The organism is Kangiella aquimarina DSM 16071, from assembly GCF_000374105.1.
Classification (GTDB): Bacteria; Pseudomonadota; Gammaproteobacteria; order Enterobacterales; family Kangiellaceae; genus Kangiella; species Kangiella aquimarina.
Window position 1 is genome coordinate 1,279,487 of sequence record NZ_KB893650.1, and the last position, 115,343, is coordinate 1,394,829.

Annotated in this window: 98 protein-coding genes and 5 tRNA genes (1 of these 103 cut by a window edge); 82 read left to right on the top strand and 21 right to left on the bottom strand. The window is 43.7% G+C overall.

Annotated elements, in window-relative coordinates; genetic code table 11:
- Positions 1-158: 158 nt before the first annotated feature.
- The 11 genes from B158_RS13225 to B158_RS0106280 all read left to right on the top strand — a co-directional run bounded on the left by B158_RS13225 (position 159) and on the right by B158_RS0106280 (position 13,433).
- Positions 159-4,751, top strand: coding sequence for a carboxypeptidase regulatory-like domain-containing protein (locus B158_RS13225; RefSeq protein WP_156823048.1), 4,593 nt, complete (start codon positions 159-161; stop codon positions 4,749-4,751).
- Positions 4,752-4,841: 90 nt separating this feature from the next.
- On the top strand, positions 4,842-6,797 hold the full coding sequence (locus B158_RS0106235; protein WP_018624507.1) for a TonB-dependent receptor: 1,956 nt from the start codon (positions 4,842-4,844) through the stop codon (positions 6,795-6,797).
- Between the two features lie 7 nt (positions 6,798-6,804).
- Positions 6,805-7,209: a hypothetical protein gene (locus B158_RS0106240; protein ID WP_228127072.1), complete on the top strand. Its 405-nt coding sequence runs from the start codon at positions 6,805-6,807 to the stop codon at positions 7,207-7,209.
- A gap of 186 nt (positions 7,210-7,395) precedes the next feature.
- Positions 7,396-8,820 (top strand): cytochrome ubiquinol oxidase subunit I, encoded by a 1,425-nt coding sequence (locus tag B158_RS12930; protein WP_083911911.1) that lies wholly within the window; start codon positions 7,396-7,398, stop codon positions 8,818-8,820.
- Positions 8,817-9,833: a cytochrome d ubiquinol oxidase subunit II gene (gene cydB / locus B158_RS0106250; RefSeq protein ID WP_018624510.1), complete on the top strand. Its 1,017-nt coding sequence runs from the start codon at positions 8,817-8,819 to the stop codon at positions 9,831-9,833. The genes B158_RS12930 and cydB overlap by 4 nt, the downstream gene beginning before the upstream one ends.
- Complete coding sequence (locus B158_RS13315) at positions 9,833-9,961, top strand: DUF2474 family protein (protein ID WP_018624511.1); 129 nt, start codon at positions 9,833-9,835, stop codon at positions 9,959-9,961. Before cydB ends, B158_RS13315 begins: the two co-directional genes overlap by 1 nt.
- A 20-nt stretch (positions 9,962-9,981) precedes the next feature.
- On the top strand, positions 9,982-10,359 hold the full coding sequence (locus B158_RS0106260; RefSeq protein WP_018624512.1) for a VOC family protein: 378 nt from the start codon (positions 9,982-9,984) through the stop codon (positions 10,357-10,359).
- Between the two features lie 260 nt (positions 10,360-10,619).
- Entirely contained in the window at positions 10,620-11,621 is a 1,002-nt protein-coding gene (locus B158_RS0106265; RefSeq protein ID WP_018624513.1) for a diguanylate cyclase, read from the top strand.
- A 36-nt stretch (positions 11,622-11,657) separates the two neighbouring features.
- The gene (locus tag B158_RS0106270; protein WP_018624514.1) at positions 11,658-11,852 is read left to right on the top strand and encodes a CPXCG motif-containing cysteine-rich protein; all 195 of its coding nucleotides are present in this window, start codon (positions 11,658-11,660) and stop codon (positions 11,850-11,852) included.
- A 100-nt stretch (positions 11,853-11,952) separates the two neighbouring features.
- On the top strand, positions 11,953-12,657 hold the full coding sequence (locus B158_RS0106275; RefSeq protein ID WP_018624515.1) for a pirin family protein: 705 nt from the start codon (positions 11,953-11,955) through the stop codon (positions 12,655-12,657).
- Positions 12,658-12,677: 20 nt separating this feature from the next.
- Positions 12,678-13,433, top strand: a complete 756-nt coding sequence (locus tag B158_RS0106280) for a sulfite exporter TauE/SafE family protein (RefSeq protein ID WP_018624516.1) — start codon at positions 12,678-12,680, stop codon at positions 13,431-13,433.
- Between the two features lie 69 nt (positions 13,434-13,502).
- Here the strand turns inward: B158_RS0106280 and B158_RS0106285 are convergent, their stop codons facing one another.
- Positions 13,503-13,955 carry a GFA family protein gene (locus B158_RS0106285; protein ID WP_018624517.1) on the bottom strand — a complete coding sequence of 151 codons (453 nt, stop codon included), beginning with the start codon at positions 13,953-13,955 and terminating at the stop codon, positions 13,503-13,505.
- Positions 13,956-14,218: 263 nt separating this feature from the next.
- On the opposite strand from B158_RS0106285, the gene thrS reads away from it, so the two are divergent.
- The 14 genes from thrS (at position 14,219) to B158_RS0106355 (ending at position 34,331) form a co-directional block, all read left to right on the top strand.
- Complete coding sequence (thrS, locus tag B158_RS0106290; protein WP_018624518.1) at positions 14,219-16,138, top strand: threonine--tRNA ligase; 1,920 nt, start codon at positions 14,219-14,221, stop codon at positions 16,136-16,138.
- A 25-nt stretch (positions 16,139-16,163) separates the two neighbouring features.
- Positions 16,164-16,697 (top strand): translation initiation factor IF-3, encoded by a 534-nt coding sequence (infC, locus tag B158_RS0106295; protein WP_026309277.1) that lies wholly within the window; start codon positions 16,164-16,166, stop codon positions 16,695-16,697.
- A gap of 154 nt (positions 16,698-16,851) precedes the next feature.
- Positions 16,852-17,049, top strand: a complete 198-nt coding sequence (gene rpmI, locus B158_RS0106300) for a 50S ribosomal protein L35 (protein ID WP_015780731.1) — start codon at positions 16,852-16,854, stop codon at positions 17,047-17,049.
- 15 nt (positions 17,050-17,064) lie between these two features.
- Positions 17,065-17,424 (top strand): 50S ribosomal protein L20, encoded by a 360-nt coding sequence (gene rplT, locus B158_RS0106305; protein WP_018624520.1) that lies wholly within the window; start codon positions 17,065-17,067, stop codon positions 17,422-17,424.
- A gap of 166 nt (positions 17,425-17,590) precedes the next feature.
- Positions 17,591-18,637, top strand: a complete 1,047-nt coding sequence (pheS, locus tag B158_RS0106310) for a phenylalanine--tRNA ligase subunit alpha (protein ID WP_018624521.1) — start codon at positions 17,591-17,593, stop codon at positions 18,635-18,637.
- A gap of 12 nt (positions 18,638-18,649) precedes the next feature.
- On the top strand, positions 18,650-21,028 hold the full coding sequence (gene pheT / locus B158_RS0106315) for a phenylalanine--tRNA ligase subunit beta (RefSeq protein ID WP_018624522.1): 2,379 nt from the start codon (positions 18,650-18,652) through the stop codon (positions 21,026-21,028).
- Positions 21,029-21,059: 31 nt separating this feature from the next.
- Positions 21,060-21,362, top strand: a complete 303-nt coding sequence (locus tag B158_RS0106320; RefSeq protein ID WP_015780727.1) for an integration host factor subunit alpha — start codon at positions 21,060-21,062, stop codon at positions 21,360-21,362.
- A complete protein-coding gene (locus B158_RS0106325; RefSeq protein WP_015780726.1) occupies positions 21,340-21,690 on the top strand; it encodes a MerR family transcriptional regulator in 351 nt (116 codons plus the stop codon). Before B158_RS0106320 ends, B158_RS0106325 begins: the two co-directional genes overlap by 23 nt.
- A gap of 96 nt (positions 21,691-21,786) precedes the next feature.
- Positions 21,787-21,863, top strand: a tRNA-Pro gene (locus B158_RS0106330).
- Positions 21,864-22,004: 141 nt separating this feature from the next.
- Positions 22,005-22,095 (top strand) — tRNA-Ser (locus B158_RS0106335).
- A 452-nt stretch (positions 22,096-22,547) separates the two neighbouring features.
- Positions 22,548-25,430 (top strand): SNF2-related protein, encoded by a 2,883-nt coding sequence (locus B158_RS0106340; RefSeq protein WP_018624523.1) that lies wholly within the window; start codon positions 22,548-22,550, stop codon positions 25,428-25,430.
- A 41-nt stretch (positions 25,431-25,471) separates the two neighbouring features.
- The gene (locus B158_RS0106345) at positions 25,472-28,537 is read left to right on the top strand and encodes a site-specific DNA-methyltransferase (RefSeq protein ID WP_018624524.1); all 3,066 of its coding nucleotides are present in this window, start codon (positions 25,472-25,474) and stop codon (positions 28,535-28,537) included.
- A gap of 11 nt (positions 28,538-28,548) precedes the next feature.
- The gene (locus tag B158_RS0106350; RefSeq protein ID WP_018624525.1) at positions 28,549-31,893 is read left to right on the top strand and encodes a DEAD/DEAH box helicase family protein; all 3,345 of its coding nucleotides are present in this window, start codon (positions 28,549-28,551) and stop codon (positions 31,891-31,893) included.
- Between the two features lie 371 nt (positions 31,894-32,264).
- Positions 32,265-34,331: a TonB-dependent receptor domain-containing protein gene (locus tag B158_RS0106355; RefSeq protein WP_018624526.1), complete on the top strand. Its 2,067-nt coding sequence runs from the start codon at positions 32,265-32,267 to the stop codon at positions 34,329-34,331.
- A gap of 344 nt (positions 34,332-34,675) precedes the next feature.
- Here B158_RS0106355 and B158_RS0106360 read toward each other — a convergent pair whose 3' ends face one another.
- Positions 34,676-35,209: a hypothetical protein gene (locus B158_RS0106360; RefSeq protein ID WP_018624527.1), complete on the bottom strand. Its 534-nt coding sequence runs from the start codon at positions 35,207-35,209 to the stop codon at positions 34,676-34,678.
- 105 nt (positions 35,210-35,314) lie between these two features.
- Between B158_RS0106360 and uvrY the strand changes: the two genes are divergently transcribed.
- From uvrY to B158_RS0106390, 6 genes are all read left to right on the top strand, one after another.
- Entirely contained in the window at positions 35,315-35,953 is a 639-nt protein-coding gene (uvrY, locus tag B158_RS0106365) for a UvrY/SirA/GacA family response regulator transcription factor (protein WP_026309279.1), read from the top strand.
- 22 nt (positions 35,954-35,975) lie between these two features.
- On the top strand, positions 35,976-37,814 hold the full coding sequence (uvrC, locus tag B158_RS0106370; RefSeq protein WP_018624529.1) for an excinuclease ABC subunit UvrC: 1,839 nt from the start codon (positions 35,976-35,978) through the stop codon (positions 37,812-37,814).
- Between the two features lie 71 nt (positions 37,815-37,885).
- A complete protein-coding gene (gene pgsA, locus B158_RS0106375) occupies positions 37,886-38,452 on the top strand; it encodes a CDP-diacylglycerol--glycerol-3-phosphate 3-phosphatidyltransferase (protein ID WP_018624530.1) in 567 nt (188 codons plus the stop codon).
- Between the two features lie 150 nt (positions 38,453-38,602).
- Positions 38,603-38,678 (top strand) — tRNA-Gly (locus tag B158_RS0106380).
- Positions 38,679-38,742: 64 nt separating this feature from the next.
- Positions 38,743-38,816, top strand: a tRNA-Cys gene (locus tag B158_RS0106385).
- A 44-nt stretch (positions 38,817-38,860) separates the two neighbouring features.
- Positions 38,861-38,947: transfer RNA gene (locus tag B158_RS0106390), tRNA-Leu, on the top strand.
- A 100-nt stretch (positions 38,948-39,047) separates the two neighbouring features.
- On the opposite strand, the gene B158_RS0106395 is transcribed toward B158_RS0106390, so the two are convergent.
- Genes B158_RS0106395 through B158_RS0106410 form a run of 4 tightly spaced genes read right to left on the bottom strand, consistent with a single transcriptional unit; the run spans position 39,048 to position 42,344 of the window.
- A complete protein-coding gene (locus B158_RS0106395; RefSeq protein WP_018624531.1) occupies positions 39,048-40,283 on the bottom strand; it encodes an ATP-binding protein in 1,236 nt (411 codons plus the stop codon).
- The gene (locus B158_RS0106400) at positions 40,280-40,981 is read right to left on the bottom strand and encodes a response regulator transcription factor (RefSeq protein ID WP_018624532.1); all 702 of its coding nucleotides are present in this window, start codon (positions 40,979-40,981) and stop codon (positions 40,280-40,282) included. Before B158_RS0106400 ends, B158_RS0106395 begins: the two co-directional genes overlap by 4 nt.
- 2 nt (positions 40,982-40,983) lie before the next feature.
- Entirely contained in the window at positions 40,984-41,424 is a 441-nt protein-coding gene (locus tag B158_RS0106405; RefSeq protein WP_083911915.1) for a DUF3019 domain-containing protein, read from the bottom strand.
- Between the two features lie 5 nt (positions 41,425-41,429).
- Positions 41,430-42,344, bottom strand: a complete 915-nt coding sequence (locus B158_RS0106410; protein ID WP_018624534.1) for a MipA/OmpV family protein — start codon at positions 42,342-42,344, stop codon at positions 41,430-41,432.
- A 243-nt stretch (positions 42,345-42,587) separates the two neighbouring features.
- On the opposite strand from B158_RS0106410, the gene B158_RS0106415 reads away from it, so the two are divergent.
- Positions 42,588-47,855: a S8 family serine peptidase gene (locus B158_RS0106415; RefSeq protein ID WP_018624535.1), complete on the top strand. Its 5,268-nt coding sequence runs from the start codon at positions 42,588-42,590 to the stop codon at positions 47,853-47,855.
- Positions 47,856-48,133: 278 nt separating this feature from the next.
- Here B158_RS0106415 and B158_RS0106420 read toward each other — a convergent pair whose 3' ends face one another.
- The gene (locus B158_RS0106420) at positions 48,134-48,484 is read right to left on the bottom strand and encodes a hypothetical protein (RefSeq protein ID WP_018624536.1); all 351 of its coding nucleotides are present in this window, start codon (positions 48,482-48,484) and stop codon (positions 48,134-48,136) included.
- Between the two features lie 13 nt (positions 48,485-48,497).
- Positions 48,498-51,713, bottom strand: a complete 3,216-nt coding sequence (locus B158_RS0106425) for an nSTAND1 domain-containing NTPase (protein ID WP_083911917.1) — start codon at positions 51,711-51,713, stop codon at positions 48,498-48,500.
- A 219-nt stretch (positions 51,714-51,932) separates the two neighbouring features.
- Between B158_RS0106425 and B158_RS0106430 the strand changes: the two genes are divergently transcribed.
- From B158_RS0106430 to B158_RS0106465, 7 genes are all read left to right on the top strand, one after another.
- Positions 51,933-52,547: a DUF2589 domain-containing protein gene (locus B158_RS0106430; RefSeq protein WP_018624539.1), complete on the top strand. Its 615-nt coding sequence runs from the start codon at positions 51,933-51,935 to the stop codon at positions 52,545-52,547.
- Between the two features lie 64 nt (positions 52,548-52,611).
- A complete protein-coding gene (locus B158_RS0106435) occupies positions 52,612-53,283 on the top strand; it encodes a DUF2589 domain-containing protein (RefSeq protein ID WP_018624541.1) in 672 nt (223 codons plus the stop codon).
- Between the two features lie 301 nt (positions 53,284-53,584).
- Positions 53,585-54,091 (top strand): hypothetical protein, encoded by a 507-nt coding sequence (locus B158_RS0106445; protein WP_018624544.1) that lies wholly within the window; start codon positions 53,585-53,587, stop codon positions 54,089-54,091.
- 19 nt (positions 54,092-54,110) lie between these two features.
- Positions 54,111-54,461, top strand: a complete 351-nt coding sequence (locus tag B158_RS0106450) for a hypothetical protein (RefSeq protein WP_018624545.1) — start codon at positions 54,111-54,113, stop codon at positions 54,459-54,461.
- Positions 54,462-54,608: 147 nt separating this feature from the next.
- Positions 54,609-56,438, top strand: a complete 1,830-nt coding sequence (locus B158_RS12935; protein ID WP_018624546.1) for a M61 family metallopeptidase — start codon at positions 54,609-54,611, stop codon at positions 56,436-56,438.
- 64 nt (positions 56,439-56,502) lie between these two features.
- On the top strand, positions 56,503-57,318 hold the full coding sequence (xthA, locus tag B158_RS0106460) for an exodeoxyribonuclease III (RefSeq protein WP_018624547.1): 816 nt from the start codon (positions 56,503-56,505) through the stop codon (positions 57,316-57,318).
- Between the two features lie 47 nt (positions 57,319-57,365).
- On the top strand, positions 57,366-60,530 hold the full coding sequence (locus B158_RS0106465; RefSeq protein WP_018624548.1) for an AsmA family protein: 3,165 nt from the start codon (positions 57,366-57,368) through the stop codon (positions 60,528-60,530).
- 17 nt (positions 60,531-60,547) lie between these two features.
- Here the strand turns inward: B158_RS0106465 and B158_RS0106470 are convergent, their stop codons facing one another.
- Positions 60,548-61,399, bottom strand: coding sequence for a 6-pyruvoyl trahydropterin synthase family protein (locus tag B158_RS0106470; RefSeq protein WP_018624549.1), 852 nt, complete (start codon positions 61,397-61,399; stop codon positions 60,548-60,550).
- 93 nt (positions 61,400-61,492) lie between these two features.
- On the opposite strand from B158_RS0106470, the gene B158_RS0106475 reads away from it, so the two are divergent.
- The 10 genes from B158_RS0106475 (at position 61,493) to B158_RS0106520 (ending at position 71,058) form a co-directional block, all read left to right on the top strand.
- A complete protein-coding gene (locus B158_RS0106475; RefSeq protein ID WP_018624550.1) occupies positions 61,493-62,500 on the top strand; it encodes an adenosine kinase in 1,008 nt (335 codons plus the stop codon).
- A 37-nt stretch (positions 62,501-62,537) separates the two neighbouring features.
- Entirely contained in the window at positions 62,538-62,999 is a 462-nt protein-coding gene (gene sixA / locus B158_RS0106480) for a phosphohistidine phosphatase SixA (RefSeq protein ID WP_018624551.1), read from the top strand.
- Between the two features lie 96 nt (positions 63,000-63,095).
- A complete protein-coding gene (locus tag B158_RS0106485; protein WP_018624552.1) occupies positions 63,096-63,881 on the top strand; it encodes a lysophospholipid acyltransferase family protein in 786 nt (261 codons plus the stop codon).
- Positions 63,878-64,792 (top strand): 50S ribosomal protein L3 N(5)-glutamine methyltransferase, encoded by a 915-nt coding sequence (gene prmB / locus B158_RS0106490; protein ID WP_018624553.1) that lies wholly within the window; start codon positions 63,878-63,880, stop codon positions 64,790-64,792. Before B158_RS0106485 ends, prmB begins: the two co-directional genes overlap by 4 nt.
- Positions 64,793-64,805: 13 nt before the next feature.
- Positions 64,806-65,351 (top strand): elongation factor P hydroxylase, encoded by a 546-nt coding sequence (locus B158_RS0106495; protein WP_018624554.1) that lies wholly within the window; start codon positions 64,806-64,808, stop codon positions 65,349-65,351.
- Positions 65,339-66,460, top strand: coding sequence for an ATP-NAD kinase family protein (locus B158_RS0106500; protein ID WP_018624555.1), 1,122 nt, complete (start codon positions 65,339-65,341; stop codon positions 66,458-66,460). Before B158_RS0106495 ends, B158_RS0106500 begins: the two co-directional genes overlap by 13 nt.
- A 460-nt stretch (positions 66,461-66,920) precedes the next feature.
- Positions 66,921-67,484: an NAD(P)H-dependent oxidoreductase gene (locus B158_RS0106505; RefSeq protein ID WP_018624556.1), complete on the top strand. Its 564-nt coding sequence runs from the start codon at positions 66,921-66,923 to the stop codon at positions 67,482-67,484.
- Positions 67,484-69,373 carry a monovalent cation:proton antiporter-2 (CPA2) family protein gene (locus tag B158_RS0106510; RefSeq protein ID WP_018624557.1) on the top strand — a complete coding sequence of 630 codons (1,890 nt, stop codon included), beginning with the start codon at positions 67,484-67,486 and terminating at the stop codon, positions 69,371-69,373. The genes B158_RS0106505 and B158_RS0106510 overlap by 1 nt, the downstream gene beginning before the upstream one ends.
- A 2-nt stretch (positions 69,374-69,375) precedes the next feature.
- Positions 69,376-70,092 (top strand): ABC transporter permease, encoded by a 717-nt coding sequence (locus B158_RS0106515; RefSeq protein ID WP_018624558.1) that lies wholly within the window; start codon positions 69,376-69,378, stop codon positions 70,090-70,092.
- 93 nt (positions 70,093-70,185) lie between these two features.
- Positions 70,186-71,058 carry a pirin family protein gene (locus B158_RS0106520; protein ID WP_018624559.1) on the top strand — a complete coding sequence of 291 codons (873 nt, stop codon included), beginning with the start codon at positions 70,186-70,188 and terminating at the stop codon, positions 71,056-71,058.
- A gap of 77 nt (positions 71,059-71,135) precedes the next feature.
- Here the strand turns inward: B158_RS0106520 and B158_RS0106525 are convergent, their stop codons facing one another.
- Positions 71,136-72,185 (bottom strand): hypothetical protein, encoded by a 1,050-nt coding sequence (locus B158_RS0106525; RefSeq protein WP_018624560.1) that lies wholly within the window; start codon positions 72,183-72,185, stop codon positions 71,136-71,138.
- A gap of 300 nt (positions 72,186-72,485) precedes the next feature.
- On the opposite strand from B158_RS0106525, the gene B158_RS0106530 reads away from it, so the two are divergent.
- Entirely contained in the window at positions 72,486-73,283 is a 798-nt protein-coding gene (locus B158_RS0106530) for a putative porin (RefSeq protein ID WP_018624561.1), read from the top strand.
- 75 nt (positions 73,284-73,358) lie between these two features.
- On the opposite strand, the gene mnmD is transcribed toward B158_RS0106530, so the two are convergent.
- The gene (gene mnmD, locus B158_RS0106535) at positions 73,359-75,251 is read right to left on the bottom strand and encodes a tRNA (5-methylaminomethyl-2-thiouridine)(34)-methyltransferase MnmD (RefSeq protein ID WP_018624562.1); all 1,893 of its coding nucleotides are present in this window, start codon (positions 75,249-75,251) and stop codon (positions 73,359-73,361) included.
- 9 nt (positions 75,252-75,260) lie between these two features.
- Entirely contained in the window at positions 75,261-75,818 is a 558-nt protein-coding gene (gene folE / locus B158_RS0106540; protein WP_018624563.1) for a GTP cyclohydrolase I FolE, read from the bottom strand.
- Positions 75,819-75,915: 97 nt separating this feature from the next.
- Here folE and B158_RS0106545 point away from each other — a divergent pair, with 97 nt between their 5' ends.
- The 3 genes from B158_RS0106545 (at position 75,916) to B158_RS0106555 (ending at position 77,692) form a co-directional block, all read left to right on the top strand.
- Positions 75,916-77,001, top strand: a complete 1,086-nt coding sequence (locus B158_RS0106545) for a 4-phosphoerythronate dehydrogenase (RefSeq protein ID WP_018624564.1) — start codon at positions 75,916-75,918, stop codon at positions 76,999-77,001.
- Positions 76,998-77,234, top strand: a complete 237-nt coding sequence (locus B158_RS0106550) for a hypothetical protein (RefSeq protein WP_018624565.1) — start codon at positions 76,998-77,000, stop codon at positions 77,232-77,234. The genes B158_RS0106545 and B158_RS0106550 overlap by 4 nt, the downstream gene beginning before the upstream one ends.
- Positions 77,235-77,482: 248 nt before the next feature.
- The gene (locus B158_RS0106555; protein WP_012800902.1) at positions 77,483-77,692 is read left to right on the top strand and encodes a cold-shock protein; all 210 of its coding nucleotides are present in this window, start codon (positions 77,483-77,485) and stop codon (positions 77,690-77,692) included.
- A gap of 88 nt (positions 77,693-77,780) precedes the next feature.
- On the opposite strand, the gene pdxH is transcribed toward B158_RS0106555, so the two are convergent.
- From pdxH to B158_RS0106570, 3 genes are all read right to left on the bottom strand, one after another.
- Positions 77,781-78,416: a pyridoxamine 5'-phosphate oxidase gene (pdxH, locus tag B158_RS0106560; protein ID WP_018624566.1), complete on the bottom strand. Its 636-nt coding sequence runs from the start codon at positions 78,414-78,416 to the stop codon at positions 77,781-77,783.
- 41 nt (positions 78,417-78,457) lie between these two features.
- Positions 78,458-79,813 (bottom strand): DEAD/DEAH box helicase, encoded by a 1,356-nt coding sequence (locus B158_RS0106565; RefSeq protein WP_018624567.1) that lies wholly within the window; start codon positions 79,811-79,813, stop codon positions 78,458-78,460.
- A gap of 62 nt (positions 79,814-79,875) precedes the next feature.
- Positions 79,876-80,124 (bottom strand): DUF3820 family protein, encoded by a 249-nt coding sequence (locus B158_RS0106570; protein ID WP_018624568.1) that lies wholly within the window; start codon positions 80,122-80,124, stop codon positions 79,876-79,878.
- Positions 80,125-80,209: 85 nt separating this feature from the next.
- Here B158_RS0106570 and B158_RS0106575 point away from each other — a divergent pair, with 85 nt between their 5' ends.
- Both B158_RS0106575 and B158_RS0106580 read left to right on the top strand, forming a co-directional pair.
- A complete protein-coding gene (locus B158_RS0106575) occupies positions 80,210-81,478 on the top strand; it encodes a dipeptidase (RefSeq protein ID WP_018624569.1) in 1,269 nt (422 codons plus the stop codon).
- A gap of 72 nt (positions 81,479-81,550) precedes the next feature.
- On the top strand, positions 81,551-81,754 hold the full coding sequence (locus tag B158_RS0106580) for a DUF3185 family protein (protein WP_018624570.1): 204 nt from the start codon (positions 81,551-81,553) through the stop codon (positions 81,752-81,754).
- Between the two features lie 550 nt (positions 81,755-82,304).
- Here B158_RS0106580 and B158_RS0106585 read toward each other — a convergent pair.
- On the bottom strand, positions 82,305-82,751 hold the full coding sequence (locus tag B158_RS0106585) for an SRPBCC family protein (protein ID WP_018624571.1): 447 nt from the start codon (positions 82,749-82,751) through the stop codon (positions 82,305-82,307).
- Positions 82,752-82,781: 30 nt separating this feature from the next.
- Complete coding sequence (locus tag B158_RS0106590; protein ID WP_018624572.1) at positions 82,782-83,648, bottom strand: LysR family transcriptional regulator; 867 nt, start codon at positions 83,646-83,648, stop codon at positions 82,782-82,784.
- A gap of 201 nt (positions 83,649-83,849) precedes the next feature.
- On the opposite strand from B158_RS0106590, the gene leuC reads away from it, so the two are divergent.
- From leuC to B158_RS0106685, 19 genes are all read left to right on the top strand, one after another.
- The gene (gene leuC / locus B158_RS0106595; RefSeq protein ID WP_018624573.1) at positions 83,850-85,283 is read left to right on the top strand and encodes a 3-isopropylmalate dehydratase large subunit; all 1,434 of its coding nucleotides are present in this window, start codon (positions 83,850-83,852) and stop codon (positions 85,281-85,283) included.
- Entirely contained in the window at positions 85,283-85,924 is a 642-nt protein-coding gene (gene leuD, locus B158_RS0106600; protein WP_018624574.1) for a 3-isopropylmalate dehydratase small subunit, read from the top strand. The genes leuC and leuD overlap by 1 nt, the downstream gene beginning before the upstream one ends.
- Positions 85,925-85,934: 10 nt before the next feature.
- Positions 85,935-86,342 (top strand): hypothetical protein, encoded by a 408-nt coding sequence (locus tag B158_RS0106605; protein ID WP_018624575.1) that lies wholly within the window; start codon positions 85,935-85,937, stop codon positions 86,340-86,342.
- Positions 86,343-86,355: 13 nt separating this feature from the next.
- The gene (gene leuB / locus B158_RS0106610) at positions 86,356-87,432 is read left to right on the top strand and encodes a 3-isopropylmalate dehydrogenase (protein WP_018624576.1); all 1,077 of its coding nucleotides are present in this window, start codon (positions 86,356-86,358) and stop codon (positions 87,430-87,432) included.
- A 23-nt stretch (positions 87,433-87,455) separates the two neighbouring features.
- Complete coding sequence (gene ccmA / locus B158_RS0106615) at positions 87,456-88,082, top strand: heme ABC exporter ATP-binding protein CcmA (RefSeq protein WP_018624577.1); 627 nt, start codon at positions 87,456-87,458, stop codon at positions 88,080-88,082.
- Positions 88,082-88,753: a heme exporter protein CcmB gene (gene ccmB / locus B158_RS0106620; RefSeq protein WP_018624578.1), complete on the top strand. Its 672-nt coding sequence runs from the start codon at positions 88,082-88,084 to the stop codon at positions 88,751-88,753. Before ccmA ends, ccmB begins: the two co-directional genes overlap by 1 nt.
- Positions 88,754-88,808: 55 nt before the next feature.
- Positions 88,809-89,582: a heme ABC transporter permease CcmC gene (ccmC, locus tag B158_RS0106625; protein WP_018624579.1), complete on the top strand. Its 774-nt coding sequence runs from the start codon at positions 88,809-88,811 to the stop codon at positions 89,580-89,582.
- A gap of 3 nt (positions 89,583-89,585) precedes the next feature.
- Positions 89,586-89,810, top strand: coding sequence for a heme exporter protein CcmD (gene ccmD, locus B158_RS0106630; RefSeq protein WP_018624580.1), 225 nt, complete (start codon positions 89,586-89,588; stop codon positions 89,808-89,810).
- Positions 89,811-89,816: 6 nt separating this feature from the next.
- The gene (gene ccmE, locus B158_RS0106635) at positions 89,817-90,296 is read left to right on the top strand and encodes a cytochrome c maturation protein CcmE (protein WP_018624581.1); all 480 of its coding nucleotides are present in this window, start codon (positions 89,817-89,819) and stop codon (positions 90,294-90,296) included.
- 11 nt (positions 90,297-90,307) lie between these two features.
- Complete coding sequence (locus tag B158_RS0106640) at positions 90,308-92,296, top strand: heme lyase CcmF/NrfE family subunit (protein ID WP_026309283.1); 1,989 nt, start codon at positions 90,308-90,310, stop codon at positions 92,294-92,296.
- A complete protein-coding gene (locus tag B158_RS0106645) occupies positions 92,286-92,852 on the top strand; it encodes a DsbE family thiol:disulfide interchange protein (RefSeq protein WP_018624583.1) in 567 nt (188 codons plus the stop codon). The genes B158_RS0106640 and B158_RS0106645 overlap by 11 nt, the downstream gene beginning before the upstream one ends.
- Complete coding sequence (locus tag B158_RS0106650) at positions 92,849-93,283, top strand: cytochrome c-type biogenesis protein (protein ID WP_018624584.1); 435 nt, start codon at positions 92,849-92,851, stop codon at positions 93,281-93,283. The genes B158_RS0106645 and B158_RS0106650 overlap by 4 nt, the downstream gene beginning before the upstream one ends.
- 3 nt (positions 93,284-93,286) lie before the next feature.
- Entirely contained in the window at positions 93,287-94,312 is a 1,026-nt protein-coding gene (locus B158_RS0106655) for a tetratricopeptide repeat protein (RefSeq protein WP_018624585.1), read from the top strand.
- 160 nt (positions 94,313-94,472) lie between these two features.
- Positions 94,473-94,838 carry an HvfA family oxazolone/thioamide-modified RiPP metallophore gene (locus tag B158_RS0106660; protein ID WP_018624586.1) on the top strand — a complete coding sequence of 122 codons (366 nt, stop codon included), beginning with the start codon at positions 94,473-94,475 and terminating at the stop codon, positions 94,836-94,838.
- Positions 94,839-94,912: 74 nt separating this feature from the next.
- Complete coding sequence (locus B158_RS0106665) at positions 94,913-95,758, top strand: HvfB family MNIO-type RiPP peptide maturase (protein WP_018624587.1); 846 nt, start codon at positions 94,913-94,915, stop codon at positions 95,756-95,758.
- Between the two features lie 6 nt (positions 95,759-95,764).
- On the top strand, positions 95,765-96,553 hold the full coding sequence (locus B158_RS0106670) for an HvfC family RiPP maturation protein (RefSeq protein WP_228127073.1): 789 nt from the start codon (positions 95,765-95,767) through the stop codon (positions 96,551-96,553).
- Between the two features lie 88 nt (positions 96,554-96,641).
- The gene (locus tag B158_RS0106675; RefSeq protein ID WP_018624589.1) at positions 96,642-97,370 is read left to right on the top strand and encodes an MlaA family lipoprotein; all 729 of its coding nucleotides are present in this window, start codon (positions 96,642-96,644) and stop codon (positions 97,368-97,370) included.
- A gap of 35 nt (positions 97,371-97,405) precedes the next feature.
- Positions 97,406-98,317, top strand: coding sequence for a 5'-nucleotidase (locus B158_RS0106680; protein ID WP_018624590.1), 912 nt, complete (start codon positions 97,406-97,408; stop codon positions 98,315-98,317).
- 141 nt (positions 98,318-98,458) lie between these two features.
- Entirely contained in the window at positions 98,459-100,006 is a 1,548-nt protein-coding gene (locus tag B158_RS0106685; RefSeq protein ID WP_018624591.1) for an amidohydrolase family protein, read from the top strand.
- Positions 100,007-100,041: 35 nt separating this feature from the next.
- Here the strand turns inward: B158_RS0106685 and B158_RS0106690 are convergent, their stop codons facing one another.
- From B158_RS0106690 to pabB, 4 genes are all read right to left on the bottom strand, one after another.
- Positions 100,042-100,938: a TIGR01777 family oxidoreductase gene (locus B158_RS0106690; RefSeq protein WP_018624592.1), complete on the bottom strand. Its 897-nt coding sequence runs from the start codon at positions 100,936-100,938 to the stop codon at positions 100,042-100,044.
- Positions 100,939-101,079: 141 nt separating this feature from the next.
- Positions 101,080-102,453: an L-serine ammonia-lyase gene (locus B158_RS0106695; RefSeq protein WP_026309284.1), complete on the bottom strand. Its 1,374-nt coding sequence runs from the start codon at positions 102,451-102,453 to the stop codon at positions 101,080-101,082.
- A 130-nt stretch (positions 102,454-102,583) separates the two neighbouring features.
- A complete protein-coding gene (locus B158_RS0106700) occupies positions 102,584-103,147 on the bottom strand; it encodes a CoA pyrophosphatase (RefSeq protein ID WP_018624594.1) in 564 nt (187 codons plus the stop codon).
- Positions 103,140-104,558 (bottom strand): aminodeoxychorismate synthase component I, encoded by a 1,419-nt coding sequence (gene pabB, locus B158_RS0106705; RefSeq protein WP_018624595.1) that lies wholly within the window; start codon positions 104,556-104,558, stop codon positions 103,140-103,142. The genes B158_RS0106700 and pabB overlap by 8 nt, the downstream gene beginning before the upstream one ends.
- A 179-nt stretch (positions 104,559-104,737) precedes the next feature.
- On the opposite strand from pabB, the gene B158_RS0106710 reads away from it, so the two are divergent.
- The 8 genes from B158_RS0106710 to B158_RS0106745 form a co-directional block, all read left to right on the top strand.
- Positions 104,738-106,243: a fumarate hydratase gene (locus tag B158_RS0106710; RefSeq protein WP_018624596.1), complete on the top strand. Its 1,506-nt coding sequence runs from the start codon at positions 104,738-104,740 to the stop codon at positions 106,241-106,243.
- Positions 106,244-106,614: 371 nt separating this feature from the next.
- A complete protein-coding gene (gene prpB, locus B158_RS0106715; RefSeq protein ID WP_018624597.1) occupies positions 106,615-107,499 on the top strand; it encodes a methylisocitrate lyase in 885 nt (294 codons plus the stop codon).
- A 19-nt stretch (positions 107,500-107,518) separates the two neighbouring features.
- Positions 107,519-108,658, top strand: coding sequence for a bifunctional 2-methylcitrate synthase/citrate synthase (gene prpC / locus B158_RS0106720; RefSeq protein WP_018624598.1), 1,140 nt, complete (start codon positions 107,519-107,521; stop codon positions 108,656-108,658).
- Between the two features lie 390 nt (positions 108,659-109,048).
- Positions 109,049-111,637: a Fe/S-dependent 2-methylisocitrate dehydratase AcnD gene (acnD, locus tag B158_RS0106725; RefSeq protein ID WP_018624599.1), complete on the top strand. Its 2,589-nt coding sequence runs from the start codon at positions 109,049-109,051 to the stop codon at positions 111,635-111,637.
- A gap of 60 nt (positions 111,638-111,697) precedes the next feature.
- A complete protein-coding gene (gene prpF, locus B158_RS0106730; protein ID WP_018624600.1) occupies positions 111,698-112,912 on the top strand; it encodes a 2-methylaconitate cis-trans isomerase PrpF in 1,215 nt (404 codons plus the stop codon).
- Positions 112,913-112,955: 43 nt separating this feature from the next.
- Positions 112,956-114,059 carry a hypothetical protein gene (locus B158_RS13450; RefSeq protein WP_018624601.1) on the top strand — a complete coding sequence of 368 codons (1,104 nt, stop codon included), beginning with the start codon at positions 112,956-112,958 and terminating at the stop codon, positions 114,057-114,059.
- Positions 114,060-114,167: 108 nt separating this feature from the next.
- Entirely contained in the window at positions 114,168-115,184 is a 1,017-nt protein-coding gene (locus tag B158_RS0106740; protein WP_018624602.1) for a hypothetical protein, read from the top strand.
- Between the two features lie 101 nt (positions 115,185-115,285).
- Positions 115,286-115,343, top strand: partial view of a hypothetical protein gene (locus B158_RS0106745; protein ID WP_018624603.1) — the 5' end (the start) only. Its footprint extends 446 nt past the window's final position; only the first 58 of its 504 coding nucleotides appear in the window; the start codon lies at positions 115,286-115,288; its stop codon lies beyond the right edge, outside the window.

Below are 115,343 nucleotides of genomic sequence, written 5' to 3' on the forward strand. Positions count from 1 at the left end.
AATTCATACCATACAAACAGCTACAGTTCTCTACAGTATGTCGTGGAGAACTGTGGTATAAAATTTGCGCTCTATAATCGCCGAGTTGTTATTCAATAAGGTGGAGGGGAGGGAGCAAACAAATAATCATTAACAATCTATCCAAGTAAGGAGTTATTGTGTCCAAATCCAACAGTACCTTGGTGAGGTTATGCATAGCAGGTTTGTTAAGTACAACGGCTATGTTTGGGGGAAATAATATTGCCGAGGCAGCAGGAAGTGATTCCGTCAAGGTTGTATTATCAAAGCCTAAACTTAGTAAGCCGCTAACAACAGTTGCAAAACCGTTACCGGAAGTAACTAACGCTCGAAAATATAAGCTACGTCAGTCTGGGGAGAAGATTCCTGGTGTTGATTTGATCCGAGAGGTTCCAAATCAAAACCATCCTTTTGCAGATGAACTCTTACTCAGAAATACTGACTTTGAAAAAGACCCTGTATTACAGAAAAATCAGGCAAACGATAAGTTCGCGCCGTTGTTACCTGCCTTAGGTACTGGATTTGATGGTATGAGCAATGTAACTGGCGCAGTGCCTCCAGATACAGTTGCTGATGTAGGCCCGAATCACATAGTCCAAATGGTCAATTCTGCGTTGGCTATCTGGGACAAAGAAGGAAATCAGTTAGCTGGACCTATCGCAATTAACCAATTATGGTCTGGCTTTGGTGGCTTGTGTGAGTCAACTAATCGCGGTGATCCGATTGTCTTATATGATAGTGCTGCAGATCGTTGGATGTTAAGCCAGTTTGCATTTACCGATGGATTTACAGACAACAGAGAGTGTATCGCTATTTCACAAACTAATGATCCTACTGGAGCTTATTATCTTTACGATTTTGCCTACAGTACGACAAAGTTCAATGACTATCCTCACTTTGGTGTTTGGACTGATGCCTACTATATGGGTGTCAATCAATTCCTAGCACCAAATTTAAATTATGCGGGCGCAGGAGTTGTTGCATATGAAAGAGATAAAATGCTTGCAGGCCAACCAGCGCAGCAAGTCATTATCGATCTGGAAAATCTTTATCCCAATGCATTTACACCAATGCCAGCCGATATTGATGGTACATATTTACCTCCAGAAGGGATGCCAGGCTACTTTATAACTTCAGGTGGATCAAACACGATGGATATCTACACATTTGATGTAGATTGGAGTAATCCGGCAAATTCATCTTTTAGTTTGAAAAACTCAGTCACGGTAGCTGATTTTGATGGCGGTGTATGTAGTTATGCTCGTGACTGTATCGTTCAGCCAAACGGACAGAAGCTAGATGCTATAGGCCAAAGAATGATGTTCCGTTTGGCGTATCGTTTATTAAATGGCACTGAACATAAATTAGTAGCGAATCATAATGTGGTTGGTTCTGATTCAGATACCAATATCGCGGGTGTTCGTTGGTATGAGTTCGACCTTGATCCTGTAACGGGTCAAGCTTCAGTTGCAAACCAAGGTACATACAATCCTGATGATGGGAACTCTCGCTGGATGGGTAGTGCCGCGATGGATGCTGCAGGTAATATTGGTGTCGCTTATAGTGTATCTGGTCCTGCAACATATCCTTCAATTCGCTTTTCTGGCCGTTACAAAGATGATCCTGTAGATGTTTTGACTGTTCCGGAACAAGTATTGAAGGCAGGTGAAGGTGCTCAGTCTGGCGCAAACCGATGGGGTGATTACAGCAGTTTAAGTGTTGACCCAGCAGACGATTGTACTTTCTGGTATACCACTGAGTACTATAAAGCTGCTAATGACAATAGTGCTGCATGGTCGACCTATATTGGTAGCTTCAAGTTTGATAATTGTGTAGCTGGTCCAAAAGGTTATATCGAAGGTACGGTTACTGATAGTTCTGGCAGCCCAATTGAGGGCGTTAGAGTTGCTGCCGGCGGCTCAACTGCAATGACTGATGCCTCTGGTAACTATTCTTTGACATTACCTGCAGACAGTACTTATGACCTTGATTTCACAAAGTACGGATATCTTCCTGCAGATGTTGACGGTATTGCCTTGGCTGAAGACGAAGTTGAAGCCGTTGATGTTTCTCTTGATAACGCAGCTGCTATAACGGTAAGCGGTGTTGTGACTGATGGCTCTGGTCTTGGGACTCCGCTTTATGCTGAAGTTTCTATCACTGCACCAGGTGTAACGCTTTCTACTTTTACTGATCCTGTAACTGGTCAATACTCTTTAGAAGCCTACGAAGGTACCTTGGTAAAAATTGAGGCTACTGCAATTGACGCAGGTTATCTAAAAGAAAGTTATGACATCCTCCCTGAGAACACTCCTGTTCGTGACTTTGCTTTACAAGTTGATTCAAACTGTACTGCCGAAGGTTATGTTTGGAATACTTTCTTTGAAGGTTTTGATTCAGGAGTACCACCAGAAGGTTGGTCGGTTGAGGATATCAACGATACCGGTATGGTTTGGCAAGCGGCATCAACGGCTCCTAAGGGTAATTTGCTGAACGTAAGCGGTGAAGCGGCTGCTATTGATAGTGATGCAGCTGGCTCTGGTGTTGTTGTCAGTTCAACGTTAACTTCACCAGTTATTAACGTTGCTGATATTGATTCTACAACACTTAACTTCGTTAGTTTATTTAGAACTTTTGCAGGAGGCGATGTTTATACTCTAGATATTAATGTTGATAATGCTGGGTGGGTATCAGTGTATGACTTCGTAGCAACTGGTACTGCTGATAATATTTCTATCGATTTATCAACAGAATTATCGGGTGCGACAAGCTTCCAGATTCGTTTTGCATATGAAGCTAACTACGAGTGGTATGCTTACCTTGATAATGTGGCATTCGGTACACCAAACTGTATTGCTGACACTGGTTATTTCGCAAGTGGTTACGTTGTTGATGCAAACACTCAGGAACCGATTAATGGCGCGACAATAAACTCTGATTCAAAGACTGTAACAACAGTTGCTACTATTGATGATGACCAGCTGGGTGACGGCTTCTACAGAATATTCGTTGGCTCAGGTGATACAACTGAGGTGGATGTCAGTGCAAATAATTACCAGGGTAAAACAATTGACCTGACTCAGTATGACTTAAATCAGGCAATAGCTCTTGATGCTGGTATGTTGGAGCTTGGTAGTGTGGAATTCGAAGTTGCTGAAAGTTTGGAGCAATCTGTACAGACCTCATTAGAAAACCTCGGAAATGCTGATGCCAACTACGAACTTTCACTGTTTATTGTTCGCGAAGAAGCTGAGGCAGCTAAGCCATATGGCGTTTTCGATCAAGCTACTCGTCGCTTTGGACCAAAAGCGCTACAGGAGTTTGATACTAAGAAAATTCGTTATCGCTCTTATGCTCCTAGTGCTCCAGAAGTAAATGTTGAGTTTGTCGCTCAATTCCCAACAGAGCTTACTTTAGGTTGGGGAATTGGTTTTGATAAGACTTCTTCTGATATATGGGTTGGCGATGTGACTGCTGGTGGCGCTCCTCTGGACGCTCTGCATAAATATACTGACGGTGTGAAAACGGGTGATTTTATAGATACCAGTGCTGTTACAGTTGGTTATGCTGCGGACTTAGCTTACAACGCTCGCACAAAATCTTTCTGGCAAGTGTCAGTATCTAACAATACCTGCATCCATGAGATTGACCCAGTTGCTCAAGTTGTGACAGGCAATAAAATATGTCCAGCTTTTGGTACTTCGCAACGTGGCTTGGCTTACGACCCAATCTCAGGAACTTTCTATTCTGGTTCTTGGAACGATAGTGTGATCCATCAGTTTGATGCTGAGGGTAATATCTTACGCTCAATCAATGTTGATCTAGCAGTATCAGGCTTGGCATTTAATCCGGTTACAAATCATCTATTCGTAATGTCTAACGATGCTCCTGGTAGTATCGAACCGGATATTGTTGTTCTGGATGCATCAACGTCTGAACTAGATCCTATCGGTTTGATTTACATTCCATCTGTTGATACTGATGACGATGGTGTGACAGAAGACTTGATGGATGGTGGGCAGGCAGGCCTGGCTATCGACTGTGATGGCAATCTATGGGCCGTTAACCAATCAAGACAAACCGTGGTAGGTATTACATCAGGTGAGTCGAATGTTTGTGAGATCACTCCTAAATGGATTAGCCTTGCTGGGGATAGTGGTTTAGTTGAGGCAAACCAGGTTTCAGAACTCGAGTTCCAGGTTTCGACGCTTGAGTTACCTGTCGGTAATTACCAGGCGCAGGTTATTCTTGATAATGACACTCCATACGGAACTATTTCTAAACCGGTTAGTTTAACTGTAAGAGAACCACAGTTTGGTGTGTTTAATGTTAGCGCTAACTCTGGATCTATTCGTAACGGTGGTGATATTCAGGTAACTATCTCTAGGATTGATGGTGCTGACCATCAGGTATCTGTTGATTATGCAACTGCAGATGGTACCGCTGCTGCTGGTACTCACTACACTGCTACATCAGGTACATTAACTTGGGCGAATGGTGAGACGGAAGATAAGATCATTACCGTTAGTACGATCGACACCGAGCAAAGTTCTGATCTAACATTGAGCTTCCAGTTATCCAATGCTCAAAAAGCAGAGCTAGGAACTAGTCAGGTAAGCTTGTCTATTGAAAAAGATCCTCCGAAGAGAGGCGGTGGTGGTAGCACTGGATTTGTAATTCTGGCGTTATTGGTACTAGCAGGTCTTGCAAGACGCAAAAAGTACCTGTCTTAATTAGTAGTTGCTAAAACTTAAGCACTGGTGGTTTCCACCAGTGCTTTTTTATTTTGTAACTGTATCAGCGTTAAGCGAGTAAAAGATCAAATGAAATTTCATAAGTTATATGGGGCATTGATTTTAAGCTGTTCCGTTTGCGTTTTTGGATCCGAATCATCCACAGAGTATCTGGCTGCTGAGTGTGAGAGTAATTGCACTTCACCACAAAAGGAGTGGAAGCAGAAAAATTCGCTTGAAGATGAAAAAATTAAGAATGTTACAGTTATCGCAGGAAGCACTCCAAGTCACTTCACTGACTTAAACTCAGTTTCTCGTTTGGTCTCTCCAACTCAGAAAACTATAGCGCCTACAAGTATCTTAGACTTGTTAACTGAGGTTCCGGGTGTTGCTGAAAATGGTCAAGCAGGATTGTTTCAAGTTTATTCAATCAGAGGGCTATCACGTCATAGGGTATTAACTTATCTATCTGATATTCCTTTAAAAGCAGAGCGTCGAGCCGGGGTTGCAACTTCATTTGTGCACCCACTTCTTTTCGATTATGCCGAGGTTTCTCGTGGGCCAGCTTCGACCTTGTATCAGTCGGGTAGTCTTGGGGGCGTCGTTAAACTATCGCCAGCAACCTTTGATCATAGCTTTTTATCTGTGGACTATCAGACTCAGGGAAACCGTAATAACCAGATTTATGGTACAGGTAGTAACGATTGGTCGGTCGCTGTCGCAAGACAGTTTTCGAATAATACTGAAGATCCAAATGGAAATGAACTCAACAGCGGTTATGAACAGTATTCAGGTAGCTTTATTAAGCAGTGGCGCATAGCCGATGTGGATTATGAATGGATGCTTTTGATGAGCGAAGGTAATGACATAGGTCGCTCCAGTACACAATATCCTGACAGGCTGGTAACCGTTCCGAATGAAGAACATTTACTCAGCCAACTCAGCGCTAGAGGCGATGATTGGCGTGCAACAGTTTATTTTCACCCTAATAGATTAAATACTCTAACCGTGAGACCCGAACAAAGAGTAAATGATGTTACTAATGAATCCAGGGATTATGGTTTTCATTACGAAAATAACTGGTTCGTTAACAAGTTAGAAGGTTTATGGGGTTTAGATGGCTTTAAGCGTAGTGGCATTAATGCTTTCGAGACAGAGCTTTCCTTGGCTGATAACTCAATGACTTCAACTCAAAGCCTCAATGGCGCAACAGAAAGAGAGTTAGCAACATTCGCTACTTTAAACAGCTACTGGGGTGATACTAAATGGCAGTTTGGAACACGCCTGCTAAACAATCGACAAACCAATCCTGGCTTTGCAGCTTCAGAAGATGATGCCATTACTGGTTTTATAGGCTTTTCAATGTCAATAAGCACCAACTGGATATTAACCGCAAACCTGGGTACAGGAGTGCGCTTTGCCACCGTGAGCGAACGATATTTTGTGGGAACCACTGGTCGGGGCGAGGTCATTGGCAATCCTGATCTGGAAACAGAGCGTTCAGTAAGTTCAGACCTGGGAGTTAAATATAGCGATGTGGATAAACAATTTATTCTCAATATTTATAGGCAAAAAGTAAGTGACTATATTGAGAGAGTTGAAGTGTCTCCAGGCGTATTAACATACAACAATTTAAATAATGGTCTGATATATGGTGCAGAACTTGATGCCAACTTTGATTTCAATGAACAGTGGGAATTGGGAATAGGCGGCATGTGGGTTAAGGGACAGGATGATGACAACCAAGAACTTGCTGATATTCCTGCAAATCGTTTTAAAATGCGTGTTCGTTATAATGGAGAAGACTGGTCAATTGATGGAGCTCTACAATATCGTTTCTCAAAAGACCGTTTTAGCTCTGGAGAAAGAGCTACGCCCGCAGCCTGGGTTGGCGAATTAGCATTTAGCAAACAGTTAGGAAATGGGTTAAATCTGTCTTTATTTGTCGATAATTTCCTCGATGAGAAGTATTATTCGTCATCGGATGATATCGCACCTTTGGCGGAAGGACGTAGCTTTGGTGTTAAATTTACAAAAATGTGGTGAATAAATCGTGCCGAAAAGTACAAAAATTGTATTGATGATCAATACAGCGATCATGCTCATAGCCTTATGGTCGCTCTATAGCCTGTATCTGCAGAGCAGCAGTGAAATGCTGATTGCGCTGGCTCATTGGACACTGCTTGGCGGTATGCTGGTGAGTAATCTGATCATTTTATTTAAAGCCAAACCGTTATGGAAATTCATGCGCGCCATGTTATATGTGGTCGCACTGCTGCAGGCCCTTAATTTAATGATTATCGCTAAAGATTTCTTAACCCTGAGCGGCTTCCTGGCAATGGTCTACACCTTGTTGGTGGTGATTTACCTGATTGGATTCCGCGGCTATTTGAATAGTCATGCATTTTTTGAGTGGTTTATGGGTAGCTACGTTAAGCAAGATCAAGAGCAGTCCTGAATTCCTGGTGGGTTACTATAATCGTAACCCGTCAATCCCTCCCTGATTTTATCCATACAAAAACTAATCCAAATTAATCTTTCCGATACTAAATATCCTGCGAACAATCTTGTATCCTATGCCCTGCACGGTATGATGGTTTTAGCCTTGACCCAGGTCAATTCTCTCTTTAAATAAAGGAGGTTATTGATGGAGTTGCTCGATGCCGTGCTGCTAGCGAGAATTCAATTCGCTTTTACCATCACGTTTCACATTATCTTTCCTGGCTTATCCATTGGTTTAGCCGCTTATCTCACTGTTCTTGAAGGCCTTTGGCTAAAAACTGGCAAACCGGTTTACCTCGCTACATTCAAATATTGGCTCAAAATCTTCTCCATCATATTTGGCATGGGTGTCGTGTCAGGCGTGGTTATGAGCTACCAGTTTGGTACTAACTGGAGCGTTTTTTCAGATAAGACGGGACCAGTTTTAGGCCCTTTAATGGGCTATGAAGTTCTGTCTGCTTTTTTCCTCGAAGCAGGTTTTCTTGGGGTTATGCTGTTTGGCATGAACAAAGTTGGTAAGGGGTTGCATTTCTTTGCCACATTGATGGTTTCATTGGGCACGCTGATGTCTGCCTTCTGGATTTTAAGCGTCAACAGTTGGATGCAAACACCGGCCGGTTACGAGATCAATGAAGCTGGTCAGTTTGTGGTGGCTAATTGGTTTGACGTTATTTTCAATCCGTCTTTCCCTTACCGTCTGGCGCACATGACAACGGCTGCATTTTTAAGTACAGCATTTTTAGTTGGCGGTGTTGGTGCCTGGCATCTCTACAAAGCCAGAAAGCAGGGCGAGCGCAATGAGGTTGCACGCCTAATGTTTTCCATGGCGATGTGGATGGCTGCTTTGGTTGCTCCTGTCCAATTAGTAATTGGCGATTTGCATGGCTTAAATACTCTAGAGCATCAGCCTGCGAAAGTGGCGGCGATGGAGGGTAACTATCAAACTCAAAAAGGAGCTCCGCTGTATTTGTTTGGCATGCCTAACAGCGAAACCGAAACGGTAGATTACGCCATCAAAATCCCCAAAGCAGCGAGTTTTATTTTGACACACGATCCGGATGGAAAGCTGGTGGGATTGGATCAATTCCCGAAAGATGAATGGCCGAATGTACCCATTGTATTCTGGAGTTTCCGCATCATGGTCGCCATTGGTATGGGAATGATAGCGATAGGGTTGTGGAGTCTATATTTACGAGCTCGGAAAAAGCTGTACGACACACCCTTACTGTTGCGAGTAGCCATTGTCTTTGCACCATCTGGAATCATTGCTACGGTTGCTGGCTGGTTCGTTACTGAAGTAGGACGCCAACCCTATACCGTTTACGGACTCCTCAAAACCGTTGATTCTGCTTCACCGTTGGATGCACCTGCTGTCGCAGCATCACTGTTGGCATTCATTATCGTTTACCTGATAGTGTTTGGAACTGGTGTCTGGTACACCATGCGATTAATGAGTAAACGACCTTCTCCTGTCATAGAAGTTGATGACGATTCGCAAACGACAGTGTTTTTGTCTAATCGGGTGGCGACGACTTCCGAAGGTAAAATAAAGGAAGGTGACCAATGATTGATTCAATGGGTATAGATTATGCAATGATCTGGGCGGGACTTATTGCCTTTGCCGTGTTGGCTTACATTATTCTTGATGGTTTTGATTTGGGGATAGGCATTCTGTTTCCCTTTATTAAAAACAAAACGGATCAGGAAACCGCCATGAACTCAGTGGCACCGATCTGGGATGGCAACGAAACCTGGCTGGTATTGGGGGGAGGTGGATTATTTGCCGTCTTCCCATTGGCTTATTCAGTCATCATGCCGGCGCTATACATGCCGATCATTCTTATGTTGCTGGGTTTGATTTTCCGCGGTGTAGCTTTTGAGTTCCACTGGCGCACTAAAAACTCACAGGACTGGTGGGATCGTGGCTTCTTCCTTGGCTCGCTGGTGGCGACCTTATGTCAGGGCATCGCGTTGGGTGCATTGGTGCAGGGCATTACCGTTGCCGATCGTGCCTATGCTGGTGGCTGGTGGGATTGGTTGACACCATTTAGTATCACAACCGGCATTGCCTTGGTAGTAGGTTATGTCTTATTAGGTGCCACCTGGCTTAATATGAAAACGACTGACGGCTTGCAAAAACAATCCGTTCAGTTTGCCAAAATTGCCGCCTGGCTGACTTTGTTTTTTATCGGCATTATTAGCTTATGGATGATATTTATCGAGCAACAATATCTGCATCGCTGGTTTGATGCGCCAAATGTTTATTACCTGATGGTAGTTCCGGTTGCCGTGCTCTTCTGTGGTTTTAAATTGCTTTATGGCTTACATAAAAGTCGTGAAGTTAGTCCGTTCCTGTATGCCATAGCTTTATTTGTGCTGAGTTACATTGGCTTATTGATCAGCTTTTATCCCAACCTGGTACCACCGTCTATCAGCATCTGGCAGGCAGCAGCACCAGATGATAGTCTGAAATTCCTGTTGGTCGGAGCCTCTGCCTTATTACCGATTATCATTGGCTATACGTCTTACGCTTATTGGGTGTTCCGCGGAAAAGTTAAGGCGAATGAGGCTTATCACTAATGAGTCAAGAGCCAAGAAGTAACAACAAACCAGGGTGGCAAAAAGCACTTTGGTTTGTTGGTTTGTGGTTGGCTGGTGTGCTCACGCTTGCGGTAATAGGCTACGGTATCAGGCTATTTCTCGCTTAGCGCACTCACAGGAATCTATTATGAATCTGAATCAAGTTACTTTGCCGGTCAATGATATTCCTAAAGCCACAGAGTTCTATCGTCGCCTGGGATTCCTACAAATTGTTGACTCGCCACACTATGCTCGATTTGAGTGCCCGGAGGGGAATTCAACTTTTTCGTTGATGCTGGAGCCAGAGTCCACAGGCTCTGGAGCAACCATTTATTTTGAACATGAAGCTTTGGATGAGTGGGTTGAGGAGCTGATTAGCAAAGGGTTCGAGTTTGAACAGCTGCCAACCGATATGAGTTACTTATGGCGTGAAGCCATTCTGTATGATCCGAGTGGTAATAAAATTAAACTTTACTGGGCGGGGGACAACCGCCTTAATCCTCCTTGGCGAGTGGATATCCAGTAAGGCGATCACTTTTTTAAATGATGGTTAACTGATGAATATCAATAAATTCTAATATTTAAATACCCCTACAAAAGATCTGTGTTAAAATTAATCAAATTCTGGTATAAAACCAGCGCCTCCTAGGGAACTGGGGTCTTTATTGATAACTCATATGAATGCGATTGTGGATAAGTTGCAGTGAGTTAATGATGGGCTTCAGGTCTTTTTACATTCCTAAAGCCTCCGAACCGCATTAATAATAACGCAAAGTGACATTTGGTATGGTGCAGAACACAGCCTCTATTTCATCTGATCTGCTCGCCGAAGCTTTAAAAGCGACGGTGGACGGTATCGTGATATCAGAAGTTAGCGGTGATCAATGCTCCATCATTTTTGTTAATCCCGCCTTTGAATTATTGACTGGCTATACTGCTGATGAAGTGCTTGGTAAAGATTACTGGTCTTATATTCAAGATACTGAAGAGCAGTCAGAAATTGAAGTTCTTCGCCAGGCGGTTTTTAATCAAGAATCATGTCGTGTCACCATTCCAATCCGTAATAAAAAGGGTGAGCCTTTTTGGAGTGAGTTAAGTATTTCCCCAGTGTTCTCTGATGGTGGTCAGTTGACGCACTACATTGCACTGCAAAAAGATGTGACTGAAAGAGTTGAAAAAGAGAAAAGTATTCAAGAAAGACATGAGACTTTGTTGAGCTTAAAGGATGAGTTGCAGGAATTGGCCAGTCGCGACTCATTGACGGGTTTATACAATCGCCGCTACTTTGGACAAGAGCTAAAGCGTTTGTGGGCTGTTCACCAAAGGCTCGAAGCGACCATGGCCGTAGCTTTTATCGATATCGACAGCTTTAAACTTTACAACGACCACTATGGCCACCTTGAAGGTGACAAAGCCCTCAAAGCCGTTGCTGATAAAATTTCTGAGAGTTTTTCTCGTAAAGCGGATCTAGTTGCGCGATTTGGTGGTGAAGAGTTTGTTGTAGTTGCAACGCTGGAAAATGGTGTCGACAGTTTTATTAAGCATCTTGAACGTCTAAGACAATCGATTATCGATCTCAAAATTGAGAACCAATATTCAGCCGTTAGCTCATATCTCACAATCAGTACTGGTGTTTGCTATGGAGTGCCCCCTAAAGACTCTAGTTCTTCCTTGTTTACTCGTGATGCAGATATTGCTATGTACCAAGCGAAGAAGACCGGTCGTAACCGTATTGAAGTGGTCAGTTATGAGCCTGACGAAGAAACGCTCTTAAAGCCAGCATCCTGACTTGCCAATACAGCATGAGCTGATCCAGAATGACCCATGCTCAGACAAATCGAAACCACCATTTATTGTCCCTACTGCGGTGAGCCGCAGACCATTCTCATTGATCCTTCTGTTTTACAGCAGTCATATATCGAAGACTGTCAGGTCTGTTGTCGGCCAATTGAGTTTCAGGTTGAAGTTTCGGTAGATGGTGAAGATGTCAGCGTCATGACGATGACCGATAACGATTAGCTATAATTATTTTGCATAACCAGTATTGAATTCTATGCGTTGCAGTTATCCATGCTAAGGCCTAATCTAACTCCTGTAAATATTATTCAAGGAGTTTGCTATGTTGATTCGTCGAGCTAATGAGCGTGGAAATTTTAACTTTGGCTGGTTGGATACCTCGCACACATTTTCGTTTGGTCATTACTATGATCCAAAGTTTATGGGCTATGAAAGTTTGCGCGTCATCAATGATGACAAGGTTCGTGCCGGTGCAGGTTTTCAGACCCATGGCCATCAGGATATGGAAATTGTGTCCTATGTGCTTGAAGGCGCGTTGGCTCATAAGGACAGTATGGATAATGAAGGAGTGATTCGTCCTGGTGAAGTTCAGCGCATGTCGGCTGGAACAGGTGTGACTCATAGTGAATTTAATCATGATCAGAAGAATACCACTCGTTTCCTGCAGATCTGGTTTTTACCCGCGCAAAAGGGCACCGAGCCAGGTTATGAGCAGAAGGCTTTCAGTGATGATGATAAGCGAGGTCAGTTGAAGCTGGTTGCTTCGCAGCAAGGGCGCGAAGACTCGATCACTATAGGTCAGGACGTCGATATTTATGCAGGGCTGTTTAATGGTGATGAGTCTGCAACCCATCAGTTGCAGGGGCAGCGCAAAGCGTGGTTACATGTTGCTCGAGGCAGCCTGCAAGTTAATGGGCACGAGCTCAACGAGGGCGATGGTGCCGGTTTCGCTGCTGGTGATGTCATCGACATTGTAAACGGCCATAATGCAGAGGTATTAGTCTTTGATATGGCGCCTCTAAGGTAAGCATAAAGATAGGATACCTTTTGACTGAAGTTGTTATTTACTGGAGTGTAGCGGTAATCGCTGTTCTCATCACTGGAATATCCAAATCAGGATTTGCCGGTGGTGCAGGTGCGGTTGCCGTGCCATTATTGTCATTGGTAATGTCCCCTTTGCAGGCTATTGCGTTAATGTTGCCGCTGCTGATCATTATGGATGGATTTAGCGTCAAACTCTGGTGGGGACAATACAATCGAAAATTGCTCATCGCTTTAATTCCAGCCTCCGTTATTGGTGTGGCTGTTGGGTACGCAACCGCTGACCAGTTATCGGAAGACTGGATACGTTTGATACTGGGCGTGATAGCTATAGGGTTTGTGCTTATGCAATTATTGCCAAACAAACAAGGCTCTGAGTCAAATAAACCAAATGCATTTTTCGGTGCAATAGCAGGAGCCAGCGCAGGCTTCACCAGCTTCTTAGCCCATGCAGGCGGGCCACCACTCAATATGTACTTACTTAAACAAAAGTTGCAGCGCTCAGAGTTTCTCGCCACCGCCGTATACTTTTTTGCCGCTATTAACCTGTTTAAACTTTATCCCTACATCGCCCTTGAACAATTCAATAAACAGGTTCTATGGCAGGGCGCATTGTTAATTCCAGTTGCATTGATCGGCGTGGCCCTCGGCAAATGGTTACAAAGCCATTTATCCCAGAAAACCTTCCTCAATATTATTTATGTGTTACTGTTTGGGCTGGGGTGTAAGCTAATTTACTCAGCTTTAAGCGAGCTGCTTTAAAATTTTCACAGCAGGTTGGTGATTATTACTTCACTCGGTAGGGGCAGCCCTATGTGGCTGCCCACTAAATCAAGGATAACTCTTTAAATCATCCTGCGACTTCTCAGGCCCCGGGTCTTCATATTCAGATACCACTTCGTCGCCAGTCATCATTCTGGTTTTATTGGCGAAGTCATAGTAATGCGGTTTTTGCTCAACATAGATCTGTTCATCGAAGTGGAATTTATCGCTGTCAGCAAACAGTCCCACAGGGATGTAATACTTGTCGCTGTCTTTAAGGCGATAGAAGAGGTGAGTGCCGCACACATTACAGAAGCCGCGCTCAGCCCACTCTGAGGAATGATAAATACTGATATGGGCTTCATTTTCAAGAATCAGCCCGTCGCCACCATCAACCGCAAGCAAAGGGCCACCAGACCAGGTGCGGCACATGACACAGTGACAGGCGGCAATGCTTTCGCCCAGATTAGGGGCGCTGATTCCGGTTTTCCCACACAGACATTGGGCAGTTGCATAACTCATAGTGGTAATTTCCTTAAATGTCCTTAAAAATTCCAAGAATATCCATAAAACCTAATGTTTTATAGGCCTTTTTGCTATATCCTATTGCATATATTCATCGGATTCCCCGATAATTTCACATTCAACACCTGAAACAGCCTCTAACCCAGGTTGGCGGGTGTTTTTTGCGACTGAAATTATTAAGTTTTCTGTCGCTTATTACAATTAACTAAACGATTGAGTAATAGCCCATTCGTAGGGGCTATATTCGAAGAGAGAGTAAAATGCCTGTAATTACATTACCTGATGGAAGTAAGCGTGAATTCGACCACGCAGTCTCAGTTTATGACGTTGCAAACGACATAGGTCCCGGATTAGCCAAAGCTGCATTAGCTGGCAAAGTGAATGGTCAAATGGTAGACACCAGTTTTGTCATCGAGAACGATGCGGATTTAGCAATCATCACCGAGCGTGACGAAGATGGTCTGGAAGTGATTCGTCACTCTACGGCTCACTTGTTAGCTCAAGCGGTACAACGCCTATTTGATAACGTTCAGGTAACCATCGGGCCAGTAATCGACAATGGCTTTTACTATGACTTCGCAACTGATAAGCCATTCAGTGAAGATGACCTGCGTGCCATTGAAAAAGAAATGGAGAAGATCTCTAAAGAGAATCTAGAGGTTGAGCGCACAGAAATGGAGCGCGATGAGGCGGTTGCCTTCTTCCGTAACATGGGTGAAGAGTATAAAGCTGAAATCATCGAATCGATTCCACAAAACGAAACGCTATCCTTATATCGTCAAGGTGACTTCATTGATTTGTGTCGTGGCCCACACGTTCCTTCGACTTCAAAACTGAAAGCATTCAAATTGATGAAAGTTGCAGGCGCTTACTGGCGTGGTGACTCCAACAATGCCATGTTGCAACGTATCTACGGTACTGCATGGACTAATAAAAAAGACCTTAAAGCTTACCTGCATCGCCTCGAAGAAGCGGAAAAACGCGATCACCGTAAAATCGGTAAGGCGCTGGATCTATTCCACATCCAGGAAGAGGCTCCGGGCATGATCTTCTGGCATGACAAAGGCTGGACTATTTATAAGACTCTAGAGCAGTACATCCGTGACCGCTTGAAAGAACACGATTATCAGGAAGTCAAAACACCGCAGATGGTAGATCGCTCTCTGTGGGAAAAATCTGGCCACTGGGACAAATTTGGCGACGACATGTTTACGCTGAAATCAGATGAGCGTGACTACGCCATCAAGCCAATGAACTGCCCATGTCACGTACAGATTTTCAACGTCGGCCTGAAAAGTTACCGTGACCTGCCATTACGCATGGCAGAGTTTGGTTCATGCCACCGTAATGAACCATCGGGTGCCTTGCATGGCATCATGCGTCTGCGCAACTTCGTGCAGGACGATGCACACATCTTCTGTACCGAAGACCAGATACAATCAGAAGTATCAAAGTTCATCGAAATGCTATACGACGTTTACGCGGACTTTGGCTTTACTGACGTTATCGTTAAGCTTTCCACTCGTCCAGAACAGCGTGTGGGTTCGGACGAAGTCTGGGACAAAGCAGAGGCCGCATTGGCTGACGCGCTGAACGCTAACAACATTGCATTTGAATACCAGCCAGGTGAGGGCGCCTTCTATGGTCCGAAACTTGAGTTCACGCTAAAAGATTGTCTCGAGCGTCACTGGCAGTGTGGTACTATTCAGGTTGACTTCTCAATGCCGGGTCGTCTGGATGCCGAATATGTGGCGGAAAGCGGCGAACGCGAGACTCCTGTAATGTTGCACCGTGCGATTTTGGGGTCACTTGAACGATTTATCGGTATTTTGATTGAAGAATTCGCTGGAAAATTCCCTGCTTGGCTGGCGCCAACTCAGGCTGTTGTCATGAATATTACCGACAAACAGGCTGATTTTTGCCAAAAAGTGGTCGAATCCCTGAAAAATAAAGGATTTAGAGTGAATTCGGACTTGAGAAATGAGAAGATCGGCTTTAAAATTCGCGAGCAGACTCTAGCACGCGTGCCATTCTTGTTAGTGGTCGGTGATAGAGAAGTCGAAAATAACCATGTTGCAGTCCGTACTCGCGACGGCGAAGATTTGGGCAGCATGAGTATTGAAGCCTTTGCTGAGTTGCTAGAAGCAGAAGTTGCGAAGCGAGCCAGAAAGGCTGACTAGGCACTAATTAAAGAGGAAAATTACCATCAGAAAAGGTGATAAGCGCTCTGACAGACAGCGCATAAATGAAGATATCCGCGTGAAAGAAGTTCGCCTGATAGACGCCACCGGCGAAAATGTCGGTGTAGTAGGAATCAAAGAAGCCCTGGCGCAAGCTACTGAAGCTAGCCTGGACTTAGTGGAAGTTTCGCCAGATGCGAATCCTCCAGTCTGTAAAATTATGGATTTCGGCAAGTTCCTTTTTGAGCAGAAGAAAGCGAAAGCTGCTGCTAAGAAAAAACAAAAAGTAACTCATGTGAAAGAAATCAAGTTTCGCCCAGGGACGGACATAGGAGACTACCAGGTAAAACTACGCAACCTGATACGTTTCCTCGAAGACGGGGACAAGGCGAAAGTAACTGTTCGCTTCCGTGGTCGTGAGATGGCGCACCAAGAACTCGGAATGGAGTTGTTGAAGCGTGTCGAAAAAGATCTGGAAGAATACGGAGCAGTTGAACACCGCCCTTCAATGGAAGGTCGTCAGATGACGATGGTGATTGGCCCCAAAAAGAAGAAGTAAGTAAGAAGAGTCTCGCAAGAGCACTTACATTCTTCATAGGTTGGGCAGCACGGTTTAACCACTGAGCTGTCCGTTTTAGTAACTAGTCATGCGCTCAAACGATTGCACAACTTAAAGCAATGGCCATGACGGGTAACAATGCGAGTATATTACTATGCCAAAGATGAAAACTGACCGCGGTGCATCGAAGCGTTTCAAGAAAACTGCTTCTGGCCGTTACAAGCACAAACAATCACACTTGCGTCACATCCTGACCAAGAAGTCTACTAAGCGTAAGCGTCATTTACGTCACGCTAAATTAGTTGATGCTGCTGACACACGTTCAATCGATCGTATGTTGCCAAACGGTTAAGGTGAGGATTAAGAGATGCCAAGAGTAAAACGTGGTGTGACTGCCCATGCGCGTCACAAGAAAATCTTAAAGCAGGCTAAAGGTTATTATGGTGCACGTAGTCGTGTATTCCGTGTAGCTAAACAAGCTGTTATCAAAGCGGGTCAATATGCATATCGTGACCGTCGTCAGCGTAAACGTCAATTCCGTGCTCTATGGATTGCTCGTATCAATGCTGAAGCTCGTGTACACGGTTTGTCTTATAGCCGTTTTATCAATGGTTTGAAAAAATCAAACATTGAAGTTGATCGTAAAATGCTAGCAGAATTAGCGGTTTTTGATAAAGTAGCATTTGCTGCTTTTGCAGACCAGGCTAAATCTGCCCTTGAAGCTTAATAAGCTGATAACTGTTCTTTAACGAGAAGAGTATTTTAGTCGCCCTCGGGTGACGAGCGATTGAAGTAAAAAGGAAGGGCAGAAATGCTCTTCCTTTTTTTATGCATTTTCAATTAGAGACTTTTTAAGTCACTTATAGACATAGCACTTAACAACGAGAATTCTCATGGTCGATACACAGGGTACGAGTCAACAGGACTCCAGTTTACAAGAGATTATTTCGCAGGCTGAACAAGAGATTTCAGCGGTTCAGAGCATACCTGAGCTAGAGCAGGTCAAAGCCCGCTTCGTCGGCAAAAAAGGCCTCATCACAGCACAGATGCAACAAATGGCAAAACTTCCACCAGAAGAGAAGCCGAAGTTTGGTGCCCGTGTCAACGAAGCTAAAAAAGAAGTGTTCGCCATTATAGAAGCGAAGCACAAAGCGATTAAAGACGCTGAGATTGCTAAGAAATTAGCCAGCGAAACGATTGATGTGACCCTGCCTGGTCGCAATATTCAGGATGGTGGTGTCCATCCGGTTAATCGCACCCTACACAGAATTGAATCCTATTTTGCGCAAATGGGCTTCTCGGTTGAAGAAGGCCCTGAAGTAGAAGATAACTTCCATAACTTCACCGCGCTCAATATTCCAGAGCATCACCCAGCGCGTGCCATGCACGATACCTTCTATATTGATGCCGAGCGTTTGTTGCGTACTCATACCTCGCCAGTACAGATTCGTGTGATGGAAGAGCAAAAGCCCCCATTCAGAATCATCGCACCTGGCCGTGTGTACCGTTGTGATTCTGACCTGACGCATACCCCAATGTTCCATCAGGTTGAAGGCTTGTTAGTAGACGAAAGCACCACGTTCGTGGATTTAAAAGGTATTTTAGACGAATTTCTGAAGCACTTCTTCGAGAAAGATTTGGCTGTTAGATTCCGTCCTTCCTATTTCCCATTCACCGAACCATCGGCGGAAGTGGATATCCAGTGTGTGATGTGTAATGGCGATGGTTGTCGAGTTTGTAGCCACACTGGCTGGCTGGAAATTTTAGGTTGCGGCATGGTCCATCCAAAAGTATTGGAAGCCGTGGGTATTGATAGCGAAAAGTACACTGGCTTTGCATTTGGTATGGGCGTAGAGCGTCTGACCATGTTGCGTTATGGCGTGAATGACTTACGTCTGTTCTTCGAAAACGATTTGAACTTCTTAAAACAATTCAACTAATAGGTTTAGAGCATGAAATTCAGTGAAAAGTGGTTAAGAGAGTGGGTAAACCCTGAAATTTCTACTCAACAGCTAGTAGAAAAACTAACAATGGCTGGCCTGGAAGTTGATGGTTTTGAATACCTGGGCAATAAATTCTCAGGCGTTGTGGTTGGTGAAATTTTGGAAGCCGAGCAGCATCCCGATGCGGACAAGCTTCGCGTTTGTAAAGTCTCAGTGGGTTCAGCCAGCGACGAAGACCTGCAGATTATCTGTGGTGCACCAAATGCACGTGCCGGCATTAAAGTAGCCGTTGCCATGATTGGTGCCGTGTTACCGGGCGACTTTAAAATCAAGAAAGCTAAATTACGTGGCGTTGCCTCTCATGGCATGCTGTGCTCATCGACCGAACTTGAAATCGGCGAAGATGGCGACGGCATTCTTGAGCTTGATAGCCAGGCGCCATTAGGTCAGGACCTGAAAGATTATTTCGATCTTAATGACCATGTCATTGAAGTGGACCTGACGCCTAACCGTGGCGACTGTCTTGGCATTCGCGGTATTGCCCGTGAAGTGGGCGTTCTCACGCAAACCGCCGTTACCGAACACAAACCACAGGCTTTAACGCCTGAAATCAGTGATGTGATTCCGGTAAAACTTTCTGCGCCACAGGCCTGCCCACGCTACCTGGGCCGCATCATCAAAGGCATCAACCCTGAAGCGAAAACTCCGGACTGGATGGTTAAATACATCGAGCGCTCTGGCGTTCGTTCGATTGATCCGGTGGTTGACGTGACAAACTATGTATTGCTGGAACTAGGTCATCCGATGCACGCATTTGATCTGAAACAGATTGAAGGCGGCATCGACGTTCGTATGGCAAAGCAGGGCGAAAAGCTGACTCTGCTAGACGGTCAGGAAGTTGAACTGACCGACGATACCTTATTAATTGCTGACCACAAGAAGCCATTAGCAATTGCTGGTGTGATGGGTGGCGAACACTCAGGTATCAACACCGAAACGGATAATATCTTCCTCGAAAGCGCCTATTTCGACCCGATCGCGATTGCTGGTCGTGCGCGCCAGTACGGCCTGCACACCGACGCTTCGCATCGTTATGAGCGTGGGGTGGACTTTGAATTGCAGCGCACCGCTATGGAGCGCGCTACCGAGCTTCTACTTGAAATCGTTGGCGGTCAGCCAGGCGATATCATCGAAGCCGTTGATCATGACGCCATGCCAACCAAGCGCCACCTGCGTCTGCGTCGCCAGCGCATTGAGCGTGTAGTTGGCTTCCCATTCGCCGATGACCAGGTTGAAGATATCTTGACCCGCCTTGGCCTGAAGCTAACCGCTAATGCCGACGGTTGGGATGTTCTGGTACCAAGCTTCCGCTTCGATATCGACAACGAAGAAAGTCTGATTGAAGAACTGGTCCGCGTCTATGGCTACAACAAATTACCAAGCCGCAAGCCACAGGCTGAAATGGCCATGTTCGACCAGCCGGAAAACCGCGTCTGGAAAAACGACATGCGCGACGTACTGGTCAAGCGTGGTTATCAGGAAGTGGTAACCTATAGCTTCGTTGAACCAGAATTCCAGTTAAAGCTACACCCAGGCATTGAGCCATTGCCGTTGATAAATCCAATCTCCAGCGAAATGGCTGTTATGCGTACCAACTTATTACCAGGTCTGGTCAATACCGCTAAATTCAACATCAATCGCCAGCAGAACCGCATCCGCATCTTCGAACTGGGATTGCGTTTCATCAACTCAGGCGACACCTTGCAGCAGATCCCAACCATTGCCGGTCTGGTCTGTGGCTTACGTCAGAAAGAAAGCTGGAATACTGATGGTGAGAAAGTCGATTTCTACGACCTGAAAGGCGACGTTGAAGCTCTATTGCAAGCCACTAGCAAGACATACAGCTTCGAAACCCTGCACATGGACATCCTCCATCCGGGGCAGGCCGCAGAGATTATCGTAGACGGTCATGCGGTGGGTTATATCGGTAAAATCCACCCGCAGGTACAGCAGGAAATCGACCTTGATATGGATGCTTATGTGTTCCAGATGGACCTTGCGCCGCTTTCAGAGCGTAAACTGCCTGAATTTACCCCATTATCCAAGTTCCCATCGATTCGACGCGATCTTGCGCTAGTTGTCGAAGATTCTGTGAAAGCGGGCGAATTACTTGATTTTATTGTAAAAAATGGTGGGAATTTACTGACAGATGCCCATATTTTTGATATATACAAGGGTGAGCACTTGGAACCAGGCAAGAAAAGTATTGCATTGGCCATGACACTCCGTCATCCGGACAAGACGCTAGAAGACGCAGAAATCAATGCTGTGGTCGATAAAGTCGTGTCTGGACTTGCTGAGCAATATGGAGCGGCGTTAAGAAACTAACCGCTGCAACTGGAATCAAAGGGGATATATTATGGCACTGACAAAAGCTGATATGGCGGAACGTTTGTACGAAGAGCTAGGGCTTAACAAGCGTGAGTCTAAGGAAATCGTAGAAGCGTTTTTCGAGCAGATCCGTGATGCCCTAGAAGATGGATATAACGTCAAACTTTCCGGCTTCGGAAACTTTGAACTCAGGGACAAGGCACAACGGCCTGGACGTAACCCTAAAACCGGAGAAGAAGTTCCAATCAGCGCGCGACGCGTAGTGACCTTCAAGCCTGGACAAAAATTAAGAGGAAAAGTCGCCGACTATGTTGGAACCGAGCAACAATAATGAATTGCCGGCTATTCCCGGCAAACGCTACTTTACTATTGGGGAAGTAAGCGACCTTTGCGCAGTAAAACCACACGTTCTTAGATACTGGGAACAAGAGTTCGACCAACTGGACCCAGTGCGTCGTGGTAATCGTCGCTACTATCAACGCGACGACGTCCTAATCGTTCGCCAGATCCGTTCATTACTGTATGAACACGGTTATACGATTGGCGGAGCAAGACAATGCCTGAGCGAAAGCAACGGCGAAGAAGCTCCAGTCAACAAGGCGCAAATCGATGAGTTAATCGAAGAACTCGAAAAGCTCAAGCAATTCTTAGCCGCTTAATCCCAGCTAAGAATAAGCAACAACAAATCATTGCAATATCAGGAAAATGCGGTACTATTGGCACCGCATTTTTTATTGCCAAATGAAAATGCTAGTCGGAGCGTGGCGCAGCTTGGTAGCGCACTTGCATGGGGTGCAAGGGGTCGGAGGTTCAAATCCTCTCGCTCCGACCAATTCATAACCAGAATTCAGCCAGTTTAGATTAAATAGTAATCAAAACTGACCGGTTATGAAAAATAACAGAAAAAACAGCGATTTTTTTGCTAAAAAGGCTTCCATAAGGAAACTTCATACGGTATTATTTCGCGCAATTCGGAGAGGTGGCAGAGCGGCTGAATGCACCGGTCTTGAAAACCGGCGTGGGTTTGTAGCCCACCGTGGGTTCAAATCCCACCCTCTCCGCCATATCTTAAAAAGACGCTAACAAGCGTCTTTTTTTATGCCTGAAATTCTTCTTTCAAACAATATCTTCATTAATAGAAACGGCTCTTTTTAATGCAAACTTGCATTGCTGTTAAAGTTGAACGAAGTCACATTAAAAGCTAGTATTCAAACAGGCTACATTTGTTACACAATTCTAATAAGACGATATTTGGTACTAATAAATCTTAATTGAATGCTTGCTAATTGATAGGTAGGAATAATGAACAAAAGAAAGGCTCGTGGGTCAGCGGATACTTACTTTTATGATTTATTCATTTCCCCAGCCATTACGAAGGCTGGGTGGGATCCTATTACGCAAATTCGTCGCGAATCCCCACATACTCCAAGACTTTTAATAGTCCCTGGTACCCTCACTTATAGCATTACAAAAACAAGAAAACGAACAGGTACATCCCAAAGGACGGAATGCTAAAATGCTGATTACACCATATCATGCCAAGTACTTTGCTCATGAGTTATCTATCTTACATGCAAACAATGGTGTTGATAGGCTCTCTCAGTCCTTGTTTGATGCCAGTGTTGATCTAAACCCGCATCAGATTGAAGCAGCTTTATTCGCACTGGATAACCCCTTGAACAAAGGCGTAGTCTTGGCAGATGAGGTAGGCTTAGGTAAGACAATTGAAGCTGGATTGGTCTTATGCCAATACTGGGCAGAAAGGAAACGAAAACTACTCATAATATGTCCAGCTTCGTTAAGGAGACAGTGGGCGCAGGAGCTACTTGATAAGTTTAACCTACCTTCTCTAGTGCTAGATGCGAGGGCATATAAGCAACTGCAAGAACAGGGGGTGTATAACCCATTAAACAATAAACAAATTGTAATAATGTCTTATCATTATGCCGCAAGACTAGAGGATAGGTTGGTTGGGGAGTCTTGGGATCTTGTAGTTATTGACGAAGCGCATAAACTCAGAAATGCACACCGTGAAAGCAACAAAATGGGCCAGGCTCTGAGGCGAGCTTTAAATGGACGCAAAAAGCTTTTACTAACGGCAACACCATTACAAAACTCCTTAATGGAGTTGTATGGTATGTCTACTTTAATAGACGAGCACATCTTTGGCGATGATAAAGCTTTCAGAAAGCAATTTATGCAAGGAGAAAGCGATAGAGAAGACTTAAAGGAGCGCCTAAGCCTTTTCGTTAAACGAACATTGAGAAATCAGGTTTTAGAGTACGTTAAATATACTAACCGCATAGCGCTGACAGTTCCCTTTACCCCATCAGACCAGGAACAAGCCTTATATGATGCAGTAACTGCATTTCTAGAAAAAGAAGATAGCTACGCCTTGCCAAAGCGACAAAAACACTTAACTGGCTTAATTTTGAGAAAGTTACTGGCATCAAGCACCTACGCCGTTCTTAATACGATTCAGGTGATGAAAGCCCGCTTAGAGCAGTTAAAGCTAGAAAAGCTGAATACTCAAGATGACCTGCTTAGTACTATAATTGAAGATGATGATTTAGAAACAGATTATCTTGATGAAGTCGATATTGACGAACTGCTTGAAGAGGAAGCAGCTAAAGAAGTCATCGATCATAAAAGAGTTGTTGAAGAAATCAAAGAGCTAGAAGGCTTTATCAAACAAGCCCAAGACATCCATAATGACGAAAAAGCTAAAGCACTGTTAACTGCTCTTGATTTAGGATTTACTAAAATGGCAGAAATGGGTGCGGCAAGAAAAGTAATCATCTTTACTGAATCAAAACGAACACAGTCTTACTTAGCTTCTTTCTTAAGTCAAAATGGCTACATTAATAAAATAGTAACTTTTAGTGGCTCGAACAACCATCCTGAAGCAACGGAAATATATAATAAATGGAAAATAAAGTATCAGGGATCGGATAAAGTGACAGGATCCCCGCAGGTTGATAGAAGGACTGCCCTGATTGACTACTTTAAAGACAATGCTGAAATTATGATAGCAACGGAAGCAGCGGCTGAGGGTGTTAATTTGCAGTTCTGCTCTTTGTTAATTAATTATGATTTGCCATGGAATCCTCAGCGAGTTGAACAACGTATTGGCCGCTGTCATCGCTATGGTCAAAAGTTCGATGTTGTTGTTATCAACTTTCTGAATAAACGCAATTACGCTGATCAAAGAGTATTGGAGTTACTGACAGATAAGTTTTGTTTATTTGATGGTGTTTTTGGTGCTTCAGATTCAGTTTTGGGTTCACTTGAGAGTGGTGTTGACTTTGAAAAGCGGATCCAGCAAATTTATGAGGAGTGTCGCTCCCCTGAAGAGATTGAGTCGGCTTTTGAAACTCTACAAAAAGAGTTAGAAGATGATATAAATACCAAAATGGAGCAAACCAAAGAGGCTTTGCTAGAGCACTTTGATGAAGACATCCACGATATCCTAAAAATTAAGCTGGACCAAGCTAAAGAACGATTAGATAAAGTAAGTCGTTGGTTTTGGTCTGTTACCAAATTTCAATTACAAAACAAAGCCAGCTTCGACGAGCAAAATTATAGCTTTTATCTAACTCAAGAGGTAGCCGGCCAGAAACTAGGGCAGTATCAACTTATCCGAAAAATTGTAAGTGAAGGTGAAGACTCTAGGGCGACTATTTCTGAACATGCTCACACTTATCGAATTACTCATCCTTTAGGGGAATATGTTGTCAATTCAGCCAGAGAACTTGAGACACCAGTAGCTGAAATTTGTTTTGATTACGAGAACCACGGCACTAAAAACTCCATTGCAGAACAACTTAAGGGGCAGTCAGGTTGGTTGTCATTGAGTTTGCTTAGAATTGAAGCATTCCAAACCGAGGAGCACCTAGTATTCACTGCTTTAACAGATGGTGGCCAGCAGATCGATGCTGAAGCCTGTAAGAAGTTATTCAATATAGCAGCTGCAGTAGGCGACACAACAGAGACTCTTCATAATGATTTTTTTGAGCAAACCAAGAATCGTTTAATTGATGCTAAACTAGCTGAAGCAATGGAGTTGAATAATCAGTATTTCCAGGATGAAAGAGATAAATTAGAAAAGTGGGCTGATGACAAGATATTAGCTGCTGAACAAGCCTTAGTTGACACTAAAAACCAAATAAAGTCCGTTAAGCGAGAAAGTCGTTATGCTGAAACCATAGAAGAACAGAAGCAATTGCAAAAAAAATTGAAAGAACTAGAGCGTAAACAACGACAGCAACGAGCAGATATTTGGGACGTTGAAGACGATATAGCCGAAAAACGTGATGAGCTTATTGCTGCGTTAGAAGCTCGAATGAAACAGAAAACAGAAATATCAGAATTATTTACCATACGCTGGCGTGTCGCTTAGATATATCAGCTAGGAATTAGTATTAAAATTTAGGGCGTAAAATGAGCAAATATAACGAGCTAGTTAAAAAGCTAAAAGAAATTTTCCAAATCGATAAACCGGAATTAGATTTCGGTATCTATCGTATTTTGAATGCCAAAGCGGATGAGATTAACAACTACCTTGAGAACACACTAAAGAAAAAAATTAGTGATGCTTTGGCTTCGGCGGGTAATGCCAATAAAGAAGAATTGGAGCGACAGTTAGCTGAAGCTATTAAAAATGCAGAAGGTGCAGGGTTTAATCCAGATGATAGCCCAAAAGTAAAAGACCTTAGAGCACAAATCACAGCCTCATCACAAGGTGCGAATGAGCATGAAAATGCCGTGTTTACTCATTTATTAACATTCTTTTCTCGTTATTATGACAGTGGCGATTTTGTCAGTAAGCGTCGATATAAAGGGGATACTTACGCTATCCCTTACGCGGGTGAAGAAGTGATGCTTCACTGGGCTAATAAAGACCAGTATTACATAAAAAGCGGCGAGAACTTTTCTAATTACTCTTTTAAGCTAGATGATGGCCGCAAAGTGACCTTTAAGCTGCTTGCCGCAGATACCGCAAAAGATAACCGTAAAGACAATGATGCAGACCGACGTTTTGTGTTAGTTGAGCAGCATACTCGCATCAAGTATGACGACGAGGGCCTAGATTACGAAGATGAAGTATTGCCTATCGTTGTTGATAGCTCTGGTGAGCAAGATGAATTGGTCATTCAGTTTGAATACAAGGTAGTTAAAAAAGGCACCAAGCAAGAAGCTTTGGTAAGTCAGGCGCTAGATGCGATTTTATCTAATAGTAACATTCAAAGTGATTGGGTGGATGTCACAAAACGAGAACCAACGGAGAAAAATCCAAACCGCACTTTGCTCGAAAAGCATCTGACTACCTATACGCAACGTAACACCGCTGATTATTTCATCCACAAAGATTTAGGTGGTTTTTTATCTAATGAACTCGACTTCTATATTAAAAATGAAGTGATGAATTTAGATAACGTACAGAATGCCGAGGTATTTTCGGATATTGAAAAACAGCTACGGATGATCCAGTGCCTTCGCTCGATTTCAAAGGACATAGTTTCATTTTTAGCTCAACTTGAAAACTTCCAGAAAAAACTATGGGAAAAAATAAAATTTTCTTGGGGTGTAAACTACTATATCAGTCTCTGTAAAATTGACACTCTAACACTTAGCCAACTCGACATATCCGAACAACAAATCCAAGAATGGAAATTTCTATATGATTTAGATTTAGAAAGTCAAATAAGTATTACTTCGTTAGCTGACGCGTTTCCTAATTTAATGCTTAACACCGAATTCATGAGTATTGAAAGTCGCTTAAAAGTTCTTTCAGTGATTGAAGGCTTGGATGACCAACTAACCGGAACAGTTATTAATTCGGACAACTTTCAGGGATTACAGTTTTTAAAGTCCAGGTATAACGATAAGATTGACTGTATTTATATTGATCCACCATACAATGCTACTTCTAGTGAAATTCTATACAAAAATAATTTCAAGCATTCAGCATGGCTTAGCTTTATAGAATCCAGATTAATAGTAGCTAAGAAATTAATGCACCCTGAAGCTACGATCATAATAGCAATCGATGAAAATGAGCAAGAAAGGCTTGGATTGTTGATTGATAATCTATTTCCAAACCATGATAAATTTTGTATTTCAATAATCCATAACCCTGCTGGTGTTCAAGGAATAAACTTCTCTTCTTCGCATGAATATGCTTACTTCGTTTTCCCAAAAGGTGGTAACTATATAGGTCAAACAGAGCGAGAAGAGCCACTAATTTCAAACTTTAGAGATTGGGGAGGCACGTCGGCTAGAAAATTGGCTAAAACCTGCTTTTATCCTATAAAGGTTAAAGACAACAAAATAGTTGGCTTTGGAGACGTTTGTGATGAAGATTTTCACCCCATATCCAGTAATGTTCAAGATGGCGAAATAACACTAGTATACCCCATTGATTCAAAGGGAGTTGAGCGAAAGTGGGTCTTTTCAAAAAGTACAGCAGAAAGAGATTCGGACCAACTATTTGTCGTTGAAGATAAAGGTGAAATTTCGATAAAAAGAAAGAAGACTACTAGAAGCCATCGGACTGTATGGGATTCTAAAAAATATTACGCAAATATATATGGCTCCAAGGTAATAACATCAATGTTTGGAGAACAACCATTTTCTTTTCCTAAATCAATTCACACGGTTGAGGATTGTCTCAAGGCTTTATCTCGATTTAGAAAGAAAAATGGTATTGTAATGGATTTTTTTGCAGGTTCAGGAACTACAGGTCATGCAGCAATTAATTTGAATAGACAAGATGGTGGTACTCGAAAGTTTATATTGGTAGAGCAAGGCGACTATTGTAAAAAAGTAACGATTCCAAGAGTGTTAAAGGCTATGTACTCTTCCCGGTGGAAAAGCGGATCACCTGAACTAAATGACTCAATATCAGGAATCGTTAAAGTTTTATCAATTGAAAGCTATGAAGACAGCCTAAACAACCTAGAACTAAGAAAATCGCAAGCAACTGGCGACCTATTCGACTCAATGCCTGAACAAGCCAAGTCTGACTACTTACTCAACTACATGCTTGAGACTGAGAGCAAAGGTTCATTGTTAAGTACGGATGATTTCAAAAAGCCATTTGATTATAAAATGAAAATTGCCGTCGATTCGGCGGGTGCTTTTGAAGAGCGAAATATTGATTTAGTTGAAACTTTTAACTATTTAGTTGGTTTGCATGTTAATACTGTTGAATCAAACATAGAGCGTGGCTACGTGCGCGTAGAAGGTAACTTACCAAGTGGTGAAAAGGCGCTTATTTTATGGCGTGACTGTGAAAAAATCGGTTATGACGACTTTACTAAGTTTGCCAATCGCTTTGACTTGTTTGCTAAAGAAAAAACCTTTGATGTTATCTATGTTAATGGTGACCATAACTTACCAACTGCGTTTACCAGCGATGAGGGAGAAGTTACTCGTACGTTAAAGCTTCGCCAAATTGAGCCTGAGTTTCTTGAGCTAATGTTTGCTCCTGATGAGTTAGCATAAGGAGTAAAAGTATGGCAGTTGGAAAGGCAACGAAAAAGCAAACTAAGAAAAAATTAAGCTTTCATCAACAGTTAGTATTAAACCGCTTTATGTTCCGCTTTTTTAAAGGGGAAACATTACAAGGGTTAAAAGCGCGATTAGGTGAAGATCGTTTTGAAGGTATTCATGACGATGGACAAACTCACTTTTTTCATGAAATTAGCAATAATCTATTTGAAAGTGAGTTAGTTGATATTGACGATTTGCGTCGATATGACATGAATATCGTTGCCCATTGGCAACAAATCACTGAACAACGCAATAGAAAAGAAGAAACAGTAATGAATATGAAGTATTTCCAATACTTGTCATTATTGTTTACCGAAATCTATTTAGATTGGTACTTCAACAAGAAACAACAATTACTTGATGGTTTAAATGCAGAGCTAACCAAATATTGTGGTGAGCAGAAGCCAGCAGACCATTTCAAAACTTACGTGTTAGATGAGTTAAACAAACTTGCTTATTGGAATGCTACTGGTTCAGGGAAAACATTATTACTGCATGTGAATATTTTGCAGTATTTGCACTACTTTCAAAATGGCAATACTCATGTTTATCCCGATAAAATCATTTTGTTAACTCCAGACGAAAGACTATCGGCACAACACTTTAAAGAGTTGCATGATTCAGGCTTTGACCATATTCGTCTTTTTGACAAAAGCGGTATAACACCATTCAAAGGTACTATCGAGATTATTGATATTAATAAGCTTGCCGATGATATGGGTGACAAAACTGTTGCTGTTGAAGCGTTTGAAGGCAATAACTTAGTTCTGATTGATGAAGGCCATAAAGGTACAGGTACTGCTGCTGGTGCTTGGATGAAGCGTCGTGATGCCATTACTCGAACTGGCTTTGCTTTTGAATATTCTGCGACATTTGGACAAGCGGTAAGCGATGGGAAAACTGCGGATGCAGTAGAGCTTGAAATGCAAAAGAAAAAAGCCAAGATGCTTTTTCCTACAGAGACATTTGGCAAGTTGGACGAGGAACAAAAGGCTAAGCTGGTACTTGATGAAGTTGAACAGCGTGATGCCAGAATTCAGGCAACGAGAGAAGTCTATGCTAAGTCTGTGTTGTTTGATTATTCGTATAAGTTTTTCTACGAAGATGGATATGGTAAAGAGTCGTTGATACTTAACTTAGGCGACGACGAAAACGAAGAACGTCGCTATGAATACTTCACCGCTTGTTTGTTAAGTTTCTATCAGCAGCAATTTTTGTACTCAAAGAATCAGGAACAACTCGCCGAATTCAATATTGAAAATCCGCTATGGGTGTTTGTTGGTAGTTCTGTCGCCAAGGAAGACTCTGACATTCAGCAGGTTGTTAAGTTTTTGGCTTGGTTCTTAAATAACGAAAATCAGGCCAAGGCTTGGATTAAAGACCTCGTAAAAAATAATTCTCGTATTTTGGATACTAAAGACAGAAATATTTTTGATAAACGATTCTTGCCGCTTGGTGATACGGGTAAAGATGAAAGCCAGATTTACCAAAACATCATGGAGCGCTTATTTAATACCAGCCATACAGGGCAACGGCTATCCGTAGTTAACTTAAAAGGTAGTAAAGGTGAACTGGCACTGCGTGTAGGTACATCAGAACCTTTTGGACTAATTAATGTAGGCGATTCATCAAAGCTTTACAAGGCATTGGATGAGGAACCGTCGTTTGATTATATGTCAGATGATTTTGCTAAAACGTTATTTCATACAATCAACAGTCAAGATTCTAAGATAAACGTACTGATTGGGTCTCGAAAGTTTACCGAAGGTTGGTCAAGCTGGCGTGTTTCGACAATGGGCTTGCTGAATATAGGTAAGGGCGAAGGCTCGCAAATCATTCAGTTATTTGGTCGCGGTGTACGTTTAAAAGGACAGGGTTATTCACTTAAGCGAAGCACTCCAGCTCAGCGACCTAAAGGATTAAACCTAGAAAAGCTTGAGACACTGAATGTTTTTGGCGTTCGTGCTGATTATATGGCGACATTCAAACAGTACCTAGAAGCTGAAGGGATTACGCCTAGTGACGAAATATTAGAACTTGATTTTGAAACACGCCCATCGTTGCCAAAATCTAAGTTAAAAACACTGAAACTAAAAGACGGTTATAAAGACAATCAAAAGAAAGGCTTTAAACGAGTTCATTTCCCAAGTTTGTATGAAGTGCCGGACGAGTTTGAGGGCAAAATTAAAGAGCCGCATGTTAAGTTGGATCTCTACCCGAAAATCGAGGCATTAAGTACTACCGATTCAGGTGATAAAACACCTGCGCATGACAGGCTTCCAAGAAAACTAAAAGCAGAAGTTATTGCCGCTTTTGATTTTGAGCGAATATACCTCGCAATTCAGGATTTCAAATTACAACGTGGCTGGAGTAATTTACGTTTAGATAAGGCCAAGTTGACTGAATTCTGCTTGGGCAAAACTCCCACAGCTAATACTTGGTATACCTTACTGATACCGGAGCAAGAATTAGAGATTAAATTATTCTCGGATGTGCGTAAGCAAGAAGACATCATGATCCGGTTGCTTCAGGATTACACGGATAGATTCTATAAAGCGCTCAAAAATGCTTATGAAGGGCAGTTTTTTGAAGTCACCCATGTTCATGAAGATGACCCAGGGATGCTTAAAGTTTACCACTTTGAAATTGAAGATACTGAAGATGGTTTCTCTTATTCAACTCGCCTGGAACAACTTCAAAAACTTGTTGTTGCTGGTGAACTAGGAAAAGCCAAAGATTGGGACGCACCAGGCATGGTCGCCATTACGTTTGATAAGCACCTTTATTACCCGCTTATGTCAATTGAGCACAATGCTTCCGTTCCACTTAAGATGCGCCCGACGGCGTTCGATGCACCTAGTGAAGTTCAATTTGTCAGAGATTTAGAAGAGTTCTTATCAACACCAAAAGGACAAGCCGTAATCGGTGATAAAAGTATCTATTTGTTAAGAAATGCTGACACGAAAGCGAAAGGTTTAGGCTTCGCGTTGGCTGAAAACTTCTATCCTGACTTCTTATTGTGGTTGGTTGATGATGCAACAGGTGAACAGTGGCTTAGCTTGATTGATCCAAAAGGTATCCGTCAAATTGACTTGAACAGTGGTAAGTTTGGTTTGTATAAAGAAATTAAGAAATATCAAAGAGAAGATTTGAATCTGAGCTCGTTTATTCTTTCAGCGACATCATTTAATGATTTAATCAACGTTAGTAGATCAAAAGATGAATTAGAAGAGTCAAATGTTGTATTCATGGAAGATGGAAGAGATGTTTACTTAGAAAAAATTATAACAAGCGCTCTTGCAAGTTAAGTATTATTAATTGCTTTTTTGAGTATTTTTCTGGAAATACAATGCAGTCAAGAAATTATGGTAACGAAAAGTTACTTCAAAATAGGTGGTAACAAAAATATACAAATGCTACCAGCTAGAATTATAACCTATGGACATATGGGGAAATAGTCTAGAGTGTAGAGAAAACATGGCCCACAGCCGTTTCACCAGTGATAAATGTTACGAGTGGTGTGGATTGGATAAATTGGCAAACACCATGAAAATGAAGAACGTAAACTTTTACCTAGGTAATTAAGCCCATTTTAAATCTCCTGCGACAATTTGTCGCAGTGTTTTTTCCTTTCAAAGCTATACAATTAGCGCCGATTTGATTCTTTTCTGAGGGCGTTATGAATTTCTTTTCTTTTGATTCTTTTCGTGTGAGCGCGGTAGCTTTCGCTGTGTCTAGTTGTTTCTTTTCTGGGGTTGTTCTGGCTGAGGATGAGCAGATTGATGTGATTACGATCAGTGCTTCGCGGGTATCTTCTGATGATTTGTCGGTGGCGGATGCGGATCCGGTTGAGTCGGATGTGGCGCAGTGGTTGAAGACGGTGCCTGGGGCGAATGTGAATAAGAATGGCCCGGTGACGGGGATTGCGCAGTATCGCGGGATGTTTGGTGATCGGGTGGGTGTCAGCCTAAATGGTCGTACGGCGATTGGTGCTGGCCCAAATGCGATGGATGCGCCTTTGACCTATGCGGTGCCGATGACGGTTGAGGCTATGACGGTTTATCGTGGGATTGCGCCAGTGACTGCGGGAATCGATACCATGGGCGGTGCGGTGGATGTGCATTTGAAGCGTGCGCGCACCTCTGAGGAACTGTCGGTTGAGGGTTCTTTGAGCAGCTGGTATTCGGGAATTAATGACGGCAAGACCTATGCCGGGGATATCAATGTCAGCGCCAATGATTTCGGGTTGTATGCCTTTATCAGCGACCAGACTGCCAATAATGCCGAAGATGCTCTGGGCCGTGACATCATCACGACCGCTTACGATAAGCAGCAGTCGGGCTTGGATATGGCTTATGAGTTTGGTAACAGCCGCATTGGCGTGCGTTACGGCAAGACTGACACCGGCTTCTCGGGAACGCCTGCATTGCCGATGGATATCAATTATGTGGATGGTGAGCAGTGGAGTCTTGATGGTCAGCATCAGTTTGATGGTGCCATGTTGGAGTGGCAGTTTGGCGCTTCGGATAATACGCATGGCATGGATAATTTTAGCCAGCGCGAGAATCTTGATCCTGCCGCGCAGCGATATACCTATGCTGCGGCGAAGAGCTCTGACTACAAGTTGCAACTGACGGTTGGCGACTGGGTATATGGCCTGCAGGGTTATCTGTCTGAGCACGATGTGGATATTAGTAATCCGAACAATATGATGTTCAGCTTGATTAATTTTAATCAGGTTGCGGACGACCGCCATAGCGCCTATGTGCAGTGGGGACAGCGCTCAGAAGCGGGTAGCGATACCTTTGGCGTGCGGGTTAAGTATAACCGCGCTGATGCTGGCGAGGTGGCGCATTCAATGGCGATGATGAGTCCAGCGATTGCCGGTTTGCAGAATGACTTTAACCAGGCGGACCGTAGCGTCAGCGATACCACTTATGATGTGACCTATCATGGCAAGTCTGTGATGAGCGAGAACTTCATCTGGAATTACAGCGCAGGCATTAAGCAACACGCGGCCAGTTATCAGCAGCGTTACCTGTGGATCCCGATGCAGTCTACGGGCGGATTGGCGGATGGTAAAACCTATATTGGGGATATCAATCTTGATCCGGAAACAGCGTATCAGCTTGATGCCGGTTTTGATTACAGTCAGGGCGGTTTTAAAGTCTCGCCACGCGCTTTCTATTCGCAGGTTAAGGATTACATTGAAGGAACGCCGAGTAGCGACCCAAGAGCCATTATGGTGGCTGGCATGATGGGCGATCCTGCGCCATTGCAGTTCACCAATATTGATTCGACCTTGTGGGGCTTTGATGCTAACTGGCGCTATGACATGCCATCGGATTTCTTTATGTCCGGGGTGGTGAGTTATGTGCTTGGTGAGCGTGATGATAGCGATATTAACTTGTATCGGATTGCGCCATTGAATACCCGATTTGTGTGGGGTTATCAGGGCGTGCAGTTCTCAACCCAATTTGCTGCGCAGATTTACGCCGACCAGGATCGAGTGTCGAGTATCAATAATGAAACCGAAACCGCAGGCTACATGGTGTGGGACTGGATGGCCGATTATATATTTGATAATGGCCTGACTGTGCGTGCCGGAATCGAGAACCTGTTCGATAAACAGTATGTGGAGCATCTGGGTGGCGTCAATCGAGCCGCGGGAAGTGAGATAGCTGTTGGTGAGCGTTTGCCAGCCAATGCTCGGAATGTGTATGTGGGGTTTGAGGTAAGGTTTTAGTGATTTGTAGGGGCGATTCATGAATCGCCCGTACGAAAGGGAGGCCCAGCCCTAAACCAGTTTGAAAACGCGTCAATGTCTTCCTTATAGCCTTGCGGAACGGTGAATAAGGGGGCTTGGCGTGTTTTTTTATTTTGGATATATGGCCTGATGAAAGAATAGCTGTTGGCGAGCGTTTGCCAGCCAATGGTCGGAATGTGTATGTGGGGTTTGAGGTTAGGTTTTAAGAGAAGGAATGTTTGTAGGGGCGATTCATGAATCGCCCGTACGAAGGGCGAGGGTGGATTCCTCGATCAAAAAGGGCGGCCACATTGGGTCGCCCTTTCTGTTGAAGCGGTGCTCTATTACTTAATACGAATCACGCTGTAGCGCTGATTTCTACCTTTAACTTGCATTCTGTAGCTGTTCATAAAGCCTTTGTCTATGATAACTGTTGGGTTTTGAATCTTATAGAAACCTGTTCGACTATCAATAATTTCCCATACTTGACCGTTATCAAGTTTAATCTTTAGCCCATCTTTCCATTCATGGAATGAGCCGATTGCAGTCGCAGTCAGGCTATCCAACTTACCTTCCTCTCTCATGCGCTCTTTGCCGAATTCTTCGACTCTATCTTTTTTGCTGACAACTTCGGCTTTCGGTGCAGGTTTTTGTGCTTGCTCAGGCATTGCTGGCTTCGCTGGATCTGCCGGTTTGGCAGGCTGGGCCGCTGGTTCTGGTTTAGCCGGTGCTTGTCTGTTTTTTAGAAACTGGTCATAGCAGGCGAGGCGTTTGGTATCGTCGGTGATGGCTGCGCAATCTTCCGGTGTTGAGGCCGCTGCGGCGAAGTTGGCCCATGCGGTTATCCCAAATAAAATGCAGATGTGCTTTATATTCATATTAGTTCTCATTACTGTTCTAACTGTGCTTGCTATATTAAAGCAATTTCATAATAATTGAACCGCTATTTTAATCAAAAATATAAAAGTGTTATTGAGGTTTACATGATAAAAGTTTTGCTGGTTGATGATCACGATTTGGTTCGCATGGGATTGGGCCGTTTACTCTCCGATGCTGATGGAATTGAGGTTGTTGGCGAAGCTGAGTCTGGGGAAGAGGCAATAAAAAAGGTCAAGGAGTTAAACCCTCACGTTGTAATGATGGATGCCAACATGCCGGGCATCGGTGGTTTAGAAGCAACCCGTCGTATGTTGCGCTTTGAGCCAGATTTGAAGGTGATTGCGTTGACGGTGCATGGTTCTGAGCCTTATCCCAGTCAGTTTATCGCTGCGGGTGCCATGGGTTACTTAACCAAAGGTACAGACATTGATGAGATGGTTAAGGCCATTCATTCGGTCAATCGAGGTAAGCTTTATCTGGCGGCGGAAGTGGCGCAACAGATGGCGTTGAGCCAGTTCAGCAAGACCGAAGACAATCCTTTCAGTACCTTGTCTGAGCGCGAAATGCAGATCATGCTGATGATTACGCGCGGTGAAAAAGTTCAGGCTATTTCCGATAAGCTGCATTTAAGTCCGAAGACGGTGAACAGTTACCGCTATCGTTTATTTGAAAAGCTGGGTGTTGAGAATGATGTGAGCCTGACGCACATGGCGCTGCGCTATAAAGTGATCGAAGCCCAATAATCATTGAGCAGCAGAGAACCTGATGAGTCCAGTGGACGACAATACTTCTTCAATCAAACCCCAAATCAAGAAAATCCTTGCTCACCTGAGCAAAAAGCCCGGTGTCTACCAGATGCTGGGCAAAGATGGCGAAACCCTCTATGTCGGTAAAGCCAAAAATCTTTCCAATCGTGTTAAAAGCTATTTCGTTAAACAGCATCAGTCGCCCAAGACTGAATTGCTGGTAACTTATATCGAAGATATTCATACCACGGTTACGGAAACTGAAACCGAAGCACTGCTGCTCGAAAATAACCTGATTAAAAAATATAAGCCGCGCTTTAATGTTCTGTTTCGTGATGACAAGTCTTATCCCTTCGTCTTTTTATCGGCGGGCGATTTTCCGCGTCTGGCCTATCATCGTGGCGCTAAAAAAGAGAAGGGCGATTACTTCGGACCTTTTCCCAGCACCAGCGCGGTGCGCCAGAGTTTGTCGCTGATCCAGAAAACCTTTCAGATCCGTCAATGCGAAGACAGTTATTTTGCCAATCGCTCTCGTCCCTGCCTGCAATATCAAATTAAGCGCTGTACTGCGCCCTGCGTCGGCTATATCTCTAAGGAAGAGTACGCCAAGGACGTTGAGAACGTAAAACTTTTCTATCAGGGCAAAAGCGAGCAGGTCATCAAGCGTTTGCAAAAGAAGATGGATGTGGCCAGCCAGAATTTAGAGTTTGAAATTGCGGCGCGTTATCGTGATCAAATTAAGCAGATGCGTCATGTTATGCAGCAGTCTGTGATCAGCGGCAATGCTAGCGATATGGATGTTATTGGTGTGGCTTATGCTTCTGGTGTCTGCTGCATTCTGCTGGTGTTTATCCGACAGGGAATGATAGTTGGCAACAAAACCTATTTCCCGAAAGTACCGAAGCATAGTGATCTGCAGGAAATCGTATCGACTTTTCTGGGTTTTTATTATCTGTCGGGCGCTGAAATTCCGAAACAGGTAGTTATTGAGAATTTACCGGAAGATTTAGAGGCATTGCAGGAAGCGTTCAGTCAGCAACGTGGCTCGAAAGTGACACTGCGCCAGGCCAGTCGAGGGCAGGTTAAGGAATGGCAAACCTTTGCCAACAAGAACGCAGAGCATTCGTTGCGTGCCAAGCTTAACAGTAAGTCTAACTTCACTCAGCGTTTGCTGGACTTGCAAAAATCCCTGCAGATGGAACAGATGCCGAAGCATGTGGAGTGTTTTGATATCAGCCATACACAGGGTAAGCAGACGGTCGCTTCCTGTGTGGTGTTTGATGAGAATGGCCCGAAAAAAGCCGATTACCGCATCTTTAATATTTCAGGGATTACCGGTGGTGATGATTATGCGGCCATGCAGCAGGCCCTGACGCGACGTTACAAGCGTCTTAGAGACGAACAACAGCCTCTGCCAGACTTGGTGATCGTTGATGGCGGTAAAGGGCAGCTGGCAAAGGCTGAAGAGGTCTTTAATGAGCTGGAGCTCAAGTCCATTTATTTGATTGGTGTTTCCAAGGGTAGTGACCGTAAAGTCGGTATGGAGCAAATCTGGTTTCCAGGCCAGCATCAGCCATTGCTGCTAGAGGATGACTCGAAAGCGCTGCACTTTATTCAGCATATTCGCGATGAAGCGCATCGCTTTGCGATTACCAAGCACCGCCACCAGCGCAAGAAGTCCGCCACTAAGTCGATGCTGGAAGAAATTCCAGGCGTTGGTGCTAAGCGACGTCAGGCGCTGCTGAGGCATTTTGGAGGCTGGCAGGAAGTCGAAGGTGCCAGCGTTAAGGAGATCGCTGGAGCTCCGGGAATCAGTCTGTCGCTGGCGCAAAAAATTTATGATTATTTGCATAGTTAGCGGTATTTCTTAAAAACAATCCGCTACAATGAGCCCGTCAATAACAATCAATCAGGAACCTAAATCAAGCCATGTGGAACTTGCCTAACGTATTAACTGCTTTTCGGATATTGCTGGTCCCAATGTTCGTTATCTTTTTCTATATTGATGATCCAGTTGCACGTTGGATTACGCTTGGTATTTTCTGTTTTGCGGCAGCTACTGATTGGTTAGACGGCTTTTTGGCGCGTCGCATGAATATTGAGTCGCCTTTTGGCGCTTTTCTTGACCCAGTTGCTGATAAGTTGATGGTGGCAATCACTTTGATTCTGCTGGTTGAGCGTGAGGGCAGTCTATGGCTGGCAGTCCCTGCAATGGTTATTATTGGCCGTGAAATCACGATTTCCGCATTGCGAGAGTGGATGGCGGAAGTAGGCAATCGCGCGGTTGTTGGTGTTTCTTTTATCGGCAAGGCTAAAACGGTTTGTCAGATGTTTGCCATCTTCCTATTCCTATTGGCGCCGCAGAGTGTATTTGGGCTGCCCAAGACCTTTGGCTTTGTCTTTATCTGGTTAGCTGCGCTATTAACATTGTGGTCTATGTACAGCTATTTAAAAGCTGCCTGGCCATACTTGACAAGCTCGGAGAATGACGCATAATAACCAGCTCCTGACGCGGCACCAGGATTAAAGGCTAAAAAAACAACACATTGTTCAAGCCTTAATCAGCATCAGGAAGCGTGCTAAAAAAATTGATTTTTTGTGTTGACACATAAAGATTTCACAGTAAAATGCACGCCATCAAATGACGCGGGAATAGCTCAGCTGGTAGAGCACAACCTTGCCAAGGTTGGGGTCGCGAGTTCGAATCTCGTTTCCCGCTCCAAATTCAAAACCTCGGTGCTTCTAGGCCGAGGTTTTTTATATCAGCACCAGTAAAACTGATTTATGGCTGAGTGGTAGAGTGGCTATACAGCGGATTGCAAATCCGTGGACGTCGGTTCGACTCCGGCCTCAGCCTCCATAATCAGACCTAAGCTGTAAAGCAAGGTGCGAGACAAGTCATCTGCCCAGGTGGCGAAATTGGTAGACGCAAGGGACTTAAAATCCCTCGGTGGCAACACCGTGCCGGTTCGACTCCGGCCCTGGGCACCATCTCTTTTCAATCTTATAGACCTAAATAAACTGCGTTACAGTAACAAGCACTGTTAATGGCTGTTGATATTTGGCAATTCTAGTAAGAAGCTCTGAACACTTAGCTATGCGGTAGGTTTCTTGGCCAACGTATTTCCATCTTGGCGCCACCAAGTGCATCGGATTTAGAAATGGAAAACTCGCCCTCATGCCAGATTGCTACTTTGCGGACGATATATAGCCCTAAGCCAAATCCTTTGTGATTCTGTTCTTTTACGTTCTCGCGGCTGAAAGGCTGCATCAACTGCTGGGCATTGTCTCCCACGCCCGGACCATCGTCTTCCACTGATAGCACACAGTTGTTATCAACCAGTGAGAAATTCAAACTGATCTGTTTATCCGAAAAGCGGATGGCATTGGTGAGCAGGTTTTGAATGGCGATCGACATTGATGATTTGTCGAAGCAAACCTGTACATCATCGCTATGACAATGAATAACGGTTTGCTCTTCATATATTGAGAATTTTTCGTATATCTCTTTGAGAAAGTCTTTTATGGAAAGCACTTCAAAATGGAGTGTGTCAGTTTCATTTTCCACTTTGGCGAAGGACAAATAGTCATTGACCAGTGATTCAATCTCGGAAATATCGTTTTGTATTCGTTCTTTTTGCGAAGTTTTAATATTGGGCGAAATCAGTTCCAACATAAACTTCATGCGTGCCAGTGGCGTCCGTATTTCATGAGAAATAGTCCGCGACAAATCTTTATTCATCTGGATAAAGTTTAAGACTTTGTCGGACATGGTATAAAAGGCCCGAGCCAGAGGATAAATGTTTGAAGACTCCTTAACAGAACGCTTCATAGGGGAGGGCTTTAATCCGAAATCCACTGCATCCTGTTGCAGTTTATATAGGTCGCGAAAAATGGGACGCATCATGAGCAGTATGAGAAACGCGAGGCTGCTGTAAAAAAGAGGTACTACATAAGGTTCAAAGGAGGTTGCTTTCTTCTGATGCATAAAAGGACCGAACTGCATCAGCTGTCCACTATTGAGATCTTTTTTATAGTAAAAGGTCTGATCGCTATCATCTGTGATGGCAATAACCTTGCCTTGTTCAACCATCTGCTGGATATCTGGTGGCAAAGCTAAGCTGGCAGCTTCAATGGTCAAAAGATTAGGTAATGGCTTTGTACCTCTTTTGCTATCTGAGCTAAGTCCATCAAAAAAATAATCCACTTCTATTTGATAGTTGGCATTGTCATCCTGAATGGCGTTATAAATTTGGTTAAACGACCAAATCAATAGTGCACCTGCCAGGATTATCAGTGCATAAAACCTAAAGAACTGGAACTTCATTGAGCTTCTACTTCTTTGGTATAGGTAAATAAATAGCCTTTGCCCCATACTGTACGTATGACCAGACCGGGTATTTTGAAGCTGTCTATTTTGGCACGCAAGCGGCTGGTTCTGGCATCAACGGTTCTATCCATACCGTTATATTCCCGACCAATAATTGCCTGGAATAGAAATTCTCTGGAAAGCACTTTGCCTTGATTGATTGCGAACACCCATAGCAGGTCAAAATCTTGGCTGGTTAAATCCAATGGCTTGTTGGCTACGGTCGCTACTTTTTGATTTTTATTAAGCTCTAAATCGCTAATCGTTAATATGTCTTGAGATTTGAGAGGCTTTGTTTTACGTAGATTGGCTTTGATTCGGGCAAGTAGGACGTTGGGCTCTACCGGTTTAACAATATAATCAATCGCTCCCAGCTCCAGCCCTCTTATCTGATCTTCATCATCGCTCAGTGCAGTCATGAAGATAATCGGGCAATGAAAGGTCTGTTCTAAAATGTTTTTCAGGTTAAAACCATCAATATCCGGCAGCATGACATCACATAAAATTAGATCAAAAGACTCTGGGTTGGCGACTTTTTTTGCATCAAGGCCTTTTGCAATGTGGGTAATCAAAAAACCATGCGCAGTAAGGTACTCCTCAATGAGTTGAGCCAATGGCAAGTCATCTTCGATTAGCAGAATATTACAATCTAACATGGCTATAAGATCCCTATGCCGTAGTTTCGACGTTTTCTTTTATCAACGGGCTCGAAAACACTATGGATAAAACTACTGGTTGCTAAAACTAATCCTTTATCTTCATCAACCGCCTGAAGTTCAATACTTTTATTGGCGGTTACGGTGACGTTAAGTTCGGCTTGCCTGGTTTGCTCTTTGCACCAAAGGGGAGTCTCTTTGGGTACCTGATAGATGCATAAATTATGGGGTTGCTTACTGACAAACGATATGATGATTCCCTGTTTGCAGATTTCGCCCTGTTGTTTAACCACACAGGTTGTTGGCTTGATGGTCAGGGTTGCTGTCATATCCTCGATGGGGGATTCTGGACTCCAGTTATGTTCCTGTTGCGTGGCCAAACAGTAACTTCCTACCAGGAGGTAAGTTGTTAGTGAAATAGCAAATACAGGTCGCTTCATCATAAGTCCTAGAATCGATATTTTATACCCAGAAAGTAAGTGTCTGGTTCATCCGTGCTGATAATTTCACTGTCAGTGATTTCGTGTGATAAAAAGCTTCTCCGGTAATTTAACTGCCAGGACCAGGAAGAATTTATTTGGTACTCCGAGTCGAGGCTAAAAGCGTAATTGGTGCCTGAAGAATTCGGCTGGTAGGTGAATATTGGTAACAAGCCTTCTTCAGGAGTGATTCCATAATAATAGTTGAGCAGCTTTTTACTCTTATGTATAGCACTACCTCTTATGCCTAACGACCATTTATCAGTAATCATAAATCCATAGGAAATGGACAGGTCAACTTCGTAACCATTATGAACATCTGTGATGTCCTGGTAATAACCTGAGCGTATGTCAAAGTCACCGATCGAATAGTTAATGGCGAGGCCAGCTAAGTAGGAGATATCACGTTTAATATCTTCGGGTTGAATTCTTGGGTCTCTGAGGGGTGGCTGAATGCCTAGAGCGGTGAACACTCCGAAATCATCAAGCTTGAAATAGATACCGTCATCGTTAAGACGTCCCACCAAATCGATATACAGCTCAGAGTCTTCAAACAGTGTGTAGCCGATGGTGGTATTGTCGAGGAAAAAATTGTCACCGTAATAGCTAATGCTTGGAAGCAGGTATAGATCATAGTCATCGACATTACTGATGATGCTTTCAACCTGGCCATAACCTAAGCTTAGCGAAAATTGCCATTCACCAGTCTGTTGATACTCTGATGTATTCGTTTCTTGTGATTCTTTTTCCTTTGGAATTTGTGTTTCATCAACAGCTTCGATTTCTATTGTTGCAGTTTCAATAGGGGCGTTCTCGGTGGCAATGACCGATAGAGAAATGGTGCTTAATGAAAACAGTATTAATAAAAGGAAAAGTTTCTTCATAGGTAAACCCGTTAGAGGGTCGTCTACTGTATTTTATTGACAGTAAATCGAGTCTAGCAACGACTTGAAAGCTTGTCCAACCAGTAAATAAGATTCGTACAATTTCGTACAAAGATTGCGGAAGTCTTTGATCTCTTCCTGCTCGTACAATTTCGTACATTTTATGCTTCTGGGTATTAGTTTTGGTTGTGCTATACGTACTGGCGCTATAAAAAAATTTATTCAATTTATAGGAGTACAGTCGTGAAAATCAAAACCATTGCTTCAGTTGTTGTAGCCGCTGTTTATTCAGCTGGCATAGCAGCTACTGCAAGCGCAGTCGGAGGTTCAGGCTATCAGCTAGAGCCCATTAATATCAGCCCTGAGGCTGCAAAGTCGCGAGTAGAGTCAGGCTACGAAACTTCAGATATCTCTTTGCTTGAAGGTATGGGTGGAAACGTTAAGTTAAGCCCAAAAGTAAAGTTTAAGGCTGAAGATAATATTTCAGGTCGTCACAATTATATTATTCAATTAAAAAGTGCACCAGCTGCTCTTTATAAAGGTGACGATAGTGGTTTTGAATCCACCAAGGATCTGTTCTCAAATAAGTCTTTAGGTCCAAGAAAAGTCGATCTTAAATCCAATTCTAAAATTGCTGCCTATACCAGTAAACTGAAAAGTGAGCAGGCGGCATTGATTAGTAAAGCCGGTTCGGTTGGCGTTAACCTGAATGTCAAAAAGCAACACCAGATTGCTATTAATGCCGTGATTGCTGAAATGACTCAGGACGAGGCAGAGCGCCTGTCGAAGCTAAGCGAAGTTGCTTATATTTCCAGAGATGTGCGTCATGAGCTATTAATGGATATCGCACCAGAACGTACTGGTGTTCCTAATGCCTGGGTTGATACTACTATCCCGGGTAATCCAGATGGCATAAAAGGTGAGGGTATGCTTATCGGTGTTATCGATACCGGTATTAATACTCAGCATCCTTCTTTTGCAGCTACAGGTGATGACGGCTATACCGTTCAGAATCCATTAGGCTCTGGCAATTTTCTGCATGATTGTAGCGCGGAAGCTTTCCAGTATTTATGTAATGACAAGCTTATTGGTGTCTGGTCGACTCCTATCATTACCGATGTCTTCAGCGATCCCGAGTTTACTGAAACACGTCCGGCGGTTGGTGAAGACCACCAGGGGCACGGTTCACACACTGCCAGTATTGCTGCGGGTAATGTTTTATATGATGTGCCGTATAAAATTCCAGCAATTGCGCAAACTCATGAAGGTATTGATACCGGTTATGTGATTCCGCAAATGTCGGGTATTGCTCCTCATGCGAATATTATTTCTTATCAGGTTTGTTACCCTGGAAACGGTGGTGATAAGTGGGTTGGCTGTCCTAGCAGTGCAATTATCCCTGCAATTGAGCAGGCTATTCTAGATGGCGTTGATGTTATCAACTATTCAATTTCTGGCGGTTATGATTCGCATAATGACCCAGTAGAGCTTTCTTTCTTATCTGCTCATGAATCGGGTATTAACGTTGCAGCTTCTGCCGGTAACGCAGGTGTCTACCGTTCTGTAAACCACGTATCTCCTTGGTTGCTATCAGTAGCTTCAAGCCAGCATGGACGTAAGTTCAATGTCCAAACAGCGGCTCAGTTACAGGATTTATCTTATAACGGTGCTTCTCTCCCAGCGGCATATCGCACCGATGTTCAGGGTATCAACAAAGCGCCAGTTTCTGGCCCAATGGTTTTAGCTGCTGATTACGGTGACTCGCTGTGTTCAATACCATTTCCTGCGGGAACTTTTGCCAATGGAGAAATCGTTTTCTGTGAGCGTGGTATAAACGCCCTAATTGATAAGTCAGCAAATGTTGCTGCTGGTGGCGGTGCTGCCGTAGTAATTTATAATACTGCTGATTCATCACAGGACATCTATCCAAACTTGCCACATAACATTCCAACGGTTCAAATGGATCGTTATGATGGCGATGTCGTTGTTGCCTGGTTGAACGATTTGGATGGTCACTATGGCACCATTCCTGCAACCGAAGTTACGCGCACGATTGATACTGCACGTCAGGATGCCATTTCACCATTCAGTTCAATTGGTCATGCATATTTAGAAGAATACCGTGAGTCTACAGCCCCTGGTATTACTGCTCCAGGTTCTGATATTTACTCAGCTTATTCTTCGGATCAGCCTTTCACACAATATGCCAGCGCAACTGATTTTAACTCTATCAGTGGTACATCAATGTCGAGCCCTCATATTGCAGGTGCGTTGGCGTTGATTAAGCAGGCTCGCCCAGATTGGTCGCCGTCTGAAGTGATGTCGGCATTGCAATTAACAGCTAATGATCTGGTTGGTGATCAGTTCGGTCGTCCTGAGCTTGCCAATCCTTGGTTCTATGGTTCGGGTATTGCTCAAGTTGATAAAGCGATCCACTCTGGATTGATCATGCATGTTCCAGTTGAACACTACGCTATCGCTAATCCACATCAAGGCGGTAACATTGGTGCTTTAAATACCCCGAATATGGTTGATTCAAGCTGCTACCGTAGCTGTAGCTGGGTTCGTGAAGTGACAGCAACTGTTGATGGAACCTGGACAGTGTCAACTGAAACAGATGAGTACAGTGTTGAGATTGAAGCTTTCCCAAGCACGTTCTCACTAAAGGCTGGCGAAACTCAGCGCATCATCATTAATGGTTCATGGATTGACTCTCGTAGCGTACATGCTTCGCCTCGTGGGTTATCAGTATTTGGACAAGTACATCTTACTCATGAAAATCCGGCAGTTCCTGTTGCCAGTATGAATGTTGAGATGGAACTGGATAGCGGTACTTTGCCTGAAGTGGTTGAGTACAACGTTTTCTCAGCTCAAAGCAGTCATACCATTAAAGATCTAGCGTTGGGCGAAGCACCAAACTTGAATGTTGCTGCTTACGAGCCAGTTTTAGCGAATATTGAAGAAGTTGAACTGGTTGAGCGTAACTCAGGTAGTGGTTCTAATTTGTTTGAAGTTGCTGAGGATCTGGATCGCGTTAAAGTAACCTGGGTAACAGTTCCAGAAGGTGCTAAGCGTTTCGTTGCTGAAGTTCTGGAAAGCGGAGCTGCTATTAATCCGAATGAGTACACTAAGCCAATTGGTAATGCTGGTATTTATGTAGGTATTGACGCTAATGAAGATGGTGTTATTGATTATGACAATGAAGCTATCTGTAAATCGGTCATTGACTCAACTGATTTGATGGACTGGTGCAATATTCCAAATCCTGAAGCTGGAAACTACTGGGTAGTGTGGCAGGAGCATAACTATAACACTAGAGCTTACCTAGGCTATGAAGATGCAGTTTTCAAGCACAAAGTAGCTACTGCCGTTGTTATGGGTGATCAGGCTACATACCTGAATGTTGAAGCGCCAGCTAGCACCAACATGGATAATTTCTATGATGTGACTTTACATCTTGATGACACTGATTTTGCAGAAGGTCAAAAGTATTACACTGCAATTGAATTTGGTACTGACGGAAATAATCCAGATAACATCGGTCTGATCTCTACTAACCTTGTACGTAAAAAAGACGGCATTAATTTGACAGCCAGCCAGAATGGTGCGGTTGTTGGAGACGTCATTGATTACACCGTTTCTGTTAGCGCTAACCTGAGTGGTTCTGATCGTAGCTTTAACCTGACGTCTGACATTCCAGAAGGCCTTGAGTTGGTTGATGGCAGCGTTCAACTTGTCGATAACCGATTTGTAAATGCTGATATTTCTCAGGAAGGTAACAGCTTTACAGTAACCGGAATTCAAACAGATAGTCGCGATCGTAAGCGTGAGTATATTATTACCGACTCTCTAACTGATGCGTCATGTCGTACACCGGTGGGTGATGGCGGTTATGTGAACCTGTATGACTTTGGTTTCTCTCCACTTGAGAATGCTCCAGAGAGTAACAGACAGCCTGGATTGCAAGTGACCTTGAATGAGATCTTCCAGGATGAACGTGCTTCATCAGGTGAGGCTTACGCTCTGTTCAACTATCAGGAAGGTAATACATTCAACAGTAACAGCCTATACATCTGGGGTAATGGCATGGTGGACTTGCATGGCATGGCACCAGGATTCTTCGGTGCATATACCAATATGGCATTCAATGAGAATTACAAAGCCCCATCTATCGCGAACATGGGTGTGTTCTGGTATGGCCTGGCTGGATTCGGTGCTCAAGGCATGGAATTTGGTGCTCCTTACGTTGACACAGGTGTTGAAGCTGAAGCCTCAGGTATAAGCTTCGTGCGTCTGGTGAATCAACAGAACGAAGGCACTCACGTGCTAATCGAGTGGGATAATCTTCAGCATGTAACCGGTACTTCCTGTACCTTCAGAGGTTGTGCAGATTGGGAGCCAAACACCAGCTCAACAACTTCTGTCGATGCGCAGCTTATCCTTGCTCGTGACTACAGTTCAGCTACTGGCGCTTATGAAATGGTTTATGCTTATGACAACCTGAACTTTGGCCATTACATTGGTAACGGTTCACCATTCCAAAGCAACCTCCGTGTTGAGTATTCTGCAACAGCCGGTGTGCATGGTGGCGCAAGCCCATGGGCAGGTGCACCTATTGATGGATACCTCAATCAAAGTGTAGTGCCAGGTTTTGACGGTTATGGTCAACTTGAGAACTACTTACGCGATGATATGGCTATCTGCTTTGACTACAACGGACCTGAAGTAACAGCCTTTGAAGTTGCGTTTAAGGTTAAAGTTAAGCCTGAAGCAATTGGTCAAAGTTTTGATGTAACTTCTATGCTGACAATGGACGGAGTGGGCACTAAAGCTTTAACGGCTAGTTTAACTTCGCCTTCAAACATCACGCTATTCAGCATTGATGACCAGTCCATGGTAGAAGAGGGCACCATTGAAGGCATTCAAGTTGCTTACATGGATAACAACAATGTTTCAAACACCATTAGTGTTCACGGTGAAGGTGTGACTGCGGTTGTTAATGGACACCACAATGGTGCAACCTTTGACCTGATTGCTAATGAAAACTTCTCAGGCATGACTGAAGTTACTGTGACGGTTCATGATGATAACCAGCCAACGGATCGCGCAACAACCAAGTTCATGGTTAATGTTAGCGGCGTCAATGACGCACCAGTGGTCGTGCTGGAGTCTGATGAGATCACTATCACTGAAGGTCAAAGCGCTAGCTTGAATGCTTCAGGTACCTATGATCCTGATGGTGATAGTTTAATCTTCAACTGGTCTGGCTCAGGTACTATCGAAAACAGTTCCGCTGCAACAACTTCTGTAAGCGGTCTGGCTGCCGGTTCCTACACTTTCACACTTGTGGTCAGTGATGGATCTCTACAGGTCGAGAAAACCGTTGATGTTGAAGTATCAGCAGCTCCTTCTACTGGTGGTACTGAAGGCGGTTCTGGCGGTGGTGGTAGCACCAACTGGTTGTTGTTACTGATGCTTGGCTTCTTCTTGAGAAAGCGCATCAGAGTGTAGAATTCTTATAATCATAAAATATCTCCTATTCACTTTACTCAGGCTTCGGCCTGAGTTTTTTTTATACAATTGTTAAATTTGTATTTGAAATTGTTAGAGCCAAATAAATAGGAAAATCTCAAGTTTTATTGGTAATAAAGAGGCGATTTTTCGAGTGATATTTGCATTTTTACGATTATAGGAGGTTATTATTGTTAATTATTTCAAAATAACTTTAGCTGATATGTATGGCCCCAGTCTTATGACCTGGGGCCTTTTTTTTGGGCTTAGAAGTGCTATTAATTTGGTGGCTTATTCATTACTTGAGGATCACAGTTGATCAGGTTGCCCAGCTTGGTATCTTTAACCAGGATCGAAAGGCTTATCAGTTGCTTTTTGGTATTGATATCAACAAAGCTGATGCTTCTTTTGTCTTCTGACACTTTGACATCTTTAAATTGCTTGCCGGAACCTGAGAAGAATATATCAACAATTTCGTAGTGAGGTAGGGTTGCTTCTGAGAGGGTGAAGATGAGCGGGCATTCGCACTCTTCGACCAGCAGTATTTCTGGATCGTAGCTATAGAAATATTTTCCCAGGTTAGAGTTTCCATTTGCTCCAACATAAACCACTGTCAGTTCTGTTTTCATAGATTTTCCTTTTTTAGTTTGCTATTGGTGTTTCGAATAGGTTGTTGTATTCGGGATGGGTATCAAGAACGCTAAGAGTTCCACCTTCTGTTGTTGAACATTTGTTTACTGCTTGTTTTTTTAGGTAGTGTTTAATTTGGCAAAAGGGTAGTTGATAGCGTAAAGAACGGTTGTTCTTTGTCAATTGTTCGAATATCTGTTCGGCCATTTGAAGCTCCGATCGTATTGAGTCCGTTATTGTTTGATCCCTTTTTTGAGCCATTTTAAGCTCTGCTGTTCTAAGGTGGAGCAGTGCGAATAATTCCTGATGGTAACTATCTCCGCTTTTTTGTATGTTTTGGGTTAAAGCCTTTTGGTAGTAGTCATCAGCACTTTTTATATATCCTTGTGCCTGGTGATAGCGCCCCAGTTCATAATAGATTTTACTTTGATAGAACTCAGCTTTTTGCGAAGCATGGCCAATCGTTTCAGGTTGTAATGATTGATTAAGTGTCAGAGCTTTATTGAGCTGAAGTTGAGCGAGATCATATTGGCCTTGAATACGGTAAAGCTGCCCCTGCATTATGAGGGTGAATACTTTTGATTCTTGATATTCCACATTAGTGGGTTCATATGAAATCAGCTCATCAAGAAGGAGCAGTGAGCTATTGAGTTGAGCAAGCGATGGTTGAATATCATTAAGTACAAAATTTAAATTGGCCAGGTTTTGATAGGCTACTGCAAGGTAATATTGTTGTGCTTTATTGATATCTTGCTGTTGCTTTAATGCCAGGAGGGTTTCAAGTTGCTTCTGATATTGAGCTCTACTCTTGTGGGTTTCTCCAAGGTAGTCATAAGTTCGTGCAATCCATGAGTAGGTGTCGACCAGCTCCGTTGTGATATCCAAGTTGCTTTCTTTGAGTAGTCGCTGCTTGAGTTCGGCTGATTGCTCGAAATGGTGTAGCGCATCTTGATACTCGTGTTCGAGTAATTCCAGTGTGCCAAGATTATTATGTGCATAGGAAAGCTCATTAAGATAGCGACTGTTTTCGGGTGATAGAACTATAAGCTGGGTTGAATGATTAAAGTAAGCTTCCCAGTAATGACGAGTCTGCGAATAATCATTATTTAAATAGCTCAGATATCCTTGCCAATAACTAACCTGTCCTAATTCATAAATAATGTCATTGTATAGTGAGCTTGATTCAAGCTGGCTTTCAACCAAAGTGTTTAACAAGCTCGTTGCTTGCTCGAAAAAGTGGTTAGCTTTGTCATGATGTCCCTGCTGAGTATAAACTTCACCTAATAGTCTTTGTGCCATGGCATTGTGAAGCTGAGCACTTGAGCTATCAATCCCACTACTATTGAAGTAGTTGATAATCTCAATGCCGAGACTCTCCATTAAGTCCAGCTTACCAAGAGGGATCAGCTCCCGCTTTAATTCCTGATTCATGAAAGCAATCAACTGTTCGGCGTTATTTCTGGCATTTTGTTGGCTTATTCTTGCGTTATTGGCTACCAGCAATGCACTGGTTGAAGTCAGAGAAAGGATACATACTGCCGCTACCATTATGGATTTTATTCTATTTTTTCTTTTCTCGGCTTTTAATGATGCGCGAATATAGTCCTTGTGTGGCTGAGCGAGCTCTTTTCCCTTTAATTCCATGAGTTGCCTGGCATCTTCAAGCGGCTTTCCAGGCGACAATAAATACCCGCTGCTTTGATTATGTGTTTTCCATAACTCACAATTCGCCGAAATATGCTCTTTAGTGATAAGGCTTTGGTAATGTTTGTTTATCCATTGCTGGGTGAAGGGGAGTGCATGTATGACCGATTGGCTTATAAAGCGAATATAGGACTCGTTGTTTTTTATATAACAGCTGAGTAAATCGTTACTGATTAGTTCGCCAACTAGCCTTAACATTTCATTATTTTGAATAGTGTCTAATTGTATTTCAGTCAATTTGATGTGGAATGCACCGTCAAAATTAACTTTGATAAGTATTGCCAGCAGTGGATCCAGAGCTTTAGTATTTGTATTGATTTCATTTCTGATATGTGACTGTCGATTCATCCATAGGTCAGTTCTTTCACGCTTAATCTGATTATAGATATCAAAGCTCAATTGCTTATCAGGACTTCGTTGGCATAACTCCAGTAGTAAGCCTTGTAGCTGTTTAAGGGTTAATTGATTTTTTACATAAAGTTTGTGTAACTCCTGGGCGAGGGTTTTACCGGTCTTTGGGCAGGTCTTAAAAGTGTATCCAGAGTTAATTGCGGGTTGAGTGATTGCCAAGTAAACGTCGGTTGATGCTGGACGGTTAACGGTATAAAGATGGGCGTTATCAACGATAGATTGGTATGCGGAAAATTTTTTAAGTAACCCTAGATTAAATGGATTTAGGCATATTAATAGTTTCACATTGGGATTGGCGTAAAGTTTTAATGCTAAATCTAGTAGTTGTTTAACCCTATTTTTAAAATCGCTGACATCATGTGCATGTTCTTGCTGTTCCTCTCGTAACATTACAGCAAGCTCAATATGATCGAACAGAATCACGGTTGGCTTACTAACTTTTCCCCCTTTATCATCTTCAATCCTTGTAATTGCTTCCAGGGCTTTTAACTGTTGGTCATAGTCACTCTGAGAAGATATTGCATCAATGTATTGAAATTCTATCTCTTGCTGCTCAAGTTCAGGCCTAAGGCCTGCATGAATTAAAGAAGTTTTACCGACCAGGGATTCACCCACCACCAGAACACAATTTTTTGTGAACGATGTCGCTGGCTGTTTCATGATGTAGAGCAGTTCCTGGACGGCGTAGTCTCGACCATAAAATAGCCTGCTTTCAGAATAGGCAAAGCTGCGGGTTCCCGGGTAGGGAATAATATCAATGTCAGTTATTTGGTTGTTGTCTGGCTCACTACTTATTTGTGCTATGAGTCGGTATCCCCGCTTGGGAATTGTTTGAATATAAGTTGGATTTCTGGAGCTATCCTTAAAAGCTTTTCTTAGCTGAGTGATACATTTGTGCAAGGGGTTATCGCTGAGGAATTGATTAGGCCAGCAGCGATCTAACAGTACCTCAGAGCTGACAACTTGACCTGCATGCTCGATTAGGCACGCCAGGACATTCATGACTTTTGGTTCAAATATGACTTGTTGAGTTGCATCGTCTAAGCGTTGCATTTGATGACTTTCAACATCCACAAGCCACTCACCAATTTGAATTGGGCTATTTTCCATCATTTTCTCTTCAGCTATTTGTTTTTATTTCTATTGTTAAAATTATTTTTGTTCTTTAACTGATTGAAATATATGTGTTTTATAATATCCAGTTTTCCGCAAGCTTTCTCCAGCTTTCCAGAAGGACTTTCATCTCAATCCGTCGCATAACTTAATCATCCTAACCGCATGAACGCTGTTTGTCAGCAGATGCAAATATGACTTATTTAAGGGAGTAAAACGATGATTAATTTAGAAGAGTTAGTTTCCGCCATACAGCAAAGTGCACTATCAGCTTCATCGGTAGTGGCGAAAAAAAATCTTGAGATTCTTGATGAGTTTTTTGAACGTTATGAAGAAGACTCTGATGTCGATGATTTAGCGAAGTCAGCTTTGTCGGCGATTGCCGAACTGGACAGTAAAGATGCCGAGCAGGCTGAGAAAATTAAAGATGTACTTAATAGTCTTTCTGCTGCATTGAAAAAAGCGGGGCATGATAAAGCGGGCTCATTAGCGCCTAAGTTGGTCAATATTGAATATCCTAACGTGACAAAACATGGAGTAGAGACCCATACCGTTAGTGTGCCTCTGCTAAGCCTTATTCCAATTAACTCCATCCAATTGTCTGAGCTGAAGTTTACTACCGATCTGGATATCAGTCTGGTGGAAGACAAACTTCAGATCGCATTCCCAGATAAGCCCAAAGCCGGTCGTCTTGGTAAATCCAAAGATGATGGCCAGGGCAAATCGCATCACGCCACACTAGAAGTGGTGATTGATTGCAAAGAACCGCCACAAGGATTGCAGAAACTTGTGGAAGGTTATGACCGAGCACTAAGAGCACAAATCCCAGGATAGAAGAAGTGGGTTTGGGCTCTTCTGCACTTTAACTTAACAAACTTTAAATATAAGGAGATTTACTATGTCTGATGCACAACCACCATTAGTCAGTATGGCTGAGCAGTTCACAGGGTTGCCAATGGGTGACTTGATTGGTGCCCCTTTATTAGCGGCAGCAAAAGCGAACTCAGCAATGGCGGCAACACAGACCAAGTTTTTACTTGATACCTGTTTTGCTAAGGAAACTACCGATGATGGAAAAGATCATTATCAGCCCGTGCTGATCAAGATGACCCTGTCACGCGGTGTTCTGGTCCCAGTTGACCCATCGCAACCCGATCAGGAACCGACTATTAGCGAAGTTAAAACAACGTTTGACTTACCACTGTTAACTATCCTGCCTTTGAACTCATTAGCAGTTGATGATGTTTCTATTGGTTTTGATATGGAAGTTAAATCGAGCTTCAGTGAAACCACCAATGAGAAAACTGAAGAAGCGCTTAGCGCTCAGTCAAGCTTCTCAGCAAAGGTTGGATACGGAGTATTCTCCGCTGAAGTTTCGGGTAGCGTAAGTTATGACAGTGCTAGTTCGTCTTCTCGTGATACTCATTATGAGAAGAGCAACTCCGCTCAATACAGCGTGAAGGTTCATGCCGGTCAAATCCCATTGCCACAGGGTGTTACAACCATTATCCAGGCATTCACTAACAGTATTTCACCGATTGAAATGCCTGTTTATGGTGAAGCTGGCTAAGTGGTGTTCAAGTCAAGGCTATGCTCCGGCATAGCCTTATTTATAAAGCTAATCAAGCAAGGAGTTATTTATGTTTACGCAGATTAATTGCCCAAATTGTCAACAACCCATTGCAATTAACGTCAAGAGATTAGTCGCTGGAGACTCATTCAGTTGTAAGGGGTGCTCTGCCAAAATTTCTCTGGCTGGCGAGTCTTCTAATGTCGTCACCAAAGCCGTTAACTCATTTGAAAAAGTTGCTGCACAAGCCAAGCATTAAATTGCGTTGTCAGTCATAAACCATCAGTGAAGGAGTAAAGCTATGGATATAGAAATAGGACAATTATCGATAGGAGAAATCGGTTATAAAGCAGCGAATTTTGATGTCTGGAATGCTGCAATTTATCAGCAGAGTGCTGGCAATGACGCAGACTGGTCAGGTCTATATATTGCTGAAGCAGAATCAACGGCACAGGGCTACTTACCGGACTATGCAGGTCAAGATGGCAGTGGTGTTGGTTATATTCATCGTGTGTCCGTTACTAGTGACTTACCTTTGATAACCTGCCTGGATGAGTCTTTCAAGCAGGGTGATATTGATGTTCCTGCTCTTAAACAGGCGTTGCGAAATGCTGGGGTAGCGGTTGCCGATGATCAATTGTTAATCCCCAGGCTGGGGCAGCTGGGTTATTGCTTTCGTTGCTATAACAACGAGGAGGGTGATATTGAAGTCATTGTTCCAAACAGTCTGGCTCAGCATATCGCTATGAACTCCATTAAGCGCTGTACCATTCAGGCTTATATAGTACAGAACTGTCAGGCCATTTAGATAGGTCAAGGAGATAATTATGCCATGGGATCAAAACAAGTGTCAGTGGGGATATCCTCCACATTTCACCAATCAGGATGCTGCACAAGCGGTGGCATTGGCAGATTTCAATAACTCTGTATTTGTGAATACCTCACAGGCAGGTCAAACCCGCCAGGCCTATACCTATGTAGTGATGCAGGGGTACAGAATCTGTGTCGTAGGCCATATCCATCCACAAGCTAATCAGCCGCCACTTCCGGGTAATGCATTTATTCCCGGCTGGCTGGAGTGGGCGATGCCAACCCCTACACCCAGTGTTGCCGTGATTGAAGGTTTGCCTGATGGAGGGAACTTCCCAGGTGATAACCGATATCCTCATCCTGTATGACAAAGAGCAAACTATCGTAGCGATAGGGTAGCTGTGGTTGGACTTTAATAGTCCGGCTGCAGCTATTTTTTCACTAAGACCTGCAAATTTTTATTCGATTGCCTATAATCATGCGAGAACTCACCGTCAGGATAATAAACGTCCTTCATGATCCAATACCAGATCCTTCCCATAGATCCACACGCACACCTTTTTGAAGTTACTTTAACTCTGGATAAGGCCTCTGACCCAGAAGTCGAACTCTATCTTCCCAACTGGATTCCCGGCAGTTATATGATTCGTGATTTTGCCAAGCACATTCAGTGGATAAAGGCTGAGTCTGCAGGACAGTCCCTGCCGGTTAAAAAGCTGGACAAGGCTCGTTGGTTAGTGGAGAGCCTGGGAGGCAATGATAAGCCTATTGAGGTACGTTATCAGGTCTATGCCTGGGATTTATCAGTGCGTGGAGCGCACCTTGATCAGACACATGGTTTCTTCAATGGCACCAGTGTCTTTCTAGCGGTGAAAGGGCAGGAAGAGGCCCAGTATAAAGTAAATATTCAGCCACCAGCTGGTGAAGCCTTCAAGAGCTGGCGCGTTGCTACTGGTTTGCAGCCTGTTGATGGTACCAAAGAGTTTGGCTTTGGTTGGTATCAGGCTCATAACTACGATGAGCTTATTGATTGTCCGGTTGAAATGTCTGACTTTAGACTCATCAGTTTTGAAGCATGTGGAGTTCCACATCATATGGCACTTACCGGACAGCACAAAGTTGATGAAGCGCGACTAAAAAATGATCTCATTAAAATCTGCGAGCATCACATACGTTTCTTTGGCGAGCCGGCACCGGTTGATCGCTATATTTTCATGACTTATGTGCTGGGCAAAGGTTTTGGTGGGCTTGAACACAGAAATTCAACCGCATTACATTGCAGTCGTGAGGATTTACCGCTACCCAGTGATGATCCGGAAAAAGTTAAAGACTCGTATCAGACATTCCTCGACCTTTGTTCGCATGAGTATTTCCACACCTGGAATGTAAAACGCATTAAGCCTGCCGAGTTTTTACCTTACGATACACAGAGTGAGTCACACACAGAGCTGTTGTGGGCTTTTGAGGGTTTTACCTCTTACTATGATAATTTGGCCCTGGTACAGACAGGCATCATTCCCATTAAGCAATATTTATTGACCATTGCCAAGACAATAACCACTGTTCAGCGTGCTCGTGGGCGTTTAATTCAGTCAGTCACAGATTCCAGTTTTGATGCCTGGACCAAGTTCTATAAGCAGGATGAGAATGCGCCGAATGCGGTGGTTAGTTATTACAGTAAAGGTGCTCTGATAGCTCTATGTATGGATTTGCTGATCCGCAAACTGACAGATAACCAGAAGTCGCTGAGAGATGTCATGGTGCGACTGTGGCAGGAGTTTGGACAGCCTCAGGTTGGCGTGAAGAACGATTCAATCCAAATTATCACCAAAGAAGTTTGTGGCCAGCAGAATCAGAAAGAGTTAGATGACTTTTTTCAGCTAGCGCTCTATTCAACCGATGAGCTACCTTTAACTGAGTTATTGAAAACAGTTGATATGGAATTAGTGTTCCAGCCGAGAAATGATCGTAATGATAAAGGGCAGGTCAAAGATGAAATGCCGCATAATAAACCCAAACCCAGTTTAGGTATTGATTATCAGGGGGCAAACCTGGGCCTCACTGTCAAATCGGTATATTGGGACTCAGCGGCTTGTGAAGCGGGTATCTCCGCAGGCGATCAGTTGATCAGCATGAATGATCTTAAAATTGATAATGATGAATTTGCGAAACGCCTGGCAGAATGTGAAATCGGTGAAAAAGTGGTTATGCGTGGTTTCCGTCGAGACGAACTGATGCGATTTGAAGTAACATTGCGGGCCAGCGTAGCGGATACTGCTTATTTGGTGTATGGCAGTGACCAAAAAGACCAGTCACCTAAACTTAAGCAATGGCTGAGCGTTTGATTAGTTAGGCTTTTAATTAAAGAAACTTTTGAAAATTTAAATTGAATAAAGAACGGGATATTGAATGAAAATAGTAACTTTTAATATTAATAGTATTCGTACACGAGCACATCAAATTGAAGCGCTGGTCGAAAAACATGATCCGGATATTATTTGTATTCAGGAAACCAAGGTTCATGATGATGCTTTCCCGTTTGAACTGTATGAACATCTTGGCTATCACATAGAAATTCATGGTGGTAAAGCCCACTATGGGGTAGCTACTTTCAGCAAGCAGAAGCCTTTGGCTGTTGAGAAAGGATTTCCAACCGATCCAGACGATGCGCAGCGTCGTATGATCATTACCAGCTTTCAATATGGTAATGAGGTGATCAAGGTTCTTAATGGTTACTTCCCGCAGGGTGAAAATCGCGAACACCCGGTGAAATTTCCCTACAAACAAAAGTTTTATGCGGATTTATTAACTTATCTGCAAAATGATAAGGGTGACCATCGAACAATTGTATTGGGTGATATTAATATCTCTCCTGAAGACATTGATATTGGCATTGGTGAACCGAATCGAAAACGTTGGTTGCGTGATGGTAAATGCAGTTTCTTACCAGAAGAACGCGAGTGGCTACAAAAGATATTGGCTACGGGGTTGCATGATACCTACAGAACCATTAACCCTGATGTTGATGACAAGTTCAGCTGGTTTGATTACCGTAGCCGTGGCTTTGAGCGAGATCCGAAGCGTGGCCTTCGAATAGATTCAGTGTTCGCTTGTGACTGGTTAAACGATAGAGCCGTTGCATCGGATATTGATTATGAAATCCGCTCCATGGAACGACCATCTGACCATGCACCTGTGTGGACAGAGTTTGACTTAAATCGTTAGTAGCTGTTTTAATTTAAACATTAACTTTTAATCGAAACAGGAAGCTTATGACCAAGTTATGGAAGTGGGGTAAGAGATTACTCTGGGTTCTGGCAGGATTGATTATTCTGCTGGTGATTTCTGTTTCGATTCTCGTCTACCTCATTAATTCAGAAGCTTTCTTAGAAAAGCAGATCGAAGAGCAGCTGGGCATGAGCTCTCAGGTTGGAGAGCTCGATGTTTCGCTATTCTCCGGAACTGTCAGTATTGCTAGAACTCGAATCGGTCCGCAAGATAATCCTGCAGTAACATTTGAACAGTTAACAGCGGAGCTTTCCTACAGCGGACTGTTCAGCAGTTTGTTAATTGATAGTGTGGAATTGGATAAAGCAACGATACGATATCCATTTGATTATCAGTTGGCCCAAACTAATGGTGAGAGTACTACTGGTGAGAGTTCAAATGAAGAAGAGCCATTCTTTTTTGAAAATCTAAATGTTTCTGAAATTCGAATTAATGATTCTAGCTTTATTTTTGACGACGAGGTTTATCTCGAAGCCAATGGAATCAATCTGGTTGTTTCTGACTTGCCTATTGCTCAAAGTAGCACTTTTCTTTTTGCCAAGCTCAATGACTTTTTTAATCAAAGTAATACGACCATTGTTGCAGATATAAAGCAGTTGAAGACCGACAAAAGTAGCTTGAATGGGGTGAATTTAAAAGCCAGCGTTCAGGATAGTAGCGTTATGATTGAAGAGCTGTCTTCACAATCTGCTGATATCAATATTCAGCTTGCTAGTAACCAACAAGTCTCAACCAGGGTACCTGAGCAGCAAATAGAACTGGAAAACTTGCCTTTTGAAGACCTGTTTGTCGAAACAGTTAAGCTAGGTAATACCAATATTAATATTGAGGGGAGTTATCAACTTGCAGTTAAAGATTTTGCTGCTACGTTTAGTGAACTAATCCTGGTTAAAAGTAAGCGACCTTTATGGAATGATTGGGAAGCTTTTTATGCTGAACAAAACAGCCAATACGCACTATCATCTCAATCATTGAGTTCGGATAACCTCAGTTATGACCATCTTGAGCTCGAAGGTGATTTGTCTAGTAGTACCTTTGATGTTAAGAAGCTACTACTTGAAAAACCCTACGTCAATTATTCATCGTTACCTCAAGACAGCAATCCACAGGATGAATCTGAGCCGGCATCAGTTGCAGCCGCTGAAGCTGAACAGCTAGACATTCGATTCCCTTTTGCGGGTGTGCAGATAAGTCAACTGACAATAACTGAGGGAAAACTTAATCTTGAGCTTGGTGACCCTTATCAGGCACAGTCCATTAACGCCACTGTAAAGCAACTACCGGTCATTCTAGAGCATAAACTTGTTATTGCTGAACCAGGAAGCTGGCCCTCAAAAGCGTCTGCCAATATTGAAGCTTCTGATATAAAGATGCCATCAGGTACTGTGGCTACTTTTGCCACTGAGATAATCAGTGATACAGGTAATTTGACTGCCGCAACATTTCAATTAAGTGGTGTCAATCTAGACCTTGATTTAAGCGGTACCAATAAACCTGATAAAAGTGCGAAGAATTCAGCAGAAGCGGTAGCGTTACCTTTTCAGTCGATACTCTTAGCCGATATCAACATTGATCAACTTTCCATGTTGGCAACCTTAACCGATGATGAAATCAAGGTGGTTAATGCCCGTTTTGAAATTGATGAGCTGCCATTGGTGCTTGAGCAAGCACTATTTACTTTAAATGACGTTAGTAATCTGGATACTAGTTTCAAGCTTGATGCGGAGAGTTTGCAGTCTAAACAAGTCTCCATTCAAAAACTCTCAACCAGCGGCACAATCAGTGAAAGTCGGTTAGTATTAGAGCGTCTTACTAACCAGTCGGGTAAGCTTTCATTGGATTTTACGAAGCAGTCAGATGAGCAGGTTGATATTTCATCGGATAATAGTGAGTCAAAATTACCTTTAGAATCGGTATTGGTTAACAATCTTAATATCCGAAATTTTAATGGTGATATTTTACGTTTGGTCGAGAGGCTTGATGTTGATGGTAATGCTGTTACCAGCAAGGAGTCACTGGTGGTAACAGATGTTGATTTGACCGCCACTAATTTATCACTGGTTAAAAATGGACAATTGATCAGCCGGTGGTACGACTCGCAGCTTCAAAATGCTTTCACCAATATCGAATTGAAAATTGCCAAAGCTCAGCAGGACGAAGATGTCTTCTCTGACATTGATATAAAAGCCACCCAAAGAAATCAAAAAATAACCGTCAGTCCTCTCAAGATTAGGGTTAATGATACTGACCTTGACGCTGACTGGGTGATTGATTTATCACAACCAGGTTATTTATCTAAGTTTAATTTTAACTTTGAGAATTTAGAGTTAAGTCAGCTTGTTAGACCTGATAACGAGGAGTCTGTTGCTCTGCGCGGTAAGCTTAATGGTCTTGCTGATCTGAGTTTTACCGGTTTGGCTCCGGAGTCGATATTCGATAGTTTGAATGGCCAGATTCAGGTTGCTAATACTGAGCCTGTTCAGTTAATTAATTTGAACGTGAATAAAGTATTAGAACGTTTTCTGGAGAGCCAAGAGTTTGGCTTACTTGATATTGGTGGCTTCGTTCTAGCTGGTCCAGCGGGTTTATTGTTATCGCAAGGTGTCAGTATGCAAGGTGTCTTGAGTAACCTTGGTGCCAACAAAGGTAATACCATGTTTGGTCAGATCAATATCGATATGGTGGTCGAGAATGGTGTACTAAAAACTCGAGATGTGGCTGCATCAACCCAATATTATCGTTTTGCCTTTGATGGCAATATTGATCTTTCCATTATGGCCTTTAATGATTTTGAATTTATGATTCTCAATGATGAAGGTTGCAAGGAATATAGCCAGACTTTAAATGGCAGTCTTAGCTCACCTGAAATCGAAACCTTCCGTACCGCTTTTGATGCTGTGACCGGTTCAGTTGTTGGCTTACTCAAATCTGGTGTGGGTTTGTTAACAGGTGGTTATTGTGAAAGTGTTTATGATGGCAAGGTCACTCACCCTGAGGAAGGCGTGGAGATACCGCATCCAGAGTTAAAACCAGAAGAGCCTGAAATCGAAGGTGACTCTAGTAAGGGTGTAGGAGAAAGGGAAACAGGCGAGGGTACGGATAGCACTGAAAGTAATGAGGAACCCGAGTCGGAAGAACCGACTCAGTAGTCCATTGGTATTAAACCTTAACTAAATGCTATAGCGCCTTTGTTAACGCCTTCGAAGGCTCTAACTTCAATCTCGGATTTTGGGTGTGCTTCCTTAAGTTGATCGGCGATGTGTTGTGCGATCAGTTCAACGGTAGAGTCCTGTTCCATAATATGGCAACGTTCAGCAGGAATGACCAAAGAAAACTCGCCTTGTTCGCTTCGGTAGGCAAATTCAAAGTATTGAATGCCGTCATCTTCAAAGTCTTTGTGCAAATCTTCAGCTGTACCGATATAAATATCGCGCCATAAGTCACACCAATAGGCTTCGAGGTCTTTGTTTCTTTGCCCATTTTCAAAGATATGGATCTGCGAGCGGTGTCCATGCGCAATACGCTGGCAATCCCCCAGATGCTTTTTCAAGCCGTGGGCATAATGATAATAATCACCAGATATTTGCTCGGTGCGAAGATTCAGGAAAATCTTCTTCACGTTCTCCGGTACTACCTTAGAGCAGGCATCTTGCAACAGCGGAAGCGCGCTCTCACGAGTAATGCTTTCTGCTTTTATCAGTGCTACAGCCTGAGCAGGGGACTGATGTTGATAAAAGCGCCCCTGTTTATCGCGCATTTCGAGTGTCAGTTTGTCACCGTCTTGCGTAATAGACATCTCTGAGTATTGACTGGGCACTGCGAATTTATGGTCAAGCGTGGCATCTATGGCTTGTTTTATTCGCTTTTTGACATCCCCAAAGTCAAAAACCATACCCTGATCATCAAGCTCGCCCTCAAGCACCAGATCAACTATCCAGCTTTCACCGACAATCCCTCTGACTGGGTCAAAGAAAGCGAAATCAATAACGGTAAGCTGGTCAACAAATAATGCAGGCATAATGATTGGTTCTTAATAAGGCATTCAATAATGTGTTGAATTATAGCATAATCCCTGCATCGCAAAATTAACTTTTATAAGCATTAGTATTTTATGAAGCAATATGATTTATATGCCCTGGGCAATGCGCTGGTTGATATTGAAATAGAAGTCAATGAGCAGGAACTTGAGCGTCTTGGAGTCGAAAAAGGTGTTATGACCCTGGTCGATGAAGAGCGCCATGATTATCTGTTAAGTCACCTACACGGCAATATTCACCAACGTGCATCCGGTGGCTCTGCTGCCAATAGCGTGATTGCTCTGGCACAATTAGGCGGTAAGGCATTTCACTCATGCAAGGTAGGGCGAGATGAGGCTGGTGTGTTTTATGCTTCGGATCTGAACTCAGCAGGGGTCGACAATGGATTACATCAGCTGGAAGACAATCACGGCACAACCGGTAAGTGTCTGGTAATGGTAACTCCTGATGCTGATAGAACTATGAATACTTTCCTCGGTATCAGCAGCGAGCTTAAAGAGCAGGACATTCACTTTGATGCGCTTGCAGACAGCCAATATCTGTATCTCGAAGGTTATCTGGTTAGTTCACCAGAAGCACATTTAGCCGCTATAAGTGCTAAAAAACATGCACAGGCTAATGGCGTAAAAGTTGCCACCACTTTATCTGATCCCAATATGGTGCGCTTCTTTAAACCTCAAATTGAGCAGCTGCTTGAAGGTGGCGTTGATCTGTTGTTCTGTAATGATGATGAAGCGCTCGAGTTTACCGAGCAATCTGATATTCACCTGGCTATGGATGTTTTGAAGCAATCCGCTAAGCAGGTTGCTATTACTCTTGGTAAAAAAGGCGCTATCTTCTTTGATGGTGATAAATTGCATACTATCGAGGCTCATCCGGTTAAAGCTGTAGATACCAATGGCGCTGGCGATATGTTTGCCGGTGCATTTCTCTATGGTTTAACTCAGGGATACTCATTTGCCGATTGTGGCAAACTTGCCAGCTTTGCCGCGGGACATCTGGTCACACAGTTCGGTCCTCGTCTTTACGGAAAAGCGATTGATGAGTTAAGAGCCTTTAATCAGCAGAATTTTACAAAATAGTTATTTGGACTCCAGATAAGGACTGTTTCTATAGATTATGAAAGTATGGATTATGCGCCATGGTGATGCTCCCTATATTGATGGGGAGCGTCAGCTGTCTGAATCGGGCAAGCAGGATGTGGCACAAATGTCACAGCGGCTCGCGGAAATATTAAAGCTACAGGAGTTGGAACTTGAGCTGATGCTGGCCAGCCCTTATTTAAGAGCCCAGCAAACCGCTGATATTGTTGAGCAGGAGCTTATGAATGCCAAAGTTCGTCCTTTCTTAAGAGAGCAGGAACCGTTATTACGTTCTGAATCAGATCCGGCAATGACAGCATCCTATGTTGAAGCATTACCTCAGTCCACCATCCTGTTGGTCAGCCATATGCCGTTAGTTGCCAACCTGTTGGCCAGTTGGCTGCCGCACCAGGGACGATATTTCCCAACTTCCGCCATAGCAGAATTGGATTTTGCAGACGGTAAACCAAATCTAAGCAGTTTCTATGAGCCACAGTAGCTTATTGCGAAAACAATAAGCTACAAGTTTATACTGGAAGTTCGGTTAAAAAGTGGCTAGCATTGCCACTTCATTGTTGATTGACCAGCTAGCACCTTGAATTCTACAACTCAAACAGCACCTCAAACTGATAAACAGCCAAGACCAGCTGGTTTCCTGCGTGCCCTATGGGTAATCACATACTCAATTGCGGCAACCGGTAAATACAGTCTTAAAACCCTCTATTTTGCTTTCTTCTCGAAAAAGAATTTGCGCACCAAGGTGGACAAGATCCTGGTTGACTGGTCAGGTCGCCTGATTCGAGCTGCACGCATCAACTGGCAGGTAGAGGGCGATCTGGAAGCTCAAGTTGAAGAAGGGCGCCGAGTTATCATCATGTGCAATCATTCCAGCGCTTATGATATTCCACTGGCCTTTACCGCATTGCCGGGCAGTATCCGCATGATTTCTAAAAAGGAACTGTTCAGTGTGCCGTTACTTTCCAGCGCCATGAAAGCCGCTGAAATTCTTTCCATTAATAGACAAAATCGTCAGCAGGCAATCGAAGATTTAAAAATTGCGCGTGAGAAAATGGAAAGTGGCATTCGTATCTGGATGTTCCCGGAAGGAACTCGCTCTAGAAATGGTGAGCTGATACCGCTGAAAAAAGGTGGCATACGACTAGCCATTGACACTAATGCGCTGATTATTCCGGTGGTTATGCAGGATATCTATAAAGTCCTGCCGAAAAAGAAATGGTTAAGAATGCGTTTGCATCAACCTGTAATGGTTAAGGTCGGTGAAGCCATCGATTGTCGTGAGTTTGATGTAGAACATCGCCATGAGCTGTCCGATTTGGTATATAATTCGATGAAAAGGATGCTGGAAGAGAGAAACTCATGACGTTAAGCCCTATTTATCAGGAAGCAGAGCAGTCCTTAGAGACCGTTGCTGACTTCATTCGCTTTGCTGCCACGCAGTTTCACCAGTCTGATTTGTACTTCGGCCATGGCACCGATAATGCCTGGGATGAAGCTGTAGCCATAGTGCTGCAAATGCTGGACCTGCCGCAGGATTATCCTCAGGGTATGTTAACAGCCAAAATTTTGGCAGACGAGAAGAAGCACCTTTCGCATGCGATTTTTGAGCGTGTTGAACATCGTAAACCTTTAGCTTACATCACCAATAAAGCCTATTTTTGCGGTTTAGAGTTTTATATTGATGAGCGTGTGCTGGTACCGCGCTCGCCTATCGCAGAACTGATCGAAAATGATTTCTATCCCTGGCTCGAGGCAGATAACCCTCGGATTCTCGATTTATGCTGTGGTAGTGGTTGTATTGGGTTAGCCATTGCAGCCTATATTGAGGATGCTGAAGTAGTTCTGTCCGACATTTCCGAGGATGCCATTACCGTTGCCGACATTAACAATGAGCGCCTGGGGCTTTATCCGAAAGCTCAGACAGCCGTTTCTGATCTATTTGAATCGCTGGCTGATGAACAGTTTGATTTGATTGTTTCCAATCCTCCTTATGTTGATTCTGAAGATTTATCCGATATGCCTGCTGAATATCAACATGAGCCTGAAATCGGTCTTGGCTCAGGTGAGGATGGGCTGGATATCACCCGCCGTATTTTAGAGCAGGCTGCTGAGCACCTAACCGAACAGGGCTGTCTAATCGTTGAGGTTGGCAACAGCTGGCCAGCTCTGGAAGAAGCTTTCCCAGACGTGCCATTTACCTGGCTTGAGTTTGAAAAAGGCGGTGATGGAGTCTTTCTGTTAACCCGCCAGCAGCTGGTTGAGCACTTTTCATAATTCTGAATATTAGATGATATATAGCCAAGACTTTCACAAAGTTGAGGATCTGGTTGCACTCTTCAATCAAGAGTTTGCTGACTGCAATACATGTCTGCAAGCGGGTGCTGAAGAACCTTTCTATCAGGCTGCAGTTGAAGGTAAGCCCGCTATCATTTATTCAACCTATGACTATTTTGCCAGTGCTCTGCATGAGTGTGCGCACTGGTGTATTGCTGGCGAAAAGCGCCGCCAGCTTGATGACTATGGTTATTGGTATGCTGCTGACGGCCGTACCGCGCAACAGCAGCAGGAGTTTTTCCAAGTTGAGCAGAAACCACAGGCTTTGGAATGGGCTTTTGCATTGGCGGCCAATTTGCCTTTTAGACTGAGCCTGGATAACCTTAACAACCCAACCGGTGATGCTGAGACTTTCAGAGAGCAAGTTTACGCGAGCTTAACCGATTACTTTGAGCTCGGGTTCCCAACTCGTGCTTTGCGAATGATTCAGATGCTTTGTCGTTACTATCGACAAGGTCAACCCATTCAAATTCCAGATATTTCATCATGTTCCATTTAGGTTTTATTGTTAATCCATTCGCCGGAATAGGCGGTAAAGTTGGCCTTAAAGGTAGTGACGGCGAAGCCATTCGTGCAGAAGCCTTTGCCCGTGGCGCGGTCAGTCAGTCGGCGAATCGTGCACGCATTACTTTGGAAATTTTGAAGCCTTATAAAGACCAGCTAACTTTTTTCACCGCCTCAGGTGACATGGGCGAAAACCTTCTGAAAGAACTCGGCTTTAATTATGAGTGCGTTTATTCCTACGAGGGAGCATCGACAGCACAGGATACAATAGAAGCAGCGAATAAAATCGTTGCTAAAAAAGCTAACTTATTTCTCTTTGCTGGCGGCGATGGAACTGCCAGGAACATCTATGAAGCGGTTGGCGAAGAGCTCCCCGTGCTTGGCATTCCTGCTGGTGTGAAGATTCATTCCGGCGTTTATGCGGTAACCCCAAAAGCTGCTGGGCTTGTCATTGAGCAAATGCTCAATAATGAGCTGGTTAGTCTGCTCGAAACCTCGGTCATGGATATCGATGAAGAAGCTTTCCGCAAAGGTAATGTACGGGCTAAAAAATATGGTGAAATGCAGGTTCCGGCTGAGCATCGCTATGTTCAATCTACCAAGTCCGGTGGTAAGGAAGTTGAAGCTCTAGTCGTGCAGGATATTGCTGACTATGTGGTGGAGCAGATGGAGGATGATGTCCATTACCTGATCGGTTCAGGCACAACCTGCGCCGCTGTGATGGATTCGCTAGGCCTCGAAAACACTTTGTTGGGCATTGATCATGTTTTTCAGCAGAGGCTGGTTCAGCCGGATGTCTATGAAAAGCATATCCTGGAGCTTCTCGAAGCTCATCCCGAGAAGGTCAAGGCTGTGATAACCATCATTGGCGGGCAGGGCCATATTATTGGTCGCGGTAATCAGCAGTTAAGCGCCAAAGTTTTACGTCAACTGGGCCGGGATAACTTGATTGTCATTGCTACCAAAACCAAGTTGCAGCAATTAAATGGTAAGCCTCTAATCGTCGATAGTGACGATCTAGCCTTGAATGAAGAGTTTTCCGGACCTATCAAAGTGATTACCGGTTACGAAGACTCGGTTTTATATCCTGTAGGCAGGATCTAAATTTTGTCTTTTGGGAGATTGCCCTACATCTTTGTGCGAGATCTCTTACAAGCATCTGCGAAATCGCTGAAAAGCCCCGAGTAAAACAACCTTAAGAATGCATGTTTTAATGCTAACTCATTGATTTTAAATGACATTAGAAGTTCTGAATGTAAGCTTGCCTTAATAAATTTCAATTTTGACTTGTTGTGCAAAGCGATAACTTTGATAAAGTAGCCCGCGTAGTCAGGGAGATTACACAATCTACAAATCGAGTCTGGAAGAATATAGGAACATGGAAACGAGTATACGGATATACCACCCAAGGTAGGGAATCAGGGGATCTATAAACGATTCACAATTGAAAGCGGCTTCGGCCGCTTTTATTTTATCTATTACATCTAGCTGTAATTTATATTTTATTCAATCTTGTGTAGACTCAGAGCATAGTACGCCAATTCTGGCAACCTCAGGAAAAACTATGCAAAACAAGGTGTTAATCTTATTCGCTCATCCAGCTTACGAACAATCAGTCGCTAACCGGGCGATGGTTTCTGCTATTCGTGAACTGGAGGGAGTGACATTTAACGACCTCTATGAAAAGTATCCAGACTTCTTCATTGATGTTGAAGAAGAGCAACGTCTTCTTAAAGAACACCAGATAATCATTTTCCAACATCCATTTTACTGGTACAGCTCACCTTCGTTGCTCAAGGAGTGGCAAGATGTCGTGCTTGATTATGGATTTGCCTATGGTGATGGGGGGTATCAGTTGTCTGGTAAGTCTCTGATGAATGCCGTAACTATTGGTGGCAGTGAAAGCAGTTACGGCTCAACAGGCTTTAATCATTACCCGGTTGAAGAGCTGCTAAAGCCCTTCGAGCAAACGGCAATATTTTGTGGCATGCGCTATTTAAAGCCTTTTGTACTTTTTGATGCACTGGCTTTGTCAGATTCTGAGTTGGCTGATGAAGCGCACCGTTATGCACAGTTGATCCGATCATTAAGGGATGATGATTCACTACTGTCGGGGGAGAATTTGTAATGGAAATGCAGGGCGCCTTATACCAGACATTTATCTTTTTGCTGGCTGCAGTAATCGGAGTGACACTGGCAAAACGCATGGGACTAGGTTCTGTGCTTGGTTATTTAGGTGCTGGAATTATTATTGGGCCTTTCGCGCTCGGTTTGGTGGGTGATGATGTGGGCGATGTCATGCACTTCGCCGAGTTTGGGGTGGTCATGATGCTGTTCCTGATTGGGCTTGAGCTGGAGCCTAAAAAACTTTGGAAGCTGAGGGTGCCGATTCTTGGACTTGGTGGGCTTCAGGTAATATTGACAACCTTATTGATCACTGCAATATCTGTTTCAGTAATTGGATTACATTGGAAGATGTCCCTGGCCATAGGAATGATGCTAGCGCTGTCATCAACCGCTATCGTGTTACAGACGCTTTCTGAAAAAGGCTTGCTCAGAACACATGGCGGAAAATCTGCCTTCTCAGTTCTACTTTTTCAAGACGTGATTGTGATCCCTATGATTGCAATCATGCCGCTTCTTTCAACGTTGCACGTTGATGCAACGACATCCGTTGGTCATGTCGAAGAATTAGGCTTGCAACAAACATTCCTCATTCTGGGCTCGGTCATAGGCATTATTCTGGTAGGCCGCTATCTGGTTTCTCCAATTTTCAACTGGATAGCTCGAACTGGTTTAAGAGAAATATTTATTGCAACTTCCTTGCTATTGGTAATCACTATTACTCTGGTCATGCAGAAAGTTGGTTTATCTCCAGCACTTGGAGCATTTTTGGCTGGAGTTGTATTAGCCGAGAGTCAATACCGGCATGAGCTGGAAGTAGGGCTGGATACCTTTAAGAGTTTATTGCTGGGGCTGTTCTTTATCACGGTTGGAGCAAGTATCAATTTAGATGTACTCATTGAGTATGCTGGCGTTATTATCGGTTTGCTGGTTCTGTTACTTGTTGTGAAAATTGTCGTATTAGGCGTATTGGCTGCACAGTTTAAAATGCCGCTTCTGGAAAACCTGATCTTTACCTTCTCATTGGCACAGGGTGGTGAGTTCGCATTCGTACTGTCTACCTATGCTGCACAGAATGGTGTGCTCGATCAAAACACCATTTCTATTCTGACGGTGGTAGTTACCCTGAGCATGTTGCTCACGCCATTATTGATTATTTTTGCCGAGCGAGTATTACAGCCGCGCCTGAAAAAAGACATCGAGCATCGCGACTTCGATGAAATAGATGATGGAGAAACGCCCGTTATTGTCGCCGGTTATGGTCGCTTCGGGCAGGTTGTCTCACGCCTGCTTAGATCACAAGGTTTTAATACAACTTTGTTAGAGTATGACGTCATGCAGATAGAGCTGGTGAAAAAGTTCGGTACTAAGGCATTTTATGGTGATGTTACTAACGTAGAAATTCTCAAAGCTGCAGGCGCAGAAACTGCAAAGCTAATGATTATTGCGGTAGATAATCAGGATAAGTGTTTAAAGGTCACCAGGTTGTGTAAGGAACATTTCCCGCAGCTAAAAGTACTAGCCAGGGCAAAAGGTCGTCGCGAAGCCCATGAGCTTAGAAAAGCTGGCGCAGACTTTGTGGTGAGGGAGACTTTAGGCTCAGCCTTGCTGCTTGGACAGGAGGCGTTAAGTGCGCTAGGTTTCAGGCATTACCAGGCCCATCGTGCAGCAAAAACTTTCTTGCATTATGACAATAAGCATCTTGAAGAACTGTCTGACATCTGGGGAGATGATAAGCAATACATTCTTGAAGCCGCTGAAAAAGCAGAGTTATTAGAGACTGTATTACGTGCAGATCAGGAGGCTAATAAAGTAGAACAGCGACAACCCTGGATGGCGGACTGGACATCCGAAGAAGGTGCCGAAGAAACCAAAAAAAGTGAGGAAAGCTGACTTTGACTTTGCCTGATATTGGTTATCTGGAACTGTTTTACGTTCTTTTGCCAGTGGCTCTGGTTGGGATCATTTTTTATCGTTGGTCTATTGGGCTATCTGACTTAGTCATCGCTACTGTAAGAATGGTGGTGCAATTAATCGCGATTGGTTTTGTACTAGTCTATCTATTCACCAGTGAAAATTGGCTACTTGGCCTGGCTGTAATGTCTTTTATGCTTTTAGTTTCCGGCTGGATAGCAATGCGTCCGTTAAAGTATAAAAACAGTCAACATTTCATGCAGTTAGCGACTGCTTTGTTGTTTGGATGTGGATCGGTTCTCGCTCTGATAATTGTTGCTGTGCTACATTTAGAACCATGGTATCAGCCACGATATGTGATTCCTTTAGCTGGAATGTTGCTAGCCAATACTATGAATAGTTTGAGCCTGGCAGGAGAACGTTTAGACAGTGAACTGCTAATCTCTCAAACTCAAGAGTTGGCACGAAACAAGGCATTTAATACTGCAATGATCCCGCAAATAAACAGTTTGCTTGCAGTAGGTCTGGTGGCATTGCCGGGCATGATGACTGGACAAATTTTATCCGGAGTTTCTCCTCTATTGGCGGTGCGTTATCAAATTGTCATTATGGCTGCAATTTTGTGCTCAGCAGCATTCTCGGTAGCAATATATTTAAGCTTAAGACTCAAAGCTCGGCTTATTACTCATCAGGATTAGGTGGTTATTAGGTTTGAGTTAAATCTACTTGTGACATGATATTCACAAGTAATATTGATAATAGATTGTGTAATACTCTGATTTGGAGACCTTATGAATTTACGCGGCATTTTAATGAAAGTGCGAGCCGTGGAACTCATGGAAGGTGGCGGCTTTAAAGTTCGACGTCCATTCCCCGGACAAATCCCTGACAGGATTGTCGATCCATTCTTATTAATTGATGAAATGGGGCCTGCTGAATATGGTCCTGGCGAAGCCGTGGGTGCACCCGATCATCCTCATCGTGGTTTTGAAACTGTCACCTACATGCTGGATGGTGTTTTTGAGCATAAAGATTCAGCAGGGCATAGTGGGCGTATTGCACCCGGAGATGTACAGTGGATGACTGCCGGTAGCGGTGTTGTTCATTCTGAGATGCCTTCAAGCTTGATCATGGAAAAAGGTGGTCGTGTGCATGGCTTTCAAATCTGGGTCAACCTTCCTGCCAAGCATAAAATGGATCCCCCTCGATATCAGGAAATTCCTGACGAGTCGATTCCTACTGTGACAACAGAGGATGGCCGTGTATCAGTAAAAATTATTGCTGGTGAAGCCATGGGTAAAAAGGCAGTCATTGATACTCATATTCCGATTACTTTCCAGCATTGGATCATCAATCCTGGTAGCTCTTACACCCAAGAGGTTAAGTCAGGCCTTAATGCCATGCTATATGTATTTCATGGTAGCGGGTTGAGAATTGATGGTCTGAAGGTGGATGATGGAGAAATGATCATTCTACATGATGGTGATGCAGTAAAGTTTTCTCTTGATGCTGATGCTGAGAGCCATGTTGAGTTTTTGTTGCTGGCAGGTGAACCAATTAAAGAGCCTGTCGTCAGGCATGGTCCTTTTGTCATGAATTCGCCTCAGGAGATAAAACAGGCAATTCTAGATTTTCAAAGCGGAAAGATGGGGCGAATTGAATAATTATTATCACAAAAAAATGCCTGCAGAAAGCAGGCATTTTTTATGCTTACACTGTTATTAATAACACCTGTTATTACTTAAAGCTTACTTAAAACTTCTAAAGCTATTTCATTAAACTTTGCAGTGATTTCTTCATCGGGAAGTCGAATGCTTTGTGCTTCAACCATAAGAGCACCCTGCTCAAGTGGGATATAAAGTCGTTTTCTCTCTCTAAAGACATCGTATTGCTCAAGAGTGTCTTGAGTACCATTTTTTTCGTAATGACTGTCCCAGCGCTTAACACCATCTTTGCCTAAATATGTCACTATTACGTAACCCCGACGATTGCTGCCATATGTGCAAGCGACCCCATCTGCTTGAGGGCGGTCTTTCATTGATGGGGTGTGGTTGATATCGAATCGGGGAATTGCCCAGGCTGTATCACCTTGCAGTAAATGGTAAGGTTTGGCCGGTTGGCTAGCTGCACAAAGATCAAGTGATGGACCTCCCACCATGTCAGCACTTGCCGCTTTGGGTTGTGTGTTTTCAGAGACTTGCTCTAGTCGAGATAGCACTTTCTCAGCAATCCATATGTTGGACTCCATTTCTGTGCGATCATTATATGGAATTTGTGTTGTGATCATGAGCAATCGATTCCCAGTCTTTATTATTAACTGGTCTCTGCCACTAAAAGTTCCTTTCCAGGAAACCTCTCCAAGACCAAATCGCTCCTCATCTTGAGCGGTTACATCGCCCTCAATGTGCTGTATTTGAATCCATCCCACAGGTGTTCCTTCGTCAACTGAACGCCATTTGCAGGCAATGAAGGGAGTGATGGGGCTATGGTTTGGGATTTGTCTTGATGAACCGTATTGAGAATGATACTGATCAGTAGGTAGTCCGATAGTCGCTAATTCTTCTTTAGTGAGTAGTTGGCAGGGATCAAGATTGATGCTATCTGGTAAGTCGGACAGTTCAATATTTGCAGGCAGATTTTGAGGTTTGCTCTGCGACTCTTGTTCAACTTGGTTTGACATCTGTGTAGTGCGTTGCACTGTGGTATCAGTTTGATCATCGCTACAACTTGTGGCAATCAGTAGCGTTATTCCTGATGCAAGTAGCACTTTTAGGCGGTTTCCAAAAATCATGACTCTCTCCTTTATTGTCGATTAGGCATCATGACAAAATTAGACGAGAATCTCAAAAGAGTGTTAATTAAATATCTCTAAATTGATAAGTAGCGCATAACTGATTGGGAATTATAAGCCAATAAATCTATTAAATTTGAGTTAGTTTTATTAACGATATACATTATGTTTTTTTATGGAAATATCTCTAAAAACTCTATAAATAACAAAAAGATATAACTTCCCTGATTTTGATTGACCCCTTGAAAATCATGCATTAGAATCCGCGCCGCACTTTATAAACACACGGAGACTAACAAAGTGAAAATTAAATTAATTACTGCAGCGGTCCTTCTTTCTTCAGCGGTTTCAGCTCAAGCAGAAGAGTACACGATTCTTTCTGATGTTAACTGGAGCAAAGTTGAGATTGGTGGCATCACTTATCATGCTGCTGGCTTGTCTGGTACTTACTTCTTCGACAATAAAGAAGCGCTAGGTCCTTACAACGAATTCGAATATATCAACAAAGTTAGTAATGTTAATGCTAACTACTTAAATGTTGAAACTGGCGAATACTATACTGCTGCTATCGGTGGTGAGTTATTTGTTGAGAACTTCCTGGTTGGTGCTGGTTACTCAGAAGATAAATTTGATAACGATGCTAGCCTATTCACTTTAGGTTACTTGTTTAATGATGACTTTTTAGTTCGTGTTGATGCGGTAGATGCTGATGGTGTTGATACAGTTTATAACATTTCTGCTGCCTACAACCACCAAATCAATGACACTGATTACATCGGTTTCACTTTGGCAACTGACGACAATACTGACTACGTGACATTGTCTTCTAAGTACTTTACGCACTTGGGTAATGACCGTTACTTGACTGCAAATGTGTCTTTCACTGATTTTGACGGTGACAACACTTGGTCTGTTGGTTCTAGCTACTATTTCACTAAAGCAACTTCAGTATTTGCTACTTTGGCTGAAGACGACTTGTATGAAATTGGTGCACAGCATTTCTTCAACGAAAACATTGCTGTTTACGCTGAGTTTGCATCACAGGACGATATCATTGAAACTGAAACTTACACTATTGGTTTGAAAGCTCAGTTTTAATTGACGCTTGTTTAGCACGACTCATTTTCGAGTCTGTTAGTCATAGGAGCCGTGAATTTTTTTCACGGCTTTTTTTTATTTTTGAGTACGCTGAGGGCTGATTCTTTGCAGAAGGTATTTAGGAAGAGAAATCACTTCATTATTGATGGCACTGGCAATGATCTCGCCGCAAAGTATTGAAAGGCAAAGACCTCGAGTACCCATACCGTAATTGGTCCAGATCACTGGTGATACATCGGTTCTATCTTTGAGGGGGCCGCAGTAAGGAAAGCGGTCGTATGTAGTAGCACGAATTCCTACCCAGTCCGTACAGTCTTTTTGCTTTAACTGTAGCCCAAATCGCTCGTTAGCCTGCTCAATATTCTTCACTCTATCTTGCAAGTTGATTGCTTGATCGAGACTCATGTCAAAGGTCGCACCAACTATTAATTTATTTTCATACTCAAACAAGTGGCCATCGTAATTGATAGGGTACTCTAACCCCAGTCGTTGCTTTGGGCTCTGTTGCAGCTCGGTGAGCTGTCCTCTTAAGGGAGATAAGCTCGGTTCATCATCAGCCAGTTTATGCAACAGATTGCCATGGCCAGTTGCCAGAACGATATGGTCAAACTCATTTAACTCTTCAAGCGATTTAACGTCATGATTGAGATGTATTTGCTGTTTAGGGATTGATGCTACTAGCGCTTCACAGAACTGAGAACCGTTTACTAAAATACCGGGCATTAAAAGTCCCTTATGTTCCTGACTCTCGATCCGGGTCTTGCTCCACTGAAGTAAATCTGGACTCCAGTAGCGCTGATGATAGGTTCCTACATATTGTTCGAGCTGATATTCAGAATATTTTTCACTGCCCAGTTGTAAACATCTCTTGCTGAAACTCAATTGGTTACCAGTCTTTTGCTGGCGATATATAAAACGCTCAAGATGGGACAAGCCTAAAAAGGTCAACTGGCTAAAAGCGTTGTGATCCAGTGAGATATTGGGGGTCGCCAATAATGCTGGCATCTTAGAGGCGCCGCTGGCTAAACAATCGCCACTTTCAAACAGGTGAGCCTCAATACCTCGCTGATGCAAACTATGAGCTGTGGCACAGCCAGCCAGACCTGCCCCAATAATCGCGACTTTAGCCTGCTTTGGAGTTTCGCGGTTGAAGTAACTATCGGCGAGCGTTGGATGCGGACTTGAAATAGTCTTTTCCTGGAAACTACCTACCAGCATCTCACGCTTAAAGCCAAAGCCTTTTTGCTTAGCAACCTCAAACCCATAATGACGCAGTTGCTTACGAACCATGGAAGCCGCAGTAAAAGTAGCAAAAGTGGTTTGCCGTTCACCGTTGTTTACTGCATGTAATGCCATAAAATGAAGCAGACCTTTTGACCACATCTGCGGGTTTTTACTGGGTGCGAAACCATCAAGATACCAGGCATCTACTTTAAACTCTGAACCCGCCGCAAATTCCTTAAGCGCCTTATCGATGGGGCAGAGTATTAATCTCAACATGATTCGGCAGGGAAGTTCAATGGTATAGACCCCAGGCATTGCAGGAGGGTATTGTGCTAACAGCTCTTCGGTAAACTCTGATTCAACACCAAGTGCCAGATACATTTTCTGCAAATCATCTGGAGAAATTGGATACTGCTCTATGCTGATAAAGTTAAGTACAGCTTTCGAGCCTTTCTGAGTGTTCCGCCATAGTTCACAGGTACGTAACAAATTAAGCCCTGTGCCAAACCCGGTTTCAACAATGGTAAAGCTTCCTTCAGTCAATGCTGCGAAACGCTCTGGCAATTTATTGCCATCAAGGAAGACATAATCCGTTTCTGCTTTACCATCACGGCTATCGAAATATATATCGTTGAATTGTTTTGAGTATGGAACCAGAGGAGGGGATTCGGTTGAGCCCTCTCGAATTTTGGCTGGTCGCCATTCGATATTTGCGGGCTCAACGCCTAAAAATGCATTATGCATTGTCAGGGATTAACGTTTCTCAATTAAGGTCAGGAATTCGTTGCGCGTGTTTTGTGAGGAGCGGAACTGACCCAGCATGGTTGAGCTGGTCATAACAGAGTTCTGCTTTTCCACACCACGCATCATCATGCACATGTGTTTAGCTTCAACGATAACGCCAACGCCAGCTGCCCCTGTGACATCCTGAACGGCATGTGCAATCTGCTTGGTTAGATTTTCCTGAATCTGCAGGCGACGCGCAAACATGTCAACGATTCTGGCAATTTTGGATAATCCTATCACTTTACCAGTTGGTAAATAGCCAACATGAACCTTGCCTATGAAAGGTAGAATGTGGTGCTCGCACATGGAATACAGTTCGATATCTTTAACAATGACCATGGCGTCATTGTCGGAATCAAATATAGCCCCATTGACAACTTCGTTGAGGTCCTGCTCATAACCATGAGTCAGGAATTTCATCGCTTTCGCGGCTCTTTTGGGGGTATCTAAAATACCATTTCGGGATATATCTTCGCCAATCTCTACCAGGATTTCGCGGTATAAGTTTTCTAATTTATCGGACATTTATCTTACTCTGCGGTCGTTTCAGTCGTAATTCTAATAGATATCGCTACAATACCCAAATAATTATGAGTTTTGTGTGAAGAGCCTGTAGCTAAAAATGAAAATTGTTGCTGATGAAAATATGCCGTTGGTTCAAGAGCTGTTTGGTTCATTTTCCTCGGTAGTTTCTGAGGCTGGACGAAAAATAAACAGGGACTATTTGTTGGATGCTGATGTTTTATTGGTACGTTCCGTTACTCAGGTTAATTCTGGTCTGCTTCAAGACACTAAGGTAAAGTTTGTCGGTAGTGCAACAATTGGCACCGATCATATTGATCAGGCTTACTTATCAGAACAAGGCATAAAATTTGCCTATGCCCCCGGATGCAATGCACAAGCTGTAGCTGAATATGTTCTAGCTGCAATAGGCTATTGGGCCGATTACGCACACAAGGACCTGAGAAAGTGCAAGGTTGGTATTATTGGTGCGGGTAACGTTGGTTCCAGAGTAACTCAGGTTTTGGAGCTATTGGGGATAGAGTATTGTTTGAATGATCCGCCACTGCATGAGCAGGGCGACTCTCGTCAGTTTGTTTCTTTACAGAATATTCAGCAATGCGATGTTGTAACCTGTCATGTTCCTCTGACTATGCAAGGGCAGCATGCAACTCATCATTTAATTAATCAGCAATTTCTTTCTCAAATGCCCCCTGGCAGCTTGTTAATTAACAGTTCTCGTGGAGCTGTACTGGATAACACTGCGGCACTGTACTGTAAACAAGCTGGTCAGGATATTGATTTTGTTCTCGATGTCTGGGAAAACGAGCCAAATTTAAATATTGAGCTTTTAAATCAGTCTTTGATTGCTACGCCTCACATCGCTGGCTATTCGCAGGAAGGAAAAATTCGCGGCACCTACCAATTGTATCAGGCTGTTTGCAAGTGGCAGGGAATTGAGCAGGAATTTGTATTAAAGGATTTGTTGCCTGAAGCTCCCAAGTGGAACGCATCAGCTGAGTTACGTTCGGATACAGGCTTTCTGCATCAAAATTTGCGCCGTTTTTATGACATTAAAAGTGATGATCAACGGATGCGTCAGAAGCTGGCACAAGTATTGAGGCAAAGTGGGGCGACTATTAGTGAAGAGTTTGATAACCTGCGGAAAAACTACCCTCAGCGACTAGAGTTTCTGGAGTTAATGTGAATCCAATAGAATACATCATCACTAGCCGAATGCCCCGTGGCTGGAAAATCATAAGTTTAAGTTTTGCCATGTCGCTATTTATCGGCCTTCCGCTACTGTGGGGCTCTGCTTATTTGCCTGAAGGCGGTTTTCAAGTTTTTGCCGGCTTGGTTGCTCTGTTTATCGTAATTGCTGGGTTAATCAGCATGATAGGGGGCTTTATTGTCTTGCTGATCGATATTTATAGAAGTTGAGATTTTGTACTGTTTAAAATAAAAGCAATATATGAACGATATATGTTGACAATAATTGAAACTACTATAAGCTGGCCACAGCTAGAAAGAATGACCTAAGTATTTATACACTCCAAATCGCAGTTTTATTCGTAGTACTCCGTTCTGTAGTTTCAAAATTCTCAGCCAGTATTTCACGCTATTCATGCCTCATGAAGGCACCATTATATCTGGGTAAAATACCCAATTTAAATTACAGGATATTTATTATGTCTAAAACAGTTAAAGGAACCGTTAAATGGTTCAACGAAGCTAAAGGTTTTGGTTTTATCGAGCAAGAAAACGGTCCAGACGTTTTTGCTCATTTCAGCGCTATCGCTAGCTCTGGATTCAAAACTTTGGCAGAAGGTCAACAAGTTGAGTTTACCTTGACTGACGGCCAGAAAGGCCCACAAGCTGAAAATATTACTGCTCTTTAATACTTAAAACTAAGTATTAAATCGTAATACGAAAAGCAAGCACCAAGTGCTTGCTTTTTTTATGCCTGACTTAAAAGTGAATAAAAGTTTAAGGCATCAAGCGTTCAATATTCCAGCCATCTTCAGTTGCCGTGTAGACAAAGCGATCATGTAATCGATGTGCGCCACCTTGCCAAAATTCAATGCTCTTTGGTTTGACCCGATAACCACTCCAGAAATCAGGTAATGGCACTTCACCCTTAGCAAAACGAGCTTTCATCTTCTCAAACTGTTGTACTAATAGATCGCGACTCTTGATAGGACGGCTTTGCTGCGAAGCCCATGCCGCAATCTGACTTTCGCGTGGTCTCTTAGTAAAGTAAGCTAAGGTTTCTTTTATGCCCAGTTTTTCTGCAGTGCCTTTGATAGAGACCTGGCGCTCCATTTTATGCCACGGGAAGTGCAGACAAACATTCGGGTTATCTGCAATCTGTTGCGCCTTGTTGCTTTGGCTGTTGGTATAAAAGACAAATCCTTTATCGCTAACATCTTTGAGTAGAACTATACGTTGGCTTGGACAGTGATCCTTATCAACTGTACTTAAAACCATTGCTGTAGGGTCATTCAAATCAAAGTCAATTGCTTGCTGCAACCACAGTTGAAACTGCTCAATAGGGTTATTCGCCAAGTCCGAGCGATGGAGCTTGGTTAGAAGGTATTCACGACGTAAATCATCTATTGCCATAACTCTTTCCGTAACTCTACCTAGTCAATCTAATAAGTCGCTCAGGACTTTTTCTTCATAGGTGCTTCGCCAGTATCAACCAGGACAGCACCGAATTTCTTTTTCGGTTTATTGGATTGGGCCGGAGCTGCTGATTTTTTACCTTGTTTCTTTTCCAGTCGTTTTTTCTCACGAGCTGTTAATTTTTTAGCGCCATCTTTCTTCTTTTTACTACCAGCCGCTTTGCCGCTGGCCTTGAGTTTCTTTGGACCCTTGTATTTTCCTTGAAGCTCTTTAATGGTTCTTAACTGAAACTTGCCACTGATAGCTTTTTCAATAGTCACCATTAGGTTCCATTCTCGATGGCTGATTAACGATATTGCTGTACCCGTCTCACCGGCTCGTGCTGTACGACCGATACGGTGGATATAATCTTCGGCGTTGTGAGCCATATCGAAGTTGATAACCAGATCAATGTCTTTGACATCAATACCGCGTGCAGCGACATCGGATGCAATCAAAACTTTTATCTTACTATCTCTAAATTGCGTCATAACGTGGTTACGAACACTTTGCGAAATATCGCCGTGCAGCGTTCCGGCGGCAATTTTATGATAGCGGATCAACCCACCCAGACGATCAACCTGTTCTTTGGTATTACAGAAGACAATAGCCTTACGATATTCTTCATTGGCCAGTAACCATTGGGTGAGCTTTTCTTTGTGGTTTAAATCATCTGCGGTGATAATAAATTGTTCAATTGCATCGTTTTTAGCTTCAAAGGTGTTTAGAACAATGGCTTCAGGTTCATCCATCAGGTAATCAGTTAAATGCCTGATACCTTTGGTTTTAAGAGTTGCTGAGAAGAGTAGCGTCTGCCTTTCTGAATTGCAGTAACCGGCAATAGCCTGCACGTCATCGGTGAAGCCCATTTCGAACATCTTATCCGCTTCATCAATCACCAGATATTCCAGATCATTCAAATCGGCGCTTTCCTTTTCACAATGCTCGAGCATGCGTCCCGGTGTTGCGATGATGATTTCTGGGTTGTCACGGAAAATTGATTGCTGATATTTATACTCCGCACCACCGATTATCAGCCCGGTTTTAATTGGGGTAAATTGTGTTAAATCTTTCGCATGCTTATTGATTTGGCGCGCCAGCTCTCTCGTCGGAGCGAGAATAAGGACTCGAGTACTGGTGTGACGTGATGGTTTTTCTAATAATTTATGAATGATCGGAAGCAGGAATGCCGCAGTTTTACCTGAGCCAGTTTCGGCGCTGACCATAACATCCTTTCCATCCAATATTGGTTGGATAGACTGCTGTTGAACTTCAGTTGGAGTAGGAAGCTGTAATTTTTCTAACGCTTTTTGAAGGCCAGAATGAAGGCTCTGGAAAATAGATGTCTCAGACACTTGAATAACCGGTTGAAAATAACTGGCGCCATTTTAACACTGATTCCAATTAATAGTGGTAATTATTTGGCCTGTTTTGCTCTCAGCAAGGGCTTTAGCATCCCTTCAAGCCCATTAAGTTTGACCTCATAAATCAGCGCCAATTGACGACCTAGCCTATTGTTTGGGAATCCTTCTTTATGAAACCAGACCAGATAGGGCTCTGGTAACTCAAGCAGGCGTCTTCCCTGATATTTACCAAAGGGCATGACTTGGTTGATGGCATCGATAAGCTCTTGCTGGGGCTTTTGTGGCTGTTCAGGATGGGGCATTTATCACTCTGTAGATTGCAATCTCAATACGAGTGTTTATGATGCTATAAAGTTTTAAAGTCAAGCAAAGATACAGAGAGAACCCATGAAAAAGACATTTCTGAGTACATTAGTCGTTGCTATTTCGTTGAGTGCTTTGACAGCTTGCCAGCAGGAAGAATCCACTGAGCAGCCGGTAAACACTGAAGTTGTTGCAGAGGTAAAAGTTGCCGAAAAGCCTGTTGATTATGGCGTTAAAGCAGAAGCAATCAGTAAAAAATACATCATTGCCGATACTCACATTGATGTACCTCATCGATTACTGGAAAAGTACGATGATGTCAGCATGGCAACAGAAGGTGGTGATTTTGACTATCCGCGTGCTGTTAAAGGCGGATTAGATGCACCATTTATGTCGATTTATACCCCTGCTGATCTTGAAGAGAAGGGTGGTAGTAAAGAGCAGGCTGAACAACTGATCGATATGGTCGAAAAAATGGTTGCTGATTCGCCGGATAAATTTGCTCTGGCTATGTCGCCAGGTGACTTATTGCGTAACTTTAGACAGGGGTTAATTTCATTACCGATGGGTATGGAAAATGGCTCTCCCTTAGAAGGCGATTTAGGCAACGTTGAGTATTTCTTTGAGCGAGGCATTCGCTATATTACCTTGGCTCATTCACTGAGCAATCATTTATCAGATTCTTCTTATGATGAGGCCCGTCCGAATGATGGCTTGAGCGAATTTGGCCGTGAAGTAGTCAAAGAAATGAACCGTCTTGGCATGATGGTTGATGTGTCTCATTTGTCGGATAAAGCCTTCCATGACGTGCTTGAGGTATCAGAAGTGCCAGTCATTGCCAGTCACTCATCTGCGCGCCATTTTACGCCTGGTTTTGAGCGCAATATGAGTGATGAGATGATAAAAGCACTTGCAGATAACGGCGGTGTTATTTTCATTAACTTTGGCTCTACCTTCGTTTCGCAAGCTTCTCGAGATAACTATGATGCTTATAAAGAAGCCCGCCAACAATTTATGGAAGAAAATGGCGTTACTGCAGAGCATGAAAGTGTTATGGAATTTACTAAGCAATACCGCGCAGAAAAACCATTTGAATTTGCCGATCTTGAAATAGTTCTGGATCACTTCGACCACGTTATAAAATTGGTCGGTGTTGATTATGTTGGTATTGGATCAGATTATGATGGCGTTGGCGACAGTCTGCCAACAGGTCTTAAAGACGTTGCTACTTATCCGAATTTAATAGAAGGATTATTGGTTCGAGGCTATAGCGAAGAAGAGATTGCTAAGATTTTATCCGGCAATTTACTGCGCGTATGGACCCAGGTTGAGAACCACGCCCAACAACAATAATTGCTTAGTTAATTAGTTTCATTATGATGAATATTGAAAAAACACAGTTTATCAACACAAAAGGGGAAAACAATGAACAATAAAATTATTTCAATAGTCGTTTTAGTCGCCGGCATTGCTTTATTTTTCTGGGGCTACAATATGACTCAAGGTGCTGAAGAGCAGATCCGTGAAGCTTGGACTGGCTCTTTCTCTGATAAGGCTACCTGGCTAATGATTGGTGGCGGTATTCTTGCCTTGGTTGGTTTATTACAATTAGTGTTTGGTAAGAAGTAAGTTAATAATTTAGGGTGCCTGGGGTTATAACGTTAACTTAGGCTGCTAAATTTAGTTAAATAGTTGTCATCCCCGCGAAAGCGGGGATCCATTTCTTTTTAAAGTTATTCCAGTAGCTATTTTTCGCTACTTAGTCATAGGATGGGTTAGACTTAGTCGTAACCCATCACACTAACGACTTAGATTAGGTGTTTACAACGTTCATTTTTTGGACGAGCAAAAAACGAACCAAAAAACTCGCCCTAAAAGTTAGGCGCTTCGCGCTTCCCTTCGCAGTTAAAATCACTTTACGTGCCGCAAAACGAAACTTCCCTGTTTCGAATTTGCTAAATTGGGCTTTCCATGCCCAATTTACACTATGATTTTGCCTGCTCAGGCTAACTTTTAATGGGGTATTCAGCGCTAGCCTTTAGTATTTTTATCTATGATTTCTACTTCTTTGTGTATTAAGTTCTAGCGCGATAAAACCTAATTCTTCCTATTTAATTTTGTTCAGTTTTTCGGTTAAATTGTCCATCTGCTGCTGCAAAACTGCATTGACCGCTTTTGACTAGTCTTCGGTGTTCTGATTAACAAAACCTGTAACGCGGTAGGTCAGAGTGAGTATGGTGTTGCCATCTTCAGTTGACTCGAATTTCCACAGCATGTGTCCATTGACTGCTAATGACTGAAGTGGACCTAAGCCCCCAATCATTTGAACACTAATTCCTGGATTTACCTGTGCAATGGTCATATGCAGTGCTTGCTTGTTGCCATTCCTCTCGCAGAAGCATCCGCCGGCTTGCGGTTCGATTGTCATGGCTGAAGCATCGCCAAACCAGGTGTGACTATCTTGCCACCAATCGCCGATTTGTAGGAACTGTTGATAGGCTTGATCCTTTGGAGTCGTTAATGTCGTTTTGATGGATACAATAAAATGTTGTTCTGATAGTTCGCTCACTTCGGCTTTGGCCATCAAGGCTGACAATAAAAGAATAATTAAAGTTGTTATTTTCATAGGTATTCCCTCAAGTGTTTGCTCACTAGATTACTGCGGCTGGTGTAATAAATCTACTAGTGCCTGCGCTGCATTGGAGAGCGTTTTATTGGTGCGGTAAATGATGCCCATGCTACGAACCGAGAGGTTTCTTTCTTTGCTGATTACCGTTAAGGGTTCACTGACCAGCCGCTCCGGGAGTAGGGTCCAGCCCATTTTGCAGGCCACTAATTTGGCGATGACTTCCAGGTAATTGGCCGTTTTTACTTTACCAAGGTGTACCCCTAAGGCATCCAATTGTTGCTCAAACAATTCTCTTGGAAAGGTGTGGGCGGGCGGTAGAATGCAAGGATAACTGCTGAGCTGGCTGGTGGGGTTGTCATGATTAAGCAGCTCATAATCTTTATGGCAGACCATTTGCAGGGCTTCTTGCCAGATCAGCTGATGATTGAGTCTTGGGTCCGCCTGATTGGGGAAGGTTAAAAGCGCCAATTCGAGATCGCCTGTCAATACACGCTCATAAGCCAGTTCTGAGTCAATGAAGTCAATATTGAGATCCACTTCCGGGTAGGTATCGATATAATGCTCAAGATAATTGGGAAGCAGGTGCAGACCAATATAGTGGCTGGTTCCTATATGCAGCTGGCCACTGACTTTACCGGTCAAATCCCGGATTTCCTGAAGTGTGTTGTCAATGCCACCAAGAATAGCAGGAGCCTGTTGGCGTAACAGGCGTCCGGCCTCGGTTTCAATCACATGATTTCCAACTCGGTCAAACAGATTGGTACCGACTATAGCTTCCAGTCTTTTGATGCGTTTGCTCAAAGCAGGTTGGGTCAATTGCAGCTTTTTAGCAGCAAGGGTAAAAGAGCCAATACTCGCAACACTTAAAAAGGTACGCAGTAAGTCGGTATCCATGTCATTCCTGCAAGTTATCGATTTAATGAAAATAATGAATTTGAGTTATTATAGGCGAAGTTCTATGATGCTCAAGTGACAGTTGTTGCTGTCAGGACACTCTTATGCCTGTATTTGTGCAATAAAGCCGATAGTGGGCAATCTGGCAAGCAGACATTAACTCTTTTTATATACTCTTTTTTTAAACAATAGAGGTGCCAAATGGCTGGTAAAACCCTTTATGACAAGTTATGGGATGACCATCTTGTCGCGCAAAATGATGACGGCTCAGCGCTGATCTATATCGACCGTCAACTTCTCCATGAAGTCACTTCGCCACAGGCTTTTGAAGGCCTCAAGCTGGCTGGCCGTAAGCCACGTCGTATCGACGCGAACTTAGCGACTCCTGATCACAATGTACCGACTACCGATAGAACAAAGGGTATTGAAGATCCGATTTCACGTATTCAGGTGCAGACGCTTGATGACAACTGTGATGAGTACGGTGTTACTGAATTTAAAATGGATGATATTCGCCAGGGTATTGTGCATGTAATTGGTCCTGAGCAGGGCTACACTTTGCCTGGTATCACCATGGTTTGTGGTGACTCTCATACCGCAACTCATGGTGCTTTCGGAGCCATGGCATTTGGTGTAGGTACATCAGAAGTAGAGCATGTTTTGGCAACACAGTGCTTACGTCAGAAGAAAATGAAGAACATGCTTATCAAAGTTGACGGTAAGCTTGGTGTTGGCGTAACCGCTAAAGATATCGTTCTAGCAGTGATCGGCGAAATTGGTACTGCCGGCGGTAATGGCCACGCGATGGAGTTTGCTGGTAGCGCAATTGAAGACTTATCAATGGAAGGTCGTATGACCATCTGTAATATGGCTATTGAAGCGGGTGCGCGTATTGGTCTGGTAGCTGTCGATGATAAGACTGTTGAATACGTCAAAGGCCGTCCATTTGCACCAAAAGGTGAGCATTGGGATATGGCCGTTAAAGCCTGGCGAGAGCTTAAAAGTGATAGCGATGCGCAATTCGATAAAGTGGTTGAGCTAAAAGCTGAAGACATTATCCCTCAAGTCACCTGGGGCACGTCACCAGAGATGGTTAAGCCAGTGACCGGTACCATTCCTAATCCAGCTAATGAATCAAACGCCGTCAAGAAAGAAGGTATCGAGCGAGCGCTTAAGTATATGGACTTAAAAGCGGACATGCCGATTACTCAAATCCCGGTCGACAAAGTCTTTATTGGCTCTTGTACCAATTCACGCATTGAAGATTTGCGTGAGGCAGCAGCAGTTGCCAAAGGTCGTAAAGTCGCTGCTAGCGTCAAGTTGGCGATGGTGGTTCCAGGTTCTGGTCTGGTAAAACAACAGGCTGAAGCTGAAGGTCTGGATAAAATCTTTATTGAAGCAGGTTTCCAATGGCGTGAGCCTGGTTGCTCGATGTGTCTGGCCATGAATGCCGATCGCTTAGAGCCGGGTGAACATTGTGCTTCAACTTCAAACCGTAACTTCGAAGGTCGTCAAGGCCAAGGTGGACGTACACACCTGGTGAGTCCAGGAATGGCAGCGGCCGCAGCAGTCTATGGTCACTTCACGGATGTTCGTGAATTAGAATTACAACCGATTACTGGAGGTGCACACTAATGGAAGCTTTTACTCAGCATACAGGTTTAGCGGTGCCATTAGACCGTGCCAATGTGGATACTGATGCGATTATTCCAAAGCAGTTCTTGAAGTCGATTAAACGTAGCGGTTTTGGTCCAAACTTATTCGATGAATGGCGTTATCTTGATCATGGTGAGCCGGGTATGGATAACTCCAAGCGCCCAGTAAACCCAGACTTTGTTCTGAACTTCCCGCGCTATAAAGGGGCATCAGTATTGTTGGCTCGCGAAAACTTCGGTTGCGGTTCGAGCCGTGAGCATGCTCCCTGGGCTTTAGAGGATTATGGCATTAAGGCGGTAATTGCACCGAGTTTTGCTGATATTTTCTTCAATAACTGCTTCAAAAACGGTATCTTACCGATTATTTTAGACCATGATACGGTTGATTTGCTGTTCAAAGAAACCGAAGCAAATGAAGGTTATAAGTTAGATATCAACCTTGAACAGCAAACTATCACGCGCCCGAATGGTGAAGTGATTAATTTTGATGTTGAGCCAGATCGTAAGCATAGCTTGTTGAATGGCCTGGATGATATTGGTATCACCCTACAACAGGAAGCGGCGATTACTGCTTATGAAGAGGAACGTAAGAAGCGCGCTCCATGGCTTTTTAATAACTAAAGGAATCAGCATGAAAGGGACTTTAGGCTTTGTTTCTCGAATAAGTATTGCTTGGATAAGTCTTTTATGGATAAGCCTTGTGTCAGCTCAACCATCAGGTTTGAGCTTTAATGAGGCCTTAGGTAAAGCACATCAGATGGAGTCGGAACTTGCGCAGGAAGACGAGTATCGATTATTTATGGCTCAAGGTGAGTTTTTAGGAAAGGCTATCCCTGTCTGTATTAATAAAACAGGTAATTTTGCAGAGAAATTTACGGTAGTTGTGAGTCTTGAAGCATCGGGTGCAGTGAGTCAATTATGGCACCAACCTGAGAATGCCTTCGTTGCATGTTTTGCCAATGAAATGAAGCGACAATTTTCATATATAGGTGATAAGGCTCCCTTCTTCACAGCAATTGAATACAGTACAAACAATTAAATTGAGTTGAATTATGACTAAGAAAATTTTGGTATTACCGGGCGATGGTATTGGTCCGGAGATTGTGGGTCAGGCGACACGTGTATTGGACGCGTTGATTGCTGATCATGGTTTGGATATGGCTTATGAGTCTGCGTTGGTGGGCGGTTCATCTTTCGATGAGCATGGAGTGCCTTTAACTGATGAAGTTCTAGAGCAAGCGCGTCAGGCAGACTCTGTATTGCTTGGTGCAGTGGGTGGTCCTAAGTGGGAACAATACGAAATTGCAGTTCGCCCTGAAAAAGCGCTATTAAAACTACGTTCAGAACTAAAATTGTTTGGTAATTTACGCCCTGCAATTTTGTATCCACAGTTGGCTAGCGCATCAAGCTTAAAGCCTGAGTTGGTTTCTGGTCTGGATGTATTGATCGTTCGTGAGTTAACCGGTGGTATCTATTTCGGTCAACCACGTGGTATTCGTACAAACAACAATGGTGAGCGCGAAGGTTTTAATACTTACATCTATAGTGAGAGTGAAATTGAGCGTATTGCACATGTTGCATTCCGTGCAGCCATGCTACGCGGTAAGCGTTTATGTTCAGTGGATAAAGCCAATGTGCTTGAAGTGACTGAACTGTGGCGCGAAGTGATGACTCGTGTTGGTAAAGAGTATCCTGACGTTGAGTTAACGCATATGTATGTGGATAACGCTGCAATGCAACTCGTTCGCGCACCTAAGCAGTTTGATGTGATGGTTACTGGCAATATGTTTGGTGATATTTTGTCTGATTGTGCCGCTATGCTAACCGGCTCAATAGGTATGTTGCCATCGGCCAGTCTGGATGCAAACGGTAAGGGTATGTATGAGCCTATTCATGGCAGTGCACCTGATATCGCTGGTCAGAATAAAGCTAATCCACTAGCGACTATCCTTTCGGTTTCGATGATGTTGCGTCACAGCTTCGGTGAAGAAGCTTTGGCAGACAAAATTGAAAATGCCGTTTCTACTGTCCTGGATCAAGGTTACCGCACCGGTGACATTTATACTGACGGCATGAAACTGGTATCGACCAGTGAAATGGGCGATGCAGTATTGGCTGCTCTGAAATAAGGGTCACTAAAATAAGGGTTACCATGACAAACAAAGGCTTATCAGCCTCTGATTTGACCATATCGCGTGCTGAGCACGTTTTGTTGGAAGGCGCTGAACTTGAGTTGGCGCCTTCAACTATTACATATCTTTATGGTGAAAATGGTGCTGGCAAAACCAGTCTGATGCGTTGCCTGTCCGGGCTGTTACAGGCAGATAGCGGCAAAATTCATTGGAATGGCCAGCCCATCACCAATCTTGATTCTAATTACTTTCAAGACCTTATCTTCCTCGCTCATGCCTTATCTATGAAGGCGGAGCTTACTATTTTTGAAAACTTAAGCTTCTATGCTCGATTGAGAGGCGTTAAAGATCCTAAGCCTTTGATTGACAGCGCGACTCATGACTTAGGGATTGGACAGTTACAGGGGCGCCGCTTTGCAGAATTATCTGCAGGTCAGCAGCATAAGGTTGCCTTATGTCGATTAGTGATTGAGCCTGCAAAGATTTGGATTCTGGACGAACCTTTCGTCAATCTGGATAAGGGCACGCGCCATTGGCTGGCAGAACTGATCCAACAATTTGCCAAACAGGGCGGAGTGGTTCTCTTTACCTCACACCATGAGATTGAAGAGTTGGCCATAGACCAACGCATAGGGATTGAGCACTAATGTTTAGCGCACTATTGAAAAGAGAGCTGATGGTTGCACGCCGTAACTGGATCGGTATCGTCATTCCTTTGTTTTTCTTCATAATGGTGGTCAGTCTGTTTCCATTTGGGGTCAGTCCTGAAGCCCCTGTTTTGCAAAAAATCGCGCCAGGCATTATTTGGGTCGCTGCCTTGCTCTCAACCTTGCTATCGCTTGAGCAGTTTTACCGTAGTGATTATCAGGACGGTTCGCTTGAGCAGACCTTGCTAATTGCAGGGCCAACACAAGTTGCCAGTGCTAAAATTCTGGCCCATTGGCTATTAACAGGACTGCCACTGGTAATTATTTCCCCTTTGTTGGGTATTTTGATGCAGATCAATCATGGCTTCGTGGAATCCAATCATACTTGGGTCCTGATGTTGAGTCTGCTGTTAGGAACACCGACTCTTTGCCTGATTGGTGCCATAGGGATGAGTTTGGCTCTGGCTGCCAATCGAAATGGCATGTTGGTTGCAATTCTGGTGTTGCCGCTCTACGTACCGATTTTGATTTTTGGCACATCAACTGTTACAGCATCGCTGGAAAATTTCAGCTATAATGGCCAACTTGCGATTTTGGCTGCACTTTTAATGATTGCGCTGGTAGTAAGTCCCTTTGCAGCGGGGCGCGCATTGAAAATTTCGGTCAGCTAGCAAATTGCTAGTGGCCAGCTTAATTAAAGACTGACTGACAATAGGTTTACAATTAATGGCTTCTCGTTGGCGTTGGTTTCATCAACTCGGTTCCCCTAAATGGTTCTTTGAAAAATCCTCCAAATGGCTTCCGTGGATCTGGGCAAGTACCCTGATTCTACTGGCAATTGGACTCTATTATTCGTTGTGGGCTTCGCCAATAGAGGCTCGTCAGGGACAGGGACATACCGTTCGTATCATGTATATCCATGTTCCGGCCGCAGCGCTTTCGATGGTCGGTTATGTGGTTATGGCAATTGCCTCGATCATCGGCCTGGTCTGGAAAATGAAGATGGCGTTTGCTGCTTCTCGCGCCATTGCGCCTATTGGTGCAGCCATGACTTTCATTGCTCTATTCACCGGAGCGGTCTGGGGTAAGCCTACCTGGGGCACCTGGTGGGAATGGGATGCGCGTCTGACCTCAGAACTACTATTGTTATTCCTATATTTGGGTTTTATCGCACTGCATTCTTCTTTTGCCGAACGCGCCAAGGCCGATAAAGCTGCCTCAGTATTGGCCATCGTTGGTGTGATCAATGTGCCAATTATCTATTTCTCAGTGAAATGGTGGAACACTCTGCATCAAGGTTATTCGGTGACTCAGAAAGGAGCCCTGGCGCCAGAATTTCAGGTGCCGTTATTCATCATGATAGGTGCTTTCTATCTATTATTCATAGGCTTAGTCATCATGCGCTTACGGGTAGAGGTTTTAATCCGTGAACAGAAATCTCGTTGGGTTTCGGACTGGGCCGCTTCTCACGAACCAAAGCAAATGCAGAAGAGAGGTTAAACGATGAATAGCTTCCACGAATTCATATTTATGGGCAAACATGGCGCTTATGTCTGGTCCAGCTATATCGTAACTTTTCTAGTGTTATTAGGTTTATTCTATTGGTTCCGATATTTATTGAAATCTCTGCGTAGCCAAGTAAAATCTGAGCTCAATTCAGATGATTCTGGTCGTGGTCAGGTTAAAGCACGCAAGCTAAAAGTTGATAAAGCCGAATCACGAGATTAATGATTTATGAAAGCACATCGTCGTAACAAACTCATTGCTATTCTGGCTGGTCTGGCTCTACTGTCCGGAGCTGTTGCTCTAATCCTGTTCGCTCTGAACGAGAATATTAATCACTTCTATGCTCCTACCGAAGTTAAAGAAGGCAAGGCACCTCTCAACAAAACTATCCGTGTCGGTGGTTTGGTCGTTCCTGGCTCAATTGAGCGCTCAACAGAGAGTCTTTATGTAGAGTTTAAGATTACTGATAACCAAAGTCAGATGATTATCAGCTTTGATAATATTTTGCCTGACCTTTTTAAAGAGGGGCAGGGCGTTATTGCAGAAGGTCAGTTGGTTGAGCCTAATAAATTGGTGGCATCAAAGGTATTGGCAAAACATGACGAGACCTATATGCCGCCAGAGGTGGAAGCCTCTTTGCAAAAATATGGGCATCCAATGCAGCCACGCGATGGCGATGAATCCAAACAACCTTCAGACAAATATTAGTAGGTTTTCCCTTGATACCTGAACTCGGAAATTTCTTCCTAATCATGGCGTTTATTAACGCCATTTTATTAGGTACCTTGCCATTTTATGGTGCTCAAACCAATCATAAGGGACTGATTCAATTTGCCCATAAAGCATCGACCAGCATTTTCTTGTTGATGTTGGCAAGTTTTGTCTGCTTAACCATTTCCTTTATTCAGAATGATTTCTCAGTGGCTTACGTTGCCAATCATTCAAATACGCAGTTACCGATTTATTATCGAATTTCTGCGGTTTGGGGATCTCATGAAGGGTCCTTGTTGCTTTGGGTATTGATATTAGCAGGCTGGATATTTGCCGTTTCAAAGTTTAGCAAGTCTTTGCCAGACACTATGATTGCCCGTGTTCTGGGTGTTATGGGACTGATTGCCGTCGGTTTCGTATCCTTTACTCTGTTCACCTCAAATCCATTCGAGAGAGCTTTACCTTTTATCCCTATTGATGGTGCAGACCTGAATCCGTTGTTGCAGGATTTTGGGCTTATTGTTCATCCTCCAATGTTGTACATGGGTTACGTTGGATTCTCAGTAGTATTTGCTTTTGCTATTGCTGGTTTGCTGCAGGGCGAGCTGGATTATAAGTGGGCAAAATGGTCGCGTCCGTGGACGACGGTTGCCTGGATCTTCATGACGCTTGGTATCGCTCTGGGTAGCTGGTGGGCTTATTATGAACTTGGCTGGGGAGGCTGGTGGTTCTGGGATCCGGTTGAAAATGCTTCCTTCCTACCATGGCTTGCAGGTACCGCCTTGATACATTCGCTGGCAGCTACGGAAAAACGAGCCGCCTTTAAGTCCTGGACTGTATTACTGGCTATTTTGACCTTCTCGCTAAGCTTACTGGGAACCTTCCTGGTGCGTTCTGGTGTATTAACGTCGGTGCACGCTTTTGCTAACGATCCGGTACGTGGTAAATTTATTTTAATGTTCCTGGCGATTGTAGTTGGGGCTTCGCTAATCCTCTACGCCATTCAGTCCAGTAAGGTTCGTTCTAAATCAGACTACACGCTGGTATCTCGTGAAATCGCATTACTGTTTAACAATGCATTATTAGCGGTTTCCACTTTTGTGGTTTTACTGGGTACTTTGCATCCGTTGATTGTTGAAGCCTTTACCGATGGTAAGTCTTCGGTTGGTCCTCCCTATTTCAACTTGATGTTCTCCGTTTTCTTTATACCTATTTTGCTGTTGATGCCTCTGGGCCAGCAAATTAGCTGGAAAAAAGATGATCTTCCTGCGTTGCTTAAAAAATATGTTTGGTGGTTCTTAAGCTGCATATTCTTAGGCCTGCTTCTTACATTTGGTTTGAATGGCTTTACTTTCACTGATATCGAGCCGATGGCTATTCTCGGCACTATTCTCGGACTCTGGGTCATTGCAGGGACTGTTAAATATATTCAGCTACAGTCAGCTAAAAGTCAGTCTCGCTTGGCCGGTGTGCGCAAAATTAGCCGCAGTTACTGGGGCATGATTTTAGCTCACATTGGTGTTGCCGTTACCACCCTGGGTGTAGTACTAACTTCTTATTACAGCATTGAAAAAGATATTCGTATTGAGATAGGGGAAACCGTTGAAGTTGAGGGGCTGTCGGTACACTTTAAAGATTTCAAGAATATTCAAGGACCAAACTACATTGCCTCCAAAGCGATTTTTGATGTCACAAAAGATGATGATTTTATTGCTCAGTTAAAACCTGAAAAGCGTCGCTACAATGCTTCACAAATGGTTATGACTGAGGCGGCCATTGATCCTGGTTTATTTAGAGATGTGTACATTGCCATGGGTGAGCCGCTCGATAATTCTGCTTGGGCCATTCGCGTTTACTATAAACCGTTTGTACGCTGGATCTGGTTAGGCGCTATTTTTATGGCCCTGGGTGGTATTTTAGCGATGACGGACAAACGCTATCGCGAAAAGAAACTTAAGAAAAAAGCATCTCAGGAGGCTAACACTAATGGCCAATAAGAAAGTTATTATCACTTCTATACCGATCGTGATTTTTACCGCTCTGGTGGTGGTGTTCTGGTTTTCTTTGGGAAATGATCCGACAGAACTTCCATCGCAGCGAATTGGTAAAGAGGTTCCTGAGTTCCGTCTGAGTAATCTACATAACGCTGAAGAGTTCTTCACTAATCAGGACCTACCCAAAAAGCCGTTTTTACTTAATGTGTGGGCGACTTGGTGTGTCTCATGTCATGTTGAGCATCCATATTTGGTGAAATTTGCCAATCAATATCCTATCCCTATCATTGGTTTAAACTATAAAGATGAACGTGTAGATGCGTTGAAATACCTGCAAAAAGGTGGTGATCCCTACTTATTTTCCATCGCTGACGAGGATGGCACTATGGGGATTGATCTCGGAGTGTACGGTGCTCCCGAAACCTTTTTAGTCGATGGCAATGGTGTCATTCATCATCGTTATGTTGGGGTCATAGACAATCGGGTCTGGAACACCATTATATTGCCAAAGATGAAGGAACTGGATCCTAATCTAGAGCAACTGGAGGCCGCCGAATGAAAAAACTAATTGTTATAGTCTGCGCATTAATGATGGCGCAGCTTGCTCAGGCCGTTATCGAAACCTATGAGTTTGATAATGAAGCGCAGGAACAACTGTATTACGAAATCATCAATGAATTACGCTGCCCGAAATGTCAGAATCAAACCATTGCCGATTCCGATGCTCCTCTGTCCAGGGATTTACGTTTTATCGTTCAGCAAAAAATAAAAGCTGGCGAAACCAAGCGCCAGATTCTTGCCTATATGCAGGAACGCTATGGAGACTTTGTACTGTATGACCCGCCATTGCAGCCTGCCAATTACATTTTATGGTTTTCGCCACTGGTTATCTTTCTCGTGATCCTAGCAATAGTTGTTGCCCGAGTGGGGCGTCGCAAAGTCACATTGGAAGGTGAATCTAATCGAGCTAACCAGGAGAAGGGTGAATAATAAATGATTGCCTGGATTGTATTAACCCTAGTTGCCCTCGCTTGGGCTGCCTGGCTCTTTGGTGGTGTTTTTAAGAGTTCAAATAAAAAAGTACTGTACAGTGGTATGTTGCTGATCAGTTCCGTTCTAAGTCTCTTCATTTACTTCAAAATGGGCGCACATGCGGAGCTTGAAGCGCTAAGTGAAAAACACCAATCTTTGGCTGGGCTTTCACTGGTTGAGCTGGCTGAAAAAGCTCAAAATGATGAAATTACAGCGCTCGAGTTTTTAACAGAGCTTCGATTAAGAAGTGAACAGGATCCTGACAATAAAGAAAAGTGGCTTCAGTTAGGCCAGATCTTTCTAAGATTTGGTGAAATTGATGAGGCTGATCAGGCATTTGTTCGTGCAATCGATCTTGAACCAACTGATGCGAGCCGGTTGCAGGTTGCGCAAATTTTTCTTGAGTCTGATGACCAAGCAGCATTTCAACGTGCTGATCGCCATATAGGCCTGGTCTTAATGGAACAGCCTAACCATGAAGGTGCTTTACTGATGCAGGGTGTTAATCAGTTTAAGCAGCAAAATTATCAGGCAGCAATAGACTATTGGCAGCGTCTTTTAGATATGAGAGAGCCGGGTAGCCAGTCTGCGCAGCTCATGCGAGAGCAAATTGCACGGGCCGAACATCAATTGAAATTGCAGCAAACCAATAACATCCGCGTATTCGTTGATAATATATCTGAGCTTCCTCTTGAGCAGTTTAGCAAGGCTTTCGTGTTAGTTCGCTCCTATGCAGGTGGGCCCCCAGTAGCCGTCCGTTCTGTTGCCCTTTCTGAGCTTGAAGGTGGGGTATTGCTGACTCCTGGAGATGTCATGCTACCAGATGTGGAGTTATGGCAAGCTCAGGATGTCATTGTTGAGATTCGACTATCGATAGAAGGTATTGCCCAGCCTGGTGCAGGAGATCAATTTGGTCGAACTGAGCGTTTAGATAAGTTAACGCCTGGTGAACAGTTTCACATTGAGATCAATCAAACTGTGAATTAGGTTCGATCCTCCCTTGTTTTGACGTGACTTTCACAGGGAATGGTGGAAATTTGTTGTTAAGCTATTAATTTTATGTAACAAATAGCGATTAGGTTGGTCTAAAACCTGAATATTCACTATTCATAAATAGTTTTTTACAACACGTTAGGAGTCAAATCGTATGTTAAACAAAGATAAAACCAAGTTAGCCCTAGTAGTATCTGCATCACTAGCTGCTTCGACAGCAATCGGCACAGCAACCGCTGGCGAAAACCCATTCACTCTAAATGACTTACAGTCTGGTTATAACCTTTCTATGTTTGATGGCCATGGTAAAGATGGCGAAGGCAAATGTGGTGAAGGTAAGTGCGGCGAAGAAAAAGCCGAGAAAGCTGAAGAAGGCAAATGCGGTGAAGGCAAATGCGGCGAAGAAAAAGCCGAGAAAGCTGAAGAAGGCAAATGCGGTGAAGGCAAATGCGGTGAAGGTAAGTGCGGCGAAGAAAAAGCCGAGAAAACCGAAGAAGGTAAATGTGGTGGTTTAAGCTAATCACAAATTACCAAGCTTCTTAGTGGCGACTTCGGTCGCCACTTTCCCTTCAATCAAATCATTCTGGAGCAATAGTGAAACAACAAAAGCTGATTATAGGTGCAGGTTTAGGACTTCGTCGAGACTTTCTTGATGAGTATGAAGCACTTGATCAGTCAACAGTTGACTTCATGGAGGTGGCTCCTGAAAACTGGATTCCTTATGGTGGTCGATTAAAAGACCAGTTTAAACGTTACGCAGAACGCTTTCCTTTTGTTATTCACGGACTGTCCCTGTCTATCGGTGGACCAACACCTCTGGACACTGATTTTGTTAAGCAAGTTGCCGAATTCATTAAGACCTATGACATTCAGTGCTATAGCGAGCATTTAAGCTACTGTAGCGATGATGGTCATATGTATGACCTGATGCCAATTCCTTTTACTGAGGAGGCTGTTCATTACGTCGCCAAACGTATTCAGCAGGTGCAGGATATTATTGGTCAGCAAATTGCCATGGAAAATGTATCTTATTATGCAGCTCCCGGTCAGGAAATGAGTGAGTTAGAGTTCCTACTCGCTGTGCTGGAAGAGGCGGATTGCAAGTTACTATTAGATGTTAATAACATTTACGTAAACAGCATCAATCATAAGTACAACCCTGAACAGTTTCTCAAGGCTTTACCCAAAGAGCGGATTGCCTATGGCCATATTGCTGGCCATTATGATGAAGCCGAAGACCTTAAAGTTGATACTCATGGCTCAGATGTCAAACCTGAGGTTTGGAACCTGCTGGATTTAGCTTATGAACAGTTCGGTGTGTTCCCGACATTGTTAGAGCGTGACTTCAATATTCCTTCTATGGCCAAGTTACTGAAGGAAGTTGAACAGATTAAAGCGCTACAAAACAAATACCAACAAGCTCCAGCTGCTATTGCTTAGGAGTTCATGATGAACAAACATTCTGAATTACCTAAATTCCAACAGATCCAATTTGAATTCGCGAAAAACCTTCGCAATCCGGCAAAATTTCAGGCGCCAGAGGGCATTGAAGCCCGTAGAATGAAGGTTTACCAGGACCTGTTTTATAACAATATCCAAAATTTTTGCGCAAACAGCTTTCCCATATTACGGTCGTTAATTGCTGATGATAAATGGCATCGGATGGTGCGTAGCTTTTTCACTGAATACCGAGCGCATTCTCCTTATTTTGCTGATATTTCCGCTGAATTCCTGAATTATTTATCGAATGAGCGTGAAGCTGAACAAGATGACTTCCCATTTATGACTGAGCTTGCGCATTGGGAATGGATGGAGGTATCGCTTTTAGCTAATAAGCAGGATATTTTGGCTATTCCACATGATAGAAATGGTGATTTGTTTAATCAGAACATTGTAATCTCGCCACTAGCTGTAGCAAATGCTTATGAGTTTCCTGTCCATCGAATTGGCAAGGCTTATATTCCAGAAGAAAAGCCGGATCAGCCAACATTTTTAATTATCTGTCGTGATCGGAAACACAAGATTGAGTTCATGGAGACTAATCTTTTTACCTTCCGCTTATTGCAGATTTTCCTTGAGCATCTTGAGCAGGGTAGTCAAATAAATGGCCAGCAGGCATTGCAGCAACTTGCTGTAGAAACTCAATTTCCTAATCCTCAGCAGTTAATTGAGGGCGGCAAGCAAATGCTTGATAGCCTGCTTCAGCGTGATGTAATCTTAGGCGTCAACTCTTGAGTTAAGGCCAGCGACTCTAATAACAGAACTGGCGCAAACCAATCGAAACCTTTATTATTGCGCCATAGAAATACCAAAGGACTAACTAATGAAGTTTAACCGATTATTATTGGTTTTAAGTGTTTTAACCTTATCTGCTTGTGCGACAACTGACTCATCAAATCCTAAAGACCCCTATGAAGAATATAATCGTGGCGTCTGGGAGTTCAACCGCGCTATTGATAAGGCAATTCTTAAGCCAACAGCTGAGGGTTATCAGGCTATAACCCCAGACCCTATTGAAAAGGGTATCTCTAACTTTTTCAGCAATTTGGGTGAAATCGAGACTATCATCAATGACTTGCTGCAGGCCAAATTTGGCAAGGCAGGACGAGATACAGGCCGATTTTTGATTAACAGTACCCTGGGCCTGGCGGGTTTTCTTGACCCAGCGACAGAGATGGGTCTTGAAAAAGAAGAAGAAGACTTCGGTCAGACCCTTGCTGCATGGGGCTTTGACTCAGGACCATACTTGATGTTGCCATTTATTGGCCCATCTACGGCACGAGATGGTATTGGGTTTGTTGTTGATAAAACTGCGTTGTACAGTCCTTATGACGAGCTGAATGACTCACAAACCGAGTGGAGCTTAAGAGCGTTAGACCTAATTCAGACACGTGCCGAATTATTACCACTTGAAGAGCAGCTTGAGCAAGCTCTGGATGAGTACTCCCTGGTGAGGGATGCTTATTTACAGCGTAGAGAGTTCCTGATTTACGATGGTCGTCCACCAATTGAGGATGACTGTGAGTTTGAAGAAGATTGTGAAGACTGGTAATTTAATCGAAGTATTACTCGCAGGATATATAAATCATGCCGATGGATTTTAAAGACACTCTGGTCATTGCCATATCGTCAACTGCCTTATTTGATTTGGCAGAAAGCCATCGAATTTACATGGAGAAGGGCGTAAACAGTTATGCCCAATACCAGATAGACCATGAAGATGAGCTGCTTAAGCCTGGCGCTGCTTTTGGTCTGGTCCGTAAGCTGCTTGCAATAAATGATGGTGCTAAAGATAAGCCGCGCGTCGAAGTTATTCTTCTTTCACGCAACAGTGCCGATACCGGCTTGCGAGTGTTCAATTCCATTGAAAATCATCGATTGCAGATTACTCGTGCGGCCTTCACCTCCGGCAATAGCCCATATCTTTACGCCGAAGCATTTGGTGCCCATTTATTTCTCTCAACTAACCCTGTTGATGTTACCCAGGCGATAGAGGCGGGAATTGCCGCCGCGACGATTGTTGCACCGACTCAGGCGAGCAATGAAAGCGACATTATCAAGTTTGCATTTGATGGTGATGCCGTTTTGTTTTCCGACGAGTCTGAACAGATTTTCCAAAGTGGTGGACTGGAAGAATTCACAAAGCATGAGAAAGCTTCAGCTCAGAAACCTCTGGAAGGTGGTCCTTTCAAAAATTTCCTGGCAGCATTGCATAAGTTGCAAAAAGAGTTTGGCACCGAAGATTGCCCAATTCGCACCGCATTAGTAACAGCCCGCTCAGCACCAGCTCATGAACGAGTCATAAGAACCTTGCGTTACTGGGATATTCGCATTGACGAAGCTTTATTCTTGGGTGGTATGGATAAAACTCGGTTCCTAAAAGCCTTTGGTGCTGATGTTTTCTTTGATGATCAGGAAGGGCACATAGAGCGTGCCAGAGAGCATATTGCCAGTGGTCACGTGCCTAATGGTGTTATTAACAAGAAGAAAGCACAATAACCAGCTTTCAAACCAATCATCTCTACTCTTTCCTTTGAATAAAGTTCGTTACATCTCCTTGCTTGCTATTTAATGCTGATTCGGGCATCTTGCAGAATACTTTTTTATGAATATTCAGCAAGATAAAAGCGGGAAATCAGCATGAAACACTTAATTTCAGCACTCTTTCTTTTTGTCAGTTTAAACTCAGTTGCTGCAACCATTGATGCGCCAGAACGCAGTGAAGGAGAAGGTCCCTTCAAACGACTTATCCTGCGTGGTGGCATTATTATTAATGGTGAAGGAGCACCTCCAACTGGTCCAGTGGATATCATCATTGAAGGCAATACCATTAAGAGTATCCGTTCAGTTGGTGCTCCCGGAGTTGCTATTGATGAATCGAAGCGACCCAAAGCTGGGCCAAATGACAAGGTGATGGATATCAGTGGCCATTATGTTCTTCCTGGTTTTGTTGATATGCATGCACACATAGCCGGCAGTGTTGATGGTTTGCCTGCTGAATATCCATTTAAGCTTTGGCTGGCTCATGGTATTACGACTATTCGTGAACCTGGTAGTTTTAACGGTCTTGATTGGACCTTAAAGCATCAGAAGCTTAGTCAGCAAAACAAGATTGCTGCACCAAGAATCGTTCCCTACATTGGCTTTGGAATGGGCTGGGATAAAGAAATTACTACGCCGCAGGAAGCACGGAAGTGGGTCAGGCATGTAGCGGATGAGGGCGCAGCGGGAATTAAATTCTTCGGTTTACCCAAAGACATGATGGAAGCTGCTCTTGATGAGGCTGCCAAGCAAGGTTTGGGAACCATGATGCATCATGCCCAGTTGAATGTGTATGGAACTAATGCACTCGATTCAGCGCGCTTAGGATTGACCTCAATGGAACATTGGTATGGTCTGCCGGAAGCTTTGTTTACCGATAAAACCATTCAAGATTACCCGCTTGAGTATAACTATAATGATGAATCTCATCGCTTTACTGAAGCAGGGCGTCTATGGCAACAGGCTGCTAAAAAGGGTAGTGACCGGTGGAATGCGGTTCGCGACGAATTAGTTGAGCTCGACTTTACCATCAATCCGACTTTGACTATTTATGAGGCCAGTCGCGATGTTATGCGTGAGCGTGAAGCTGAATGGCATGATGAATATACTCATCCAAAACTTCTTGAGTTTTTTGAGCCAAACCGTCACTCGCATGGTTCCTATTTCTTTGACTGGACGACCCAAAATGAAATCGACTGGAAAGAGAACTACCGTATCTGGATGAGTTTCTTAAATGACTATAAAAATCATGGTGGGCGGGTAACCACGGGTTCTGATACCGGTTATATCTACAAAATATTCGGATTTGGTCTGATTCGTGAGTTTGAGTTGCTTCAGGAAGCAGGCTTCCATCCGCTTGAAGTGATTCAATCTGCAACATTAAATGGTGCGGAAGCTCTTGGCATGGACGGAAAAATTGGCTCATTACGGCCAGGAAAATATGCCGATCTAGTGATTGTGGATGAAAATCCTATTGCAAACTTTAAGGTGTTATATGGCACAGGACATTACCGTCTAGGTCTTGATAATGTCCCTCAGCGAGTGGGCGGCGTGAAATATACCATTAAAGATGGAATCGTGTTTGATGCACGCCAACTAAGAGAGGATGTTAAGGCGCTAGTAGAAAAAGCCAAAAATACTAAGTAATAATACGCCAAAGCCTCTGCATCATGCAGGGGCTTTTATTTTAAAATCTCGGTCAATGCCTGTTCCAATTCAGGGTACTTAAATTCAAACCCGGACTCTTCCAGCTTTTTCGGAACCACTCTCTGGCCTGTCAGTAATATTTTAGCCATTTCACCAACAGTTAGCTTCAGGGCGAACCCTGGAACTGTCATAAAAGTAGGGCGACTTAGTACCTTGCCAAGCGTTTTTGTCAGAACTTCGTTAGTGACTGGATGGGGTGCGGTTAAGTTAAAAGAGCCTTGCAAACCTTTATTGTCAATCAAGTGCATAACTGCACGCACATGGTCGTTAATATGAACCCAGGAGAAATACTGATTACCAGAGCCCAGCTTGCCACCCACCCCAAATTTAAAGGGTAGAGACATTTGTGGGAGCGCTCCTTCATCGCCCAGGACCACACCGGTGCGAATACAACATACTCGAACGCCTAAACCTTCAGCCCGGTAGGCAGCATCTTCCCATTGCGAACACAGTCGAACCTGAAATTCGGATGCACTACCTGAAGTAGAACTTTCATCGAGTGTTTCATTACCTCGTGCACCGTAATAGCCAATCGCTGAGCCACTGATGAGGGTATGAGGTTTGTGCTTCTGTTGTGACATCCAGTCAATTAACTTATGGGTCACTTCCAGACGGCTATTAACAATTTCCTGTTTATACTGGGGTGACCAACGCTTCGCAGATAAATTGGCACCTGCCAGGTTAATGACGATATCAGCATGCTGAACTTGATTAAAATCTTCCACCAGTTCAATGTGCTTGAAAAAGAAATCATCTTCGTATTTAGAAGGAGTTCTACTGATAACGATAATCTTGTAATTTTCCTTCTGTAATAAAGGAATTAAATTACGACCAATAAAACCTGTACCACCCGTAATTAAAACCGTTTGCATAAGTTCCCTCACGTCCCAATAAACACTATTCCAGTATAGCAACCTGATTGTGCAAAGAAAGTGAAGGGTTACAGAATTCTATTTAGAGGGATGGCGCGGAAGGTAGGAGCTGGGCGATCTCAGGATCGCCCTAAAACAAAGTTAACACTCAATAATATGAACCGCTAAACCACCGCGAGCAGTTTCTTTATATTTATCACGCATATCCATGCCGGTATCCCACATGGTTTTAATCACTTTATCCAGTGACACTTTATGCTCACCATCACCACGTAGAGCTAATCTGGCAGCGTTAATGGCTTTTACAGATGCCATGGCATTTCGTTCAATACAAGGAACTTGCACAAGGCCGCCAACCGGATCGCAGGTTAGGCCCAGGTTATGTTCCATACCAATTTCAGCAGCGTTTTCGACTTGCTGTGGACTGCCGCCCATGATTTCGGTCAGTGCTCCAGCAGCCATAGAACAGGCAACTCCGACTTCGCCCTGACAACCAACCTCTGCACCGGAAATGGAAGCGTTTAATTTGTACAGAATACCAATCGCTCCAGCTGTTAAAAGGAAGCGAATAACGGCTTTTTCATCCGCGTTCTGATGAAAGCGCATGAAGTAAAAAAGAACCGCGGGAATGATCCCTGCCGCGCCATTGGTTGGAGCGGTAACGACGCGACCACCTGCTGCATTTTCTTCATTTACAGCCAACGCATAGAGATCAACCCAGTCCATGGCTCGTAACACATCGTTTTCATTTGAATCGGATTTTAATTTGCGATAAATACCTGGGGCGCGACGTTTAACTTTTAACCCCCCTGGTAAAATACCTTCACGATTACATCCACGCTTGATGCAGTCTTCCATAACGTGCCAAATTTCTAATAGTTTTGCTTTAACTTCTTCTTCGCTCCGCCAAGATTTTTCATTTTCCAGCATCAATGTGGAAATACAGATGCCTTCATCTTTACAGGTTTGGATGAGCTCTGCTGCAGTTGTGAATGGATATTTAACCTTGGTATCGTCTTCCATGATCGGCGTGTCAGCATCAACATCTTCATTGACTACGAAACCGCCACCAACTGAGTAATAGGTTTTCTTGGCAATCTCATTACCGTCTTTATCAAAGGCTAAAAAGATCATGCCATTTGAATGACGCGGTAATGACTTTCTTCGATGCATTACCAGATCTTTTTCTTCGTTAAATTTGAGTTCTGTTGTACCGTTCAACTTTATCTTTTTTTCGCTACGGATGGTTTCTAAACGGGCGGGAATAATGTCCGGATCGACCTCTTCTGGCAGGTGACCTTCAAGACCAATCATAACCGCTTTATCAGACCCGTGACCTTTACCGGTTGCGCCAAGTGAGCCATAAAGTTCTGCTTTAACTCTGCTGATAGAGTTTAATAGATCTTTTTCAGTCAAAAACTCTATAAACCGATGCGCCGCACGCATTGGGCCTACCGTGTGTGAACTGGATGGGCCGATACCAATGCTGAACATGTCAAAAACGCTAATTGCCAAGGAGAAACCTCAAAAAGTTTATTACGAAATTAATAGCCCGATTGTACTCGCTCTAGCATTGAGTTGCTATGGCTAGCTAATCAGACCAGCTGAGGTTATGAATGAAAGTTATTGATAAAGGTTGGGGGGGTTATAGGGTTTGAATAAGCTTCGAAAATTGAACAATAATATTTGCGGTAGCTCCCCAAATATTGCGCTCCTGATAAGGAATTGAATAAACCGAGTAGCGCTTACCTCTATAATCACGATAGGAGTGATTCTGGTTAGCCGGATCCAGGACAAAATCCAGCGGGACTTCAAAGGCATCTGCAACTTCATCTTCACACAGGCGCATTTCGTAATGCTCCTGAATATGTGCCACTACAGGCTGAATCATGAATCCGGAAATGGTCGGTTGCAATGGCAGTTTTCCTAGCACATTAATTAACTGATCAGGAATACCCACTTCTTCATGTGTTTCACGCAGGGCTGTATGAATCAGATCCTTATCGGTTTTATCCATGCGTCCGCCAGGGAAGCTAATCTGGCCAGCATGGTGGCGCAGATGGTCCGTACGCTGGGTCAATAAAAGCTGCAGACCCTGTTCTCGTTCCACAACGGGAACCAGAACCGCGCTGGGTCTCAGTGTGGTTTCTTTTGGTGAAATCTCGTTAGCGCGCGCTAATGCTTGTTCTATATCAATCAGTTTAATCATCTTTAAGAACGGGTAGGATCTTACTCAATTTATGTAGTGTTTCCTGGTATTCATTTGCTGCCTCGGAATCGGCGACCAGACCTCCGCCACCCCAGGCATAAATCGAACCATTTTCGGTAACCAGGGTGCGGATTGCGATATTAGAATCCAACATGCCTCTAAAGTCATAATACAGCACTGAGCCGCAATAGATACTACGGCGGTGTGGTTCCAGTTCTTCAATCACTTCCATAGAGCGGACTTTAGGTGCGCCAGTTATAGATCCACCCGGGAAGCAGTATTTTAAAAGCTCAATGGCATCCTTATCTTGAGCCAGATCGGCTTCAATGGTACTAACCAGATGGTGAACTGAGGTAAAGGATTGCAACTCAAACAGTTTAGTAACTTTAACTGAGCCTGTTGCAGCACTGCGGCCAATGTCATTGCGCAGCAAGTCAACAATCATCAAATTCTCGGCACGATCCTTGATACTGCTTTGTAATTCATCTGATAAACGCTCATCTTCAATCGGATCCTTGGAGCGAGGGCGGGTGCCTTTTATTGGTTGCGTGATTACATGGCTTTTGTTTTTCTGTTTTTCTACCTGTATGAATCGCTCGGGAGACACCGACAGTATCTGTTGTTGCTCAAGATTCATGTAAGCAGAAAAAGGTGCCTGGTTATGTTCTGTTAATTTGAGGTAGGCATTCCATGGGTGGCCTGAATAAGGTGCTTTAAAGCGCTGTGCCAGATTAACCTGGTAACAGTCGCCTGCGTGAATATAGTCGTGTACTTTCTGGAAGCGTTCAATATAGTCCTGCTGACTCATGTTCGATTGCCAGCCATTGGATAACTGAAATGGCTCAAAGCGCGTATTGGCTGATTGTTCGTAATACTTTTCAAACTCACGAACAATATCCTGCCAATAGCTGTCGCAATAATCCGAATATTTAATCAGGTAGCATTTCTGCTGCTCGTGATCGCTAATAAAGCCCCATTCATAAAGGCCAAAGGCCATTTCAGGCAGCTGGATATCTTTTTCTGCGATAGTTGGCAGCTTTTCAACATAACGACCAAGATCATAGCTGCAATAGCCAGCGATACCGCCATGAAAAGGAAGGCGTGAAAGCTCCTTTGGTAAAGGAAGATAGTCTTTAAGTCCCGCCTGATAAAATTGACGTAAATCTTCAAAGGGTTTATGACATGGCTTAATGTCCAGCCCGGTAATCTCAGTGTGGCCATCGCTAAAGCAAATCATGGCGCGTGGGCGTGCCAATATCAGGTCAAACCTGGCTGCCTGATGGATGGTTTTTCCACTGTCCAGCAGGAGCGCCCAGGGCTCGTCTGCAAACCAAGAGAAAAGGTCGCGTAGGGCTGAAGGGTCACGGTAAGGAAATTCAACAAACTGAGCTGTGTTTTGTGTGTTTTTCATGCAGATAGATTAAAAAAGAGTCAAATTGACGGCTAAATCTGAATAATTAGCGTCCAAAATTTGGGAAACGCCATTGCCAGCCTGTATAATGTTCTGCCGATTTTAGAGGTTTGTTTGCTTCTTGTATAGCGAAGCACAAATTTACTCATTCTGACTGAGCCGTCCACGGGAGAGACTTAATGGCCACCATTAAAGCAGAAGACTTTATTGCAAGTGTTGCTGATGCCTTTCAATACATTTCCTATTACCACCCTAAAGATTTTATCCAGGCCTTAACCGCAGCCTACGAAAAAGAAGAAAGCCCTGCGGCTAAAGATGCCATGAAACAGATTCTGGTCAATTCTCGTATGTCTGCCATGGGCCATCGTCCTGTGTGCCAGGATACGGGTATTGCCTGTGCTTTTGTGAAAGTGGGTATGGATGCGCGTTTTGAAGGCGGCATGACCATTCAGGAAATGGTCGACGAAGGTGTTCGTCGCGCTTACCTGAACCCAGATAACCCATTGCGTGCTTCGGTATTAATGGATCCGGCTGGCAAGCGACTCAATTCAAAAGACAACACGCCGGCGGTAGTACATGTTGAAATGGTTAAAGGCGACAAGGTCGAAGTAACCTGTGCGGCCAAAGGCGGTGGTTCTGAAAATAAATCTAAATTTGTCATGCTTAACCCAAGTGACTCGATTGTTGACTGGGTTGTAGAGACTGTTCCAAAGATGGGTGCGGGCTGGTGTCCTCCTGGTATGTTGGGTATTGGTGTTGGCGGTACTGCTGAAAAAGCCATGGTACTGGCCAAAGAATCCTTGATGGATCCTATCGATATGCAGGAGTTGCTGAAGCGTGGCCCAAGCAATCGCGTAGAAGAGTTGCGTATCGAGATCTATGAAGCCGTCAATAAACTTGGTATCGGTGCGCAGGGTCTTGGCGGTGTTACCACAGTGCTTGATGTCAAAATCAAAGATTGGCCAACACACGCAGCCTCTAAGCCGGTTGCGATGATTCCTAACTGTGCGGCAACTCGTCATATTCATTTCACATTAGATGGTACTGGGCCTGCTATGCTAACCCCACCATCTATTGAAGACTGGCCGGACATGGAATACGAAGCTGCGGCAGATGCTAAGCGTGTAGACATGAATAACATCACGCCTGAAGAAGTGGCCAGCTGGAAACCAGGTCAGGTTCTTTTGCTGAACGGCAAAATTTTAACAGGCCGTGATGCTGCGCATAAGAAAATTAAAGATTTACTCGATTCAGGCGAAGGTTTGCCAGAAGGTCTGGATTTTACCAATCGCTTTATTTATTACGTTGGGCCGGTCGATGCGGTTCGTGATGAAGCGGTAGGCCCAGCAGGCCCAACAACTGCCACGCGCATGGATAAATTCACTGAAATGATGCTCGACAAAACTGGCTTGCTTGGCATGATCGGAAAAGCAGAGCGCGGTGATGAAGCGATTGAAGCTATCAAGAAGCACAAGTCAGTGTATTTAATGGCGGTTGGTGGTGCTGCTTATCTGGTTTCTAAAGCGATTAAAGATTCAAAAGTCGTCGCCTTCCCTGAATTGGGCATGGAAGCGGTTTATGAATTCGACGTCAAAGATATGCCCGTGACCGTAGCTGTAGATTCTGAAGGTGAAAGCGTCCACAAGACTGGGCCGGCAGTGTGGAAGGTTAAGTTAGCGAGCTAACGAATTGGCTACTGCGCTTGGAAATACTGCGTTAAAAATAAAATTTAAGTTTGTCATTTACGACTAGTAAAATCCGCACTTAAATTTTATTTTACGCCTTGTCTTTCCCTCGCTCGCTACGCCAATGAGTTCAGTGTGAATTTAAAAGTGTCATTCCCGCGAAGGTGGGAATCCACGAGCTCTTAAAAGAAATAGATTCCCGCCTTCGCGGGAATGACAAGAACGTAGGGTGCGTCGTGACGCACAAGCCACTCAAGCAGTCATTCTGAACTGTGACCAACGGGAATGCCCTTGGGTAATTCAGAATCTGCTCTTTGAGTAAAAAGTTAGGTGCTTCGTGAAGCACCACAAGAAACAATAAGGTTTAAATTATGAGTGCAGGTTTAAAATTTCGTAAAGCGGTCGAAGAAAACCATCCGCTACAATTGATGGGAACCATTACAGCATACACAGCGCGTATGGCTGAAAAAATTGGTCACAAAGCAATCTACCTATCTGGTGGTGGTGTTGCTGCCAATTCATTAGGTATGCCAGATCTAGGTATCTCAACCGCTGAAGACTTGCTGGTTGATATTCGCCGAATCACTGACGTTTGTTCGTTGCCATTAATGGTCGATATCGACACTGGCTTTGGTGGTGCATTTAATATTGCACGTACCACTCGCGCTTTAATCAAAGCGGGTGCCGCCGGTTTCCATATGGAAGACCAGGTTGCGACTAAGCGTTGTGGTCACCGTCCAAATAAAGAAATCGTCAGTCAGCAGGAAATGGTCGACCGCGTAAAATCAGCAGTCGATGCACGAACTGATGAGAACTTCGTTATCATGGCGCGTACCGATGCATTAGCGGTAGAAGGCATGCAGTCTGCAATCGACCGTGCCAATGCCTGTATTGAAGCGGGTGCAGATATGATTTTCCCAGAAGCTATGCGCTCATTGGAAGATTATGAAACTTTCCGTAAGCACGTCAATGTTCCATTCCTGGCAAACATTACCGAGTTCGGTGCGACACCTTTGTTCTCATGCGAAGAATTAGCAGGTGTTGGCGTTGATATCGTTTTATATTGTTGTGGTGCTTACCGTGCCATGAATAAAGGTGCTGAAACATTCTATAAAGATGTTTTAGCAAAAGGACATCAGCGTGATGTGATCGATATCATGCAAACCCGTGAAGAATTATACGATTATCTTGGCTACCACGAATACGAGCAAAAGCTCGATGAATTATTCGCGCAAGAAAAAGCCAAAAATAAATAAAACAGACTAGGAGTTAACCATGTCAGATTTACCAAAACCAAAAAAATCCGTAGCACTGTCTGGTGTAGCGGCAGGAAATACCGCACTTTGTACCGTTGGCCGTACTGGTAATGACTTACATTACCGCGGTTACGACATTCTAGATTTAGCTGAAAACTGTGAGTTTGAAGAAGTTGCCCACTTATTGATACACGGTAAATTGCCAAACAAGGCTGAGCTTGCAAACTATAAGCGTAAATTAAAAGCGCTTCGTGGCCTTCCTGCTTTGGTTCAGGACGCCTTGGAATTAATTCCAGCCAATGCTCATCCAATGGATGTATTGCGTACGGGTTGTTCAATGTTGGGTACTGTATTGCCCGAGCGTGAAAGCCAGCCAATGAATGAAGCAAAAGATATTGCTGATCGTTTATTAGCGTCTTTCCCATCCATGTTGTTGTACTGGTATCACTTCTCGCATAACGGTGTAGCCATTGATCTGGAAACTGATGAAGAGTCAATCGCCGGTCATTTCCTTCATTTGTTACACGGCGAGCCATGCCCAGACTCTTGGGTTCGCGCCATGCAGATCTCATTGAACTTATACGCAGAGCATGAGTTCAACGCATCAACGTTCACCAGCCGCGTCATCACAGGTACAGGGTCAGACATGTACTCAGCGATTTGTGGCGGTATCGGCGCTCTACGTGGTCCAAAGCACGGTGGTGCTAACGAAGTCGCATTGGATATCCAGATGCGTTATGACAGCGCAGACCATGCTGAAACTGACATCAAAGAGCGTTTGGCGCGTAAAGAAATCGTTATCGGTTTCGGCCACCCGGTTTATACCGTGTCTGATCCTCGTAACGAAGTGATTAAGAAAGTTGCTAAAGAATTGTCAGAAGAGCAGGGCGACATGAAATTGTATGACGTTGCAGAACGCCTAGAACAAGTCATGTGGGACGAAAAGAAAATGTTCCCTAATCTAGATTGGTTCTCAGCGGTGTCATACAACAAAATGGGCATCCCAACCGCCATGTTCACGCCAATCTTCGTGATCTCGCGTATTACCGGTTGGTCAGCGCATGTGATGGAACAGCGTGTTGATGGCAAGATTATTCGTCCGAGTGCTAACTACACGGGGCCGGAGAACAAAAAATTCGTTCCAATCGACAAACGCTAATCGACTTAATCTCTGGTATCGTGAAGTTTGTTAAAAGCTAGCTCAAAATCCTCAATTACCTTTTAGGTAACCTCCGGTTTTTCGCTAGCTTTTGCCGCCTTCACAACACCATTTATTAAGTCTTAATGTTTTTTAGCCTTACTGCTAAAAATTCATTTTAAAATGTAAGACATAACTAATAGGTTTGTCATCCTGATGAAAATCAGGATCTGCTCTTTGTGATTTCTCCGAATAAATTTTTTAGGAGTAATTAAAACAAACATGTCATTCCCGCGAAGGCGGGAGTCCATAGAGCCGGAAAATAGATTCCCGCCGTAGCGGGAATGACAGCTATGATTAAAGTAGTAGATATTTCAACCAAATCCATCAAACACAGTCGTGTGGAAACTTATGAACACAAATTACAGAAAGAAACTTGAAGGCACTAACTTAGATTACTTCGATACGCGTGAAGCGGTTGAAGCCATTCAACCCGGTGCCTACGATAAACTTCCTTACACCTCAAAAGTACTTGCTGAAAACCTGGTGCGTCGTTGTGATCCTGAATCACTGACTGACTCTCTTAAGCAAATCATTGAGCGTAAGCGTGATCTGGATTTTCCTTGGTTTCCTGCACGCGTCGTGTGCCACGATATTCTAGGGCAGACTGCGTTTGTGGATTTGGCCGGCTTGCGTGATGCGATTGCTGAAAAGGGCGGTGACCCATCTAAAGTCAATCCTGTGGTTCCAACTCAGTTGATCGTTGACCATTCATTAGCGGTTGAGCATGCCGGTTTTGAAAAAGATGCTTTCGAAAAAAACCGTGCCATTGAAGAACGTCGTAATGAAGATCGTTTTCACTTTATTAACTGGTGTAAAACCGCGTTTGAAAACGTCAATGTTGTACCACCAGGCAACGGCATCATGCACCAGATTAACCTTGAGCGTATGTCGCCAGTGATTCAGTCGCGTGATGGCGTCGCTTTCCCTGATACTCTGGTTGGTACCGACAGCCATACGCCAATGGTCGATGCACTGGGCGTTATCGCAGTAGGTGTGGGTGGTTTGGAAGCCGAGAGTGTCATGCTTGGACGTGCTTCATACATGCGTCTTCCTGACATTATTGGTGTAGAACTAAAAGGCAAACCGCAGCCAGGTATCACCAGTACCGATATCGTATTGGCGATTACTGAATTCTTGCGTAATGAACGTGTCGTATCTTCTTACTTAGAGTTCTTTGGCGAAGGTGCTTCGCATCTCACGTTAGGCGACCGCGCAACCATTTCCAACATGACTCCAGAGTTTGGCGCCACAGCAGCCATGTTCTATATCGATCAGCAAACCATCGACTACTTGAAGTTGACGGGGCGCGATGACGACAACGTTAAATTAGTTGAGACCTATGCCAAGCAAACAGGTCTATGGGCGGATAGCCTGACAGGCGCTGAATATGAGCGTGTATTAACATTTGACCTGTCATCTGTTGGCCGAAATATTGCAGGTCCTTCAAATCCTCATGCGCGAGTGTCTACTTCAGACTTGGCCAGCAAAGGTATTGCCAAGCACATTGAAACTGAAGAAGGCAAAATGCCTGATGGTGCCTGTATCATCGCAGCGATCACCAGCTGTACCAATACCAGTAACCCACGCAACATGATTGCCGCCGGTTTGATTGCCCGTAACGCCAACAAACTTGGCTTAACGCGTAAGCCATGGGTTAAAACCTCTTTAGCACCTGGTTCAAAAGCGGTAACGCTTTACCTTGAAGAATCTAAACTGCTTCCTGAGCTTGAAAATCTTGGTTTCGGTGTGGTCGGTTATGCCTGTACTTCCTGTAACGGCATGAGTGGAGCATTGGATCCGAAAATCAAACAGGAAATTGAAGAACGTGATTTATACTCGACGGCAGTACTGTCGGGCAACCGTAATTTTGATGGTCGTATTCATCCACACGCTGATCAGGCATTCCTCGCTTCGCCGCCATTAGTTGTAGCCTATGCAATTGCCGGAACGATTCGTTTTGATATCGAAAAAGATGTATTGGGAACTGATAAAGACGGTAACCCGGTAACGTTAAAAGATATCTGGCCAAGTGATGAAGAAGTCGATGCTATCATTAAAGAGCACGTTAAACCGGAGCAATTCCGAGCGGTTTACGAGCCCATGTTTAACGTCAAAGTAGATACTGGCGAGAAAAGCAATCCGTTGTATGACTGGCGCCCAATGAGTACCTATATTCGTCGTCCTCCTTATTGGGAAGGCGCATTGGCCGGTGAGCGTACCATGAAAGGTATGCGTCCATTGGCGGTGCTAGGCGACAACATCACAACCGATCACCTGTCACCTTCGAACGCGATTCAAAAGTCGAGCGCAGCAGGCGCATACCTCGACAAAATGGGCTTGCCGGAAGAAGACTACAACTCTTATGCGACTCACCGTGGTGACCATCTAACTGCGCAACGCGCAACCTTTGCTAATCCTAAATTGTTGAACGAAATGGTTCGCAATGAAGACGGTTCGGTAAAACAAGGTTCCTTGGCGCGTCTTGAGCCAGAAGGCAAAGAAATGCGCATGTGGGAAACTATTGAAACCTACATGGAACGCAAGCAACCGCTGATTATTATTGCGGGTGCAGACTATGGTCAGGGCTCATCGCGTGACTGGGCAGCAAAAGGCGTGCGTCTTGCTGGTGTCGAAGTGATTGTCGCTGAAGGTTTCGAGCGTATCCACCGCACCAACCTAATCGGTATGGGCGTATTGCCGGTCGAGTTCGTCAATGGCGATACTCGCAAAACCTATGCCATCGACGGTACTGAAACTTTTGATGTTGAAGGCGAAATCAGCCCAGGTGCAAATTTGATGGTCATTATGCACCGTAAAGATGGCGAGCGAGTTGAAATACCGGTTAAGTGTCGCTTGGATACTGCTGAAGAAGTATCGATTTACTCAGCAGGTGGTGTGTTACAGCGTTTCGCACAGGACTTCCTGGCAGCGAGCTAAAATCAAATAGAAAATCATCCCCACGAAAGTGGGGATTTTTGATTAATAAAAGGCAAAACTATGTCAAAACAGTTTCCTCCACAGACTCATTCCCCTCAGATCAGAATCCCTGCCACCTACATGCGTGGCGGCACCAGTAAAGGCGTATTCTTTAACCTGACTGACTTACCCGAAGCAGCACAGGTTCCGGGGCAGGCTCGCGATAACCTGTTACTTCGTGTGATTGGCAGTCCTGATCCCTACGGCAAGCAAACAGACGGTATGGGCGGTGCCACCTCCAGCACCAGCAAAACCGTCATTCTTTCCAAAAGCAGCAAACCGGATCACGACGTTGACTATCTGTTTGGACAGGTGTCTATCGATAAGCCTTTCGTCGACTGGAGTGGCAACTGCGGTAATTTAACCGCAGCAGTGGGTTCATTCGCCATAACCAGTGGTTTGGTTGACTCAAGCCGTATCCCTGACAATGGCGTTGCCGTGGTCCGCATCTGGCAGGCCAATATCGAAAAAACGATTGTTGCCCACGTTCCAATTACTAATGGCGAGGTTCAGGAAACAGGCGACTTTGAATTGGATGGTGTTACTTTCCCTGCGGCGGAAGTCAAAGTGGAGTTTATGGATCCAGCCGATGGTGAGGGCTCCATGTTCCCAACGGGTAATCTAGTGGATGATTTGGAAGTTCCCGGACTGGGGACTTTAAAAGCGACCATGATTAACGCCGGTATTCCAACGATTTTTCTTAACGCTAGTGATATTGATTTTAATGGCACAACATACAACGGTACCGAGTTACAGGAAGCCATCAATAGTGATGGTCATGCACTTTCCATGTTTGAAGTGATACGAGCGCATGGTGCCGTCAAGATGGGCTTAATCAAAGACATCGAAGAAGCCGCTAATCGTCAGCACACACCTAAAGTTGCCTTTGTGGCCCCGCCTGCTGATTATGTTTCCTCAAGCGGTAAACAAATCAACGCCAGCGATATCGATCTTAATGTTCGTGCTTTATCCATGGGCAAACTGCATCACGCCATGATGGGCACAGCAGCAGTTGCAATCGCCACCGCGGCAACCATTCCAGGAACGCTCGTTAATTTAGCCGCAGGTGGAGGTGAACGCCAAGGGGTAACGTTTGGACATCCCTCTGGGACGCTTAAAGTGGGTGCTGAAACCGAAAAGCAGGGCAACGACTGGGTCGCTAAGAAAGTCATCATGAGCCGTAGCGCACGAGTCCTCATGGAAGGCTGGGTCAGAGTACCTCAAATACAATTCTAATAAGTTTATACAAAGCATAAAAATTTATACAAAGGGATATAATATGAAATACCAAAATGTTTACAAATGGACAGCATTAATTCTAAGTGTTGTATTTTTTTTGTCTGCTTGTAAAAGTAAAGATAATTCTAAGGACATAACTCCTGAGCCTGTAACTAAATATAAAATTACCACCGAGGTAGTAGGAGGAGGAGAGATTTCAGATGCTCGATTGGGAGTGGAAGGTGAGATTATAACGATCTCAATTCGCGGTTATGAGGACTACGAGTTAAGTAAGGTTACTGGTTGTGAAGGTAATTTAACCGGTGACGTGGTTGAGCAAACATTCATTTATACAGTAACAGTTACATCCGATTGCCATGTTTTGGCTACTTTCACACGGCTTCCAAGAAATGAAGGTGGAACCATTAACAAGCCCATACCATTATCTTTTGATAAGAAGAATAATATTAATGTGGACTCTGATAGCAACTATTTTTCTGTAAGCTTATCTGAAGGTGAACGTTTATATTTATCCAGCACTTTAGAATCACGTCATTCTCCACTAGAGTTTAATTCTAGTGTTGTCGATGCGTGCCTAGCTATGTCATCTAATTATAATGGTGGGATTAGAATTATAGATACTACAAGCACTTGTGGGTATACATTGGCATACACGCAGGATGTTAGCGGAGAAAAAATCATTCATATTGATTACCCTGATGGGAATTACTCCTATCCATTAGGAGGATATTTTTACGCGGACATTGTTGGTCAGAGTGGAGTAGAACTTAAAGAAGCAAATGGTAAAGGTGGAACCCCAAGTAATCCCAGAAAATTTTTATTTGGGGATAATGTGAACGATCTAGTTTTAGACTCGTTTTTTAATTTCTATGCTTACAATGCAGCAGAAGGTGAAACTATTAACATTCGAATCTCATCAGGGGGTGAGATTGGATATGACTCGATGTGTTTGGAAGATCCTTCATATAATTCTGCATATGCTTTTGGTGTTTCTGTTAATGGTAGCGACTTTTCTTGTTCGCGGGCTTATGAATTTACTTTTCCAAAAGATGGACTTTATGTTTTTCATATTAAAGTATTGGGCGATGACCCGGACATATGGTCTGATTTAGGTAGTTATTTTTATGCCAAGATAAGCAAATAATATATGAGCCGTAGCGCACGTGTCCTAATGGAAGGCTGGGTCAGAGTACCCGGTGATTGTTTTTAATTATCGTTATTACAATAAGATACCTTACAAAGGAATATAATAATGAAACGGTATTTACTATTTATTATTTTGGCAGTAACGGGTTGCGAAGTGCTACCGACTGGAGACGTTGGACACTATAGAACAGTCAGTGGCTCAGATTACTATCATGTCGGCGACAACCGTTATCAGTTAACGGTTCGTGATGAGTTGATAAGATCATTCTATCGACCTGGCATACACGGAAACACTGGCACCAAAAAGCTTGCGGTCAGTGAAATTAAAGTTACGCTTCAACTGAACGAGGACCTTGATAAAATTACAGCGACTTCTGAACCCGGTCGGTCTATAACGGCAGAAGAGCTAAAGAATCACCAGTATGATAGCCCAATGTCTAGGTTCTGGTCAGGGTATGGGGTTAGAACCCAGTGCCAGGAAGAGGCCCATGAAGCATCCAAACTTCCATTTAAACGAATGGAAACCACACACTATAAGTTACACACTTGCCCTGAAACCTTAGTTCTGACTGAAAAAGCAACCAATCAGCAATGCACGATTGATCTCAAAGCTTTTAATGATAAGTATTTTAAAACCAGTTACAGCGACGAATATCCTTTATCAACAAACTTTGATTACGCCCTACAAGATGCTAATGGTTCTGTCATTGTACGAGCAAATAACTGGGGCTATATTCGAGCAAGAAAAATCAGTCTGTATCAGCTTAACTGTGATGGCAAAGCCCTAGAGAAAAATATCGATATTGATGGCATGGGTGAAAAGTTTTTCATTGTGCATGTCAGTAACTATGGCACTCCAACAGCAGTACTGCATTACAATAATCGTCAAAACAATCGTATTGTCAGTTTAAATGGGGAGATACAATACGATGGTCCAAAAATACAGGACCTTGGCTGGTTTGGTTTATTGCTCCCCGATCAACAAGCCTATTATGACTTTGATACAAAGCTTAAAGACACCAATGATAATGAACAGTTTGAACTGGTTATTACACGATATAACTATGGCAAGGGTAGCATAGAAGAGAAACGAATCCTCATCGAACCGCCTGCAAAGCAATAAGGTATTGATTGGCAAGTCATATTTGCATTAAGGCCGCGCTTAACTTGTTATCGTATTTGTGTAAATATTAAGCTTTATAAAAACGTTACGTAATTTTATCTATGGAAACTGTAGGGTTTGAGTTAAGAAAGCTAGCTATCAGCAGAAGAGGTTGTGAGG

What these genes read in the sequence shown, in the direction of transcription:
- B158_RS0106690 (WP_018624592.1), bottom strand. Translation starts at nt 100,938, where the DNA reads ATGCAAACGGTTTTAATTACGGGTGGTACAGGTTTTATTGGTCGTAAT.
- B158_RS0106395 (WP_018624531.1), bottom strand. Translation starts at nt 40,283, where the DNA reads ATGAAGTTCCAGTTCTTTAGGTTTTATGCACTGATAATCCTGGCAGGT.
- B158_RS0106425 (WP_083911917.1), bottom strand. Translation starts at nt 51,713, where the DNA reads ATGATGGAAAATAGCCCAATTCAAATTGGTGAGTGGCTTGTGGATGTT.
- pheS (WP_018624521.1), top strand. Translation starts at nt 17,591, where the DNA reads ATGGTCGATACACAGGGTACGAGTCAACAGGACTCCAGTTTACAAGAG.
- B158_RS0106500 (WP_018624555.1), top strand. Translation starts at nt 65,339, where the DNA reads ATGTTCCATTTAGGTTTTATTGTTAATCCATTCGCCGGAATAGGCGGT.
- ccmE (WP_018624581.1), top strand. Translation starts at nt 89,817, where the DNA reads ATGAAAGCACATCGTCGTAACAAACTCATTGCTATTCTGGCTGGTCTG.
- B158_RS0106505 (WP_018624556.1), top strand. Translation starts at nt 66,921, where the DNA reads ATGCAAAACAAGGTGTTAATCTTATTCGCTCATCCAGCTTACGAACAA.
- B158_RS0106265 (WP_018624513.1), top strand. Translation starts at nt 10,620, where the DNA reads ATGGTGCAGAACACAGCCTCTATTTCATCTGATCTGCTCGCCGAAGCT.
- ccmD (WP_018624580.1), top strand. Translation starts at nt 89,586, where the DNA reads ATGAATAGCTTCCACGAATTCATATTTATGGGCAAACATGGCGCTTAT.
- B158_RS0106650 (WP_018624584.1), top strand. Translation starts at nt 92,849, where the DNA reads ATGAAAAAACTAATTGTTATAGTCTGCGCATTAATGATGGCGCAGCTT.
- cydB (WP_018624510.1), top strand. Translation starts at nt 8,817, where the DNA reads ATGATTGATTCAATGGGTATAGATTATGCAATGATCTGGGCGGGACTT.
- B158_RS0106520 (WP_018624559.1), top strand. Translation starts at nt 70,186, where the DNA reads ATGAATTTACGCGGCATTTTAATGAAAGTGCGAGCCGTGGAACTCATG.
- pdxH (WP_018624566.1), bottom strand. Translation starts at nt 78,416, where the DNA reads ATGGCAATAGATGATTTACGTCGTGAATACCTTCTAACCAAGCTCCAT.
- B158_RS0106740 (WP_018624602.1), top strand. Translation starts at nt 114,168, where the DNA reads ATGAAACGGTATTTACTATTTATTATTTTGGCAGTAACGGGTTGCGAA.
- xthA (WP_018624547.1), top strand. Translation starts at nt 56,503, where the DNA reads ATGAAAATAGTAACTTTTAATATTAATAGTATTCGTACACGAGCACAT.
- B158_RS0106575 (WP_018624569.1), top strand. Translation starts at nt 80,210, where the DNA reads ATGAAAAAGACATTTCTGAGTACATTAGTCGTTGCTATTTCGTTGAGT.
- B158_RS0106235 (WP_018624507.1), top strand. Translation starts at nt 4,842, where the DNA reads ATGAAATTTCATAAGTTATATGGGGCATTGATTTTAAGCTGTTCCGTT.
- B158_RS0106710 (WP_018624596.1), top strand. Translation starts at nt 104,738, where the DNA reads ATGGCCACCATTAAAGCAGAAGACTTTATTGCAAGTGTTGCTGATGCC.
- B158_RS0106645 (WP_018624583.1), top strand. Translation starts at nt 92,286, where the DNA reads ATGGCCAATAAGAAAGTTATTATCACTTCTATACCGATCGTGATTTTT.
- acnD (WP_018624599.1), top strand. Translation starts at nt 109,049, where the DNA reads ATGAACACAAATTACAGAAAGAAACTTGAAGGCACTAACTTAGATTAC.
- rplT (WP_018624520.1), top strand. Translation starts at nt 17,065, where the DNA reads ATGCCAAGAGTAAAACGTGGTGTGACTGCCCATGCGCGTCACAAGAAA.
- ccmB (WP_018624578.1), top strand. Translation starts at nt 88,082, where the DNA reads ATGTTTAGCGCACTATTGAAAAGAGAGCTGATGGTTGCACGCCGTAAC.
- pabB (WP_018624595.1), bottom strand. Translation starts at nt 104,558, where the DNA reads ATGAAAAACACACAAAACACAGCTCAGTTTGTTGAATTTCCTTACCGT.
- B158_RS0106680 (WP_018624590.1), top strand. Translation starts at nt 97,406, where the DNA reads ATGCCGATGGATTTTAAAGACACTCTGGTCATTGCCATATCGTCAACT.
- B158_RS0106285 (WP_018624517.1), bottom strand. Translation starts at nt 13,955, where the DNA reads ATGAGTTATGCAACTGCCCAATGTCTGTGTGGGAAAACCGGAATCAGC.
- B158_RS0106420 (WP_018624536.1), bottom strand. Translation starts at nt 48,484, where the DNA reads ATGAAAACAGAACTGACAGTGGTTTATGTTGGAGCAAATGGAAACTCT.
- B158_RS0106545 (WP_018624564.1), top strand. Translation starts at nt 75,916, where the DNA reads ATGAAAATTGTTGCTGATGAAAATATGCCGTTGGTTCAAGAGCTGTTT.
- B158_RS0106470 (WP_018624549.1), bottom strand. Translation starts at nt 61,399, where the DNA reads ATGCCTGCATTATTTGTTGACCAGCTTACCGTTATTGATTTCGCTTTC.
- folE (WP_018624563.1), bottom strand. Translation starts at nt 75,818, where the DNA reads ATGTCCGATAAATTAGAAAACTTATACCGCGAAATCCTGGTAGAGATT.
- B158_RS0106605 (WP_018624575.1), top strand. Translation starts at nt 85,935, where the DNA reads ATGAAAGGGACTTTAGGCTTTGTTTCTCGAATAAGTATTGCTTGGATA.
- B158_RS0106350 (WP_018624525.1), top strand. Translation starts at nt 28,549, where the DNA reads ATGGCAGTTGGAAAGGCAACGAAAAAGCAAACTAAGAAAAAATTAAGC.
- B158_RS0106525 (WP_018624560.1), bottom strand. Translation starts at nt 72,185, where the DNA reads ATGATTTTTGGAAACCGCCTAAAAGTGCTACTTGCATCAGGAATAACG.
- B158_RS0106700 (WP_018624594.1), bottom strand. Translation starts at nt 103,147, where the DNA reads ATGATTAAACTGATTGATATAGAACAAGCATTAGCGCGCGCTAACGAG.
- ccmA (WP_018624577.1), top strand. Translation starts at nt 87,456, where the DNA reads ATGACAAACAAAGGCTTATCAGCCTCTGATTTGACCATATCGCGTGCT.
- B158_RS0106270 (WP_018624514.1), top strand. Translation starts at nt 11,658, where the DNA reads ATGCTCAGACAAATCGAAACCACCATTTATTGTCCCTACTGCGGTGAG.
- pgsA (WP_018624530.1), top strand. Translation starts at nt 37,886, where the DNA reads ATGTGGAACTTGCCTAACGTATTAACTGCTTTTCGGATATTGCTGGTC.
- B158_RS0106405 (WP_083911915.1), bottom strand. Translation starts at nt 41,424, where the DNA reads ATGATGAAGCGACCTGTATTTGCTATTTCACTAACAACTTACCTCCTG.
- sixA (WP_018624551.1), top strand. Translation starts at nt 62,538, where the DNA reads ATGAAAGTATGGATTATGCGCCATGGTGATGCTCCCTATATTGATGGG.
- B158_RS0106655 (WP_018624585.1), top strand. Translation starts at nt 93,287, where the DNA reads ATGATTGCCTGGATTGTATTAACCCTAGTTGCCCTCGCTTGGGCTGCC.
- B158_RS0106355 (WP_018624526.1), top strand. Translation starts at nt 32,265, where the DNA reads ATGAATTTCTTTTCTTTTGATTCTTTTCGTGTGAGCGCGGTAGCTTTC.
- B158_RS0106580 (WP_018624570.1), top strand. Translation starts at nt 81,551, where the DNA reads ATGAACAATAAAATTATTTCAATAGTCGTTTTAGTCGCCGGCATTGCT.
- pheT (WP_018624522.1), top strand. Translation starts at nt 18,650, where the DNA reads ATGAAATTCAGTGAAAAGTGGTTAAGAGAGTGGGTAAACCCTGAAATT.
- B158_RS0106675 (WP_018624589.1), top strand. Translation starts at nt 96,642, where the DNA reads ATGAAGTTTAACCGATTATTATTGGTTTTAAGTGTTTTAACCTTATCT.
- mnmD (WP_018624562.1), bottom strand. Translation starts at nt 75,251, where the DNA reads ATGCATAATGCATTTTTAGGCGTTGAGCCCGCAAATATCGAATGGCGA.
- B158_RS0106445 (WP_018624544.1), top strand. Translation starts at nt 53,585, where the DNA reads ATGGATATAGAAATAGGACAATTATCGATAGGAGAAATCGGTTATAAA.
- B158_RS0106660 (WP_018624586.1), top strand. Translation starts at nt 94,473, where the DNA reads ATGTTAAACAAAGATAAAACCAAGTTAGCCCTAGTAGTATCTGCATCA.
- leuD (WP_018624574.1), top strand. Translation starts at nt 85,283, where the DNA reads ATGGAAGCTTTTACTCAGCATACAGGTTTAGCGGTGCCATTAGACCGT.
- B158_RS0106555 (WP_012800902.1), top strand. Translation starts at nt 77,483, where the DNA reads ATGTCTAAAACAGTTAAAGGAACCGTTAAATGGTTCAACGAAGCTAAA.
- B158_RS0106275 (WP_018624515.1), top strand. Translation starts at nt 11,953, where the DNA reads ATGTTGATTCGTCGAGCTAATGAGCGTGGAAATTTTAACTTTGGCTGG.
- B158_RS0106325 (WP_015780726.1), top strand. Translation starts at nt 21,340, where the DNA reads ATGTTGGAACCGAGCAACAATAATGAATTGCCGGCTATTCCCGGCAAA.
- ccmC (WP_018624579.1), top strand. Translation starts at nt 88,809, where the DNA reads ATGGCTTCTCGTTGGCGTTGGTTTCATCAACTCGGTTCCCCTAAATGG.
- B158_RS0106590 (WP_018624572.1), bottom strand. Translation starts at nt 83,648, where the DNA reads ATGGATACCGACTTACTGCGTACCTTTTTAAGTGTTGCGAGTATTGGC.
- B158_RS13450 (WP_018624601.1), top strand. Translation starts at nt 112,956, where the DNA reads ATGAAATACCAAAATGTTTACAAATGGACAGCATTAATTCTAAGTGTT.
- B158_RS0106475 (WP_018624550.1), top strand. Translation starts at nt 61,493, where the DNA reads ATGAAGCAATATGATTTATATGCCCTGGGCAATGCGCTGGTTGATATT.
- leuB (WP_018624576.1), top strand. Translation starts at nt 86,356, where the DNA reads ATGACTAAGAAAATTTTGGTATTACCGGGCGATGGTATTGGTCCGGAG.
- B158_RS0106585 (WP_018624571.1), bottom strand. Translation starts at nt 82,751, where the DNA reads ATGAAAATAACAACTTTAATTATTCTTTTATTGTCAGCCTTGATGGCC.
- prmB (WP_018624553.1), top strand. Translation starts at nt 63,878, where the DNA reads ATGACGTTAAGCCCTATTTATCAGGAAGCAGAGCAGTCCTTAGAGACC.
- B158_RS13315 (WP_018624511.1), top strand. Translation starts at nt 9,833, where the DNA reads ATGAGTCAAGAGCCAAGAAGTAACAACAAACCAGGGTGGCAAAAAGCA.
- prpC (WP_018624598.1), top strand. Translation starts at nt 107,519, where the DNA reads ATGTCAGATTTACCAAAACCAAAAAAATCCGTAGCACTGTCTGGTGTA.
- B158_RS0106320 (WP_015780727.1), top strand. Translation starts at nt 21,060, where the DNA reads ATGGCACTGACAAAAGCTGATATGGCGGAACGTTTGTACGAAGAGCTA.
- B158_RS0106360 (WP_018624527.1), bottom strand. Translation starts at nt 35,209, where the DNA reads ATGAATATAAAGCACATCTGCATTTTATTTGGGATAACCGCATGGGCC.
- rpmI (WP_015780731.1), top strand. Translation starts at nt 16,852, where the DNA reads ATGCCAAAGATGAAAACTGACCGCGGTGCATCGAAGCGTTTCAAGAAA.
- B158_RS0106465 (WP_018624548.1), top strand. Translation starts at nt 57,366, where the DNA reads ATGACCAAGTTATGGAAGTGGGGTAAGAGATTACTCTGGGTTCTGGCA.
- B158_RS0106340 (WP_018624523.1), top strand. Translation starts at nt 22,548, where the DNA reads ATGCTGATTACACCATATCATGCCAAGTACTTTGCTCATGAGTTATCT.
- B158_RS0106510 (WP_018624557.1), top strand. Translation starts at nt 67,484, where the DNA reads ATGGAAATGCAGGGCGCCTTATACCAGACATTTATCTTTTTGCTGGCT.
- B158_RS0106345 (WP_018624524.1), top strand. Translation starts at nt 25,472, where the DNA reads ATGAGCAAATATAACGAGCTAGTTAAAAAGCTAAAAGAAATTTTCCAA.
- B158_RS0106570 (WP_018624568.1), bottom strand. Translation starts at nt 80,124, where the DNA reads ATGCCCCATCCTGAACAGCCACAAAAGCCCCAGCAAGAGCTTATCGAT.
- B158_RS12935 (WP_018624546.1), top strand. Translation starts at nt 54,609, where the DNA reads ATGATCCAATACCAGATCCTTCCCATAGATCCACACGCACACCTTTTT.
- B158_RS0106685 (WP_018624591.1), top strand. Translation starts at nt 98,459, where the DNA reads ATGAAACACTTAATTTCAGCACTCTTTCTTTTTGTCAGTTTAAACTCA.
- B158_RS0106430 (WP_018624539.1), top strand. Translation starts at nt 51,933, where the DNA reads ATGATTAATTTAGAAGAGTTAGTTTCCGCCATACAGCAAAGTGCACTA.
- B158_RS0106400 (WP_018624532.1), bottom strand. Translation starts at nt 40,981, where the DNA reads ATGTTAGATTGTAATATTCTGCTAATCGAAGATGACTTGCCATTGGCT.
- B158_RS0106450 (WP_018624545.1), top strand. Translation starts at nt 54,111, where the DNA reads ATGCCATGGGATCAAAACAAGTGTCAGTGGGGATATCCTCCACATTTC.
- prpB (WP_018624597.1), top strand. Translation starts at nt 106,615, where the DNA reads ATGAGTGCAGGTTTAAAATTTCGTAAAGCGGTCGAAGAAAACCATCCG.
- prpF (WP_018624600.1), top strand. Translation starts at nt 111,698, where the DNA reads ATGTCAAAACAGTTTCCTCCACAGACTCATTCCCCTCAGATCAGAATC.
- leuC (WP_018624573.1), top strand. Translation starts at nt 83,850, where the DNA reads ATGGCTGGTAAAACCCTTTATGACAAGTTATGGGATGACCATCTTGTC.
- uvrY (WP_026309279.1), top strand. Translation starts at nt 35,315, where the DNA reads ATGATAAAAGTTTTGCTGGTTGATGATCACGATTTGGTTCGCATGGGA.
- B158_RS0106495 (WP_018624554.1), top strand. Translation starts at nt 64,806, where the DNA reads ATGATATATAGCCAAGACTTTCACAAAGTTGAGGATCTGGTTGCACTC.
- B158_RS0106260 (WP_018624512.1), top strand. Translation starts at nt 9,982, where the DNA reads ATGAATCTGAATCAAGTTACTTTGCCGGTCAATGATATTCCTAAAGCC.
- B158_RS0106435 (WP_018624541.1), top strand. Translation starts at nt 52,612, where the DNA reads ATGTCTGATGCACAACCACCATTAGTCAGTATGGCTGAGCAGTTCACA.
- B158_RS0106670 (WP_228127073.1), top strand. Translation starts at nt 95,765, where the DNA reads ATGATGAACAAACATTCTGAATTACCTAAATTCCAACAGATCCAATTT.
- B158_RS0106410 (WP_018624534.1), bottom strand. Translation starts at nt 42,344, where the DNA reads ATGAAGAAACTTTTCCTTTTATTAATACTGTTTTCATTAAGCACCATT.
- uvrC (WP_018624529.1), top strand. Translation starts at nt 35,976, where the DNA reads ATGAGTCCAGTGGACGACAATACTTCTTCAATCAAACCCCAAATCAAG.
- thrS (WP_018624518.1), top strand. Translation starts at nt 14,219, where the DNA reads ATGCCTGTAATTACATTACCTGATGGAAGTAAGCGTGAATTCGACCAC.